Source organism: Novosphingobium oxfordense (assembly GCF_044029435.1).
Classification (GTDB): domain Bacteria; phylum Pseudomonadota; class Alphaproteobacteria; order Sphingomonadales; family Sphingomonadaceae; genus Novosphingobium.
Window position 1 is genome coordinate 552,672 of sequence record NZ_CP147008.1, and the last position, 115,343, is coordinate 668,014.

Annotated in this window: 84 protein-coding genes and 1 pseudogene (1 of these 85 only partly in view); 43 read left to right on the forward strand and 42 right to left on the reverse strand. The window is 63.5% G+C overall.

The features are described 5' to 3' along the window. Nucleotides 1–253 precede the first annotated feature (253 nt). The 8 genes from WBP07_RS25440 to WBP07_RS25475 all read right to left on the reverse strand — a co-directional run bounded on the left by WBP07_RS25440 (nt 254) and on the right by WBP07_RS25475 (nt 12,956). The gene (locus WBP07_RS25440; RefSeq protein WP_395397867.1) at nt 254–1,252 is read right to left on the reverse strand and encodes a 4-hydroxyproline epimerase; all 999 of its coding nucleotides are present in this window, start codon (nt 1,250–1,252) and stop codon (nt 254–256) included. Nucleotides 1,253–1,262: 10 nt separating this feature from the next. Continuing rightward, a complete protein-coding gene (locus WBP07_RS25445; RefSeq protein ID WP_395397868.1) occupies nt 1,263–2,177 on the reverse strand; it encodes a dihydrodipicolinate synthase family protein in 915 nt (304 codons plus the stop codon). Nucleotides 2,178–2,412: 235 nt separating this feature from the next. Continuing rightward, nucleotides 2,413–5,070: a TonB-dependent receptor gene (locus tag WBP07_RS25450; RefSeq protein ID WP_395397869.1), complete on the reverse strand. Its 2,658-nt coding sequence runs from the start codon at nt 5,068–5,070 to the stop codon at nt 2,413–2,415. 251 nt (nt 5,071–5,321) lie between these two features. Continuing rightward, nucleotides 5,322–6,905: a family 43 glycosylhydrolase gene (locus WBP07_RS25455; protein WP_395397870.1), complete on the reverse strand. Its 1,584-nt coding sequence runs from the start codon at nt 6,903–6,905 to the stop codon at nt 5,322–5,324. Further along, nucleotides 6,895–8,700 carry a DUF885 domain-containing protein gene (locus WBP07_RS25460; RefSeq protein WP_395398245.1) on the reverse strand — a complete coding sequence of 602 codons (1,806 nt, stop codon included), beginning with the start codon at nt 8,698–8,700 and terminating at the stop codon, nt 6,895–6,897. Before WBP07_RS25460 ends, WBP07_RS25455 begins: the two co-directional genes overlap by 11 nt. Then, entirely contained in the window at nt 8,696–9,724 is a 1,029-nt protein-coding gene (locus WBP07_RS25465) for an Ldh family oxidoreductase (protein ID WP_395398246.1), read from the reverse strand. The genes WBP07_RS25460 and WBP07_RS25465 overlap by 5 nt, the downstream gene beginning before the upstream one ends. Nucleotides 9,725–9,735: 11 nt before the next feature. Next, on the reverse strand, nt 9,736–12,108 hold the full coding sequence (locus WBP07_RS25470) for a beta-L-arabinofuranosidase domain-containing protein (protein WP_395398247.1): 2,373 nt from the start codon (nt 12,106–12,108) through the stop codon (nt 9,736–9,738). Between the two features lie 107 nt (nt 12,109–12,215). Continuing rightward, nucleotides 12,216–12,956 (reverse strand): FadR/GntR family transcriptional regulator, encoded by a 741-nt coding sequence (locus tag WBP07_RS25475; RefSeq protein ID WP_395397871.1) that lies wholly within the window; start codon nt 12,954–12,956, stop codon nt 12,216–12,218. A 167-nt stretch (nt 12,957–13,123) separates the two neighbouring features. On the opposite strand from WBP07_RS25475, the gene WBP07_RS25480 reads away from it, so the two are divergent. Then, the gene (locus tag WBP07_RS25480; RefSeq protein ID WP_395397872.1) at nt 13,124–15,493 is read left to right on the forward strand and encodes a DPP IV N-terminal domain-containing protein; all 2,370 of its coding nucleotides are present in this window, start codon (nt 13,124–13,126) and stop codon (nt 15,491–15,493) included. A gap of 22 nt (nt 15,494–15,515) precedes the next feature. Continuing rightward, on the forward strand, nt 15,516–18,299 hold the full coding sequence (locus WBP07_RS25485) for a DUF5695 domain-containing protein (RefSeq protein ID WP_395397873.1): 2,784 nt from the start codon (nt 15,516–15,518) through the stop codon (nt 18,297–18,299). Between the two features lie 86 nt (nt 18,300–18,385). Here WBP07_RS25485 and WBP07_RS25490 read toward each other — a convergent pair whose 3' ends face one another. The 3 genes from WBP07_RS25490 to WBP07_RS25500 form a co-directional block, all read right to left on the reverse strand. Beyond that, nucleotides 18,386–19,273: a LysR substrate-binding domain-containing protein gene (locus WBP07_RS25490; protein WP_395397874.1), complete on the reverse strand. Its 888-nt coding sequence runs from the start codon at nt 19,271–19,273 to the stop codon at nt 18,386–18,388. Nucleotides 19,274–19,368: 95 nt separating this feature from the next. Continuing rightward, nucleotides 19,369–20,313, reverse strand: coding sequence for an alpha/beta hydrolase (locus tag WBP07_RS25495; RefSeq protein ID WP_395397875.1), 945 nt, complete (start codon nt 20,311–20,313; stop codon nt 19,369–19,371). A gap of 70 nt (nt 20,314–20,383) precedes the next feature. After that, the gene (locus WBP07_RS25500) at nt 20,384–21,157 is read right to left on the reverse strand and encodes an alpha/beta fold hydrolase (RefSeq protein ID WP_395397876.1); all 774 of its coding nucleotides are present in this window, start codon (nt 21,155–21,157) and stop codon (nt 20,384–20,386) included. A gap of 118 nt (nt 21,158–21,275) precedes the next feature. On the opposite strand from WBP07_RS25500, the gene WBP07_RS25505 reads away from it, so the two are divergent. After that, entirely contained in the window at nt 21,276–22,172 is an 897-nt protein-coding gene (locus tag WBP07_RS25505) for a LysR family transcriptional regulator (RefSeq protein WP_395397877.1), read from the forward strand. 3 nt (nt 22,173–22,175) lie between these two features. Here WBP07_RS25505 and WBP07_RS25510 read toward each other — a convergent pair whose 3' ends face one another. Continuing rightward, nucleotides 22,176–22,649 (reverse strand): GbsR/MarR family transcriptional regulator, encoded by a 474-nt coding sequence (locus WBP07_RS25510; RefSeq protein WP_395397878.1) that lies wholly within the window; start codon nt 22,647–22,649, stop codon nt 22,176–22,178. 67 nt (nt 22,650–22,716) lie between these two features. On the opposite strand from WBP07_RS25510, the gene WBP07_RS25515 reads away from it, so the two are divergent. After that, entirely contained in the window at nt 22,717–23,895 is a 1,179-nt protein-coding gene (locus tag WBP07_RS25515; protein WP_395397879.1) for a sulfotransferase family protein, read from the forward strand. 98 nt (nt 23,896–23,993) lie between these two features. On the opposite strand, the gene WBP07_RS25520 is transcribed toward WBP07_RS25515, so the two are convergent. Further along, nucleotides 23,994–25,277, reverse strand: a complete 1,284-nt coding sequence (locus tag WBP07_RS25520; protein WP_395397880.1) for a cystathionine gamma-synthase family protein — start codon at nt 25,275–25,277, stop codon at nt 23,994–23,996. A 491-nt stretch (nt 25,278–25,768) separates the two neighbouring features. On the opposite strand from WBP07_RS25520, the gene WBP07_RS25525 reads away from it, so the two are divergent. The 7 genes from WBP07_RS25525 (at nt 25,769) to WBP07_RS25555 (ending at nt 36,543) form a co-directional block, all read left to right on the forward strand. Next, on the forward strand, nt 25,769–26,404 hold the full coding sequence (locus WBP07_RS25525; protein ID WP_395397881.1) for a hypothetical protein: 636 nt from the start codon (nt 25,769–25,771) through the stop codon (nt 26,402–26,404). A 77-nt stretch (nt 26,405–26,481) separates the two neighbouring features. Continuing rightward, entirely contained in the window at nt 26,482–27,912 is a 1,431-nt protein-coding gene (locus WBP07_RS25530) for a basic amino acid/polyamine antiporter (RefSeq protein ID WP_395397882.1), read from the forward strand. Nucleotides 27,913–27,943: 31 nt separating this feature from the next. Continuing rightward, entirely contained in the window at nt 27,944–29,185 is a 1,242-nt protein-coding gene (locus WBP07_RS25535) for an arginine deiminase (RefSeq protein ID WP_395397883.1), read from the forward strand. A gap of 114 nt (nt 29,186–29,299) precedes the next feature. Next, nucleotides 29,300–30,508: an efflux RND transporter periplasmic adaptor subunit gene (locus WBP07_RS25540; RefSeq protein ID WP_395397884.1), complete on the forward strand. Its 1,209-nt coding sequence runs from the start codon at nt 29,300–29,302 to the stop codon at nt 30,506–30,508. After that, on the forward strand, nt 30,505–33,696 hold the full coding sequence (locus WBP07_RS25545; RefSeq protein ID WP_395397885.1) for a multidrug efflux RND transporter permease subunit: 3,192 nt from the start codon (nt 30,505–30,507) through the stop codon (nt 33,694–33,696). Before WBP07_RS25540 ends, WBP07_RS25545 begins: the two co-directional genes overlap by 4 nt. A 2-nt stretch (nt 33,697–33,698) precedes the next feature. Then, nucleotides 33,699–35,084, forward strand: coding sequence for an efflux transporter outer membrane subunit (locus tag WBP07_RS25550; RefSeq protein ID WP_395397886.1), 1,386 nt, complete (start codon nt 33,699–33,701; stop codon nt 35,082–35,084). 1 nt (nt 35,085) lies between these two features. Then, nucleotides 35,086–36,543 (forward strand): basic amino acid/polyamine antiporter, encoded by a 1,458-nt coding sequence (locus WBP07_RS25555; RefSeq protein ID WP_395397887.1) that lies wholly within the window; start codon nt 35,086–35,088, stop codon nt 36,541–36,543. Between the two features lie 15 nt (nt 36,544–36,558). On the opposite strand, the gene nhaC is transcribed toward WBP07_RS25555, so the two are convergent. The 12 genes and pseudogenes from nhaC to WBP07_RS25615 all read right to left on the reverse strand — a co-directional run bounded on the left by nhaC (nt 36,559) and on the right by WBP07_RS25615 (nt 52,863). Then, nucleotides 36,559–38,037, reverse strand: a complete 1,479-nt coding sequence (gene nhaC / locus WBP07_RS25560; RefSeq protein WP_395397888.1) for a Na+/H+ antiporter NhaC — start codon at nt 38,035–38,037, stop codon at nt 36,559–36,561. A gap of 433 nt (nt 38,038–38,470) precedes the next feature. Beyond that, nucleotides 38,471–39,361: an energy transducer TonB gene (locus tag WBP07_RS25565; RefSeq protein ID WP_395397889.1), complete on the reverse strand. Its 891-nt coding sequence runs from the start codon at nt 39,359–39,361 to the stop codon at nt 38,471–38,473. A gap of 270 nt (nt 39,362–39,631) precedes the next feature. Continuing rightward, entirely contained in the window at nt 39,632–40,960 is a 1,329-nt protein-coding gene (locus WBP07_RS25570) for a hypothetical protein (protein WP_395397890.1), read from the reverse strand. Nucleotides 40,961–40,998: 38 nt separating this feature from the next. Next, the gene (locus WBP07_RS25575; protein ID WP_395397891.1) at nt 40,999–41,349 is read right to left on the reverse strand and encodes a nuclear transport factor 2 family protein; all 351 of its coding nucleotides are present in this window, start codon (nt 41,347–41,349) and stop codon (nt 40,999–41,001) included. A gap of 187 nt (nt 41,350–41,536) precedes the next feature. Further along, nucleotides 41,537–42,868, reverse strand: coding sequence for a hypothetical protein (locus WBP07_RS25580; protein WP_395397892.1), 1,332 nt, complete (start codon nt 42,866–42,868; stop codon nt 41,537–41,539). Next, a pseudogene (locus tag WBP07_RS25585) lies at nt 42,868–43,845 on the reverse strand (TonB-dependent receptor domain-containing protein); the annotation flags it as partial. The pseudogene WBP07_RS25585 and the gene WBP07_RS25580, both read right to left, overlap by 1 nt. A gap of 12 nt (nt 43,846–43,857) precedes the next feature. Next, nucleotides 43,858–46,008 carry a TonB-dependent receptor plug domain-containing protein gene (locus WBP07_RS25590; protein WP_395397893.1) on the reverse strand — a complete coding sequence of 717 codons (2,151 nt, stop codon included), beginning with the start codon at nt 46,006–46,008 and terminating at the stop codon, nt 43,858–43,860. Between the two features lie 139 nt (nt 46,009–46,147). Further along, the gene (locus tag WBP07_RS25595; protein ID WP_395397894.1) at nt 46,148–47,149 is read right to left on the reverse strand and encodes a FecR family protein; all 1,002 of its coding nucleotides are present in this window, start codon (nt 47,147–47,149) and stop codon (nt 46,148–46,150) included. Then, on the reverse strand, nt 47,127–47,705 hold the full coding sequence (locus tag WBP07_RS25600; RefSeq protein WP_395397895.1) for an RNA polymerase sigma factor: 579 nt from the start codon (nt 47,703–47,705) through the stop codon (nt 47,127–47,129). Before WBP07_RS25600 ends, WBP07_RS25595 begins: the two co-directional genes overlap by 23 nt. 211 nt (nt 47,706–47,916) lie before the next feature. Further along, entirely contained in the window at nt 47,917–50,154 is a 2,238-nt protein-coding gene (locus WBP07_RS25605) for a TonB-dependent receptor (RefSeq protein WP_395397896.1), read from the reverse strand. An 88-nt stretch (nt 50,155–50,242) separates the two neighbouring features. Further along, nucleotides 50,243–51,595, reverse strand: coding sequence for a spinster family MFS transporter (locus tag WBP07_RS25610; RefSeq protein ID WP_395397897.1), 1,353 nt, complete (start codon nt 51,593–51,595; stop codon nt 50,243–50,245). A gap of 2 nt (nt 51,596–51,597) precedes the next feature. Next, entirely contained in the window at nt 51,598–52,863 is a 1,266-nt protein-coding gene (locus tag WBP07_RS25615; protein WP_395397898.1) for a serine/threonine protein phosphatase, read from the reverse strand. A gap of 377 nt (nt 52,864–53,240) precedes the next feature. Between WBP07_RS25615 and WBP07_RS25620 the strand changes: the two genes are divergently transcribed. Next, nucleotides 53,241–54,458: a TetR family transcriptional regulator gene (locus WBP07_RS25620; RefSeq protein ID WP_395397899.1), complete on the forward strand. Its 1,218-nt coding sequence runs from the start codon at nt 53,241–53,243 to the stop codon at nt 54,456–54,458. Nucleotides 54,459–54,573: 115 nt separating this feature from the next. Here WBP07_RS25620 and WBP07_RS25625 read toward each other — a convergent pair whose 3' ends face one another. Next, entirely contained in the window at nt 54,574–55,254 is a 681-nt protein-coding gene (locus WBP07_RS25625; protein WP_395397900.1) for a GntR family transcriptional regulator, read from the reverse strand. Nucleotides 55,255–55,400: 146 nt separating this feature from the next. On the opposite strand from WBP07_RS25625, the gene WBP07_RS25630 reads away from it, so the two are divergent. From WBP07_RS25630 to WBP07_RS25670, 9 genes are all read left to right on the forward strand, one after another. Next, nucleotides 55,401–56,357, forward strand: coding sequence for a DMT family transporter (locus WBP07_RS25630; protein ID WP_395397901.1), 957 nt, complete (start codon nt 55,401–55,403; stop codon nt 56,355–56,357). Beyond that, on the forward strand, nt 56,357–57,280 hold the full coding sequence (locus WBP07_RS25635) for an EamA family transporter (protein ID WP_395397902.1): 924 nt from the start codon (nt 56,357–56,359) through the stop codon (nt 57,278–57,280). Before WBP07_RS25630 ends, WBP07_RS25635 begins: the two co-directional genes overlap by 1 nt. A gap of 258 nt (nt 57,281–57,538) precedes the next feature. Then, nucleotides 57,539–59,077 carry an NAD(P)/FAD-dependent oxidoreductase gene (locus WBP07_RS25640; protein WP_395397903.1) on the forward strand — a complete coding sequence of 513 codons (1,539 nt, stop codon included), beginning with the start codon at nt 57,539–57,541 and terminating at the stop codon, nt 59,075–59,077. 72 nt (nt 59,078–59,149) lie between these two features. Next, on the forward strand, nt 59,150–60,490 hold the full coding sequence (locus WBP07_RS25645; protein WP_395397904.1) for an MFS transporter: 1,341 nt from the start codon (nt 59,150–59,152) through the stop codon (nt 60,488–60,490). Between the two features lie 49 nt (nt 60,491–60,539). Then, nucleotides 60,540–61,451, forward strand: coding sequence for a dihydrodipicolinate synthase family protein (locus WBP07_RS25650; RefSeq protein WP_395397905.1), 912 nt, complete (start codon nt 60,540–60,542; stop codon nt 61,449–61,451). After that, nucleotides 61,444–62,937, forward strand: coding sequence for an aldehyde dehydrogenase (locus WBP07_RS25655; RefSeq protein WP_395397906.1), 1,494 nt, complete (start codon nt 61,444–61,446; stop codon nt 62,935–62,937). The genes WBP07_RS25650 and WBP07_RS25655 overlap by 8 nt, the downstream gene beginning before the upstream one ends. 129 nt (nt 62,938–63,066) lie before the next feature. After that, complete coding sequence (locus WBP07_RS25660) at nt 63,067–64,476, forward strand: hypothetical protein (RefSeq protein ID WP_395397907.1); 1,410 nt, start codon at nt 63,067–63,069, stop codon at nt 64,474–64,476. An 18-nt stretch (nt 64,477–64,494) separates the two neighbouring features. After that, on the forward strand, nt 64,495–64,977 hold the full coding sequence (locus WBP07_RS25665) for a prolyl-tRNA synthetase associated domain-containing protein (protein ID WP_395397908.1): 483 nt from the start codon (nt 64,495–64,497) through the stop codon (nt 64,975–64,977). 65 nt (nt 64,978–65,042) lie between these two features. Beyond that, a complete protein-coding gene (locus tag WBP07_RS25670) occupies nt 65,043–66,380 on the forward strand; it encodes an MFS transporter (protein ID WP_395397909.1) in 1,338 nt (445 codons plus the stop codon). A 119-nt stretch (nt 66,381–66,499) separates the two neighbouring features. On the opposite strand, the gene WBP07_RS25675 is transcribed toward WBP07_RS25670, so the two are convergent. The 3 genes from WBP07_RS25675 to WBP07_RS25685 all read right to left on the reverse strand — a co-directional run bounded on the left by WBP07_RS25675 (nt 66,500) and on the right by WBP07_RS25685 (nt 71,819). Further along, entirely contained in the window at nt 66,500–67,933 is a 1,434-nt protein-coding gene (locus WBP07_RS25675) for an aldehyde dehydrogenase family protein (RefSeq protein WP_395398248.1), read from the reverse strand. Between the two features lie 152 nt (nt 67,934–68,085). Then, nucleotides 68,086–70,434: a TonB-dependent receptor gene (locus WBP07_RS25680; RefSeq protein WP_395397910.1), complete on the reverse strand. Its 2,349-nt coding sequence runs from the start codon at nt 70,432–70,434 to the stop codon at nt 68,086–68,088. A gap of 83 nt (nt 70,435–70,517) precedes the next feature. Then, on the reverse strand, nt 70,518–71,819 hold the full coding sequence (locus tag WBP07_RS25685; protein ID WP_395397911.1) for a cytochrome P450: 1,302 nt from the start codon (nt 71,817–71,819) through the stop codon (nt 70,518–70,520). A gap of 216 nt (nt 71,820–72,035) precedes the next feature. On the opposite strand from WBP07_RS25685, the gene WBP07_RS25690 reads away from it, so the two are divergent. Next, nucleotides 72,036–73,136 carry an NAD(P)-dependent alcohol dehydrogenase gene (locus WBP07_RS25690; protein WP_395397912.1) on the forward strand — a complete coding sequence of 367 codons (1,101 nt, stop codon included), beginning with the start codon at nt 72,036–72,038 and terminating at the stop codon, nt 73,134–73,136. 35 nt (nt 73,137–73,171) lie between these two features. On the opposite strand, the gene WBP07_RS25695 is transcribed toward WBP07_RS25690, so the two are convergent. The 5 genes from WBP07_RS25695 to WBP07_RS25715 all read right to left on the reverse strand — a co-directional run bounded on the left by WBP07_RS25695 (nt 73,172) and on the right by WBP07_RS25715 (nt 79,448). Continuing rightward, complete coding sequence (locus tag WBP07_RS25695; protein ID WP_395397913.1) at nt 73,172–73,873, reverse strand: MerR family transcriptional regulator; 702 nt, start codon at nt 73,871–73,873, stop codon at nt 73,172–73,174. Then, on the reverse strand, nt 73,860–75,098 hold the full coding sequence (locus WBP07_RS25700) for a Bcr/CflA family efflux MFS transporter (protein WP_395397914.1): 1,239 nt from the start codon (nt 75,096–75,098) through the stop codon (nt 73,860–73,862). The genes WBP07_RS25695 and WBP07_RS25700 overlap by 14 nt, the downstream gene beginning before the upstream one ends. Further along, nucleotides 75,098–76,144 carry a Rieske 2Fe-2S domain-containing protein gene (locus WBP07_RS25705; RefSeq protein ID WP_395397915.1) on the reverse strand — a complete coding sequence of 349 codons (1,047 nt, stop codon included), beginning with the start codon at nt 76,142–76,144 and terminating at the stop codon, nt 75,098–75,100. The genes WBP07_RS25700 and WBP07_RS25705 overlap by 1 nt, the downstream gene beginning before the upstream one ends. Nucleotides 76,145–76,282: 138 nt before the next feature. Beyond that, a complete protein-coding gene (locus tag WBP07_RS25710; RefSeq protein ID WP_395397916.1) occupies nt 76,283–77,062 on the reverse strand; it encodes an SDR family NAD(P)-dependent oxidoreductase in 780 nt (259 codons plus the stop codon). Nucleotides 77,063–77,132: 70 nt separating this feature from the next. Beyond that, nucleotides 77,133–79,448 carry a TonB-dependent receptor gene (locus WBP07_RS25715; RefSeq protein ID WP_395397917.1) on the reverse strand — a complete coding sequence of 772 codons (2,316 nt, stop codon included), beginning with the start codon at nt 79,446–79,448 and terminating at the stop codon, nt 77,133–77,135. A gap of 249 nt (nt 79,449–79,697) precedes the next feature. On the opposite strand from WBP07_RS25715, the gene WBP07_RS25720 reads away from it, so the two are divergent. From WBP07_RS25720 to WBP07_RS25740, 5 genes are all read left to right on the forward strand, one after another. Next, nucleotides 79,698–81,011 (forward strand): Rieske 2Fe-2S domain-containing protein, encoded by a 1,314-nt coding sequence (locus WBP07_RS25720; RefSeq protein ID WP_395397918.1) that lies wholly within the window; start codon nt 79,698–79,700, stop codon nt 81,009–81,011. A gap of 149 nt (nt 81,012–81,160) precedes the next feature. Further along, nucleotides 81,161–82,093: a PDR/VanB family oxidoreductase gene (locus WBP07_RS25725; protein ID WP_395397919.1), complete on the forward strand. Its 933-nt coding sequence runs from the start codon at nt 81,161–81,163 to the stop codon at nt 82,091–82,093. 94 nt (nt 82,094–82,187) lie between these two features. Next, nucleotides 82,188–83,543: an MFS transporter gene (locus WBP07_RS25730; RefSeq protein WP_395397920.1), complete on the forward strand. Its 1,356-nt coding sequence runs from the start codon at nt 82,188–82,190 to the stop codon at nt 83,541–83,543. Beyond that, on the forward strand, nt 83,540–85,168 hold the full coding sequence (locus WBP07_RS25735) for a GMC family oxidoreductase (RefSeq protein WP_395397921.1): 1,629 nt from the start codon (nt 83,540–83,542) through the stop codon (nt 85,166–85,168). The genes WBP07_RS25730 and WBP07_RS25735 overlap by 4 nt, the downstream gene beginning before the upstream one ends. 33 nt (nt 85,169–85,201) lie before the next feature. Then, the gene (locus tag WBP07_RS25740) at nt 85,202–86,680 is read left to right on the forward strand and encodes an aldehyde dehydrogenase family protein (RefSeq protein ID WP_395398249.1); all 1,479 of its coding nucleotides are present in this window, start codon (nt 85,202–85,204) and stop codon (nt 86,678–86,680) included. 6 nt (nt 86,681–86,686) lie between these two features. On the opposite strand, the gene WBP07_RS25745 is transcribed toward WBP07_RS25740, so the two are convergent. Beyond that, entirely contained in the window at nt 86,687–87,919 is a 1,233-nt protein-coding gene (locus tag WBP07_RS25745; RefSeq protein ID WP_395397922.1) for a LysR family transcriptional regulator, read from the reverse strand. Nucleotides 87,920–88,062: 143 nt separating this feature from the next. Between WBP07_RS25745 and WBP07_RS25750 the strand changes: the two genes are divergently transcribed. Continuing rightward, nucleotides 88,063–89,202 carry an acyl-CoA dehydrogenase family protein gene (locus WBP07_RS25750; protein WP_395397923.1) on the forward strand — a complete coding sequence of 380 codons (1,140 nt, stop codon included), beginning with the start codon at nt 88,063–88,065 and terminating at the stop codon, nt 89,200–89,202. Nucleotides 89,203–89,353: 151 nt separating this feature from the next. Here WBP07_RS25750 and WBP07_RS25755 read toward each other — a convergent pair whose 3' ends face one another. Then, on the reverse strand, nt 89,354–90,544 hold the full coding sequence (locus tag WBP07_RS25755) for a CaiB/BaiF CoA transferase family protein (protein ID WP_395397924.1): 1,191 nt from the start codon (nt 90,542–90,544) through the stop codon (nt 89,354–89,356). 69 nt (nt 90,545–90,613) lie between these two features. Further along, on the reverse strand, nt 90,614–91,384 hold the full coding sequence (locus WBP07_RS25760; protein WP_395397925.1) for a FadR/GntR family transcriptional regulator: 771 nt from the start codon (nt 91,382–91,384) through the stop codon (nt 90,614–90,616). A 127-nt stretch (nt 91,385–91,511) separates the two neighbouring features. Here WBP07_RS25760 and WBP07_RS25765 point away from each other — a divergent pair, with 127 nt between their 5' ends. Genes WBP07_RS25765 through WBP07_RS25775 form a run of 3 tightly spaced genes read left to right on the forward strand, consistent with a single transcriptional unit; the run spans nt 91,512 to nt 94,902 of the window. Then, on the forward strand, nt 91,512–92,258 hold the full coding sequence (locus WBP07_RS25765) for an electron transfer flavoprotein subunit beta/FixA family protein (RefSeq protein ID WP_395392597.1): 747 nt from the start codon (nt 91,512–91,514) through the stop codon (nt 92,256–92,258). Nucleotides 92,259–92,285: 27 nt separating this feature from the next. Beyond that, on the forward strand, nt 92,286–93,215 hold the full coding sequence (locus tag WBP07_RS25770) for an electron transfer flavoprotein subunit alpha/FixB family protein (RefSeq protein ID WP_395397926.1): 930 nt from the start codon (nt 92,286–92,288) through the stop codon (nt 93,213–93,215). 37 nt (nt 93,216–93,252) lie between these two features. After that, nucleotides 93,253–94,902, forward strand: coding sequence for an electron transfer flavoprotein-ubiquinone oxidoreductase (locus WBP07_RS25775; protein WP_395397927.1), 1,650 nt, complete (start codon nt 93,253–93,255; stop codon nt 94,900–94,902). Nucleotides 94,903–94,983: 81 nt separating this feature from the next. On the opposite strand, the gene WBP07_RS25780 is transcribed toward WBP07_RS25775, so the two are convergent. The 3 genes from WBP07_RS25780 to WBP07_RS25790 are packed head-to-tail and all read right to left on the reverse strand — an operon-like array spanning nt 94,984 to nt 99,163. Then, nucleotides 94,984–96,456 (reverse strand): efflux transporter outer membrane subunit, encoded by a 1,473-nt coding sequence (locus tag WBP07_RS25780; RefSeq protein WP_395397928.1) that lies wholly within the window; start codon nt 96,454–96,456, stop codon nt 94,984–94,986. An 11-nt stretch (nt 96,457–96,467) separates the two neighbouring features. After that, nucleotides 96,468–98,009: a DHA2 family efflux MFS transporter permease subunit gene (locus WBP07_RS25785; protein WP_395397929.1), complete on the reverse strand. Its 1,542-nt coding sequence runs from the start codon at nt 98,007–98,009 to the stop codon at nt 96,468–96,470. Further along, on the reverse strand, nt 98,006–99,163 hold the full coding sequence (locus WBP07_RS25790; RefSeq protein WP_395397930.1) for an HlyD family secretion protein: 1,158 nt from the start codon (nt 99,161–99,163) through the stop codon (nt 98,006–98,008). Before WBP07_RS25790 ends, WBP07_RS25785 begins: the two co-directional genes overlap by 4 nt. Nucleotides 99,164–99,267: 104 nt before the next feature. On the opposite strand from WBP07_RS25790, the gene WBP07_RS25795 reads away from it, so the two are divergent. The 9 genes from WBP07_RS25795 to WBP07_RS25835 all read left to right on the forward strand — a co-directional run bounded on the left by WBP07_RS25795 (nt 99,268) and on the right by WBP07_RS25835 (nt 109,652). Next, a complete protein-coding gene (locus WBP07_RS25795; protein WP_395397931.1) occupies nt 99,268–100,209 on the forward strand; it encodes a LysR family transcriptional regulator in 942 nt (313 codons plus the stop codon). A gap of 177 nt (nt 100,210–100,386) precedes the next feature. Further along, nucleotides 100,387–100,935 (forward strand): sigma-70 family RNA polymerase sigma factor, encoded by a 549-nt coding sequence (locus tag WBP07_RS25800; protein ID WP_395397932.1) that lies wholly within the window; start codon nt 100,387–100,389, stop codon nt 100,933–100,935. Nucleotides 100,936–101,047: 112 nt separating this feature from the next. After that, entirely contained in the window at nt 101,048–102,031 is a 984-nt protein-coding gene (locus WBP07_RS25805; RefSeq protein WP_395397933.1) for a FecR family protein, read from the forward strand. Nucleotides 102,032–102,272: 241 nt separating this feature from the next. After that, complete coding sequence (locus WBP07_RS25810; RefSeq protein WP_395397934.1) at nt 102,273–105,326, forward strand: TonB-dependent receptor domain-containing protein; 3,054 nt, start codon at nt 102,273–102,275, stop codon at nt 105,324–105,326. 114 nt (nt 105,327–105,440) lie between these two features. Then, nucleotides 105,441–106,214, forward strand: a complete 774-nt coding sequence (locus WBP07_RS25815) for a Slam-dependent surface lipoprotein (RefSeq protein WP_395397935.1) — start codon at nt 105,441–105,443, stop codon at nt 106,212–106,214. Between the two features lie 88 nt (nt 106,215–106,302). Then, nucleotides 106,303–107,802: a surface lipoprotein assembly modifier gene (locus tag WBP07_RS25820; RefSeq protein WP_395397936.1), complete on the forward strand. Its 1,500-nt coding sequence runs from the start codon at nt 106,303–106,305 to the stop codon at nt 107,800–107,802. Between the two features lie 26 nt (nt 107,803–107,828). Beyond that, entirely contained in the window at nt 107,829–108,437 is a 609-nt protein-coding gene (locus WBP07_RS25825; protein ID WP_395397937.1) for a biliverdin-producing heme oxygenase, read from the forward strand. Beyond that, on the forward strand, nt 108,421–108,891 hold the full coding sequence (locus WBP07_RS25830) for a YbaN family protein (protein ID WP_395397938.1): 471 nt from the start codon (nt 108,421–108,423) through the stop codon (nt 108,889–108,891). Before WBP07_RS25825 ends, WBP07_RS25830 begins: the two co-directional genes overlap by 17 nt. Continuing rightward, nucleotides 108,888–109,652, forward strand: coding sequence for a TonB family protein (locus WBP07_RS25835; protein WP_395397939.1), 765 nt, complete (start codon nt 108,888–108,890; stop codon nt 109,650–109,652). Before WBP07_RS25830 ends, WBP07_RS25835 begins: the two co-directional genes overlap by 4 nt. Before the next feature lie 70 nt (nt 109,653–109,722). Here WBP07_RS25835 and WBP07_RS25840 read toward each other — a convergent pair whose 3' ends face one another. Next, nucleotides 109,723–110,403, reverse strand: a complete 681-nt coding sequence (locus tag WBP07_RS25840; RefSeq protein ID WP_395397940.1) for a Fe2+-dependent dioxygenase — start codon at nt 110,401–110,403, stop codon at nt 109,723–109,725. Nucleotides 110,404–110,429: 26 nt separating this feature from the next. Further along, on the reverse strand, nt 110,430–112,790 hold the full coding sequence (locus WBP07_RS25845; RefSeq protein WP_395397941.1) for a TonB-dependent receptor: 2,361 nt from the start codon (nt 112,788–112,790) through the stop codon (nt 110,430–110,432). Between the two features lie 233 nt (nt 112,791–113,023). Between WBP07_RS25845 and WBP07_RS25850 the strand changes: the two genes are divergently transcribed. The 3 genes from WBP07_RS25850 to WBP07_RS25860 all read left to right on the forward strand — a co-directional run. Continuing rightward, on the forward strand, nt 113,024–113,740 hold the full coding sequence (locus tag WBP07_RS25850; protein WP_395397942.1) for a response regulator: 717 nt from the start codon (nt 113,024–113,026) through the stop codon (nt 113,738–113,740). Further along, nucleotides 113,740–115,170, forward strand: coding sequence for an ATP-binding protein (locus WBP07_RS25855; protein ID WP_395397943.1), 1,431 nt, complete (start codon nt 113,740–113,742; stop codon nt 115,168–115,170). The genes WBP07_RS25850 and WBP07_RS25855 overlap by 1 nt, the downstream gene beginning before the upstream one ends. A gap of 168 nt (nt 115,171–115,338) precedes the next feature. Then, a protein-coding gene (locus tag WBP07_RS25860) for a TonB-dependent receptor (protein ID WP_395397944.1) crosses the window boundary here: on the forward strand, nt 115,339–115,343 show its beginning. It continues 2,272 nt past the right edge of the window; only the first 5 of its 2,277 coding nucleotides appear in the window; its start codon is at nt 115,339–115,341; its stop codon lies off the right edge, out of view.

The following is a 115,343-nucleotide window of genomic DNA, read 5'->3' on the forward strand; positions in this document are numbered from 1 at the left end:
AGTTCGACACGAAAAAAGCCCCCGCCGACGATGCGGCGGGGGCTAAAGAGGGATCGGCGGAGAGGGAATGCAGACCCGCCGATCGGGTGGGTACGTAATCAGAACTTGTTGGAAAACGCCTTAGGAGGCGTTTTCGTTCGGCACCGGCCCTCTTCCCCACCCGACCACCCACGAGTGTACCCTGATGGGTGGTCGGGTGGGGGAGAGGGCCGGTGCCGCAAAATTCGCCTTCAGCGAATTTTCAAACAAACCATCAGGTTACCTGGAAACCGGCCCAGAACGGGTCTTCGCGGTCGATCCAGATGGTGTTGAAGCCGGTGGCAATCGCCGAACCCTCGATCGAGGGGATGATCGCCGGCTGGTCGCCCAGCATGACTTCCTGCTCCACGCGGCCGATGAAGCGGCTGCAGATGTAGCTTTCGTGCACGAAGCGGTCGCCCACCTTCAAGCGGCCGGTGGCGTGCAGATGCGCCAGGCGGGCCGAAGTGCCGGTGCCGCAAGGGCTGCGGTCGATCGCCTTGTCGCCATAGAACACGGCGTTGCGGCCATCGGCCCCCTCGTGCTTGGGCTTGTCGGCCCAAAGAATGTGGCTGACGCCGCGGATCGTGGAATCGACCGGGTGGACCGGCTCGTACTTCGCGCGCACGGCCTCACGGATCCTGCCCGAAAGCTCGATGATGCGCGACGCGCCCAGATCGTCGAGCCCGGTGTAGTTCCCCTGCGGCTCGACGATGGCGTAGTAGTTGCCGCCGTAGGACACGTCGATCGAGAGCGGACCGATGCCTTCCACGTCCACCTCGATGCCGCGCGCGGCGACATAGGCGGGGACGTTGGTGATGCGAACCGAAGTGACCTTGGGGCCATTCGTCTCGTAGGCGATCTCGATCACGCCCGCCGGAACCTCGACGCGCAGCTTGCCCGGCGTCGCCGGCTGGATCAGCCCGTGCTCCAGCCCGAAGGTCACCATGCCGATGGTGCCGTGGCCGCACATGGGCAGGCAGCCCGAAGTCTCGATGAACAGGATGCCGATGTCGTTGGCCGGATCGCAAGGCGGATAGAGGAACCCGCCCGACATCATGTCATGCCCGCGCGGCTCGAAGCAGAGCCCCGTGCGGATCCAGTCGAAGCGCGACAGGAAATCCTGCCGACGTTCGGACATCGAGGCGCCCTTCAACAGCGGAGCCCCGCCCGCCACAAGGCGAACGGGGTTACCGGCTGTGTGGCCGTCGATGCAGAAGAAAGTGTGCCGCATCGACGCTCCCTTAGGCTGCTGCCGCGACCGTCAGGTCGGGACGGGTGGCGGCGGCGCGCTCGACCATCGCGATCACTTCCGCGCGGCGCTCGCCTTCGAGGACGTAGCGCGGAGGCAGAACGCGCTCCGAACCGCGACCCATGACCTGCTCGGCCAGCTTGATCGACTGCACCAGGTCATGCTCGGCATCGAGGTGAAGCAGCGGCATGAACCAGCGATAGATTTCCATGGCCTTGGCATGGTCGCCGCGCTCGAACGCCTTGACCAGCTCGACCGATTCCTTCGGGAAAGCGTTGGTGAGGCCCGAAACCCAGCCCTGCGCGCCAAGGTAGAGACCTTCGAGAGCCACGTCGTCGAGGCCGGCGAACAGCGTGTAGCGATCGCCGAAGGTGTTGCGGAAATCGGTGAAGCGGCGGGTGTCCGGCGCCGATTCCTTGACCGCGACGATGTTCTTCACGTCGATCAGGGCGGTCAGCACGTCCTTGTCGATCACCGTGCGGTAGGCCGGCGGGTTGTTGTAGAGCATGATCGGCAGACCGGTCTGGTCGGCAACGCCCTTGAAGTGGGCGACCAGCTCATGCGCCTTGGGCACATAGACCATCGGCGGCAGCAGCATCAGGCCATTGGCACCGATCTTCTCAGCAGCCTGCGCGTAACGAACGGCGCGGCGGGTGTCGAATTCCGAAACGCCGGTGACGACGGGAACGCGGCCATTCACGGCTTCGACGATCGCGGTGAGAACCTGGACCTTCTCGTCGAATTCGAGCGAGTTGTTCTCGCCCACGGTGCCGAGCGCGATGACGCCGGTGACACCGTCGTTGATGAGATCGTCGACCACGCGCTGCGTGTCGGCGAGATCAAGCGAGAGGTCTTCGCGCACCTGGGTCGTGACCGCGGGGAACACACCCTTCCAACCAATAGCCATAATGAGAATCGTCCTGCGTGTTTCTGGTTAATCTAGATATCGTATACGATATTACAAATTAACCTGCAATTGCATTCTTCGCACCACCAGGTGCGTGCGGAGTCAAACGAAATTCGAAGCTTGGCACTAGCCGGGGGAAACCCGCACTGCCGAAGCGAAAGCGCCCGAAACGAAAAGGGGGCGCCGAGCCAGATGCCCGCCGCCCCCTTCTCCGGTCACGCCGAAACGTGTGAGATCAGAAGCGGAAGCGAACGCCCGTCTGGATGGTGCGCGCCTGAAGGCGCACGCCGTAAGGCAGCAGGCGATCCTTGCCCCACCACATCTGCGCATTGTTCTTCAGCAGGTTCGTCGCCTCGACACTGAACGTCACGAATTTCCACGGCGTGAAGTTGAGCGCGGCGTCCAGACGCGAGGTGGAGTCCATGTACGGCGAGTAGTCGGGGAAGTCCGACATCACTGCCGTGCGGTAGCGAGAACGATAGTTCCACGCCACGCGCGCGCTGAACTCAGGCGTGTCGTAGTAGAGCGCCGCGTTGTAGGTCAGCTTCGACATGCCGATGGCATTGTTGTCCGAGCCATCGGGGTAGTTGATGTTGCCCTTGCGCAGCCAGGTCACGTTCCCCTGGACGCCGAAATTGCGCCAGAAGCCCGGCAGGAAGTCGAAGAACGTCTGGCCGGCGATCTCGAAGCCCTGGAACGTGCCGCCGCCCGCGTTGCGGTTCGTCCAGACCTGACCGATCCCACCGAATTCGGGAACGTATTCAGCCTCGACCGAGTAGTAGATGTAGCCCTTCGGCTTCTTGAGGTAGGAGGCGACGGAAACAGATCCGGCGCGGCCGAAATTGTATTCGAGCGATGCGTCGAAGCTGTTTTCGGTATAGGCCTTCAGGTCCGGATTGCCCGCGTAAACCGTATTGCTCGCAAGATTGACGTTGCGATACGGCGTCAGCGCATCGAAACCGACGCGCTGGACGTTCTTCGTCCAGGACAGACGCAGTTGCAGGTCCGACGTGAAGTGGGCAATCGCGTTGAAGCTGGGCAGGACGTCGATGAAATTGCCCTTGCCGGTGGCGTCGGTGATGACCTCGTGGCCCTGCTTGTCGTAGTTGTAGGCAGCGCTGTCCGACGTGCCCCAGGTGTTGATCACGCGGGCGCCGAACACGCCATCGATCGGCACCCCGATGTCGAAGGCATAGTTGAACTGGCCGTACACTGCGAAAGTCTTCTCACGCGATGCATAGCCGGCGCCGAGATTGAGGCTGGGGTACTTGGTGGACCAGTCCTGGGTGGTCGTGCCGCTGCTCTGCAGCCACTCGCGGACGCTGTCCATGTTGTTCATGAGGTACTTGCCGTCGAGGTGATACCAGCTCGGCGCGTCGAACCCGGAGACGTCGGTGGTCGAAGTCTCGTAGGGATAGCCGACATCGTCGAGCGCGATCGTCGACCCGTTGTCGCGCGGGAAGCTGTCGCGATAGCCGTAACGGTAGCTGATCTTCCGGTCGGAGAAGCGTGCGCCCATCTGGAACGAGCGCAGCAGCCCGTTATCCGTAAGATCCTGTGTCAGGTCCACTTGCGAGGCAAAGCTGCGGCTGCGGTACACGCCGCGTTCGTCATGAAGGTTCTCGAGGTAATATTCGCTGGGATTGGACAAATCGACGCCGTTAAACGCGATGTAGGGGCCCTGTCCCGCACCGACATCCTCGTTGAAGTTTACGGTGGCGCTGTCGATCGTCGAGAAACGATAGGTGCTCAAAACGCCGTAATAGACACGCTTCGACTGGTTGTACTGAGTGCTAAAATTGATCTTTGTGTGATCGTTATGCCAGTGCGTCTCGAAATTGCCGCCATAATTGTTCGACGTCACGCGCTCGTAATAGGATTCCGGGCCGCCGGCAATAACGCCCGTGGCCGGTGTAACGGTCATGCCATCGATCGTCTGGTAATCGGTATTGCCGTTGTCCGCATAGGAAATGCCCGACAAGTTGTAGTTGCCGTTGCGCAGGACAAGGTGCAGGCGATCGCGCGAGCGCAGTTCGCGGCTGCCGAAGTAGTTGCCCTCCAGCACGAAATCGAGCTGGTCGCTGGCGCGCCATTGCCACACTGCGTTGATCGCGGGACGCGTGATCCGCCCGTTTTCGGTGCCATAGTTCACCGCGTAGGGCGTGATCGTCGTCAGCGCCTGATCGGCGGGGAGGGAATCGAGGTCGGTTCCGAAGAACGTGCCCGGCGTCTCGCTCTCAAGGAACGTCTCGTTGTAGTTGTTCCGCGTGTAGGAGGCGTTGATCAGGAAGCCCATCTCGCCGATGCCGGTATCGAAACGGTCGCCCACCAGAACACTGCCGTAAGGGCTCTTGGTATTGCCGATGTTCGAAAACACCTCGCGGAAGCTGCCCGCGACGGTCAGCCCCTTGTTGAGATCGAGCGGGCGGCGCAGTTCGACGTTCACGGTGCCGGCAATGCCGCCTTCCACCTGATCGGGGGTGCGCGTCTTGTAGACGTCCACCGCCTTGATCAGTTCCGCCGGAACATCGGCCAGGTTCATCGAACGGTCTGCGCCGCTGGTGGCTTCGAAGCCGTTCACGGTGGTCGAAATGTCGGTCATGCCGCGGATCGAGATCGACGAGCCCTCGCCATGGACGCGGTCGATCTGGACGCCGGTGACGCGGGCAAGCGCTTCGGGAACGTTATTGTCCGGCAATTTGCCGACGTCCTCGGCCACGATGGAGTCGACGATCTGCTTCGCCTTGCGCTTCTTCTCGGCCGCTTTCTCGACCGAGCCGCGCACGCCGGTGACGACGATCGCACTGCCGGACTTGTCGTCGGCACCGCCGCTTTCCTGCGCTAATGCTGTGCCCGGCAGAGCGTTGAATGCCAGGACGGTGACGACCGCCATGGCTGACGAAAGCTTCAGAACCCCACGTGACCTCATGCGACTTCCCCTTGTTTATTCAGGATCGCACCCGAACATATATCGTATACCTCCTACTTTATTTGTCGGAGTCAATAGGATTGTCACCAAGCGGCAACAAACCGTGCGCTGTGTGCCAAAACCGCACCAATTCATCGCGATAAAACGAAAAAGGGAGCGCGGATGGACCGCACCCCCTAGGTATTTAGTCGGATAATTGGACAGCTACGTCGTAATCAGCTGCAAGGCGCCGCCGGCCCCTTCCCCGAATCGCGGATCATTGGCACGGCTGCCTTTGGCGCCAGCACTTCCCATTCCTGCACGGCCAGCGCGCCGTAAGTCTTACCGTCGGTGGAGGCGTCCATCACCGCGCGGAGGCAGCGGGTGGTGATGGGGCGGAAGGACACACTTTGGAAGGCCTCGGTCGCAGTCCCGTAGGCGCTGGCGCCGGGGACCGGTTTCCAGCCCTTCTGCCAGTATTCCAGGCGCCATTTCGCCGGCGGGGCGACGCCCACGCCCGAACCGGCCGGCTGGTCGTTCCAGAAGCGGATGCGCGATCCGTTTACTGTCACAGGCTGATCCCAGCGGTATTCGATCCACTGGCTGGGCGGGTTGTTGGGTGACCAGCTGCCCCACATGTCGGGCGGCAACGGCGCTTCCTTTACCACGCCGTCGTTCAGCGACCTGATCCAGAACTGCACCGGCACCGGCTCATTCGAGGCCGTCGCCCAGGCCGAGCGCGCGATATTGCGTGTGGCAACCAGCGGTGGCCGCGGGCGCAGGGTCGGCACCACCGGCAGGATGCGGGCGGGTGAAACGCTGTCGTCCCACTCCATCTTGTCCAGCGCGACGCTGCGGCGGAAATGGCCGCCGCCCTTCGCGTCCGCCGTGTGATAGGCGAGATACCACTGCCCCTCGAACTCCACCGCGCCGGGGTGCGAAGTGGTGGAAGACACCGGCTTCAGCGCAACGCCGCGATAGGTCCACGGGCCCATCGGTGAAGGCGCAGTGCCATAAGCGATGCAGGCGTAGTAGACGGCGGGCGTGCAATCCGAAGTCGGGCCGGCCTTGTTGCCGGCATAGAGCATGTAGTAGCTGCCCTTGCGCTTCATGATCCACGGCGCTTCGAAGAAGCCGGTCAGCCCCTTCATCGCCAGCTCCGGCCCCTTGGGGGTGATCATGTCGCGCTCCAGCTCCATACCGCGAAGCTGGCCGAACGTGCCCCAGTAGATGTAGACCCGGCCATCATCGTCCAACATCACCGTGGGATCGATGTTCTGGATGTCGTTGGCGACGGGCACCTTCTGCGAGATGATCGGCCCGGACGGATGCGCATCGCGCCAGGGGCCGAGCGGGCTGTCCGCTACCGCCACGCCGATCGCGAAGCGGTCCTTGGCGTCGCTGTTCTTCTCCAGCACCGGGGCGTAGAGGTAGTAGCGCTTATCGGGCCCTTGGATGATCTGGCCGGCATAGGCGCGGGCCTCCTCGGCCCAGGCGAAGACGTTCTCCGGCTTGATGATCGCCGGATAGTGCGTCCACTTGTGCGACGCCGGATCGGCTGTCTTCAGCAATTGCCATTCGGGCATGATGAAGTCGTTGACGTCGCTTGCCGCCTCATCACGTCCGGTGAGGATCCAGAGCTGACCGTCCGCCACGAACGGCGCGGGGTCGGTGGAGTAGTAATCCCCGTCCGCCAGGATCGGGTTGCCGGGAATGGTCAGCTCGCGCGCAACAGGCGCCTGCTGCGCGGAGGCGGGTACGTGGGCGGCGACCGAGGCAAATGCCCCGGCCGCCAGAACCACTGCTAGACTATTCCTCATCGGGGTAAGGCCCCTTGCCGCCGTCCTTGATCAGCTGGTCGACGCGCTGGTCGATCACCGGCAGCGGCACGCCGCCCAGTTCGAGCACGGCATCGTGGAACGCGCGAATGTTGAACTTCGGCCCCAGTGCGGCCTCCGCCTTCTTGCGCGCATCCACGAAGGCCAGCTGGCCCATGTAGTAGGACAGCGCCTGGCCCGGCCAGGAGATGTAGCGATCCACCTCGGTCTCGATCTCGTGATCGGAAAGCGCGGTGTTGTCGCGCAAGTATTGCTGCGCCTGTTCGCGGGTCCAACCCTTGGCGTGGATGCCGGTATCTACGACGAGACGCGAGGCGCGCCAGGCCTGATAGCTGAGCATGCCGAAGCGGTCATAGGGCGTTTCGTACATGCCCATGTCCTCGCCCAGCGCCTCGCAATAAAGCGCCCAGCCTTCGCCATAGGCGGAAAGGTAGGTGTCGCGGCGGAACGCCGGCAGGTCCTTGTTCTCCATCGCCAGCGGCATCTGCATGGCATGGCCCGGCGCGGACTCGTGAAGGGTCAGCGCGATCTGCGAGTAGAACGGGCGGCTCGGCAGGTCGTACGTGTTGACGAGGTAGATGCCCGGGCCGCCACGGCCACCGGTGTAGAACGGCGCGATGTCGTCCGGCACCGGCTTGATCGCGAAGCGGCTGCGCGGCAGGTGGCCGAAGTATTGCGATGCCTTGCCGTCGAACGTCTTGGCGATCCACGCGGCGCGGTAAAGCAGCTCGTTCGGGGTCTTGGGATAGAACTGCGGATCGGTGCGCAGGAAGTGCAGGAACGCCTTGAGGTCGCCCTTGAACTTAACTTCCTGCATCACCTCGTTCATTTGCGAGCGGATGCGCGCCATTTCGCTGAGGCCGATCTGGTGGATCTCCTCCGGCGACTTGTCGAGCGTGACGAATTCGGAAATCTTCGACTGGTAGTAGGCCTTGCCGTCCGGCAGCGCATAGGCTGCCAGCGTCTTGCGCGCCTGCTTCTCGTACTCGCTGCGCATGAACGTCAGCAGCTTGGCGTGCGCGGGCACGACGCTGCCGGTGATCGCCTCACGCGCGGCGGCGCGCAGCTTTTCCTGCTCGGCAGCCGGGATCGTCGAGGGCAGCTTCTTGAACGGCTCGTAGAACGGCGAATCTTCGGGCGTCTTGGCATCGACGACCAGTTCAATGCCCTTGTCGCGGCCCGTCAGCGTGACCTGCGGGGCGGAGAAACCGCGCTTCAGGCCTGCGCGCATGTTGTCGATCTGCTGGTCGTAATAACGCGGCACTTCGCGCAGCATCTCGATAAAGTCTTCGGCGCCCTGCTGGTCGCGCAGCGGGGTGCGGGCCCAGTCCGCCAGTTCGCCCCAGAAGCTGGTATCGGCGTTGAAGGGCTTTTCGTAGTCGCGATAGCGCTGGGCAGCGACGAAGGCGTCGATCTGGCCCTTGTAGACCGCGAAGTTCACACGATTGGCCGGCGAAAGCTTGGCCGGGTCGATCGCGGCAAGCTGCTTTTCAACCTTCTCCCAAGCGGCGAGGCGATTGGCCTGCGCCTTGGCGCCCACGTCGGGGAGCGCGAGGCGCTGGGCCTTGGGGCCATCCTCGCTGGGGCCGCTCTGCTGAAGGCGCCAGGCGTATTCGGCGGTGTAGATCGCTTCGAAAGCCTCGTCGGGGGTTTGGGCTCCAGAGGTCTTTGACGCAGTCTGCGCAGCGGGAGCGGCGACGGCAGCGTGAGCGATGCCCACGGCAAGCGCCGCGCCTGCCAGTAGCAGCGCGCGGCCAAGCGTATTCTTCACGTCAATTTCCCCTTTCGAGAATTTCGAGAATGTCCTGATGCAGCTGCGCCGGGATCCGCACGCCTTCGACTTGCGAACGGGCGCGGGCCAGCAGGCGGCGCGAACCCGGCAGGCGGGCGCCCTGACCTTCGATCGTCTCGAACATCGTTTCGGCGCGCTGAAGATATTCGCCCACGCTGTCGCCCAGGAAGCCGACCGGATCGATAACGACGATCAGTTCGCCGCCGATCGGCGAGCCACCGCGGCCTTCGTCAGCCGCCAGCGATTCCGCGCTGGTCATGTCGCCGATCAGCGGGCCCGCCAGAAGCTCGACCATGGCGGCGAGCGCCGATCCCTTGTGCGCGCCGAACGTGCGCATGGCGCCGTCGAGAACCGCCTTGGCATCGGTGGAGGGACGGCCATCGGCATCATAGCCCCAATCGGGCGGGATCGCCTTGCCCGCGCGGCGGTGCAGTTCGATCTCGCCACGCGCAACCGCGCTGGTCGCGAAGTCGAACACGAACGGCGCGCGGTTTGGGCGCGGCCAGCCGAAGGCGATGGGGTTGGTGCCGAAGACCGGCTTGGTGCCGCCTTCCGGCGCGACCCATGCATGGCTGGGCGTGAAGGCCAGCGCGACGAGGCCCTGCTCCGCCAGCGCTTCCACTTCGGGCCAGAGCGCCGCGAAGTGGACCACGTTGTTCAGCGCCATGGCGGCAATGCCGAACGCCTTCGCCTTTTCAACGAGCAGCGGCATGCCAAGCTCGAACGGAAGCTGGGCAAAGCCGCCCTTGCCGTCCACCTTGACCAGCGCCTTGGCGGGCTCGCTCACTTCCGGCACCGCATCCGGCACCACCACGCCGCGCGCCACCGAATTGGCGGCGACCAGCAGGCGGTAAAGCCCGTGCGACGTGCAGCCGTCCCGCTCGCCCGAGACCATCGTCTGGGCGACCGCGGCGGCGTGATCGGGCGCAAGGCCGCAGGCCACCAGGACCTTGCGCGCCAGTGCATCGGCTTCGTCGAGCGTGAACGCGACTTCGTTAAGACCAGTCATTCCGATTATACTCACTTCGCTCCGGCGGGCTTGGCCGTGAACAGGCGCATGCCGAAGATCGGGCCGGCGGAGCTGCGGTCATGCGGCACCACGCGCACCTTGACCTGGCTCTTGCCCTTGGTCAGCGCCTCGGGCAGCGGATAGTCCACGTCCATGAACTTGCCCGGCGTATCGTTGTCCAGCTTCTGGGTGACGACCTTCGTACCGTCGACGAAGATGTCGAACACGCGCGAACGCTCGCTGCCCCAGTACGTGGCTTGAAGCAGCAATGGACCGGGCTTCACCTTCATCGTGAACTCGAAGTAGCCGCCCGAGCGGGCATCGCGTCCGTTGCGGCCGCGATAGGAGACCGGGTACGAAATTTCCGAGGTCAGGTTGTGGTCGCGCTCGGGCTGCATTTCGCCCAAGTGCATGACGTCGATCGAGCGGGCGGCGATGTCCTTCTGACGCACCTGTTCGGCCAGGAACGAGGCCTCCTCGGTCTTCCAGCCGGCTTCGGTGAAGCGCTTGAAGTAGACGGCGCTGCGGCGGTCGTACTGGCTGTAGAACGGCACGAAGGTCAAATCCGCCGGGCGCATCACGCCGGTGGTCTGGAAGCGCGGACGATCGGAAACGATCGGCGCGAAGGCGGAAAGCGGATTGTCGCCCACCATCGCCGGTTCCACGCCGGTGAATTCCATCTCGGCCGGGCCAAGATCCGCCGCCATGACCAACGGGCCGCGCAGCACGGCCACCACGTCCTGCGAACCGGCTGCCGCTTCGAACCGCAGGTCCAGCGGCAGGGTGAGCGTGATCGTGTCGCCCTTCTTCCAGCGGCGGTCGAGGACGGCATAGCCGTTCACCGCATTGGCCGGAACCGGCGCGCCGTTGACGGCCACCAGCGCACGGCCATTGGCCCATGCCGGAATGCGCAGCGCGATGGTGAACTTGGCGTTCTTCACCGCGTCCAGCGTCACGCCCACTTCGGACTTGAACGGATATTCGGTGGCCAGCGTCAGCGCCACGCCCTTGGCCTTCCACTCCGCCTTCGACGGGATGAAGAGGTTGACGAACAGCGTGTCGTCACCCTGCCAATAGATGGAATCGCCGTGCTTCGAATGGCTTTCCATGCCCGAACCGACGCAGCACCAGAACGCTTCCTCACCCGGCTGCGAATAGCCGCGCGGGGCGCCGCTCATCATCGGCGTCATGTAGGTGAAGCCGCCGGTGTGCGGGTTGTGCGCCGACATCACGTGGTTCAGGTGCGCGCGCTCGTAATAGTCGAACAGCGCGCCGTCCGGCTGCCACGAGTAGAGCTGACGCGTCAGCTTCAGCATGTTGTAGGTGTTGCAGTGCTCACAGGTCGATTCCGTGAGGTGCAGCGCGATATTGTCGGGCTCGAAGAAGTATTCGCGGTCCGCATTGCCGCCGATCACGTAGCTGTGGTGCTGCGTCACGCGTTCCCAGAAGAAGCGGGCGGCGCGGCCCGGCTCGTCCTTGCCGGTCAGCTCGTGGATGCGCGCCAGGCCGATCAGCTTGGGCACCTGCGTATTGGCGTGGAAGTTGGAGAGCTTGTCCTCCTGCGCCACCAGCGGATCGAGCACCTTCTTGTCATAGATGCGTTCCGCCACCTTCAGCCAGCGCAGATCGCCGGTCTGCGCGTAGAGTTCGGCATAGCTCTCGTTCAGGCCGCCATATTCGCAGCCGAGAAGTTCCTGCATCTGCTTGTCGTCGAGCGCGGCGAAGACCTTCTCAAAGTAGCCGCCCAGTCCGGTAACGACTTCCAGCGCCTTGGCATTGCCCCAGGCCGAATGGATATCGAGCAGGCCCGCGAAGTACTTGTGCACGGTGTAGAGCGGCGACCACGAGCCGTTGAGGTCGAACCCGCCCGACTTGATCTCGCCCCGCATCACTTCGGGGAAGATTTCCTGACCGTCTACGACCTTGCCGTCCTTGGTCTTGCGGCCAAGCGCGCCGATGTAGCCATCGCTGCGCTGCGCCTGGCAAAGCGCCAGTTCATCGACGATGTAGTCCGCGCGGCGGCGGCATTCGGGATTGCCGGTCTGCTGCCAGGCCAGGACCAGCGCGGTCATGTAGTGGCCCAGCGTGTGGCCGGCGATGGTGTCCGATTCCCAGCCGCCGTAGATCGGCGCCTTGGGCTCAAGCCCGGCATACTTGCGGAAGTTGTGCAGGAAGCGATCGGGGCTGAGCGACATCAGATAGTCGACATTGACGTCCACCGCCGTCGCATAATCAGACGGCGCAAGGCGCACGTCGGTCAGCGGCAGCGGCTTTGCCTTGATCGGCAGCTTGGGTGCGATGACGGCCGCGAAGCCCTTGAGAGGGACAGAGCTGATGGCCAGCGCCGCCACGCCTGCCATCCATTCGCGCCGATTGGCCTTCATCACCAGAAACTCCTATCGAATATCGTATACTGTTATTGATAAGGTTCAGGGGCTTCGAGTCAACCCCATGCATTGGCCCGTTGAACCGTGTATGGGTAGCGACCAATTCAGCGCCGCAGCGCCACCCGCGTATCCGCGTGGGCCAGATCGATCAGCGCGATCATCGCCTTGCGCGCCTGCTTGGCATTGCCCTCGGCAATGCAGCGGTAGAGCGCGTGATGCTCCGGCATCGGGTCGCGGGGCGAATCCTGCACTTTCTGTTTGATCGCGGTGGTGGAGGCGATCGCGGTGGAGATCGAGGTCGAAAGCGCCTGCATCAGTTCGTTGCGCGTCGCTTCCAGCACCAGTTCGTGGAACCGGATATCCGCCGCGCGCCCCTTGTCGGTGGTGAGCGTGCAGCGCTCCATCGTTTCCAGCGCATTGGCCATGTCGGTCAACTGCCGTTCGTCCCGGCGCTGCGCGGCCATTTCGGCGGCCTGCGGCTCCACCACCATGCGCAATTCGAACAAGTCGCGCAGGAATTCGTCGCTGGCGCCGCACTGGATCTGCCAGGCCAGCACATCGGGATCGAGCAGGTTCCAGTTCTTGCGCGCGTTCACGCGGGTACCGGCCTTGGGGCGGCTGCTGACCATGCCCTTGGCGGTCAGAATACGGAACGCCTCGCGCAGGACCGAGCGGGAAACGCCCAGCCGCTCCGCATGTTCGACTTCGGCCGGAAATACATGCCCCGACGGCAGTTCTCCGCTGACGATCGCTGTCGCCAATTGGCGCGCAACCGCGTGATGAAGGCGGCCGCTGGCAAGTGGAAGCGCGGTTTCGGCCGGCAGTGGTGCGGTCATCTTGGTCATCCCCAACCAATCAGATCGAAGCACGTTTGAAATGCTCAGATCATATATCGTATATTTTTCTTGACCCTTTCCGGGATGGGCGTCAAGAACCCATACATCTTTCCGAAGCCAAGCGATGGGTACATGGCATGAGCACCCCCTTGATTTCTCTTCCTTTCGTTCGTGTCTTGAAAAAACCTGCCGCAGTCAGCCTGCTGGCGCTTGCCGTGGCCATGCAGCCCGGCTTCGCGCTGGCGCGCCCTGCGCAAACACCAGCGATGCAGACGGCAGCTGCCCATACGCCGCCGCCGAGCATAGCGGAGCGCTATGCCGCCGCCGACACGTTTCTGGGCAGCGGTATCGCCGATCTGATCGACAATGCCAATGTCGCGCCCAGCTTCGTGGGCAGCGACAAGAACGCGGGCCTGTTCTACCGCACCGGCAATCGCAGCAGTCAGCGCTTCCTGTTCCTGGACCTTGGCACGCAGCAATTGCGCGAAGTGGCGACCACCGCCAGCCTGCTCGCCGCGTTGTCGCAGGCGAGCGGCAAGGCAGTGACGCTGGATGACGCGCATCTTGCCGATGTCGACTACGATCCGGACAAGGCCACGCTGGGCTTCGCGGCGCTGGACGCGCACTGGCGGATCGGCGCCGATGGCAAGGCCGAGAAAGTCGCGCCGGAGGCACCGCAGCTCGACCTGCCCTCGCCCGACGGCAAGACGAAGATCGTCGCGCGCGGATACAACCTCTATGCCGTCGACGTGGCATCGGGCCGCGAAGTCGCGCTGACCACCGATGGCACGCGTGAGCAGCCCTATGGCCGCTCTATCCCCGAACTCTCGCAGATCCTGCGCGAAGGGACCGAGGAACCGGCCATGCCCGTTTCCGGCGCCTGGTCGCCCGATGGCCGCTATCTGTTGAGCTGGCGGCTCGACACGCGTGAGGTGAAGAAGCTTTCGATCACCCAGCAGAACCCGCCGGGCAGCTTCTATCCGCGCAGCTTCAATTACGTCTATCCGCTCGCCGGCGCCGAAAAGCTGCCGCAAGCGACGCGTTTCGTCGTCGACGTGCAGTCCGCACTGAAGACGGGCAAGGCGAAGGTCGTGCCGGTGCAGATGCCGGCCGAGTCCATCCTCTATCCCTCCCCGCCGGACATGAACTGGGTGAACGGCAAGCCGCGCATGCAGTGGACCGAGCGCGGCTATCGCCAGCAGGCGGTCTACGTGGCCGATCCGGCCACCGGCGCGACAAAGATCGTGGCGCACGAGGCGGTGAAGCCGGTCATCACCGTCACCTCCTCGATGATCTTCCCGTCTCCCGAACTGGGCGGCGAACTCTCGATCTCCGAGCGCAGCGGCTGGGCCCAACTCTACCTCGTCACTCCCGACAATCCGGACGGCGGCAAGGCGCTGACCACCGGAAACTGGGAAGTGCTCTCGGTCGACAACGTGGCGGAGGACAAGTCCTCACTGATCGTCACCGGCGTCGGGCGCGAGGAAGTCCGCAATCCCTACTGGCGCGCGCTCTACCGTGTGTCGCTCAAGGGAGGCGCCCTCACCGAACTGACGCCCGAGCCGCTCGACCATGACGCGCAAGTCTCGCCCGACGGCAAGTGGATCGTCGACCAGATGTCGAGCCCGACCACGCCGACCCGCGCCGTGCTGCGCGACGGCGCGACCGGCAAGATCGTGATGGAACTGGCCAAGGCCGACGACAGCCGCCTTCTGGCCGCCGGCTACACCCCGCCCGAACCGTTCAAGGGCGTGGCGGCGGACGGCAAGACGCCGATCTACGGCATGATCTTCCGCCCCGCGCACTTCGACCCGAAGCGCAGCTATCCGGTGATCGACAACGTCTACACCGGCCCCACCACCACCGACGTTCCCTCCACCTGGGGCATGGCACTGCGGGTGCCCGGCAACAGCGTCGCGCAGATCGGCGCCGTGGTCGTGATGATAGACGGCACCGGCACCTCGCGCCGTGGGCAGGAGTTCCGCCTCCCGGCATTCCAGAACCTGGGCGAAGTGGGGCTGGACGATCACATCACGCTGATCCGCCAAATGGCCGCCAAGTATCCCTACATGGACGTGAACCGCGTCGGCGTGTTCGGCGGTTCTGCCGGTGGCTACGACACCGCCCGCTTCGTGCTGCGCCGGCCGGACTTCTTCAAGGTGGGCGTGTCGGCTTCCGGCAACCATGACCTTAGGCTCGACAAGACCTGGTGGCCCGAAGTCTCCATGGGCGAGGCCGACGCGGCGACTTGGGAGCGCAATTCGAACATGGCGGTGGCGAACCAGCTCAAGGGCCACCTGCTGCTGGTCCACGGCGACATCGACGACAACGTACCGGTCACCGAAAGCTTCCGCCTGGCCAAGGCGCTGATCGATGCCGGCCGCGATGTGGACATGGTGGTGGTGCCCAATGCCACGCACAACGTCTACCAGCCCTTCTTCTGGAAGAAGCTGCGCGACTATTTCACCCTCTATCTGCTCGGCGAGACACCGCCGCCGCTCGGCCCCGTGAAGCCTGCCGCTCCGGCAGTCGCGCTGGCCCACTGAAATCCCCTGTCGAGGTTTTGACATGAAGCGTCTTCTGAAGCCCCTCCCCCTGATCGCGCTGGTGCTGGCGCCGGTGCCGGCCCTGCTGCCGATGGCGGCGGCGCAGGCAGAGGAAGCGGAAAAACCGAAGCCGGTCTATCCGCCGATCCAGAAGACCGAGATGCAGACCCCGGCCTTCGATCTGGCGCTGCGGGCCGATACCCAGACGCTCGCCCACCTTTCGCCCAAGGGCAACGCCGTGTTCGACTTCGTGCCTGCGGGGCGCGAGGCGGAGCGCGCCGCCGACGGCTACGTCCATATCGGCGACATCCATATCCGCCTGAAGACGGCAGGCCAAAATGGCGAGAAATCCGACTGGCAGGACTTCTCCTCCGCCCACGCGCGCAAGCAGATTGCCGCGCTGACGGGTGGCAAGGGCGTACTCGCTGCGGCCGACATCACCGCATCGATGGGATCCGGCATCCCGCTGCGCGTCGAGCGGCGCTGGGTGAACGAGGACGGCGTGCTGGTCCTGCGCTTCACGCTGGTCAACACCGGCGACGCCGCCGTGGAGATCGGCGGCCTGGGCATGCCGATGGTGTTCGACAACATCATCCTCGACCGCGATCTCGATTCCGCGCATGCGCAGGCTAGCTTCGTCGATCCCTATATCGGCCGCGATGCCGGCTACCTTCAGGTCACGCGCCTGAACGGCGAAGGCCCGGCGCTGCTGGTCCTGCCCGAGAAGGGCACGCCGCTGGAAGCCTATCGCCCGATCCTTCAGCAAGGTTGGGCGCCCAAGAGCGACATCTTCACCGACAAGAGCCCGCGCAGCCAGGTTTCCGAAGGCTTTTACGACTGGACGGTCGCCAGCAAGGGCTTTGCCGAAAAGGAATGGGCAAAGGCCGGCCAGCAGTGGAACGAGCCGACCAGCTTCACGCTTGCCCCGGGCGAGAGCCGCACGATCGGCCTGCGCTTCGTGACCGCGCCCAACATCCGCGCCATCGAGGATACCCTCGTCGCGCAAAAGCGCCCGGTCGCCGTCGGCATTCCCGGCTATGTCGTGCCCACCGACCAGACCGCCAGCCTGTTCCTGAAGACGCCGAGCAAGGTGGCCAAGATCGAATCCTTCCCCGAAGGTTCGCTCACCGCCACGCCGGAGAAAAGCGGCGCCTATAAAAGTGGGGGGGGCTGGGCCCGCTACCAGATCAAGGCCAGCGGCTGGGGCCAGGCGCGCCTGACGGTTACTTATGCGGACGGGCAGAAGCAGACCGTCAGTTACTACATCACCAAGCCGCTTGAGCAGGTGATGGCGGACCTTGGCCACTTCACCACCACCGACCAGTGGTTCGAAGGCAAGGGGGACCCCTTCCACCGCAGCCCCGCGATCCTCTCCTATGACCGGGAGGACAACAAGATCCTCACGCAGGATGGCCGCGTCTGGGTTTCGGGCATGAGCGACGAAGGCGGCGCCGGTTCGTGGGTCGCCGCCGCGATCAAGCAGCTCGACAATCCTAACCCGGAAGAAGTCGCCAAGCTGGAGCGCCTCGTCAACGAGACCGTGCTCGGCACGCTTCAGGTCAAGGACGGCCCGCAGGCCGGTGCCGTCAAGAAGAGCATCTTCTACTACGACCCGGTCGCGTTCCCGAACTACTACGATCCCAAGATCAACTGGAAGAACTGGACCGCATGGTCGAAAAAGGATTCGGACGATCTCGGCCGGTCCTACAACTATCCCCACGTCGCCATCGGGCACTGGGTGCTCTACCGCCTGGCGCGCGACAATGCCGGGCTGGTCAAGCAGCACGACTGGAAATTCTACCTTGAGTGGGCCTACCACACGACCGTCGCGATGATGCGCGATGCGCCGTACTATGCCGAATTCGGCCAGATGGAAGGCGATATCTTCGTCGATATCCTGAAGGACCTGAAGCGCGAGGGCATGACGGCCGAGGCCACCGAGATGGAAGGGCTGATGAAGCAGCGCGCCGATCACTGGCGTTCGATGAAGTATCCGTTCGGCAGCGAGATGGCGTGGGATTCCACCGGCCAGCCCGAAGTCTACGCCTGGATGCGCTACTTCGGATTCCAGCCGCAGGCCGACGAGACGCGCGAAGTGATCCTGGGTTACGACCCCACGATCCCCAGCTGGGGTTATAACGGCAATGCGCGCCGTTATTGGGACTTCCTCTACGGCGGCAAGGTTTCGCGTATCGAGCGGCAGATCCACCACTATGGATCGGCGCTCAATGCGGTTCCGCTGTTCGACGCCTATCGCCAGAACCCCGCCGACCTGCACCTGCTGCGCGTCGCTTACGGCGGCATGATGGGCGGCATCACCAACATCGACCAGAAGGGCTTCGGCTCGGCCGCGTTCCATTCCTGGCCGGACATGATGAAGTGGGATGCGATCACCGGCGACTATGGCATGGGCTTCTACGGCCATGCCATCACGGCGGCGAGCTACATGGTCAACGATCCGCAGTTCGGCTGGCTGGGCTTCGGCGGCGACCTGACCACTAAGGGCAAGCAAGTCAATTTGACGCCGAAGGACGGCGCCCGCCGCCGCCTGTTCATCGCGCCCGCCGGCCTGTGGGTCACGCTGGAAGCGGGCCGCATCCAGAGCGCCAGCTATGACGCTGCCACCGGCAAGGTCGCGTTGACGCTCGATCCGGCGACCGCCACCGATCCAGCCGCGCGCCTGCTGTTCCAGACCACCACTGCCGGCGGCCGCACTTATGCGACCGATACCGGCACGGCGGATCGTGACGGCTACGCCATCCCGCTTGGTGGCAATCCGACGGTGGTAACGCTGACGCCGCGCTGATCGGCGGCAACTACCTATCCCACAAAAACCACGTCGTCCCCGCGCAGGCGGGGGCGACGTGGTTTAAGGCTGCAAGATTCTGGGCATCACGAAAACTCGGCCCGCAACCGCGCCGCCAGCCACGCTCCGAACGCGGCGATGGCATCCAGCCGGGGCTTGGGCGTGTTGGCATCCCAGACGAAGTGATAAGCCCCCTCGAACGGGATCTCCACGTCCGATAACCGCACCAGACGCCCGGCCTGAAGCGCATCCTGCGCGATAACCCGGCGCACCAGCGCAATACCGTGCCCCGCGATCGTGGCCTCCAACATCAGCGCGGCATCGTCGTAAGGCAGGCTGTCGGCAGGCTCCGGCAAACTGATCCCGGCGCGCTGGAACCACGGCGTCCAGGTCTGCCAACTGTTGCGCAGGAACCGGCAGCGCGCGAAGTCCTCCAGCCCCGCTATCTCCATCCGCGCGCGGTATTCGGGCGAGCAGGCGGGAAACAGCATGTCGGTCATCAGCCGCTCGCTGGCGAGGCCCGGCCAATTGCCGCCGCCATAGCGGATCCCCGCGTCCAGCCCGTCCGCGCCGATCCGGCTGACGTCGATCCGCGCATCCAGCGCGATGGAAATGCCGGGGTGCGCATCGTGGAAATCCGCCAGCCGCGCCACCAGCCATTGTGCCGCAAACGAAGGCAGCACTGCGATCTTCAGCACTTGCCGCTCGCCCTGCGGCGGTGCGGGGAAGACACTGGCAATCAGTTCCAGCGACTGGCGCACCGTCGGCAGAATCTGCCGGGCGGCCTGCGTGGGCTCCATCAGGTTGCCGCGCCGCTCGAACATCGCCGCGCCCAAGCGCTGCTCCACTTCGCGCACACGGTGGCTGATCGCGCCGTGGGTAACGCCCAGTTCCTCCGCCGCGCGGGTGAAGCTGCGATGGCGCGCGGCCGCTTCCAGCGCGCGCAAGGTATTGAGGGAAGGCGGGCGATACATGGCGGGCGGTTAGGCGATCCAGAGCGGCAATGCACATCGAGTAAGATGCCAGCCCATCGCACTCAAGGCCGAAGACATCGAGTGTAAGCCAGCGCCTAGTTCAGCCGGCTTTCCGACTGGCGCAGAAACGTGCCCACCTCCTCGCTCAGTTCAGCCCAGGCCTCCGGCTCGGACGGCATGTGCGATCCGCCGCTCAGCACGCGCAGGCGCTTCGGCCCGGGAATGGCGTCGAAAGTCGGTTCGCTCATCGCCAGCGGCGTCCACTCGTCCGCGCCCGGATGCGCGAGCAGGAGCGGGCAGGGCAAGGCGAGGTCCGCCTGATTGGGACGGTATTCGTGCAGGCTGCGGAAAAAGCGGCCGCGCACCGTGCGGCGGCCGATCAGGCTGTCATGCCGGAACCATTCGCGCATGGCCGGGTCGGTCGACATCGCCGCCAGCGGCGTCACCCAGTCCAGCCGGAACGGCAATCCGTCGATCGCCCAGGGCATATGCCGCATCAGCGTGAGTGAAAACCGCGTCAGCCAGCGATGGCGCGCCGCCCCCACGAAATGGCCGGCGTTGCACAAGTCCACCAGCGTCGTGGCGATCACGCCCACGGCATTTCCCGCCAGTTGCGAGGCGCGCAGCGCCGTCATTCCGCCGACCGAAAGGCCCATGATCACCACTGGCCCGGCCTGTTCGCGAACGATCCCGGCAATGCATTCGGGCCAATCGCGATAGTCCGCCTGAACGCCCGGCGCGCAGCGGGTGACGCCGTAGCCCGGCAAGTCCGGCGCAATCGCGCGCCAGCCCAGGCTTGTCGCCAGCATGCCCAGCGGCGCAAGCAGACGGCCATGCCCGCCGGCGCCATGCACCAGCACCAGCGTGCCGCGCGCAGGGCCTTCCGGTTCGTGCAGGTCGATGTGCAAGGCATGGCCGCGCCATGCGTACCAGCGCTCCAGCGGTTCGTTGGGCGACACGAAGCCAAAGCGCTGCGTCAGCAGCTGGCGATATTCACGCCATCCAGGATATTCGGCAGGACATTCTGGAGTTGCTTGCACTTAACAGAAGCTACGCGCTTTCGGAGCGGGGTCAACCTTTGCAGCCGGCCGCCGAAATCCGCCGCACGGCTCAGTCGCGGGCGAGCCAGTTGCGTAGCAGGAAATTGGTCTGTTCGGGATGCTCCAGCGCGGCCATGTGCCCGCACGAACCGATCTCGTAGAAGCTGGAGCCTGCCACCCGCTCGTGGATCTCGCGCGCGTGATCCGGCGGGGTGATGCGATCGCCATCACCCACCACCACCATCGTCGGCACCGCGATATCGCTGAGGCCATCGAGCGAGTCCGGGCGCGTCATGATCGCATGCTGCTGGCGAATGAACGCCTCCCCACCCACGCGGGATGCCATGGCGCGCATCTCGTCCGCCACCGGGCCGCTGGTGTGATCGGGATGGACCAACTGGCCCAGCAGCTTGTGCGTGATGCCCAGGAACTTGCCCCGGCGCAGCGATTCGATGCCGGCCATGCGCTGCTGGGTGCGTTCGGGCGTATCGCCACGGGCGCTGGAATTGATCAGCGCCAACCGCGTGATCCGCTCCGGCGCGCGGCGCATGATTTCCAGCGCGACATAGCCGCCCATCGACAAGCCCACGAGCGAGAAGCGCGAAGGCGCCGCCGCCAGCGTCCGTTCCGCCATGGCGCCGATGGTATCGTCCAGCGTGAGATCGGCCACCATGGGCGCCGCCACGTCCGCCAGCGCGTGGATCTGCCGGCGCCACAGCGCCTGGTCGCACAGCAGCCCCGGCAGGAACACCACCGGCTCAAGCGCGGCAGCGCGCTGCGGACTTTCCCAATTCCACCCGGCCCGCATCCGCGTTGCACCGGTATCGATCGCCAGACTCGCCATATCAAATCTCCTGCCGGCGAGATGCTCTTGCACACTCCATCTGTCCAATTCATGATGAAGGCGATCTTGATATATTCTATGTATGATGTTCGGCACGGCATCTGGGAGCACGCTCGAAGTGGAACTGCGACACATCCGCTATTTTCTCGCCGTTGCGGAAGAACGCCACTTCACCCGCGCCGCGCATCGGCTGGGGATCGGCCAGCCGCCGCTGAGCCATCAGATCAAGAGCCTGGAGACGGAAGTGGGCACACCGCTGTTCCACCGCATTCCGCAAGGCGCCGAACTGACCGAGGCCGGCCGTGCGTTTGAGGAACGCGTCCGCCAGATACCGCAGATCGTGGCCGACGCGGTCGACGCGGCGCAACGCGCGGCGGCAGGAGAAACCGGCCGGATCCGCGTGGGCTTCACCGGATCGGCCGCATTCAATCCCCGCGTTCCGCAGGCCATTCGCATCTATCGCCGGCGCTTTCCCGATGTCGAGCTGAGCCTGGCCGAACACAATTCCAACGGGCTGGTAGAGGGGTTGCGCAACGGCAGTCTGGACGTGGCCTTCCTGCGCCCGGACGCGATCGACAAGCAGGACCTGCGGCTGTTCCATCTGGCCGACGAACCGCTGATCGCCGCGCTCGCTTCGGCCCGCATGCCGCATGGCGAACCGATCCGGCTGGAGCAGCTGGCGAACGACCCGTTCATCCTCACCCCGCGCGCGCTCGGGCCGACGCTGTTCGATACGACGCTGGACGGGTGCCGCAGCGCTGGTTTCGAACCGATTCTGGGTCAGTCGGCCCCGCAGGTCGCCTCGGTTCTCGCGCTGGTGGCGGCAGAGCTGGGCGTGGCGCTGGTGCCGGAATCGATGCGAGACGCCTCATTCAAGGGCGTGACCTATCACGACCTTACGGGTGTATCCCCAAAAGTCTCGCTGGCGCTTGCCACCCGTGCGGACGAGCGCGCCGCGACCGTTGCCGCCTTCGTGGCGGAGGCGCGGTTTCCCACGGAAGCCGACGCGCCTTGAGGTTCAACGCAATTCATCGTCCGGGCCATCGCGCAGGAATTCGTCCGCAAGTTCGGCGATCCGTCCCGTGATCGTCGCTGCCATTTTCCGATGGAAGGCCGCCAGATAGCGAAGGCGGCGCAAGGTATCGCCCTCCGCCACGCCGCGCGCGCGGGTTTCGGCCAGACGGCCCAGATCGTCCAGCAGGCGCGCCTGGTTGGCCAGGAAGCCCGAATAGGATTCCGAGGCGCTATACCGCACGCGCTTGGTCCCCGCTTCGGCATGACGGCGCGCAAGGCCGAACTGTTCCAGCGCGCGGGCGGCAACACTGGAGCTGCTCTTGGCCATGCCAAGCGCGCCGGCGATCTCGTCCAGCGTTACCGGTGCATCGCAGAGCAATAGATAGGCGTAGAGATTGGCCGCACCCGGCTGCATCCCCCACGGCAGCAGCAATGCAGCCATATCGTCGACGAAGCGGCGCTGATCGCTGGTCATCATGTTTGACATATTCGGAATTTACCGAATATTCTTGCCGACAACAAGAATCAAGATGGGGAGACAGGCGATGCTCGATGCCGCATCGATCATGGCGCAGGCAGAGGAGCGCGCGGGGATTGCCGACGGCGATGCGGGCGTCGCCGACAATCTTGTCCGGCTGATCGCGGACATAGGCGCCAACTTTCCGGTCTCGGCGGCGGGGGAACGACGGATCGCCGCCACTCTGCTGATGGACGCGACCAACCGGCTGGAATGCCTGAAATGGCTGCGCGACTATCCCGAGATCGCGGCGGAGCCGATCGAAGCGCCAGTTTTCCTGATGGGCCTGCCGCGATCGGGTACGACCTATTTCCAGTACCTGTTCGACCGCGACCCCCGGTTTCGCCTGGTCCGCACCTGGGAATCCAGCATGCCTTCCCCTCCGCCGGGTTTCGCCCCCGCCTCGATCGAAAACCGGCGCGCTGCCTGGCGCGCAATGCAGAAGGCCCGCCCGCATTTCGACGGTTTCGAGGCGCTACATCTCTATGACGAGGATGGATCGGACGAATGCCACGCCTTCCTCCAGCAGAGCTGGGGCGCGGCGGGATTGCACAACCTCTACCGCGTGCCGGGGTACTTCGACTGGCTGCTGGACGGGCTGGACCTGACGCAGACCTACCGCATCCACAAGCGCCAGCTGCAGTGCCTGCAATGGCGCGGCGCACGCAAGCCATGGGCGCTGAAGTATCCGAACCACGTTCTGGCCATGAACGAGATACTGGAGGTCTACCCCGACGCCCGCTTCGTGATGACTCACCGCGATCCGGCGCAAGTCGTCGCCTCGATTGCGAAGATGACCTGGAACTTGCGCGGCCTATGCTCCGCCGCGCCGGTGGACCGGCATGAGGTGGGCCGCGACATGCTGCACTTCATCGATCGGCATGTGGACCGGATCATGGCCTTCGATGCCGGCCCGCATGGCAGCCGCGTCATCCATGTCGACTACTATGCGCTGGCGGCCGATCCGGTGGCGGAGATGCGCGGCATCCATGCCGGCCTTGGCATCGACACGCCAGATGCCGTGGCCAATGCAGTGGCGCACTGGCATGCGTCCAACCCGAAAAACGCGCGCGGCCGGAACGACTACGCGCTGGAACAATATGGCCTCGATGCCGACACGGTGCGGGCAAGGTTTGCCGACTACGCCGGCCGCTTCTCCATCCCTACAGAGCACGATGGTCTGGCGCGCGCGCAGGCATCAGCTTGAACGGGCATCGGCTTGAACAGGCATCGGCCTTAACAGGCATCGACGTGAGCAGGCGATGATGGCGCGGATTCACCACGCCATCACCGCCCGGAAGCGCGTCAGACCGCGTCCAGCGCCTGCGTCAAATCGGCGACGATATCGTCGGGATGCTCCACGCCGATCGACAGGCGGATGGTCGATTCCAGCACGCCGATGCGGTCCCGCACTTCGATCGGGACGCCGGAATGCGTGGTCGTCGCCGGGTGACTGGCCAGCGATTCCGTTCCGCCCAGGCTGACGGCCAGCTTGAAGATCTGCAATGCGTTCAGGAAACGGAACGCCGCCGGCTGACCGCCGACGATATCGAAGGCGAAGGTCGATCCCGCCGCGCTGCTCTGCGCGGCAAAGATGTTCGCCTCCCGCGATCCGGCGGGATAGAACGCCGGATAGGCCACCTTCTGCACTTTGGCATGGTCCTTCAGGAACGTTGCCGCCGCCGCCGCATTGGAGTTGGCGCGCTCCATCCGCATGCCCAGCGTTTCCAGCGAGCGGCTGAGCATCCAACAACTGTGCGGATCGAGCTGCGTGCCGATCGCGCTGCGCAGCAGGCGCACCTCGCGCATCAGCTTGGCCGAGCCGAGCGCCGCCCCGGCGACAAGGTCCGAATGCCCGCCGACATACTTGGTCAGCGAATAGAGCGAGATATCCGCGCCATGCTGCAAGGGGTGCTGGAAAACCGGGCCCAGCAGCGTGTTGTCGCAAACCAGCAGCGGGCGATGGCCCTGCTCTTCTCCAATCGCGTCGCACACCCGCTTCAACAGCGCGATATCGACCAGGCTGTTGGTGGGATTGGCAGGCGTCTCGACCAGGACGATAGACACGCGGCCGGCCGCGCTCGCCTGCTTGGCCGCGGCGGTCACCGCCGCCTCATCCAATCCGTCCGCGAAACCGACCGCCTTGATGCCGAAGTTGGCGAAAGTGCGCGCCAGCAGCGTTTCCGTGCCGCCATAGAGCGGCTGCGAATGCAGGATCACGTCGCCCGGCCGCGCGAAGGCCAGGATCGTCGTCGTGATCGCGGCCATGCCGGACGAGAAGACCACGCCCGCCTCCGCACCTTCGAATACCGAAAGCCGATCCTCCACGATCTCGCTGTTCGGATGGTTGAACCGCGAATAGACAAGCCCGCGCCCCTGCCCCGGGGGCGGCTCCTTGCGCCCCGCGACATAGTCGAAGAAGTCGCGCCCCTCCTCCGCCGTGGGGAAAACGAACGTCGATGTCAGGAAGACCGGCGGCTTGACGGCACCTTCGGAAAGAAACGGATCGTAGCCGTAATTGAGCATGAGCGTATCGGGGTGCAGCTTGTGGTTGCCGATGCTGGTCTTGCTTTCACGCGGAGCAGTCATCTCGTCTCTCCTTCAATGCCGGAACGAACGCGATCTGGGCGACGCAGGTATGGGGGTTTTCCCCGATAGCCTAATTCAGAAATCTCAAGCACCATTTCCCGGGAGCACCGAGGGCTGCAAAATATGAAGCTTCTCACGGGCAGAAAAATTCTTCACGCTGCATTACCACAGTATTGCATGGAGCTTCAAAGCTTTGCGTGGAACGCGACATGAAAGGCGCCGCAGCGCGCACTTTCGGTCTGCTTTTGGCATGTACTCCTCTCCCGGCGCTCGCGGCACCTCCGGAAACAGCGGATAGCGAAGCAGAGGCTGCAAGCTCCGACGCAAGCGGTTCCCACGAAGAAGTCGATCGGCTCCACATTCCCGGGTATGACGGAACGCGTGTCGGCGAAACGGCGATCGAACTCGAATTTGCGCCTGAGATCGCCTCCCACAATCCGTTGGGGTCGAATTCGCGGACAAGCACATCCACAACCACCGCGCTTACGTTCATGACGACCCAGCCCTTGTCGGACCGGCTGGAAATCGAATTCGACGCCGGCCCATCCATGCTGCTGGAACATGGGGACATCACGGAATCGACCGTTGCCGCATCGCTTGAGCTGCGCACGCATCAAAGCCCGTCGGGCTTCGCTGGTTTCGCACGCTATGAAGTGGCGCACATCATGGACGATTTCTTCAGCAGCGGCCTTGCCACGGACCAGACCTTGACGGCCGGCGTGCGGTACGGCGCGGATGTCGGCGCCGGGGCAATCGGCGTGGAACTCGCTCCGCGATGGCTGAATTCCAGCAACAGCACGGACGACTACCTCGCCGTAGAGCTTTTCATCGATGCTTACTATCCGGTGCTGGACGATGGAGTGGGGCTGATTGGCGAAGTCTCGATCGATCGTCGTTGGTACCTGAATAACGACCTTGCCGTGCCGGGGAAGCGAAGGGATTGGCGGTTCGAGGGGTTCGCGGGAATTGATATCGCGAACTTGCTGGCTCCTCCGCCCGGCCGCCCGAACCCGCTGCATGCACTCGGCGTCGGGGTGCTTTGGCTGGAGGTCGACTCGAACCTGGACAGTGCGGACCGCTCCGCATTCAAATTCCTGCCTGCCATCACCTTGCGGGCCAATTTGTAACGGTAAGGCCGAAAGAATTCAGAGCGCTGAATGAACAAACTGCGCCGACCATCGAAATTCCACGCCGGGAGACGTAGATGACGAGCAAAGACAATACGATCTCGCTGTTTTCGCTGACGTCAATGGTCGTCGGATCGATGATCGGTGCGGGCATCTTCAATCTGCCGGCGCGGTTAGGAACGGCCACGGGGCCGTTCGGGGCGATCATCGCATGGCTCATCGCCGGCACCGGCATGTACGCGTTGGCGCGGGTCTTCCAGGCATTGGCGGAACGCAAACCCGATATCGACGCCGGCGTCTTCGCTTACGCCAAGGCGGGTTTCGGCGACTACATGGGATTCCTCTCCGCCTTTGGATACTGGCTGGGCTCGATCCTGGGCAACGTGTTCTACTGGGTCTTGATCGGCGCGACCTTGGGTAAATTTTTCCCGATCTTCGGGGACGGCAGCTCCGCAGTTGCAATTGGCGTTTCGCTGGTCGGCATCTGGGCCTTCCATTTCATGATCCTTAGGGGGATTGAGCAGGCAACCTACATCAACTTCGTCGTCACCATCGCCAAGATCGTGCCCATTCTGGCGGCGCTGCTGCTGATGCTGCTGGCGTTTCACTGGGACACCTTCGCGGCCAACTTCTGGGGCGGCGAAGGCATGCCGGAGAAGACATTGGTGGCCCAGGTCCGCGACACCATGCTGATCACCGTCTTCGTCTTCCTGGGTATCGAGGGCGCCAGCGTCTATTCACGCTTCGCTCGAACCCGTGCCGATGTCGGCACCGCGACGATCCTGGGGTTCGTCGGAGTGACGGGCCTGATGGTCGCAGTGACGCTGCTACCCTATGCGGTAATGCCGCAGGCAGAGGTCGCCGGACTGCGCCAGCCTTCGCTCGCCAGCGCGCTGGCTGCGGTCGTCGGGCCATGGGGCAGTGTGTTCATTTCAGTGGGCGTGCTGGTTTCGGTGCTCGGCGCCTATCTCGCATGGTCGCTGATCTGTGCCGAGGTGCTTTTCGCGGCAGCCAAGTCGCGCGACATGCCTCGGCTCTTTTCGGAAGAGAACCGCAATCGGGTACCGGCCAACGCGCTATGGCTGTCCAACATCGTCGTCTCGCTCTTCGTGGTTTCGACATACTGGTCGCAGGACGCCTTCAACCTCATGCTGGACCTGACCAGTGTCAGTGCCCTGCTGCCCTATTTGCTGGTCGCGGGGTACGGCGTGCTGATCGCTCGCCGCCGTGAGGGCTACGGCGCAGAAGTCGGCTCTGCCCCGCGCGACCAGTTCATCGCCTGGGTGGCGGTGTTCTATTCGATCGTGATGTTCGTGGCGGCAGGGCTGGAGCACGTCATGCTGGTGGCCATCCTGCTGATCCCCGGCACGGCGGTCCTCTACGTCTGGGCCAGGCGCGAACAGGGAGTGCGATTGTTCAAGCCGATCGAACTGGTGATTTTCCTGGTCGTCCTGGCCGCAGGTCTGATCGGCCTGGCCGGGCTGCTGACCGGCCGCATCGTTCCGTGAACTGAAATATCTGTTTTTGAAGGAGTGCCTCATGTCCTCAGACATCCCTTATGGCGTTCATTCTGAAGTCGGCAAACTGCACAAGGTCATGGTCTGCGCGCCGGGTCGAGCGCACCAGCGGCTGACACCGTCCAACTGCGACGACTTGTTGTTCGATGACGTGCTCTGGGTGGATGCCGCCAAACGCGACCATCTCGATTTCCAGCAGAAAATGCGGGACCGCGGCGTCGACGTCGTCGAGATGCATGATCTGCTGACCACGACCGTCAGCATGCCCGAGGCGCGCAAGTGGATACTGGATCACCGCGTGACCGAAAACGAAGTGGGCCTGGGCCTTCTGACCGACGTGCGAAGCTACCTGGAAGGCCTGCCAGACCGGGAATTGGCTGAAATTCTGATCGGCGGCCTGTCGGTGGACGAATTCCCCGAAAGCCACTCCGGTGCGCTGATGTCGCTCATTCGCGGCACGCCGGGGATCGGGCGATACCTGATCACCCCGCTTCCCAACACACTCTACACGCGCGACACCACCTGCTGGATTTACGGCGGCTGCACGGTCAATCCGCTCTATTGGCCCGCGCGCAAGGACGAGACGCTGCTGACGACGGCGATCTACAAGTTCCATCCCGACTTCGCGGGCAAGACCAAGATCTGGCACGGCAACCCGGAAGAGGATCACGGCCTTGCCACCATCGAGGGCGGCGATGTCATGCCGGCGGGCAATCGCACGTTGCTGATCGGCATGTCCGAACGCACCTCGCGCCAGGGCATTGCCTTGCTGGCGCGCTCGCTGTTCCAGCAGGGCGTGGTGGACCAGATCCTGGTGGCAGGCATGCCCCGGCTGCGCGCGGCGATGCACCTCGACACGATCTTCACCTTTGCGGACCGGGACTGCGTGCTGATCTATCCCGACATCGTCAACACCATCACGCCCTACATGATCAGGCCCGGCGCGAACGGCGGCTTCGACGTGCGGATGGAGGAAGGCGGCTGGGTGGCGGCCGTCGCCCGCGCGCTCAAGGTAGACAACATGCGCGTGGTGGAAACCGGCGGCAGCCACTACATGCGCGAGCGCACACAGTGGGATTCCGGCGCGAACCTCGTCTGCATCTCACCCGGCGTGGTGATCGCCTATGACCGCAACGTCTATACCAACACCCTGCTGCGCAAGGCCGGGATAGAGGTCATCACCATCTCCGGCGCCGAACTCGGCAGGGGTCGGGGGGGCGGTCACTGCATGACCTGCCCGATCATTCGCGATGCCGCCGATTAGGCCAATTCGAACAGCTCCCGGCAGGCGCAGAGTGGCAAGAGCAACACCTGCCGAGGAGAAGACTAGCAGGAAACATGGCCGCGAATTTTTGAGGATTTGCAGAGGAACTTCCTCATGATCCCAAAGAAGAAGGCGATTTACGAACTGATCTATCGCGGCCGCCGCGCGGCTTTGACCTGTGCCCTTTTGCTTCAGGCCTGTTCGGAAAGCACCGCTCCCAGTCCGCCACCGACTCCGGTAAAAGTCTTGACGGTGGGCCGTTCGTCGGCGGCAAATGCCATCGAATTGCCGGGGCGGGTGGAAGCCGTCCGCTCCGCCCAGGTGCGCGCCCGCGTCGATGGCATCGTCCTGCGGCGGCTCTATCAGGAAGGGTCCGATGTCGCTGCCGGCACCCCCCTGTTCCAGATCGATCCCGGCGATGTGCAGGCGCAGTTGAGACAGGCCAACGCGGGATTGAGCCGCGCGCTCGCCGCCCGATCGGACGCGGCACAGGTCGTGAAGCGCTTCTCCACCTTGATCGGCCGCCAGGCGATCAGCGAACTGGAATATGAAAGCGCGCGGAACAACTTGCGTCAGGCCGAGGCGGGTGTGCAAGACGCCCGCGCGGCTCTCGATCGTTCGAAGCTCGCGGCGGGATATGCGACGGTGCGTGCCCCCATTGCCGGCCGCGTGGGGCGCGCGGAAGTGAGCGAAGGCGCTCTCGTGAGTGCCGGAGCGGGCACGCTGATGACGCAGGTCGATCAACTGTCCCAAGTCTATGTCGTGTTCACCAAGTCCAGCTCAGACCTGCTCGATCTGGCACGCATGACGCGGTCCGGAGAAGTGCGCCTACCGGACTTGCGGAATATCGAAGTCCGCCTGACCACCGAGAATGGTCAGGATTACGGCGTGGTCGGTCACCTCGATTACGCAGGTCTGGTTGTGCAACCCGGCACGGGAAGCCAGGCGTTGCGCGCGGTATTTCCCAATCCGCGACGTGACCTTCTACCCGGTCAGTTCGTGCGCGGCGTCTTGCAAGCCGGGACATTCGTCAATGTGCTCTCGGTGCCCGAACGCGCGGTCATGATCGGCGCCGGCGATACCAGCGTGATCGTCGTCGGCGCGGACAATGTGGCGGAACGCAGGCTCGTCACGCTCGGCGAAGCGCACGATGGAATGTGGATCGTCCGGTCGGGACTGAAGGCGGGCGAGCGGATCGTGGTGGAAGGTTGGCAGACCGTTGTCCCCGGGCAGAAGGTTGCACCTCAGCCATTCAAGCCGGCCCCCCAGTCGCCGCAAGAGTCCGCGCAAGAGTCCGCGCAACAGGCGAGCAGCGAGGGATGAACCGCTTCTTCGTCTATCACCCGGTCTTCGCCTGGGTGATAGCCATTTTCGCGCTGCTGTTCGGTGGGATCGCCATTTCCAACCTGCCGGTCGAGATGTTTCCGAATATCGCGCCCCCTTCCGTCAGTATCTCCACCGCCCTGCCCGGCGCCGATGCGGTCACCCTCGACCGGACAGTGACATCGGTTATCGAGCGGGAGATGAACGCAGTCGACAATTTCCTCTACATGTCCTCCACCAGCCGCTCCAACGGTACCGCCCAGGTCACCGTGACTTTCCAGCCCGGCACCTCGCTCGACGTGGCGGTTTCGCAAGTTCAGGACCGCCTGGCACGCGTGGACTCGCGCCTGCCCGAAGACGTCCGCCGCGCGGGTGTCCGAGTCACTTCATCCTCATCCGGATTTCTGATGATGATCGCACTGCGATCGAAATCGGGGGCGATGTCCAGGGCCCAATTGGGAAACTATGCCAGTAACAACATCGTCGAGGAACTGCGGCGCGTGCCCGGCGTGGGCGATGTGCAGCTGTTCGGCTCCGCCTACGCCATGCGGATCTGGCTCGACCGCGATAAGCTTGCCGGTTACGGCCTGACACCGGCCGAAGTCCTGCAGGCCGTGCGCGAACAGAACAGCCAGACTGCGGCGGGTACGCTGGGCGCGCGGCCCACGGCGTCGGCGGCGGATCTCAACGTCCAGATCGTCACCCAGAGCCGCTTTTCCACGCCGCAGCAGTTCCGGGAAATCATCGTCGCTTCCAATCCCGACGGCTCAACGGTCCGACTTGGCGACGTCGCCCGGGTGGAACTCGGCGAGGACAGCTATGCCATGCATGCCACGCTGAATGGGCAGGAAATGGTCGGCATTGGCGTGCAGCTCGCTTCCGGCGCCAGCGCGCTATCGACGGCATCCGGCGTACGCGCGCGCCTGCACGAGCTTGAACGCAGTTTCCCCCCGGACATTGCATGGCAGACGCCGTTCGATTCCACGCCGTTCATCGTTCGCTCCGTGAACAACGTGATGCGCACGATGATCGAGACGCTGTTGCTGGTCTCGGCCTTCGTCTATTTGTTTCTCCAGCGCTGGCGCGCGATCGTGGTTCCCACACTGATCGTGCCGATCGCTCTGGTCGGCACCTGCCTCGGCCTGCTGCTGTTCGGCATGTCGCTCAACTTGCTCTCGCTATTCGCGATGGTGGTGGCGATCGGCATCCTGAATGACGACGCCATCGTCATCGTCGAGAATGTCGAGCGCATCATGGGCGAGGAGGGGCTGGACCCGCGCGAGGCGACGGCCAAGGCCATGGGGCAGATTACCGGCGCCATCATCGCCACGACCCTGGTGCTGGTCGCCGTGTTCATTCCGATGGCGTTTTTCCCGGGCGCGAGCGGCGGCGTCTATCGCCAGTTCTCCGTCACCCTGACCATCTCGATGATCGTTTCGACAGTGCTGTCGCTTACGCTCGCCCCCGCGCTATGCGGCAGCATTCTTCGTCCGCCAGCCGCAAAGGAGGGGGCAGACGATCGGCCGCGAAGCCTGCCGGCGAAGTTCTTCGATCGCTTCAACCGCGGTCTGGAAAATACCACCCGGCGCTATGTCGGCGCGGTGGAGACGATGCTCCGATCGCCGGTCCGCTGGTTCGTCGTGTTCCTCGCGATCTGCCTTGCGACCTGGCTGCTGTTCGCACGATTGCCGGGCGGCTTCCTGCCGACCGAGGATCAGGGCTCGATCTTGATCGGCTACAACGCCGCCCCCGGCGCCACCATGGCGCGCACCGAGGGCGCGGTGACGCAGGCCGAAGCGTTTCTGCTCAAGCAGCCGCAGGTGCGCAACGTCGTCTCGATCTATGGCTTCAGCCTGTTCGGGCAGGGAGAGGGCGCGGCGATGTCCTTCGTGGACCTGAAGCCTTGGGAAGAGCGGCCCGGGGCCGACAACTCCGCCGGCGCATTGGCGGCGCGGGCGAACCGGGCATTCTTCACCATTCCGGAGGCGACGATGTTCGCCTTCGAGCCGCCCCCCATCCAGGCGCTGGGCAATGCCACCGGCTTTACGATGCGGGTTCAGGATCGCACCGGCACCGGCGATAACCTTGCGGCACGTGCGCATGCGATCATTGCCGAAGCGGCCAAGAGTCCGATACTGGCAGGCGTCAGGTTCGAAACCCAGCCTTCTCGCCCGCAGCTCTATCTGGAGCTGGACCGGGTCAAGGCGCGGGCGCTGGGCCTGCAAATCGGCCAGATCAACCAGGCCCTGAGCGTCACCTTCGGCTCCGCATATGCGAACGACTTCATGCATGACGGTACCGTTCTGCGCGTGATCGTGCAGGGCGAGGCTTCGCAGCGGATGGAGCCGGGTGACATCTCCGCCCTCCGCGTGCGTAACGACCGGGGCGAGATGGTGCCGTTCAGCGCATTCAGCACCACGCATTGGACCGCGGGCCCGGCCCAGCTTGAACGCTACAACGGTTTCCCCGCAGTGGCCATTTCCGGCCAGCCCGCCCCCGGCAAATCGAGTGGGGCCGCGCTGGACGAAATGGAGCGGATAGCGCGAGAGGTCTTGCCCCCCGGTTATGGCTACGAGTGGACCGGCACCGCCTTCGAGGAACGCCAGGCAAGCGGCCAGATCGGGGCCTTGCTTGGCCTCTCGCTGATCGTCGTGTTCCTGCTGCTTTCGGCGCTGTACGAAAGCTGGTCCATCCCGCTGGCCGTGCTCATGATTGTCCCGCTGGGTGTGCTGGGGGCAGTCCTCTTCACCCTGGCACGCGGCATGATGGCGGATGTCTATTTCAACGTCGGCCTTGTCGCGATTATTGGGCTGGCGGCGAAGAACGCGATCCTGATCGTGCAGTTCGCCCTCGACGAAGAGGCACGCGGGAAGACGGCGACCGAGGCGGTGAGCCTTGCCGCGCGGCAGCGCTTACGGCCAATCCTGATGACCAGCCTGACTTTCGTGATCGGCATGCTGCCGCTGGCCATCGCCGTGGGTGCCGGCGCGGCCAGCCGCCGTGCCGTCGGGACCGGCGTCATGGGAAGCATGCTCACGGCGACCGTGCTTGGCATCTTCTTCACCCCGCTGTTCTTCGTATCGGCGCGCAGATGGCTCGGTACCCGCCCTGAGAACCACAGACCTGAGGACCGCAAACCTGAGGACGGCAGGCCCGGGATCAAGCCAGATCAGGCAGGGGAAAGCTAGACGTGCGCCTGCTCGCCCCTACTCTGCGGCCACTTTGCCTGCTTGCCCTGCTGGCGGGATGCAATATGGCGCCTGCCTATGTGCAGCCGGTGCCCCCGGTTCCGGCCGCCTATCCGGAAACCACGCCTGTCACAGGCGAGCAGGCCAGCGCGATCTCATGGCACAGCTTCTTCGGCGATCCGCAGCTTCAGGCCTATATCGGTTCGGCGCTGGAAAGAAACCGCGACCTTGCGGCCGCCGCCGCGCGCATCGCGCAGGCAGAAGCGCAGTATAGGGCTCAGGCATCGGCCCGGCTTCCCAACGTCGATGCCGGTGCAAGTGCCGGGCGCTCGCGAACGCCGACGGCCTTCGGCCCGCAGACCATCAGCGCTTTCCAGGTGCAGTTCGTCGTCTCCAGCTTCGAACTCGACCTGTGGGGAAGAGTGGCCAATCTCACGGAGGCGGCGCGGCGGAACTATCTGGCGACGGTCGATGTGCAGAGGGCCTTGCGCCTCACGCTCATCCGCGATGTGGCTACGGTATATTACGCCATTCGCGCGGGCGAGGCGGGTATCGACGTTGCCCAGCGCACGCTGGCCAGCCGCCAGAAATCGGGGGAGATCGCCAAGCTTCGTCTGGATGCAGGGGTCACCTCGAAGGTCGACTATCAGCAGGCGATGATCCTGATCACGCAGGCGCAGACGCAACTGGCGGATTTGCAGCGCACGACGGATCAGCAGCGGAACCTGCTCTTGCTGCTGGTCGGCGGGCCCATGGCGCAACCGCTTCCGGATGGATATGGCATAAACGATGCTCACCAGCTGACATTGCTGGACGCGGGATTGCCCTCTTCGCTGCTGACGCTGCGTCCGGATATCCTGGCAGCGGAAGAACAGCTTCGCGGCGCCAATGCCAATATCGGCGCGGCCCGCGCGGCGTTTTTCCCGACCATATCGCTTACCGGCATGGCGGGGTTCTTCTCTCCGCAGCTAGGCAACCTGTTCAATGGCGACAGCGGAACCTGGGCCTTCGGTGGCGGGGCGGCCCTTCCGCTGTTCGACTTCGGGCGCCGGCGCGCCCAGCTTGAGCAGAGCAAGGCGCGCCGGGACGAACTCGTCGCGACGTATCAACGCACCGTGCAGCAAGCCTTCCGCGAGGTGGCCGACGGACTGGTGGGGCGCCAGCGCCTGCAAGAACAGATCGCCGCCCAGCAGCGCGCGGTTCAGGAGCAGCGCGTTTTGGCGGAAACGGCCGAGCTTCGCTACAGCAGCGGCGTCTCGGTCTACCTCGAAGTGCTCGATGCGGAGCGCAATCTCTTCACGGCGGAGCAGCAGCTCATCCTGCTTCGCGCGGCGGCGCTGCAAAACGACGTTGCGCTCTATGCAGCGCTAGGCGGCGGGAGCATCTGACGTGGTCGCGCAGCTGCCGGTGTCGCGCGGCAAATTTGCGCTCCCCGTCCTTACCGCCATCGTCGTGGGCTCCATGGTGGGCGGCGGCATATTCACCCTGCCGGGATCGCTGGGGCGGGTGGCCGGGCCGCAAGGCGCCATTCTGGCGTGGGTTATCGCCGGAGCCGGGATGTTCGCATTCGCCCGCGTCCTGCAATTGCTGGCATTGCGATTGCCGGAGCTTCACGGCGGCATCTACATCTATGCGAGAGAGGGTTTCGGAAACTACGTGGGCTTCCTCTCTGTATTCGGCTACTGGCTGGCCGGTTGCATGGGAAACTGCACGTACTGGGTTGTGATAAAGGCGACGCTTGGCGCCTATCTTCCGGTTTTCGCCGGAGGCCACAACGTCTCCTCCATTGCCCTTGCCTCAGCGGGCATCTGGACGGCTCATTTCATCATGTTGCGGGGGCCTCCGCAAAGCGCGATGGTCAATCTGATTTCCACAATCGCCAAGCTCGTCCCGCTTATCGTTTTCATGCTCGTCCTGGCTGCTGCATGGAACTTGCAGGTCTTTCAGGCCAATCTGAAAGACACTGTCGGCGGCACCAGCCTTGGGCAGCAGATCAAGGCGACGATGCTCGTCACCCTTTACACCTTGCTCGGCGTGGAAGGGGCAAGCGTCTATTCGGCCTTCGCCAGACGCCGCGCCGATGTTGGGCGCGCCACGTTGCTCGGCCTGCTGGTGGTTACGATCATTCTCGTCCTGGTGACCGTGATGCCTTACGGCGTGCTCGCACGCTCCGAACTGGCGGGTATCCGCCAACCATCGATGGCAGGGATATTGAGCGCCGTGATGGGACCCGCCGGAGGTGTGCTGGTCGGTGCCGGATTGATCATTTCGGTATCGGGCGCTTATTTCGCCTGGACCATGATCTGCGCGGAAGTGCTGTTCGTTGCCGCCCATCGCGGAGACATGCCCAGAATCTTCGGGCAGGCCAACGACAACCACGCACCCGTCGCAGCTCTTTTTGCCAGCAACCTGGTGGTTCAGGTCATGATGATCGCGACGTACTGGTCATCAGCGCCCTATTACATGATGCTGCAATTGACGAGCGAGATGTCGCTGATCCCCTTTCTGCTCACCGCGCTGTTCGGCACCGGCGTGCTGTGCCGCGAAAGAATGCGGGGCCTTCGCCGGGCCAGACGTCCTGCAAATCTCATCATAGCGATCTGCGCCGTGATCTACACGTTACTGCTGGTTTTCGCAGGTGGATCACGCGCGATCGCAAACACCGCGATCTTCTATTCTATCGGATCCTGCCTCTATATCATCGCTCGCAAGGAGCAGCACCAACGCCTGTTCAACGTTTGGGAAAAAGCGATCTTCGTGGGTACACTCATCATCGGCGCGTGGGCATCCAGCGATCTGATACAAAACGGACTGCCCACACCGGGCCTTGCCGAATTCAGATCGTGAGGCAGGCACGGAAGCTCAGTTCTCCCGGATGCGGGCGATTTTGATGCCCAGTCCGCCGTAAAGAATGTCGAGCAGCGGACTGGCATAGTTGAAGATCGCGAAGGGCGCATAGGCAAGGGTGGGCACACCCAGCACCGCCGCCATATAGGCGCCACAGGAATTCCACGGCACCAGCGGCGCGGTGACAATCCCGCCATCCGAAACCACGCGTGAAAGGTTCTTGCTTGCCAGGTTACGCTTCTCGAACTCTACCCGGAACAGGCGCACCGGCAGGACCACTGCAACGTATTGGTCTGCGGTTATGACGTTCAGACCGATCGCGGTGAAGATCGATGTCGCGATCAGGCTGCCGGTATGCTTGGCGCGGGTGAGCAGCGGCGTCACGAGCTTGGACAACAGGCCGAACTCATCGAGCAGCGAACCGAAGGCCAGCGCCACGATGATGAGCCAGACGGTGAGCAGCATGCTCGCCATGCCGCCGCGCGAAAGCAGGCTGTCCACCGCTTCGATGCCGGTATCGGTATGATAGCCACTGGCGATCACCTGCCAGACCGCCTTGATATAGTCCTCCAGCCCCGCGCCGCCGTCGGGCATCATTGCAAGGACGGCCTTGGGCTGCGTGAAACAGCCTAGCAGCCCCGCAAAAAGCGCCGAAGTCATGATCGCCAGCGATGCCGGTGTCCGACGGAACGACAGGCCTACAAGGAGCAGGAGCGGAAGCAGATTGATCACCGAGATATTGAAAATCTGGTCCAACGCCATCAATTCGGAATAGATCACTTCTGAACCGGCCATGGCCGAATGCCCAATGAACCCCAGAGAGATCAATCCGATGGCCGCGATAATGAACGCAGGCCCGCTGACCCACGCCTGATGACGAAGGTGTTCGTAAATATCGTTGCCGGTCAATTGCGCGGCCAGGATCGTCGTTTCGGACAAGGGAGAAAGTTTGTCTCCGGTATAGGCCCCGGAGACGACGGCACCCGCCGTAATGGCGGGAGAAAGGTCGGCCAGAGAGGCCAGGCCGATCAGTCCGACCCCGATCGTTCCGGCCGTCGTCCAAGAACTGCCGATACAGATCGACGTGACTGCACAGACTATCAGCGCCGTAACGTAGAACCAGTTGGGATTTATTATCCCCAGCCCATAGTATACCAGCGTCGGAATAGTTCCGGACATGTTCCATGTACCGATCAGCGCCCCCACTGTAAGCAGGATGAAAATCGCGCTGACCACCGAAGAAACACCGCGGCGACCTGCCTCGGCAACGCTTTCCCAAGAGTGCCCGTTCTTCAGGATGATCAAGGATGCCACCATGCCGGCCAGCATCATAGCGACCTGCAATGGCCCCGCCATCGCGTCCACCCCGAACAACACAACCGCGCTGCTGACAAGCACCGCCAAAATCACGAGCGGCAACAGCGCGTCCACATAAGAGGGCTCCCGGGGCTGTCCCGGAGTGGATTGAGGATCCGTTTCGCGCATGCGGTCCATCTTTCGAAACGTTCCGCAGTAAAATCAATTACCGACTCGGATAGGCGATAGGCAGATATTGCCGCGCAAAGAAAAAATTATCACGCTCAAAATTCAAAAATTCGTAGCAGATTTCTCCGTCGAGGTTCTTTTGACAGCGCAGAGAGATCGTTTGGAAACTCGGCGAAGGCAAATTCCGTCGGTTCAGCGCGCCACCCCACTCGATCACTATGGACGTTAGCCGGAAGCCGGCTCTTTATTCGCTCTCATCGGCAGCTTCTCGCCCGCTTGCTATAACCTATTGGCGTGAGCCCGCCGGCCGAACCGCTGAGGGCGGGATGGCACTCCGCCATCCTAGAGCGGTTGATCCGATTGCATCGGATCAACCGCTCTAAATTTTTGGTTTGCCGCGTTTTCCGAGTCATCAGGTGATTCCACCTGATTAGAAAACGCTCTAGCGCGAGCGAAAGAATTCAGGAGTGGCAAAAACGATAGACGTCATGAAATACGATGCGACGGGCTGTACATGCTCATCGAGAGCAGGGGAATAGCGTGCGTTCTTCATCACGATGTCACATGAATTGACTTCGAACTCGGGAACGCCATCAGTCGGTAACATCTTGCATCCCGTAGGCGTCCCGGTCGCGTCAACCATTATACGTAGCCGTAAGCGGGCAATGCCGCCCAAGCGCCGAACTGCCTCCGGCGGGTCACCGGCCATGATCAACGCATTGACCGCTTCGGCGTTCAGCGGCTTTACCGGATTGGATAACTTGGCCTGCACCGTCGAGTTCAGGCCCCAGCTTTCGAGCAATTCGTCCGTACAATGACGCAATGCATTCATGACGGGAGCGATCGGCCCTGTGGCCAGCACCAGATGCCGCTTGGCAGCGCTGATCGTGAACTGGGTGATGCTGGCTTCCAACATTGCGTCTGGATAGGCATGATCCGTCGTCAAAAGCGCAGGCTGATCTACCGAGATATCCTTATTGAAAATGATGGCCGGGCCGTGCTCCCCCAACGAGCCAGAAGCCAGCGGCACGAATGGCAAAGGAGCGCCTGCTCCATATGAAATGTATATGTCCCGCGCCGATCGGATTGTCGAAACCGGTGGCCCGGCGACGGTGAAGTCGAAATCATATCCTGGTGCGAATGAACGCATCCGCAGAAACAGATTTTCCTTTCCCTCGCCGAACTGCCGCGAGAGAACGCAACTGTCCGGTGCCGGGGACAAGGCCCAAGGAGATATCGGCTTCAATACATCTTCCGCCTTCTGCGCCGAAGCCGCGCCGGAGGGCAATGCCATGGCGGCAATCAATGCGGCTGCAACATACCCTGCCTTCAAGTCGCCCCCCTGGCGGAAAAAGCCCGCTTCTGTCGTTGCATGACCCCAGTCACGCGACGAACATCATGCAATGCGAGAAACCATCGGATGACGGTCAAGGGGGGTGTTAGCCGCTCTATATACTTGATCGCAATGGATGAATTTAGAGCAAGCTTCGCAAGTTTGAACGCTAGCGTCACGGCTAGTCCGCCCAGATCGACGCAGGCCGCCGACATGGCTGACATTATCGGCCCTCCACGCGCACTCCAAAGCCAGCCTTTCGCCCTTCCATCATTGAATCGAAGCGGCCATCGATGCGTTGGCCTGCAGGAAGCCTTGCTCGGCGCAGCCCTTTTTGGCCGTTGTCGCAGTGGCTTCGTAGGTGTTCTGCGCGTAGGCGGCATCGTCCATCACATAGCGCATGGGGCCGTATGTCAGGGCAACGATCCAGCTATTGGAGAGAGGCATCTGGCGCGCGAATTTTTGGCCAAGCGCGGGCGTGACATTGGCGTCGGCTTGCGTCAGCACAAGGTCGCCTATGCGGATCATACCAAGGTTCAGCGCTACCGGATCCGCATCGCGATCCTTGAATTCACAGGGCGGTAACGTCGATCCGGGCGTATAGGCGCAGCGGTTGGGCAAGTTGTAAGGCGTCGTCGCCTTGCCTGGGCAGATGAGCTGTTTTGCCGCGGCCGCGATGCGGATGGCGTTTGCCGACATCGACAGATCGTTGCCGACCGCGAGCGCCTCTTCGGCAAGAATCGTGCCCATGGCAGTCATCAGTGACAGCGCCCGAGTGCGTTTGTCCGCCCCGGCGTCCTCAGCCCGATAGAGCGGTGTGCCCGCGGCGCCAACGGTGAACAGCGCAACTGCGTCGGTCCCCAGCCTTTCCTCGATCATGCGGGAGGCCATGCCGGGCACGTCGCCACTGATCTCGGCCGGGATGGCCATGGCGATGACGGGCTCGATGGCGTAGTTCAGCATCATGGCGATCGGTTTGCCATCCAGCGTTTCGAACTTCATCACACCCAGCGCCTCGTTGATAGGCTCGGTGCCGGTGCGATCGACGCCGGTGATATAGCGGCCCTGCGCGGCCGACCACTGATTGCGATTGCCGACCAGATGGACTTTTCCGCGCCCCAGGCCGGCGCGGGCTGGTTGTAAACGGGCCTGCGCCTGCCGCACCGCTTCCAGCGTTGCGGCCGTCACGCGCTCCACGAATTTGGGAGAGCCGGGAAGGATGATGCCGGTGGTCGCGGGATCGACGCGGATTGCGTTGTGAGTATGGCTGGTGCCCAACAGGATCGCCGCGCGCGGCACATGCGATTGCGCAGCCACTTTGTCGACCATCTCGGTCAAGGTTCGATCGCCAATGGTCGGAACGTCGGCGATGATGACTATGGCCGTCTTGCCGCCGCTTTCTATGGCGACGGCACGGACGAAAATCCGGTCGGCAACGGACTTGAACGGTTCCACCAGTTCTTCGGCCGGCGGCGTGATATCGATCTTTGCCGCGCCGACGCGCAGCCCGGCGACAGCAGCCGAAGGGGCCGCCTCCACCGGTGGCGCCAGCAGGCCGAGCATGACCAGCAGCGTGGTCACCATGCGGGTCGGTTTCATACGTGTGATCTCTCGTTTCCCGTTGGCGGATCGAACGGTCATTGGCGTGGCATGATCGGGGTTGACTGCCAGGACAGCACCAGCCAGCGGCCTGCCCGCTTCACGTAGATGCCCGTGAAGCGCACCTCGATGCGGCGATCGACACCAACATTCAGCACCATCTGGCCACGCGTGACCGCGATATTGCCGTAGAAGGTCGCGCTGCGATCGGAAGCCTCGATGCTGCGATAGCGGGAGGTTCCGGCTTGCACATCCTTCAGGTATTCGGCCTTGGTCTGCTTGGCACCGTTGGCGTGAACGTAAATGGCATCGTCAGCAATGGCAGCCGCCAGCGCGGGGACATCTTGCTTCACTTGCGCATCAAAGCGCTTCGTTTCCAGATCGAGCAAGGCTTGCTCCCCGCTGGCTGCGGTTGGCCCAGCGTGGAGGGCGGCTGGCGCCATCAGACAAAGCGCAAGGACAGGTGCAAACGTAAAGTTTCGGCCCAAGGCCAGGCCGGCCTGGAATCGCAATAGTTTCATAATTGAATCCTTTCCTTGCATGGGTGTCGTGGGCCGCCGGCTGTCCCCAAGCGCATCAGCCAGGCCCGGAAGACAGTTCGGCAAACAGCCCTGTCACCGCATCGGCGAAACCTTGCGCCGCACAGCCCTGTTTGGCTGTGGAGGCAGTTACCTGGTAGGTGTTCGCGGGGTAGTCGGAATCCTGCACCACGTAGTGCATTGGACCGAACATCAAGTTCACCAGAATGGTCCCCTGCGGTGTCCCGCCTTTGACGCGCTGCCATACCGGCTGGGTAATGTTGGCGTCGGCCTGAACCAGCGTGGTGTCACCAATCCGCAGAACGCCCACCTGGAGCGCCACCGGATCGATGTCCCGATCCCTGAAATCGCAGCGCGGTAGTGCAGCATCGGGGGCATCCGAACATCGGTCGGGCAGGTTATAGGGCGTGGTTTCCTTGCCCGGACAACGGATCGTGCGCATGGCCCCGGCCACGCGGATGGCAGCGCTTGTCCTGGTTTTCGCTGCTAGCGCCAGCACGTCTTCGCCCAGAATGGTGCCCACCGCCTCCGTCAGCGGGCCCGGATCGCCCGCCGGAACCCCTTGGCGGGCGCGCGCGCTGTAAGCGCCGCTACTTTGGGAACCCACAGTGTAAAGCACGACTGCTCGGTCGCCGTAGCGCTGCTCGACATAGCGCTGGGTCGCTCCGGCGAGATCGGCGCTGACCTCCGTTTTGGCCGGCATTTGCATGATCGGTTCTAGCGCACTGTTGACCAGAAGCGCGATCGGTTCGCCATCCGTGGTTTCGATGCGCAACACGCCAAGGGTCTTGTCCGGAGTGACGGATGCGATCGGCACCGGACTGGGACGCCCCGCCGGGGCACGATCGCCGCCCCCGATCATGTTGGTCGTGCCTTCAGCATAGCCGGCGCGGGCGGGCTCCAGATGTCCGGCAGCCTGCCTTACTGCATCGATGATGATCCGGGAGGTGTCGTCGGTGATCTTCGCCGAACCGGGAATGATGATCCCGATCGGATTGCGGTCCAGACGCACCGCATTGTGAGTATGGGTGACGGCAAGCAGAACGTTGGAAAGGGGAACGCGGGCCTCGGCCGCGATGCGGCGGCGCAGGTCCTCGAACACATCCGGTGCGATCGTAGGGAGGTCGGCTACGACGATCGCCGCCCGGCTGGCACCGTCATCCAGCACCACGGCCCGAACGAAGAGGTGATCGTGGATCGTGGTGAAGGGCTTGGGCAGGTCTGCCTTGCTTGGAGTGATGTCTACTCGTGCCGCGCCGGCCATGAGGCCAGGCGCGGCGGCAGTTGGCTTCGCGGCGACGCCTGCCGCGCTGGCGGCAACGGCGTGCGCCAGTGCGGCGACAAGCAAAACGGACTTGCCGGCCGCCATCAGAACTTCACCTTGATCCCGGCGGTGAAGTAGCGACCGACATAGTCGTCCGTTGCAATGTAAGCGCCGAAAACACCGGGATTGGCCGTCGAATTGGTGGCAATCGGCGGCTTGGCGTTGAACAGATTCTGGACGTTGAAGTAGAATTCGGACTCGACCGATCCTGTGTCCGGCTTGAAGCTGAGATTCAGATTGGTCCATGCGAAGGAACGAATGCGCGGGATGTCGTAGATGATGCTGGGGTCCGCATTCCACCGCAGCGAACTGCGCCAGCGCTCCATCACCGTGAAGCTGAACCGGTCGGTGGGCGCATAGTTCAGGAACGCGGTCACGCGCCATTCCGGCGTGGTGCCGACGCCCGAAACCGGTGAATAGGCTGCGCCCGATACATCGATATCGGTCAGGCCCGGCGTGACCTGGCTCAGCTCAGGTTGCCATGTCACCAAGGCGCGTAGCGACAGCGGACGGCTTGCCAGTTCAGTATTGTAGTTAGCCTCGAAATCCGCACCCCACGAATGGATGGAGGACGCATTGATCGGCAACTGATAGAAATAGGTCGCATTGTTCGCGGTAGAGGTATCGGTGTAGGGCAGCGGGCGAACGATAAGGCTGCACAGCGCGGAAGTGCCACCGCTTGCATTGCAGGCACGTTGCACGGACGAAGTGACGCCGTTGATGGACGTGATCGCATCAGTGATCTTGATGTCGTAGGCATCGACGGAAAGGCTGAACCCACCCAGCCAATGCGGCTTGTAGACGAAGCCGGCCGTCAGTGTGTTGGCCACTTCGGGCTTGAGATCCGGGTTCCCGCTGGACGAGAACGGTTGGTTGAGCAGCGTCGCGCCGGTAAGCTCGTCGACAATGTTCTGACGGGCGATCGTCTGCGGCGCGTAAAGGTCGTAGAGGTTCGGCGCACGGAAGTCTCGCGAGCGGGTCGCGCGGATGCGCAGTTCGCTGGAGACGTGCCAGTCTACCCCGACCTTCCACGTTCAGGCGCTACCGGTGCGGTTGTAATGCGCATAGCGGCCTGCAAGGTTCAGGTTGAGTTCCTGCACCAGCGGCACATCTTCCAGCAGCGGAACGTCCGCTTCCAGCGCCGCCTCGGCCACGGTCTGGTGTACATGCGGCATGATGCCGAAAGTCACCTGATGGTTCGCGGTCGGCGAATTGCCTGTGGTGGTGCAGTTGTAGCGCAGGCCGATGCAGTCCGAAACCGGTCCTGGCGGCACGTCCGACGTAGTGTAGGCCGTTGCCCGGCGCCATTCACCCGACAATGCCACGTTCACGGGGCCCGCCCAGGTTGAGAAGGGAGAGCCGGAAATCGCGGCCTGAAGCTCGGTCAGCGTATTGTAGGCACGCGACTGCGTGCGATCGGTCACATAATCCAGCGCCTCTGCCGAGGCTGCGGTGGGCCCGAAGAGATTGAGCGGCGCGCAGCCAGGATAGCTGCCCGGATTGGTCAGCGTCACACTGCACACGATCTGGCCGGTCGCTGGATCCTGCACCGCGTCCAGAGCGGCTGACAGCTTCTGGTAATTGATATTGTTCACGACCGTCCAGGTCTGCCGAGAACTGCCATAGGACCCGCCGACGTTCCACTTGAAGCCGCCCGGCAGCTTGCCTTCCAGACCGCCATTCACATAGGCGCTGCTGGTATCGAAATAGCTGCGGTGCGGACCGATGTTGAGCGGGATCTGGCTCATGGTGAAGGTCGTGGTATCGGTGCCGTACCGGTACTCTTCGGGCAGGAACGGGTTCTGCGCGCGTACCGTGACATTATTGAAGCCGAGGCTTTGGTTCTGGAACGTATTGCGGTTCCACGCGCCGAAGCCCTCCACATAAGCGTGGATGTCATCGGTCAGGTCGTAGTCGAACCGGCCGAATGCCCGCTTCGATTCCAGCGCGCCCTTGAGCGAGGAATTGAAGTAATAGCCGCCATCCGATGCCTGATCGAACGGCGTGAGCACACCGTTAGAAGCGAAATCCATGCCGGCAAGCGGACCGCTGCGGATGAGGCCGCCGAAGCTGGTAGTGCCAAGGCGCACGTTCGAGGCGAGGTGATAGGGGCTGGCGGCAGTCCCCGCCCCCGTCAGGGCCCAATTCTGGCCCAGCTGGCGGCTCGACATATCGAAAATGCCGGGGTCCTTGAAGTATTCGAAGCTGGCTTCGAAGTGGCCGCGGCCGCCGAACAGCTTGGTGCCGAATGCTGCGCCCAAATCGACGATGTGATCGTCGCCAAGCTGCGAGATGCCGTTTTGGGCCTTTAGCGACACGCCGTTGAAATCGCGGTCGGTCACGAAGTTGACGACGCCGCTGACCGCGTCCGAACCATAGACTGCGGAAACACCGCCGGTCACCACGTCCACCCGCTTCAGCAGCATCTGCGGAAGCATGTCGATCGTGACGAGACCTGTGTTGGAGGTAGGCTGGACACGCTGCCCGTCGAACAGAACCAGCGTCCGATAGAGGCCAAGGTTGCGCAGGTTCACCGCGTTGGCCGTACCGTTCGGACCGCCGACGCTGCCGCCCGTGCCCGTCCCCTGCCCCAGCGAGCCCTGGAACACCGGCAGGTTCTGCAAAGCCTGCGCGATCGTGCCTGGCTGAGCCTGCAACAGGGTGTCGGCGGTGACGACGGTTACAGGCGTGGGGCTGTTGTTACCGTTGGAGATGACGCGAGATCCGGTGACCACGATCGGCTCCCCCGCCGCCTCCGCTGCCGGAGGCGGAGCTGGTTCGGGAGCCGATTGCAGCGCCGCGACGGGGGCCGCAACCGAAGCCGAGGCGGACGCCTGTGACAGTCTGGCAGGCGCGTTCGCCTGTCCCGAAACCATGCGAAGAATGACGACGGAACCCTGATGGGATGCGACCCGAAGCGGCGTCTTCGCGAGGAGTTGGTCAAGGCCGGTGCGGACTTCGAAACGGCCGATCAGCGGTGGAGTCTTGATCTGGTGCAGGCTGCCGGTAGGCGCTACAACTTGCAGGCCGGATTGACTGGCAAAGTCGATGATGGCCTTGCTGACGGTCTCTGCCGGAATGTTGAAGTTGACGACCTTCTGCGCCTGGGCGGCGGCGGGCATCGCCGTCATCGCAACTGTAAGTGCCGTGCAGCCAAGCAGGGCTGCTATCGATCCGCTCTTCATCCGTCCCCTCCGAAATCTTTCGCGCTTTCGCGCTGTTCGAAGATGAGACGCAGGCCGATTGATCGATCCGCTATGCTGCTGAAAATTTTTCTTGAAAACTACCGCATGGTACCGAACGCAGAAGCGGTGCGGGAGCGGATCAACGGGACAGGTGTACCGCGCCTTCTTCCACATGCACTTTTGCGTCGAAGATCTGGGCAACCACACGGCAGAAACCGACCGGGTCGTTGGCCAGATAAGCACCGCTGATTTGCTGGGTACGCAGCGCTGGATCCTCGATCTCGATCGCAATGTCGGAATACCGGGAAAATTGCAGCGCGGCTTCCTGTAAGGTGGCATTCTCGAACTGAATTCGGCCTTCTCGCCAAAGCAGTTCGCGCTCGATTTCGGTACTGGGAACTTCCGTCGCGATCATCTGCATGCGTCTGGATGCAGTGGCAGCCATGTTGGCCTCAAGGCGTAAGGCTTGAGGCTCTTTGACAAGCAGGCTTCGGGCCTCGACAATCCCTTCTGCAACCACCACGCGGGCTGCGGCCTCTCCAACACGGCTGACGGTGAAGCTGGTGCCGACCGCAGTCACATCCATCGCCGCGGTTCGCACTACGAACGGGCGCAGCGCATCCTTGGCAACGTCGAACAGGGCCTCTCCGCTTTCCAGCTTTATGCTCCGGTTGTGTGCGCCATACTCGACGAGCACCGACGAGTTGGTGTTCAGCGTAATCGTCGATCCATCGGCAAGCGCCACTACGCGCACCTCCCCCCTGCGAGTAACGAAGCGTTCGGCACCCGCGCCGCGGTAAAACAGGGTCCCCGCCCCGATCACGCCCGCCGCCGACGCGGCGATGGCCATGCCGACGAAACGACGACGGGAGGGATTTGCGAGCTCTTCACCGATCTGTTTGGCAGTCTGTTTCGGGGCGGAAGATTGGGAAGGCAGGAAGTCTTCCGGGCGGTAGCTTTCGCCCAGCGCGGCGGCGCGCTCCGTGCGCAGAAAGAAGCCTCGGGCCCGGACATAGGCGCCAAGGTGCCGGTCGTCCTCGGCAAGCCAGGCTTCGAAGGCAAGCTCTTCCTGGGCATCCAGTCCACTGTCTTCGCGGATCGCCCAAGCGATGGCAGTATCATCGACCTGAGCGGCGCTCATTCGCGTCATCGTGGGATTCCGTCCTTCCTTCATACTGCATAGACGCATCGCAGGACATGTTTCCACCACGTGCGAAGCGATCCAGCAACAAAGTCAGTGCCTTCTTCAGATGCTTTTCGACCGTACTTTCCGCAAGGCCCAGTGTTTTGGCCACTTCACGCTGGGGCAAGCCGCTCACGCGGCGTAGGCGGAACACATCCCCGATCTTGCCGGGCAGCGCCGCGATCGCCTCGCCCAAATGCAAGAGTTCTTCCCGATCAACTGCCTGTTGCTCCGGCCCAGGTTCGTCTGCGGCCAGTCCAAGATCGTTCAGGTCCGCCATCATCTGGAGTGGAACCACCCGTTCACTGCGGATATGGCTGACGATCACGGAATAGGCGGCGCGACGCAGATAGGAGCGCGGATCACGAATTGTGCCGACGTCTTCGACACGGATCAGGCGGACGTATGTTTCCTGGACGATGTCGTCGATCTCAATTCCGGGCAGGCGGCGTGACACCAGCCATCTGCGCAGGCCAGCTTCGTGCGGTATCACATGCGCGGCAATCCAGCGCATGCGCTCGTCAGGTGGGCGCCCCCCCATCGTCTCTCCCCATGTTACCATATGTTTGGATCACGGGTACGACGAAAGCTCGAGGTGAAGAGATTTGAACCGCAACCTGTCCGATTGGAATTACGCCCGGCTCCACTCTATCGTAGCCATCCAGGAAATAGGGCTTGATCAAGGGGAGCCGGGCGAAAAACGCTATCCGGCCTGGAACGCAATTTTAAATGCTGAAGCCGATCGATAAACCATAGGTACGGGGCGCCCCGCTCATCATCGAATACGTACCGGGCGCGACGTAAAGCGTGGTGGCATAGCGCTTGTCGGTGAAATTGCGCACCCAGCCGGCCAGGCTCAAGCCATTGGCCATTTCGAGTTCAAGCTGGGCATTACCTAGGAAGTAGCCCTTGATCGCCTGATAGTTGTCCAGTTCGGTGTAATAGTCGTCGATGAAGCGGCCGTTGATCGACGGCACCAGTTTCATGCTCTCGGTCAACGGGATTTCGTAGCGGATCGAGCCGGTCAGCGTCATCTTGGGAGCGAACGGCAGGTCGTTGCCGATCCGGCGTTCGCGCTCAGCTTCGCTGTCCGACCACATCTCGAGGATCTTGCTGTCGAGCAGCGAGACACCGGCCTGGATGTCGAGGCCGGAGATCGGCCGAACCGTCACGTTGGCCTCCGCACCGTAGGTGCGTGCGCTGCCCACATTGGTACGGATATTGCTGTTCAGGCCGTTTATCACCTTGTTGAGGCTGGCCTGAAGGTTGTTGAAGTCGTTGTAGTAGATGGCAGCATCGATCTGCACCGGACCACCGCGCGGAAGGAACTTGATGCCAGCCTCATATGTCCACACCCGTTCCGACTTGAAGGGATCGGTCTCGGGCAAAGTGAACGAGGTCGATCCGTCGAAACCGCCGGACTTGAAGCCGCGGCTCACCGAGACATAGGCGCTTGCCGCGCTTGAGAACTCGTAGCTGACATTCAGTCGACCGGAGAGGCTGTTGTCCGAAAAAGTGCGATCGAAGGTGAAGGGCATGGCACCGAACACCGCCTGGGCAATGCTGACGCCATAAGGATCGAGATCGACTGTCGAACCGTCGTAAGTGCTATGGTCATGGCTGTAGCGCAGACCGGCACCGATCTTCCAATGGTCACCGAGCTTGACGCTGCCGTCTGCAAAGGTGCCATAGCTGCGGCGGCGCTGGGTATAATCGGCCTGCAGCACGCTCAGGACCGCATCCGTCAGATCGAGATTGCTGCGCAAGCGCACCTTGTCGCGATAGGCCGTCGCGCCCACGACCCAGTCGACCTGACCGGGATTTGCATTCTGCAGGCGGACCTCGGCAGTGCCCTGCTCCACATTGTCGCGATAAATGCTGTCGCCGATCCGCAGCGGCACCGCATCGCCGTTGGCCGCATAGTGCTGCTTCAGCTTCTCGTACCCAAGGATCGCGACCAGCAGCATATCGTCACCGATCTTCTGGTTCAGCGTGCCCGATGCTCCGTAGCTGGTCTTGCCGAGTGACGGGGCAATGGCAGCATCGGTGGTGTACGGCTTGTTCGGGGCAAAGCCCTTCATCGTCGCCGTCCGCTCGAACAGCTGGACCGCGCCGCTTTCATGGAAACCGTGCGCATTCAGCGTGATTGAGGTGCCAGCGGCAGGCTCGAGCAGCAGGATCGCCCTGCCGCCGTAGTATTGAGAGCGGTTCGCCTTATGATCAACGCCCGGATCGGAGAGGGCCGGAACGGCGGGGTTGGTCGATCCCGTGGCGCCTTGCGTGCCCAGATTGGTCATGAAGCCGTCAGTACTGTCGAAAACGCCCGCAATCCGCAGCTTGACGCCTTCGGCAAGCGGTCCACCAACGGCGGCTTCCGCGCGCCAGGAATTGAACCGGCCATATTCAGCTCTGGCCTTGCCGGACCATTGGTCGCCCGGCTGATTGGATATGATGTTCACCGCGCCGGCCGTCGTGTTCTGGCCGTAGAGGGTGCCCTGCGGCCCCTTTAGAATCTCGACCCGCGAAACGTCGAACATCTGCCCGCCCACCAGCGCGCCCGATCCTTGGTACACGCCGTCGATGCTGACCGCGGCAGAAGGATTGCCGTTGGGGCGGAAGTCGTCGTAGCCGATGCCGCGGATGGTGAAGGTCTGGATGGTCCTGCCGCCCGAAATCTGCGGCGACACGACGACGCCCGGCGTCAGGCGCGAGACATCGACGAGGTCCTTCGCGCCCGATTCCTCAAGCATTCTGGGGCTGACGACGCTTACCGAGGAAGGCACGTCGACCAAGCGCTGCTCGCGCTTCTGGGCAGTGACGACGATGTCGCCTTGGCCGTCCGAGGGCAGGCTGGCGGGCGCTTCCTCGGCGCGAACGGCAGGGGCGATCAATGCAAGGGCGGCTGAGCCGGCCATCAGGGCGGTCAGGCGGCGCGAAAGCGGAAAGTTTCTTGGCGATGTCATGGGGGGAGATCCTGGGAGAGTTTTGGACATGCGCTCCCGGCCGCCGATCTTGCGATCGGCGTCTTGGAGCATGAAGTTCAAGGCGAAATCAGTTCCGGTTCGCGGCGACCTCGTCACGCGCGACGGTGCCGGCAGCGCACGCAATCAGAAGGCCACCGAGCAGATAGGCAAAGCTGACGCAGGCAAGCGCATATTGGAGCGCCTGCGTGCCGAAGCCGGCGGTGAGGCGATCACTGAGCCAGCCTGCAATGGCGGGGCCTGAGCCCATGCCGAACAGGTTGACGATGAGAAGATAGAGCGCCGTTGCCATGGCGCGATTGCCGCTCCCGGCGAGGCGCTGCACCAGAGCGTAGGCAGGCGTGGTGGCAAGCGAGGCAAACAGCGTCATCGGCGCTGCCAGCCAGAGCGCGGCGTGAAGATTGGGGGCGAAGAGGAACATCAGGGTGAGCGGCGTCGCCAACACGAACGATGCGGCTGGAAGCCGGATCGCCCAGCGCGGGTCGATCCGTGCAAGCAGGTCGCCCAGCATGCCGCCAACGAGCAGGGCTGCAATGGTCGCAAGACCCATGATCAGGCCATAGCTCGAGCCGACCTCACTAGCCTTGAGGCCGTATTCACGCATCAGGAATGCCGGGATCCAGTTGAGCGTCGCAGCCGAGCCCACGGTGGCAAGGGCCATTCCGGCACAAAGCAAAGCATAGCTTCGCCGCGAGAGGAGAAGCGAAACGGCTCCGCGGATGGTCATCGGCTGATCAGCGGGCGAACTATTGGTGTGCGACGTCTCAGATATTGGCGCTTTCGAAGGTTCGCGAACCGTCGTGAAAAGCAGGAAAGCGAGGAAAGGCGCCGGCACCGCGCCGACCAGGAAGGCTGCACGCCAGCCACAGTGATCGGCCACCCAGCCGCCGGCGGCATTGGCGATCATGAAGCCAAGGCCGCCGATCACCACCGTCGCCGACAGCGCAGTTGCGCGCCACCGCGCCGGGAAGGTGTCCGAGACCAATGCGTGTGTGGAGGGAATGCCGCCCGCCTCGCCCATGCCCACGCCCAGTCTCGCCACAAGCAGGACAAGAAAACCGGGCGCCAGACCGCACAAGGCCGTCATCGCGGACCAGACGAGAAGCGAGCAACCGAGAACCATTACCCGGCGTCCGCCATCGGAATAGCGCGCAACCGGCACCGCCATCAGCGAATAGACGAGCGCGAAGGCAAAGCCGGTCAAAAGGCCGATCTGGGCATCGCTTACACCCAGATCGTGCTTGATGCTCTCAACCAGGATCGCGACAAGATAGCGATCATAGTAGCCGAGCAGAGAGATGAGGCACAGCAGCGCGAGGACGTAATAAGCCATCGCGCGCGGCCGGGCTGTAACTCCCGGCATCGACGTTACTGTCGATGCCGGGATACCGCCGTCTGTCAGGGAGTCGGCGAACGAAGCCATGATTATTCGCCAGCCAGCGCGGGCTCGCGCGCTTCGGTTTGCTGCTGGGAAGGCATGCCGAAGCGCGCCCGGAAATCGTCAAGGTCGAAGGTGCATTCGTCGAGAGCGACCAGTTCTTCCGCGCTCATTTCCGGGTGCTCGTTGCCATACCATTCCTTGTAGAGCGGCAGATCGGAGGCGAAAGCCTTGTAGTGGGTCGAATAGGCCCGCAGGCGAAGCTGCGGCTGCTCGCCGGCGAGATCGAAGGTCATCAGGCGCAACCAGCCATCGCCGATACCGTCAAGGATCGGCGCATCCGAACCCGTCGCCTTGAAGCTTTGCTTGCGGCACTGATAGTTCACCAGGAACTGGTACACCTTGTGGCCGAAGGCATTTTCATCGACGCGGTTCATTACGCCGTGGAAGTGGCCGTTAAGCGTGCAAAGGATCTGGTCGTTGGGGGCAACCAGCTTTTCCCACAGCATCTGCGGGCTGTTGCGATCGGGATCGATGCGGGTCAGGTCGAAACAGTCGATCGACTGACGTTCGCCCTTCTCGTTGATGAATTCGTGGATCGAGATGATCGTGGGCAGCCCCGGATAGGCGTCGATCACCGACTGTGCCCATTCGACGATGTCGTCCTGCGGGCACATCTCGATGCCGATATGCAGGAAGCGATAGCCGCCACCTTCGAAGATCTGCGCCGCGTTGCAACCGTCTTTGTGCGAGGCGACGTACCAGGGCTTGTCCTTGAACAAATCGGACTCGCTACCGAAATGCGCGGTCCAGTTGTCCAGCGAGCCTACGTGGAGAGATCCCAGCCCGAACGACATGCCGTCGCGAATCCAGCCATCGGGCGCCGGCGGGTTCGCAGGATCGCTCCAGATGTTGTCGTGGTCATGGTTGCCGGGCACGAGGAAGAACGGCAGGTCGTCCGCGATGATCTCCCAGGCGGCGCGAACGGCTGGGATTTCCACTTCGAGAACTTCCTTGGGCGATGCCGGGATCAACGCTTCGATCGCCGGGTTGTCGATCGAGACGACGCCGCGCTCCACGTGGGGGGCATCGGGTGCCCAGGCGCTGGGATGCTGCCAGCTGTCGCCAAGGCCCGATACGAAGGCAATGTCGCCGCCATTCTTGCGCGCATTGCGCGAGATGTAGTGCATGACGTCCCACAGCATTTCGCGGGCGTTGAAGGGAAAGCCCGCCTCGCGCTGGTTGCGGTAGCTGGAGTAGTTCTGCGTATCGCAGATGACAGCCACGGTGAACGGATCGGTTGGTGTGGTCATGGTGAACTCCTGAACATGTTTACAGCTCGCCGGGGATGCCGGCGCAGCGGTTCCTCCCTGAAGCAACTTGTGAAACGGGCGCCGTCCATCGCCTCCGGACGGCAGACCGTCCGGCGTTCAGCAACGCGTCATTGACACAAATCGTTCACGAATCGAAACAGTTGTACAGTTAGGATTCGTGTCTTTCGGTTCTGTGACAGCCTAGAAAATTTTCTCCACCCCATCACTGCACGGAACCGTCAGGAGGCGTACTTGGCCGAACATTTCTGACCATTTAGCCATTTACCCTTGCCCACTTAACGCCGCACACCTAAGAATGACCCAACCACCTAGACCAAGCGGTCTTTTCCGAAGTCGAACAATTGTACAGGACCTTGATGACGACGAGCGAATCCGATGCGCCCGAGGCCGGCAACGATATGCCGCAGGCGCTTCGCCTCAAGGAAACGGCTTATTCGCTGGCGCGTGATGCCGGCCTCGCCGCCCTCAGCGCACGCAGCCTGGCCCGGGAAACCGGGATGAGCCCGTCTGCGATCAATTACTATTTCGGCAATCGCGAACTGCTGATCTCGGAGATTTGCGATCGCGCCATCGCCACCTCCCGAACATGGCGCGAAGGCAGGGCCGCGGCGCAGGAAAACCGGGTTCCGGCGTGGGCGGATCTCGACGACGTCTTCACGAGCCTGCTGCAGGATCGATTGAGCCAAGGCACCGGCGTGCTGGCACTGCTGCAGGAACTCGAACACGAAGCGGCCGGCTGCGATCAGGATGGTGTGCTTGCAACGCTCAAGGCGGAGACGGCTGCAGAAGCCGCATTCTGGCGCGAACTGGCGACAAGCTTCGGCGAGACCTCACAGGCGTCGGAAGCCTGGGCCAGCCTCGCCCTCGGGTTGACCAGCCTGCTGCTGTCGGAACCCGAGGCGCCGGTGCGATCGGCCTGGATTTCCGCGCCGGCAACGCGCTTGCGCCAACGCCTGTCCGGCCAGCCGGTTACGCTTGTGCGGCTTGGCGGGCCTGACGCAGCGCGACTTGCATCCGAAGCGCCGGCCAACGAGACGGCGGAGAACATCCTGCGCTGCGCTCTGGAGGTCATCGCGGAGAAAGGGCCCGAGCGACTGGTTCAGCGCGAGGTTGCCTCACGCGCAGGCGTGTCGCTCGCCTCGATCACCTATTTCTTCCGCACGAAAACCGATCTCATAAGCGCCGCTTTTTCCGAACTGTGCCGGATGCATTGCGCAACCTTGACCGACGAGGCCTTGCTCGACGACCGCCCAATCGAGGAATCTCTGGCGTTTCACGACAGGGCCAGCTTGTCAGGCATGGCAGCGATGGACGCTCTCCTGAGGGCCTCTGTTCGAATGCCTGAGCTTGCCGCAACTGCCGATCTCATCCGCCAGACGCGCGGTGTCGCCTCGCTAGTGCTGCTCCGAAAGGGCGGATTAATGGTCGATCATCTGGATGCCTATCTCTGGGCCTGCCTGCATTCCGGCAGGTATCGGATGATCCGTTTGGAAGCGCCCGACCAGCATGCCTTGCTGATGGACAAGGCCGCAGTTGCCAACCTCTGTACGGTATTTCCGCGGGCGACGGCCTGAGCAAACGTGGAGCCGGCGCGCGCAACCTTCTTCTTCCAGTATGCCCAACCCTTGTCAGGGCAACATTGGAATTGCGTTCGCTCAGAGAATGCCGGTCGATAGCCGCAACGTCGGATTAGACGGTTACCTCTAGCCCTTCAGGCGCCGCAAAATCCGCCATGCGCCGCCGCGATATCTCCCAATGCGCACGAATGAGTTCCCCCGCCCGTGTGGGATCGCGGCGTTCGATGGCATCGATGATCTCGTCGTGCTGCTCCACCGCTTCGGAGAGGTTTTCCTGATCTTCCGCCGATGTCGGGTGATAGAACGTCATGCCCAGGCGGGCATGATCGATAAGCAGGCGGCGAAGGCTCGGCATGAGATAGGGGTTGTGCGCCATCCTGCCGATTTCGAGATGGAACTGATCGTTGTGGTAGACGCGTGCCGCCACATCGTTCGCCGCAATCGCCGCACGAAAGTCCAGTTGGACTTGCTTGAGCCTGGCGATTTCAGCCGGAGTCGCGTTCGTCGCTGCAAGCTGCGTCGTCGCGACGTAGATCAGCGGCGCGGCGAGGAAAAAAGTCCGCAGCGATTGGAGGTCCATGGAGGTTACACGCGCGGGCCGGTTCGGCTCGAGCTCCAGATAGCCTTCGGCCGCCAGCTGTCGCATCAATTCGCGCACGGGAGGACGCGACAGGCCAAATTCCTCGGCGATCTGCTGTTCGTCGACCACGGCCCCGGGGGCCAGTTCCATGCTCACAATCCTGCGGCGCAGCGTTTCGCCGAGGGTGACTTTGCGATCTACAGTTCCACTCACAACTGAATCCTACCGAGTTTTCGCGCCCAGTTCAACGCGGTTGCGTCAATTCATAGATTTGTTAAATTCTATTTGTAGACATATGATAGACATTTCTGCGTTTCGAAGCTAGGCGGCGGCCGTCAGTCAAAGCGTGGGATTCGCAGATGTCCGGTAGGAACACAGCAACGGGCGTACTTTGCGGCGTGATTGCCGGTGCCTTGTGGGGTCTGGTCTTCGTGACCCCGAGGATCGCTTCCGCCTTCGGACCGATGCAACTCGCTGCCGGCCGTTACGTGGCTTACGGGCTGTTCGCGCTCCCGATGGTCTGGCCGCACTGGAAGCGGTATCTTCAGGTATTGGGCAAGCGCGAGTGGATCGCGCTGGGCTACCTCAGCGTGCTGGGCAACATTCTCTATTACGTGCTGTTGGCGGCCGCAGTGCAGCTTGGCGGCGTCGCGATGACCTCGCTGGTAATCGGCTTCCTTCCGGTGGCGGTGACGATCATTGGCAGCCGCGACAAGAATGCGGTGCCGCTTGCGTGGCTGACCCCCTCCCTGCTCCTCAGCGCCGCCGGCATTCTGTGCATCGGCTGGGAATCGCTCGGCAAGGCGAGCGAAGGCGCATTCGAATCGCAGGCCCTCGGCCTTCTATGCGCTTTCGGTGCGTTGGCGTCATGGACGACCTTTGCCGTCTCCAACAGCCGTTGGCTCGGGCGTCTCGAACACGTCTCCGCCCATGACTGGAGCCTGCTCATCGGCATCGTCACAGGCGCTCAGGCGCTTGTGCTGATCCCTCCTGCACTCATTTTCGAGACGACCGCCCAGAGCACGTCGCAATGGCTGCTGTTCGGCAGCGTTTCGGCGGCCGTGGCGCTGCTGTCCTCCATCATCGGCAATGGATTGTGGAACCGGATGTCGCGGCTTCTGCCACTGACAATGGTTGGACAGATGATCCTTTTCGAAACGCTGTTCGCGCTCCTCTACGGTTTTCTTTGGGATCGGCGCCTGCCCTCGGTTCTTGAAGGCGCGGCGATCCTGTTCGTGCTCGCTTCGGTGCTGACCTGCCTTGCGGCGCATCGCCCAAGGCAAGCCGATCGCGCACTTGCGGCCGCGCACGACTGATGACCGCGGCCTTCGCGAGAATATCTGCAATGACTCTGTTGACCCAGTCTTCTGCCCACTCCCCTTCCCAGTCCTGGCGGGAGCCGCTGATCGGCCCGGGCATGGTTTTGGCATCCATGGTCGCGCAGAATCTTGGGGCGACCCTAGCCAAGCAGATGTTCGCAGCCGTGGGAGCCTTCGGAGTGACAGGCCTGCGCGTCTCCCTTGCGGCGACGATCCTTCTGATCATGAGAATGCCATGGCGCAGGTCCCTCTCGCGGACAATCCTGCCGGACGTGTTGCTGTACGGCTTCATGCTTGGCCTCATGAACCTGCTGATCTACCAAGCCTTCGCCCGCCTGCCGATCGGGATCGCCATCGGAATCGAGGTATTGGGACCGCTATCGATCGTCCTTGCGGGCTCACGTCGTGCGCTCGATCTCGTATGGTTTGCGGCAGCAGCAGCGGGGTTGCTACTCCTGCTGCCGCTCCGGGTCGGCAACGGTCTCGATCCCGTCGGGCTGGCATTCGCCGCCGGAGCGGCGACCTGCTGGGCGCTTTACATCGTCTTCGGCAAGCGCGTGGCCACAACGCTGGGCGCAGACGCCGTCGCATGGGGCATGCTGGTCGCCGCATGCATCAACCTGCCACTTGGCATTACGTTCGCCGGCGGAGCGCTGCTGCATCCCTGGGTCCTGCTGTCGGGTCTCGGCATAGCACTTTTGACCAGCGTGATGCCCTGCATGCTGGAGATGGAAGCGATGCGTCGTCTGCCCTCGAACGTCTTCGGCATTCTGCTGAGCGCCGCACCGGCGGTTGCCGCGCTGGCGGGCTTTATCGTCCTTGGAGAGACCCTGACCGCCATCCAATGGCTGGCGATCGTTGCGATCGTCTCCGCATCTTGCGGCAGCGCCATTTGCGCAGGGCGACCGCACCGCTCCTGACAGGGGCTATCTGCGACGAATTTTCAAGGCGGGTTCGACGAATCGACCGGTGATATCCGGCGGTCGGACACGGCCGCATGGAGTGCGTGCCAGCACGTGATTCATGCGGCCAACCGCGGACTTTCCCAGCAAAACCACAAAAAAACAATGACAAGCGAACGCAATCATCGTGCCCCACTTTTCCTGTAGACGATCGCAATATGATCAGCCTATGTTTTGTAGACAGAGAATATACATTGACCGAGTCGGAGAGGACACGTGGTCGTTCAAGCTCTTGATGCCTTCGCTGATACTGGCGCTGAAACTGGCACCGCCGAACGGGCGCACATGCCGGATGGCCACTGTGGTGAACTCGATGGGGAACCGTTCGAGCCTTCGGGTCGCACCCAGGCACCTTCACCCATCGCGCCTTTCGACCAGCGCCAGGTCAGAACGCTGGAGGTTCCGCATTCCCGCTTGCTGAACGGCGGAAATCCGACGACCAAAGTCACCTCACTACCGGCCGACGACCAAACCTGCGGCTGGTATCATCTCAGCCGTCGGCGCACGCCGCGCCCCGTCGCTTTCGGGGAAGTGCGCGCACCGTGGGTTGTGGTCGGCGCTGGCTACGTAGGTCTCGCTGCCGCCCGGCAACTGGCAATGAACTTCCCGGGCGACGAGATCGTTCTCGTCGAAGCGCAGGAAGTGGGCTTCGGCACTGCCGGTCGCAACGCAGGTTTCGCCATCGATCTTCCGCACGACATCGGCGCGGCGGACTACATCGGCGACCTCGGCACGGCCAATCTGGTGCTCAAGCTCAACAAGCTGGGTCAGACCTATCTCAAGGACATCGTCGACCTCTACGGCATCGACTGCCAGATGCGCGCTTCGGGCAAGTATCAGGCGGCGGTCGAAAATCGCGGTATCGCTGTGCTCGACGCCTATCGCGGCGGCCTCGATCGCCTTGGCCAGCCCTATGAAGTGATCGAGGGCAAGGACCTGCCGGACCACATCGGCACCAGCTTCTACAAGAAAGCCCTGTTCACGCCCGGCACGATGCTGGTCCAGCCCTCGGCCCTGGTGAAGGGGCTGGCCGACACGCTGCCTGAGAACGTAACGCTCTACGAGAATACGCCGATCACCGCCGTCAGCTACGGCCCGCAGACCGTACTCACCCATGCCACCGGGCGGATCGTGGCCGACAAGCTGATCCTTGCGAACAACGGGTTCGGCATGGCGTTCGGGTTCCTGAAGAACCGCATGCTGCCAGTGTTCACCTACGGCAGCCTGACCCGCCCGCTGACCGCGGATGAACAGGCACGGCTTGGTGGCCAGGACTTCTGGGGCCTGATCCCCGCCGATCCGGCCGGAACGACGCTGCGCCGCACGCACGACAACCGCATTCTGGTGCGCAACAGCTTCAGCTATCATCCCGGCGGCGTCAGCAACCAGCGCGAACGCAACATTGCCGGCAAGCGCCATCGCCTTTCGTTCGAGCGGCGCTTCCCGATGCTGTCCGGCGTACCCTTCGAATATACCTGGGGCGGCGCGATCGTGATGTCGCGCAATCATGAATCCCAGTTCGGCGAACTGGCCCCCAATGTCTACGGCGCGCTGTGCTGCAACGGCCTTGGCATAACCCGCGGCACTGCGACCGGCGTGCTGCTGGCCGATTGGCTGGCCGGTCGGCGCGGCGAAATCATCGATTTTCTGCTGGCCTCGCCCGGCCCCAATCGCAATCCGCCGCATCCCTTCCTGGACATCGGCGTGAACGCGAACCTGGCCTGGGCCCAACACAAGGCCGGCATGGAAAGCTGAACTACCTGCTCAAACCGATCCACCCGCTCATCGAACGAAGTGGGGGAGACAAGAAAGATCCGGAGAAGATGCATGAAACAGATCACGCAGACACTTGAGGATGTCCCTCTGAACAGGTTCCATCAGATACTGACGGTTCGCGCGAGCGGCGGTTCCTTCGTGGACGGCTATGTGCTCAGCATCGTCGGCGTCGCGATGGTCCAGGCCTCGGCAGCGCTCGGCATGACCACCTTCTGGGAAGGAATGGTCGCAGCATCGGCGCTGATCGGCATCTTCGCCGGCGGCATGATCGGCGGTTGGCTGACCGACCTGTTCGGCCGCAAGCGTATCTTCTTCGTTGGCCCCTGCCTGTTCGTGCTGTTCTCGCTCGCCCAGCTCTGGGTCGCCAGCCCACTGGCCCTGTTCGCCTGTCGCTTCTTCCTCGGCGTCGCCGTCGGCATCGAATATCCCGTGGCGACGGCGCTCCTCGTCGAATTTCTACCCAAGGCCAATCGTGGTCCTCGGCTGGCGACCCTCACGATCATGTGGTTTGCCGGCGCGGCGGTTGCCTACATCCTTGGCAATGCGATCCTGACTTTGGCCGGTGCGGAAGGGTGGCGCCTGGCGTTCGCCAGCACCGCGATGTTTGGCGGTGCGCTGTTCCTCGTGCGCCTGGGTACCCCGGAATCGCCGCGCTGGCTGCTGGGCAAGAACCGCCGCGCGGAAGCTGACCGGGTTATCCGCCAAGTCTATGGCAGCCGCTATTCCACCGCCAACCTGACCGAGGATCCTGCACGCGAGAACGTCTTGCTCTGGGGCCTGCTCAAGGCCGGCTATGGCAAGCGGCTGGCGTTCGTCAGCCTTTTCTGGACCTGCTCGGTCATCCCGGTCTTCGCAGTCTACGCCTTTGCTCCCAAGGTGCTGATGGCGCTCAACCTCCATGACAAGTGGGCCGCCTTCGGCTCGATCGCGATCACGCTGCTGTTCGTCGTCGGTTGCATCGGCGCCACCATGCTCATCAACGCGATCGGCCGACGCCCGATGGTGGTCCACAGCTTCCTGTGGTCTGGCCTCGCGCTCCTGCTCCTGGGTGTGTTCGCCAACGGCGCGCCAGCGCTGATCCTGATCCTCTTCGGCGGCTACGCCCTGCTGATCGGCGGAGCGCAAGTACTGCAGCTGGTCTACCCCAATGAGCTGTTCCCGACCGAAATCCGCGCCAAGGCGGTGGGCTTCGGCACCTCGTTCTCCCGAATCGGCGCGGCCATCGGCACCTATCTCGTGCCCGTTTCGCTCGACCGTCTGGGCATTGCCGACACCATGTACATCGCCGCTGCCGTCACTTTCGTCGGCCTTGCGGTCTCATGGTTGCTCGCGCCGGAAACCCGGTCGCTGAACCTTGCAGACGCCTCCGCGCTGCGCCCCCGATACGCCTGATCCCTCGATACTCCCCCATCACGAAAGGACCCTTGCCATGAACTTCGCCATGAACTTTGACGGTATCTTCACCCCGGCCATCACCCCGCTCGCCGCCGATGGCTCGATCGACTTCGCCGCGTTCGACGCCGTGCTTGAACATCTGGTCGCCAGCGGCGTCCATGGCATCATCATCGGCGGCTCGACCGGCGAATATTACGCGCATACCGCCGAGGAACGCCGCGCCCTGGCCGAGCGCGCCCACGCCGTGATCGGCGGCCGGCTGCCGCTCGTGATCGGCACCGGTGCCACCCGCACCGAGGATGCTGTGGCCTATGCCGTTCATGCCAAGTCGATCGGCGCCGATGCCATCCTCGTCACCACGCCGCCTTACGCCCTGCCGACCGAGCAGGAGATCGCGCACCATGTCATGACGATCGACAAGGCGGCCGACCTGCCGATCATGCTTTACAACTACCCGGCGCGCATGGGCGTGAGCATGGGCGATGAATTCTTCGCGGCGATCAAGGGCACGAAGAACATCGTCGCGATCAAGGAGAGTTCGGGCGATACGCTGCGCCTGCACGCTCTCGCCTCGCAGTACCCCGAGATCCAGCTGTCGTGCGGCTGGGACGATCAGGCGCTGGAATTCTTTGCCTGGGGCGCTCGCAGCTGGGTCTGCGCGGGATCGAACTTCGTGCCCGGCGAACACGTTGCTCTCTACGAAGCCTGCGTGCTGGAAAAGGACTTTGCCAAGGGCCGCGCGATCATGTCCGCCATGCTGCCGCTGATGGACTTCCTTGAAAACGGCAAGTTCGTCCAGTCGATCAAGGCCGGTAGCGAGATCATCGGCCTGAAGACCGGCGGCGTGCGCGCCCCGCTGCTGCCGCTTGACGAGAATGAGAAGGACGCGCTCACGGCCGTAATCGCCGAACTGAAGAGCAAGGTCGCCGCCGTTGCCGGAAGCACGGTCGATGCCTGATCTTCTCTCCAAGGCCGAATATGTCGCACTGGCAGCAGGCATCACCCTGCCGACACAGGCTTTCATCGACGGCGAATTCCGTCCGGCTCTGGCCGGACGGACGTTCGAGACGACCAACCCGGCTACCGGCGCTTCCCTGACGCATATCGCGGCGTGCGACGATAGCGACGTGGACGTGGCGGTCGCCGCCGCCCGCACCGCTTTCGAAGACGGACGCTGGCACCAGCTCCCGCCCGCCGAGCGCAAGCACACGCTGCTGCGCTTTGCCGACCTGCTTGAGCAGAACACCCGCGAACTGGCGGTGATGGAAAGCATCGACAGCGGCAAGCCGATCCGCGAATGCGAAACGGTCGACGTGCCGGAAAGCATCCACACCATCCGCTGGCATGCCGAACTGATCGACAAGATCTACGACAGCACTGCACCGGTCGGATCAGATGCACTCACCCTGGTGGTGCGTGAGCCGATCGGCGTCGTCGGACTGGTCTTGCCGTGGAATTTCCCGCTGCTGATGCTGGCGTGGAAGATCGGGCCTTCGCTGGCGGCAGGCTGCTCGATCGTGGTCAAGCCTGCGGCGGAAACCACCCTGACGGCGCTGCGCGTGGCCGAACTCGCCCACGAAGCCGGCATTCCGGCGGGCGTGTTCAACGTCGTTCCCGGCAGTGGCCGCGAAGTGGGCGAGCCGATCGGACGCCACATGGACGTCGATATGGTTAGCTTCACCGGCTCCACCGCCACCGGTCGCCGCTTCCTGGCCTATGCGGGCGAGTCCAATCTCAAGCGCATCGTGCTGGAATGCGGCGGCAAGAACCCCGCCGTGGTCATGCCGGATGTCGAGGATCTCGACGCGGTGGCGCAGCATGTGCTCAACGGCGCCTTCTGGAACATGGGCGAGAACTGTTCGGCCTCCTCGCGCCTGATCGTGCATGCCGATGTGAAGTACGCCCTGCTGGAGCGCATCGCACACCACTTGCGCGACTGGAAGCTGGGCGATCCGCTCGACCCCGAAAATCGTCTGGGCTCGATGGTCAGCCGCGCGCATTTCGACAAGGTCCGTTCCTATCTGGAGCATGCCGCATCGGAGCAGATGAACGTTATCGTCGGCGGCGGCACGAAGGATGACATTTTCGTCGAAGCCACGATCGTCGACGATGTGGCGCCAGACAACCTGCTGTTCCGGGAGGAAATCTTCGGCCCGGTTCTGGCGGTCACGACCTTTAGGTCGATCGATGAGGCTATCGCCCTTGCCAACGACTCGATCTACGGGCTTGCCGCCTCCGCCTACACCGGCAGCCTGAAGAACGCCGTGCGCCTGGCTCGTGAGATCCGCGCCGGTGTCGTGACGGTGAACTGCTTCGGAGAGGGCGACGCCACGACGCCGTTCGGCGGCTTCAAGCAATCCGGCTTCGGCGGACGCGACAAATCGCAATGGGCGCACGACCAGTACACGGAGATCAAGACCATCTGGATCGACGTGTCGAACTGACGACGCTCACCTCACCGCCCGCCTGAAAGCCACTCTTCGGCCAGAGTGGCGGGCGGTGAGGATCAACCACCGCAACAGCGGCAAAACGGCCCAAAGCCCGATCGAACGGGCGCGGCTCCGGAGGATGTCATGAACCCAGTTGCCCCCGCGCAGCGGGGATCGGGAAAGTATTGCCCGGCGAACGCCACCGATCCTCGTCGATTTAGGCTCGCACCGATCGCTACGAGTGCGTGCGCGGCTGTTGCTCTCACGCTTGCGGCCCCCGCGCGGGCGGCGGAAACGGCCCCCGATCCAGCCCTGTCCGATCCGGCGGCGGCCGATACCGCTGTGGGCGATACCGCAGCAGGCGATCCGGGCGGGGTCGGACAGCCTACGCCGCCGCCTTTCGAAACCTCGCCGCAAACCCCGCCGTCGGGTCTGAAACTCGGCGGCGCCATTCGCGGCCGCTACGATTTGCGCTTCAATGCCGCAGGCAGTGACGGGCAGCGCCGCACGTCCAGCAATCTTTCTTTCGATACATTGATTCTGAAGGCGGACTACGATTCCCCGACCTTCTTCGGCGCTGCGCAATATCGTTTCTACGGCGGCAGCTTTCTCTACGGGAAGGCTTCCGGCTATCACAACTACCCCGGCGAGATCAGCTTTCCCGTCTATGCCTATGCAGGTGTAAAGCTATCGAAACACGACAAAGTCGCAGTCGGCATCCAGCCCGTGCCTTTCGACGACCAGTTCTGGGGCTCAGCCTTCCTCAACTCGATGGGCTTCGTGATCGGCCTTGAGGAAGTCTACAACGCCGGCATCACCTACGCGCACGAGGAATCCTCCTTCAAGATCGAGGCCGGCTTCTTCCCGACAACGGCCCCGAACGCTTTCGGCATCAGCGAGGATGCCGCGCGCTATTCGGTCAACATCGTAAAGGGTGATCCGGCGAACCCGCTCGCGAGCCGTAATGCAGAGCGGAACATGATGGTCGGCCATGCCCAGTATCGCCTGGCTTCCTTCGATTCCGGCGAACTCTCGGTTTCCGGCTCGGCATGGCTGTCCACCGTCCACAATTTCGACACCGATCGGAACGGTTGGCGCCGCGCCTTTGCCTTGAGCCTCAAAGGGACCAAAGGTTCATGGCATGCCAAGCTGCTCGTCGCCCGGCAGGACATGTCGCTGCGCAATCCGGGAAGCGAGCAGACCGTCACCGTCGGCAACTTCGATGCGCCGTTCAACATCGCGGCCGACGGCACCCTGCTCTTCGGCGAACTGGGCCGAAAGGTAGAGACCGGATCGTTCCCGTTCTCCCTCCAACTCTTCGCCAACTATGCCTACTTCGCCAAGGCGCGCTCCGAATTCAAGGACAGCCAGCGCCTCAATCTGGGCGCTTACTGGGCGGACAAGGCGACGAACCGGATCCGCATCTGGTCGGAATTGCTGGTCGGCCGGAACGATCCCTTCGTTGGCGCAGGGCAATACGCGACCGGCGCGGCGCAAGGCGGCGACGATCACATCAAGGTCTCGTTTCTCGCCGTCTTCGGCTATTATTTCTAACGGATGAGGATATTCGCCATGAGCGAAGATGAAATCTACGCAGAGTTCGAACGCGCGGACGTTCCGCTCGAAAGGCTGGAACATCCGGCCGTACACACGGTCGAGGAAAGCGCCGCCATTCACGCCGCGCTGCCTGCGGCGCATACCAAGAACCTGTTTCTCAAGGACAAGCAGGGGAAATTCTGGCTGGTTACGCTGCCCAGCGACCGGCGAGCGGATCTCAAGGCCTTTGCTCAGCTGCTTGGCGCGGGGAAATTCTCGTTCGGCAAGCCCGAAGACATGGAGCGTCTGCTGCAAATCGCGCCCGGTTCCGTGACGCCCCTGGCTGCGGCGAACGCGGCGGGAGAGGTCACGGTCGTTCTCGACGCGGCGTTCCGCGAGGCGGAGCGAATTGCGGTTCATCCTTTGCGCAACACCGCAACGATTGCCCTGCCGTTCGATGCTCTGGAAACATGGCTTCGCGCGAAGGGTATCCCGACAAAAGTCACGGCCCTGCCATGAGCGGCGCCTCGATCCGATCCGCGAACGATGCCGTTCCTGGCGACACTCCTGGCCGAGGAGCTTCCATGCATGCCCCCCAAACTCCGATCCTGATCGACGATGTTGCGATCAATGGTTTCCACCAGAAGCTCACCCTCAGCGCGTGCATCGGATGGACCATGGTTGGCTACATCGTCAGCGTCATTGGCGTCGCGACGATCCCCATCGCCAACGCACTGAACCTTAGCGGAAATCAGCAGGGTATGATTGCGGCCATGGAACTGCTGGGCGTGTTCTTCGGAGGCTTCGTCGGCGGATGGCTGACGGGCCGCTTCGGACGCCGCAAGCCCTACTTCATAGGCCCCGCGATCATCCTGCTGGTCTCGCTCTCGATGTACTGGGTCGAAAACAGCCACGCCATGGCGATCCTGCGCGTGATGTCCGGGCTGGCTGTGGGCATCGAATACACCTCGGCCGGCTCGCTGCTCACCGAATTCCTTCCCCAGAGGAGCCGCGGCTCCCGCCTGTCGCTGCTGACGGTGCTGTGGTTCGCCGGCGCTGCGCTTGCCTACATCGCCGGCAATACCGTGCTCGAACTGTGGGGACCAGGTGCATGGCGCCATATCATGGCGAGCCCCGCAATCATTGCGACCAGCCTGCTGCTCCTGCGTATCGGTGCTCCTGAATCCCCGCGTTGGCTGCTCAGCAAGGGCCGCCGCCCGGAAGCTGAGCGTGTCATCAAGAAAGTCTATGGCCCGTCCTTCTCGTTGCGCAATATCGGAGAGGTCCCAACCACAACCAAGATGACCTTTGGCGCCGCAATCCGCGCCGGATACGGCAAACGCATCTTCTTCGTGATCGTATTCTGGGCCTGCGCAGTCGTGCCGATGTTCGCGCTATACGCATTCGTGCCCCGGCTGTTTTCCGCGCTGCACCTGACAGGCGCGATGGCGTCCTACGGCTCCATGGCGATCACCCTGTTACTCGCACTGGGCTGCCTGATCGCGACCTGGCTGATCAATTTCATCGGCCGCCGCACACTCATCATCAACAGCTTCCTGTGGGCCGGTCTTGGACTGCTGGGTCTTGGCCTGTTCCCGAATGCGCCGGGATGGATCGTGCTGATGCTGTTCGGTATCTACGCCCTATTCATCGGCGGCGCCCAGGTGCTGGAAATCGTCTACCCCAACGAACTGTTCCCAACCGAAATCCGCTCAATTGCGGTGGGCGTAGGCGCGTCGCTTGCAGCGCTCAGTTCATCGGCCGGAACGTGGCTGGTGCCGGTTTCCCTGGAACTGATCGGCATCGGCAACACGATGCTGGTTGCCGCCGGGATTACCTTCCTGGGACTGGTAGTCTCGCTGCTGCTGGCGCCCGAAACGGCATCGCTCACTCTGGAGGAGGCTGCATCGCTGGTCCGCTGATGCCAAGAGTGCCGGCGTCAAATCGCCGGCACCGCCTCCTTACCGCTCGCCGCATCGCCAGATGCAGCGCGCCTACGTCCTCCTCTCAACTTCGTACCGGCATTTCCAGCACGAAGCCGTCAGGATTCCAGCAGGACGGTCACCGTCTTGCTCTCCGTGTAGTGAAGCACGCCCTCTTCGCCCACCTCACGGCCCCACCCTGATTCCTTCACACCGCCGAACGGCGCCGATGGATCGTTCATGCCATGCGTGTTGACCCAGACGACGCCTGCCTGAAGGCGGCGCGCCGTCAGGTGGGCCCGGGAGATATCCCGCGTCCAGATATTGGCGGCAAGGCCGTAGCGCGTGTCGTTCGCGGCACGCACAACCTCGTCCACATCGTCGAAGGGGGTTGCGACAAGCACAGGTCCGAAGATTTCCTCGCGCACGATGCTGGCGTCCGGGTCAGGGTTGGCAAAGATCGTCGGCTCGACAAAGTAGCCGTCGCGATCGCCAGTACCGCCGCCACAGACCAATTCCGCGCCGGCCCGCTTGCCCTGCTCGATGTAGTCCAGCACGCGGCCCTGCTGGGCGCGAGACACGAGTGGCCCGAGCATGGCATCCGGATCACGGCCGTGGCCGAGCTTGAAGCCTGCAGCCGCCTTCGCCACGCCTTCCACCACCCGGTCAAACACCGACCGTTCGACATAGAGACGCGAGGCGGCAAGGCAGACCTGCCCGGAATTGAAGAAGATCGCCAGTGCAGCGCCCATTGCTGCCGCGTCGAGGTCTGCATCGGCAAAGACCAGCGACGGTGACTTCCCGCCCAGTTCGAGGGTGACGCGCTTCAGGTCCTGCGCGGCGGTCTGGACGATCTGCTTGCCAACCCGCGTCGATCCGGTGAAGGCGATCTTGTCGATACCGGGATGCTCGACCAAGGCCTGCCCCGCTTCGTGACCATAGCCGGTGACGACATTGAGCACGCCTTCCGGCAGGCCAGCTTCCAATGCCAGTTCTGCAAGCCGCAGCGCAGTGAGCGGCGTCACTTCGGACGGCTTCAGGACGATGGTGCAGCCTGCCGCCAAGGCCGGTGCGATCTTCCAGGCAGCCATCGCCAGCGGGTAGTTCCACGGCACGATCTGCCCGACGACGCCAATCGGCTCACGCACGGTATAGGAATGGTACTGCCGTCCGTCGCCCGAGAACGGATTGACCTGGCCACCAATCTTCGAGGCCCAGCCGGCCATGTACCGGAAGATGTCAACAGCCGAAGGCACGTCCACCGCCAGCGCATGGTGGTAAGTCTTGCCGTTGTCGTAACTCTCCAAAAGCGCCAGCTCGCGGGCGTTTTCCTCGATCTTGCGCGCGATCGCCTCGATGATGCGGCCCCGGTCGAGTGGGCGCATGCGGGACCATTCCGCACTCTCGAACGCCTTGCGCGCCCGCGTGACCGCGCGGTCGATATCCGCCGCGCTGCCGGCAGGCACGCTGGCGAAGACTTTGCCGGTGGCAGGGTCTTCCACATCGATCCGGGCGCCGCTTTCCGCTTCATAGCGCTCGCCACCGACAAGCATCCGCGTATTCGGCAGGTCAACCTCATGACCGGGCTCGCCATGGCGGGTCGAAGCGAAGGTCGAGGGTGCATTCATCTCAATTTCTCCAGTGAAAACGGGAAAAAGGAGCCGCACCGGGTTCGATGTCCCAGTGCGGCCCATGGGGAGGAGCTTCAGAAACTGGCAGACACAGTCAGGCCGTAGGTGCGAGGTCGTCCGGCAAACCGCACGGTCGTGTCGGTAATGCGGGTGGCATTTGACCAGTAATACTTGTTGGTCAGGTTACGGACGAACGCCGTCAACTTGTAGCGCTTGTCGTCAAAACTGAGTCCCGCGCGCAAATCGATCAGCGTGTAATCGGCGATCGTCAGGCCTCCCATCCGGGTCAGCTCTTCCGAAGGCGTATCGCGTGCATCGCCCAGCACTGCCTTGGTATCGCTCTGGAAGCTGAGATTGCCGCCGACGAAGGCGCCGATCGCCTCACTGAGCGACCAGTCATACTGCCCGTCCATCACGATCTGATACTTCGGAGTATAGGGGAATGACGATCCGCCGAAATCGACCTGATTGCCGTAGGAATCATAATTGACGAAGCTGCCCTTGATCTTCGTATCGAGGTAAGTCGCCCCGATCGAGATGCGCAGGCCATCGGTGGGCGCGAGGTCGAGCTGGATTTCCGCCCCCTGTACGCGGGACTTGGGCACGTTCACCAAAGCCTCCAGCGGCCCGAAGATATCGGGATCGGCGACGACCCGCCCCTTGAACTGCTTGTTGCTGTAATCGTAGTAGAACACCGCAGCGTTGACCTGCGCGGTTCTGTCCAGCAGCGTCAGCTTGGCGCCGATCTCGTAAGCGGTGACGGACTCCTGCTTGACCGGGGCGAACTGGTTGGCGTCGCTGGCCGAAAGCAGCGGAAAACTGCCCGATTTGTAGCCCTTGCTGACCGACGCATAGATCAGCGCGTCCTTCGATGGCTTGTAGTCCACGCCCGCACGCCAGGAGACGTTGTCCTCATCCAGATTATCCTGCACTTCGACCGCCGTCAGGGTCGAAGCGTCGATCGTCACGCAAGCATCGGGCGCGATGGAAATCGGATCGAGCCCTGCGCCGCTGCGGATCACGTTGAGCAGGTTCTGGATGCCCTGCCCCAGCGCAAAACCGCGATCGGCTGTGCAACCGGCAAAGTCGATCTTGGTATCGGTATAGCGAATGCCGCCGTGCAGCGTGATCTTATCGCCGATGTCGTAATCGAGATTGGCGAACACCGCCTTGTTGACGAACTTCTGCCGGGCATATTGGCTATATACGTAAAATGGGACACCTAATCCGGTATCAACGAAGTTGTAGGCCGAAGTCGACTGGTCGTAGGGTCCCGCATCATCCTGCTGGTAGGTCTTCTCCCGCGCATAATTGGCGCCGACGATCCAGGTCAGGCCGCCGGACTTGCCCTGAAGGCGCAGTTCCTCGGACAGCGCCGTGATCTTGCCCGTGGTGTTATAGAAATAATCCCTCAGCGCGACACCATCCGGATCGATATCGGCATCATTGTGGTACTTGGACCAAGCCGTGATCGAGGTCAGCGTGATATCGTCGGTAAGATCCACATCGCCGCGCAGCGAAGCCTGATAGAACCAGTCGTCGCGCTTGGGGGCCTGCTCCGGTGTCCAGTCGGCAGCGCGATTGTTGGCGGGCGCCACCGGATAATTGGCCAGATCGCCCAAACGCGCTGGATTGCCGAGTGGCACAACGCCGATCAGCTGCGCGGCCTGTCCATCGCTTTTATCGATGAAACCATTGAGATTGAGCTCCAAACGGATGGTGTCAGCAGGCCGAAAGTCGACCAGCAGGCGACCCGTCGTGAAATTGCGATCGCCCAGTTCGTCGTCGCGCGTATAGCTGCGCTGCCATGCGCCGCCCTGCTCGGTCCGCACCGCAACACGCGCCTTCAGCGTATCCGTAATCGGGCCGCTGACATATCCGCCGGCCGAGATTTCACCGAAATTCTGGATCCCCGCGTCAAGACCCGCCTGAAAGCTGGAAGTCGGCTTGGCGGCGATGTAGTTGATGGCGCCGCCCGTCGCGTTCGATCCGAACAGCGTGCCCTGCGGGCCTTTCAGCACCTCCACGCGTTCGAGGTCCAATGTCGCGCCGCGCGTCATGATCGAGAATGGCAGCGGCACCTGGTCCTGATAGACGCTGACCGTCGGCTTCGCGGCAAGGCTGGTGTCGTAGAACCCTACCCCACGCAGCGTATAGACGGGTGTGGCGTAAGCGCTTTCGGTATAGTTGAAGCCCGGCACGATCTTCACCAGATCGCCGACATCGGTAATCCCCTGATCGCGCAGCTTGTCTCCGGAGGCGGCAGTGATCGACAGCGGCACGTCGTTGATCGCCTCCGAACGCTTCTGCGCGGTGACGACGATCTCCTGAATGCCCCCGGTGGGCGCCGACTCCTGCGCTTGCGCTTGAGCCGAGATGGCGAGCGAAGACGCGCCTGCCATCAGCAAGACGTTGCGATTCATGGTATTTTCCTCTCCCTTAACGCCCGCGCTTTTGCGTCGGACTGTTCTTGGCTCGGCCCGGTCCCATGCCGGGCCGCTACTCCTCAATTCTTGGTGAAGCGGATCGGCAGCGACTTGTAGCCGCCGACGAAATTGGTCTCGACCATGCGCGGCTCGCCCGCGAGTTCGATCGATTTCAGATGCGGCAGCAGCTCCTGGAACAGCACACGCATCTCCAGCTTGGCGAGATGCTGGCCGAGGCACATGTGCGGTCCGAACCCAAAGGCGACGTGCTGGTTCGGCGAGCGAGTAATGTCGAACCGGTCGGGATCGACGAAGACATCGGTATCGCGATTGCCCGAGGGGTAGCACATCATCAGGCGATCCATCGCCTTGATCGACTGCCCGCGCAGCACGGTATCTTCCGCCGCATTGCGCATGAAGTGCTTGACCGGGCTGGTCCAGCGGATCGCCTCGTCCACCAGTCCGGGGATCAGACCGGGATCTTCCTTCACCTTGGCGAAGTTCTCCGGGTTCACGATCATGCCGTGCAGCCCTCCCGCCGTCGAGGACGAGGTGGTGTCATGACCGGCGGTCGCGATGGCGACGTAGTATCCATTGGCCTCCGCTCGCGGGATCGGCAGACCATTGATGCGGGAATTGGCGATCAGCGAGAGCAGATCGTCGGTCGGCTCGGCGCGGCGCTTGGCACTGAGATCGTCGAAGTATTCGTAGAAATCCTCCAGCGCGGCCGCCCACATTTTCGCCCCCGCCACGGGATCGGCGACCATTTCCGGACGCTGCTCCTCCGGATCATGGACGCCGAAGAACTCCTGCGTCAGCTTGAGCATGCGCGGCTCGTCCTCGGCCGGAACGCCGAACAGCGTCATGATGACCCGCAGCGGATAGTGCAGCGCGAAGTCGCGCACGAAATCGCATTCGCCGTCGAAACTGAGCAGGTTCTCGACCGACTGCCGCGCGAGGCGGCGCACCTGTTCTTCCAACTCGCTGACCCGGCCCGGGAGAAACCAGTTCGAGGTGAGGTTGCGGTAGGACGCGTGCTCCTTCCCGTCCATGTAGGTCAGCGACGAGATGATCTTGGTCGATCCGCCGTTGATCGAGCGGGTGAACTCGTCCGAAGCCTGGTCGTTCAGCACCGGGTTGAAATCGGCGTTGCGGAACAGCTTCGAATTGCGCTCCGCCTCGCGGATGTCGGCATGCTTGGTGACGATCCAAATCGGATCGAAGCCCGGCACGTGGGCCTTGGCCAGCGGCATGTTCTCGCGCAGCCAGCGGAAGGTGCCGTAGATCAGCTCATCGTCGGTATAGGATTTCGGCGAAATCACGATGCGCGCGATGTCATCCGGAATGACGGGGCAGCTCTCGGTATCGAGCGAAACGGTCATGGGCTCTCCCTCGGGCGGTTGGTTCCGCCGCAAATTGCGTGTTACAAACACGTAACTATGGACAGCCCGTGAGGTCAATCGTAGATATAGGTCTGACCATTCGGGTATATGGATTGAAGAAATGGCTGTTTTCCGGCTCTAAAGAGCCTGATCGGCCACCGCACCGTCCCGCAATTCGAATGGCGAGGCGAAGATCGAATAGGAGAGAGATGCGCCATGGAAATTCGTGCAGCAGTGGTTCGCCAGCCGGGCGAGGAATTCAGTGTCGAGACACTGACGCTTTCGGACCTGCGGCCTGACGAAGTGCTGGTTAAGATCGTCGCCACCGGACTTTGCCACACCGATCTCGTGGTCCGCGACCAGATCCTGCCCGTGCCGCTGCCGGCCGTTCTGGGTCATGAGGGAGCGGGTATCGTGGAAGCTGTCGGCCCGGAAGTGACGACGCTGCAAGTGGGAGACAGCGTCATCCTTGGCTTCGCGGCCTGCCGGGAATGTCCGCAGTGCCACGCCGGCGAACCCGCCTATTGCCGTGACTTCGCCGCGCTGAACTTCGGCGGCCATCGGATGGACGGCAGCACTTGCCTGCATGACGGCGAACACGACGTCAGCAGCCACTTCTTCGGGCAATCGTCCTTCGCAACGCATGCGATTACCGCCGCGCGCAATCTGGTGAAGGTGCCGAAGGAAGCGCCGCTCGCCCTACTCGGCCCGCTTGGCTGCGGGATCATGACCGGCGCCGGTGCCGTGCTCAACGCGCTGGAGGTCAAGGCCGGGGAAAGCCTGCTGGTAACGGGCGCGGGGCCGGTGGGCCTCAGCGGAGTGATGGCCGCCGCCTCTGCCGGGGCGCGCGTGATCATCGTCTCCGACCCGCTCGCCTCCCGCCGTGACATGGCGCTCGACCTCGGCGCGACCCATGCTCTCGATCCCGCCCATGGCCCACTGGCCGAACAAGTGCGTGCGATCGTTCCGGGCGGGGCCAATGCCATGCTCGATACATCGGGCGTACCGGCGGTGATCGAGGATGGATTGGGGGCCATGGCCGTGCTCGGGCGCCTCGCCATGGTCGGCGTGCCGCGCAGCGCCGATGCGGCGATCTCGCTCAACCTGCTGCACATGCTCTCGCTCGGCCTGAAGGTCTGCGGGGTGACCGAAGGCAATGCGGACCCGCAGGAATTCCTGCCCAGGCTGATCGGACTGCATGCCGCAGGGCGCTTCCCGTTCGACCGGATGATCCGCACGTACCCGCTCGACCAGATCAACGCAGCGGTCGCGGACCAGCACGCGGGCCGCTGCGTCAAGGCCGTGCTGACGATGTAACAATTCTGGCCGGGCAGCCTAACGACTGTCCGGCCTCACCCCTCGGATCGGCCCCTGATCGCGTCGAAGTGGCGAAAGAATGCACGCTGACGCAGGACGCCGAAGAAATCGAGCATAAGCGGCAAGGCTTGCTCGACGAGATCGGCCGCCTCGCCCACTTCCACACGCCCGGTCACGCGTTCGAGGAAAGTCGTCGCTTCCCATTTGCCAACGAAGTCCGCCGCCTCGACGTAGAAGCCCAGCACTTCGGGCGTATAGTCCAGATGCGCGTCGAAACCGGCCTTGCGCATATCCCCCCAGATGCGGACCATCTGCGCGTCCGAAATGGACAGCGCATCGCCGTCCGGCGTCTCGATAACCGTGAGAACGCCTATCCCGGCCAGGATCCGCGCGTCCTCTGCGGCGGAGGGATAGGTTTTGAGCAGCGAGGCGATCGTGACCGGCCCCTGATCCTGTCCGGACCGGTGCGCCACCAATTGCTCAAGCTGATCCAGGGCGCTGGTATCGACGCGTGGCTGCGCCCCGCCGCCCTCCATCAACGCCTTGATCTGCGGCAGGGTCAGGCGGCTTTCGTGCTGGAGCTTGCGAACCGTGGCGATCGCCTGAACGTGATCCTCACGGTAGATCGCAACCGTTCGCTTGGGCCGATCTGGCTCCGGAATGACGCCGCTGCGCAGATAGAGGCGGATAACCTCCCGGTGCACCCCGGTGCGCTGTTCAAGCTCACGCATCTTCATCGAGACGTCTAGAGCATGAGACGGGCCCCTTCGCAATCCGGCGCGCCCGGCTTCCGAACAGGCACAGCGCGGAGATCTGGCAGCCGATCAGGATCGCGATGGCCGTCATCGCTCCGTCGCGTCCGAAGCTGGCGCCTGCCGCCGCCAGCGCGCCGACGGCCATCTGGATCGCCCCATAGAGCCCCGAAGCCGACCCGAACGCTGCGGGATCGACGGAAGTCGCCAGCGCCAGTGCTGCCGGTCCCGCAAGGCCCACGCCGCATGTAAAAAGGAACATCAGGCCCGTCACCAGAACCGGACTGGCGAGGCCCGAAAGGAATGCTGCCAGCAGTCCGAAGGCCGCGCCCAGCGACAACCGGCATCCCAACGCCAACATCCGAGGCGCTGCCCAGCGGTGGCTTCGCTGCGAGGCGGTGAAGCTGCCGACCCACGCTCCTGCCACCACCACGCCCAGATGCACGCCGCTGGCGTCAGGGGGCAGCCCGAAGCGCTGCTGATAGATGAGCGGAGCGGCGCTGAGAAAGGCATACCAACCCGTGGTAACGCAGCCACCGCCGATCGCATAGGCCGCGAAGTGCCCTGATGTGACCAGCCGTGCATAATTGCCCAGCACCCCGCGCGTCGTGGAGGCGCGCGGGGTGCCGGTTTCCGGCAGGTACGAGACAATCGCGAAAGTGTTGAGCGCCCCCATCAGCCCGAGCAGGATCAGGATAGCCTGCCAACCGGCATGAGCCACGAGGAAGCCGCCGATCATCGGTCCCAGTCCGGGCCCGACCAGGATCATCAGGTTGAGCCTGGCCAGGCTGCCGGTCGATCCTTCCTCCGTGGTCACGTCGCGCACGATGGTCCGGGCGATCACCATGCCCGCGCTGCCGCCCAGTGCCTGGGCGAAACGGCACACGTTGAAGAAGCTCGCCGAAAAGGCCGTCGCCGCGACAAGACTCGCCAGCGTGAAGACGGCACTGCCGCCGATCAAGACCGGACGCCGCCCGAAGCGGTCCGCCAACGGTCCATGCACCAGTTGCCCGAAGGCAAGACCCCATATGTAGAGGCTGATCCCGATTTGCAGTTCGGCTGTGCCGGCACCGAAGGCGTGCGCCGCAACGACCAGCGCGGGCGCGAAAATGTGAATGCCGAGCGTCCCGCTCAGCGTCATCGATCCGAGAAGCCAGACCGGCACCCTTGCGCGGGTGCCGATCCGTGCCTCGCCAACGCTGGCCGACATTACTCGGCGGCGACGAGCTCGCCCTGCTCCGCCTCGAACATATTGCTGAGGACGCGCCGCGCCTGGTTGACCGCGCCATCGCTGGCAATGCCCACGAAGGGACGGCCGGGATTGTCATCGATGCGAAGCTGCTGGGCTTGCAGCGTTTCCTCGTCCTCGGTGATGGTGTCGAAGAACTGGTCGAACAGCACGTCCGGCACGCCGCTTTCCTTCGAAGCGGTGGTGCAGATCGTCCAGAGGTAGTGGCTGGTCTTGTCGGTTTCCGGCGTGATGAAGTGGTTGTTGGCCAGCATGAAACCGTTGTCTCGCTTGCCTTCGTAAGCGCCGGTTCCGGCATCGCAGCCGCCGGCGTTCACGCGGCAGGTCATGCCGAGGCGCGGTTCGAAACGCACCTCCTGCCAGCGATCGACCCGGCCCTTGAAGCCACCTGCATCGACGTAGGAGCGCGGCGGAACCGAGTTGGGCATCTTGCGCAGCAGGGTGACCTTGTTCCCGTCGAACTCCACCTTGGTGTCGGCGCCATAGTGCTGTTCCGGATTGCCGCCGATCGTGCGCGCATGGATGTACGGTACGTGCGTCAGGTCCATGATGTTGTCGATGATCAGCTGCCAGTCGGCCTTCACATGGAAGTTGTACGGGCGCCAGGTCCAGGCAGGATCGTTATGCTCGGGGCTGTCGATCACGGTCGACGGATCGGCCAGCGCCGCATCGCCCATCCAGATCCAGATCAGGTGATCCTTCTCGACCACCGGGTAGTGGCGCACATTTGCCGACGGTGGGATGCGGGTCTGGTTGGGAATGCGCGTGCAGGCGCCCAGCCGGTTGAACTCCACGCCGTGATAGCAGCAGCGGATGATGTCGCCTTCGACATGGCCCGCGCTGAGCGGCATGGCGCGGTGGCTGCAGCGATCCTCCAGCGCGGCGATCTGGCCGTCTGCGGTGCGGAACAACACAACCGCCTCATTCAGAAACCGCCGGGCCAGCGTCTTGCCGGACTCGACCTCGGCAGCGAAGGCCGCGACATACCAGGTGTTGTGGACGAACATGCAACTCTCCTTGTCCATTCCGGTCTTGTCGCCGGTCAGAATGCTTTGTGGGAATACGCTATCCGCGCGGAAATCCCGCCTCCAATCGCATTTGAATATAGCCATTGGAAAAGCGGGATGACCGCCGAGCCGCGCGTGTCAGCGCAAGTAGAGCCCGCCGTTCATATCAAGCGTGGCGCCCACGAAGAACCCGCCTCTATCCGACGCGACGAGCGCAACGGCGGCGGCGATCTCACCCACTTCCATGAACCGGCCGACCGGCACTTCCGCCTCCACGCGCGCGATCTGCTCTTCCGACAGGCGGCCCTTGGCGGTGTCGATCGGGCCGGGTGCGATGGCATTCACCGTCACACCGGTTCCAGCCAGATAGCGCGCGAAATACTTGGAAAGCATGATCGCCCCCGCTTTCGACGCCGCATAGTGCGGCGAAGCGACCGTGCCGCCGTTCTGACCCGCCAGCGAGGTGACGTTGACGATGCGGCCATAACCGTGCGCCTTCATATGCTCGGAGAATATCTGGCAGCTCAGGAATACGCTGCGCATGTTGATGGCGACGATCTCGTCGAATTCATCGGGGCTGATATCCTGGGTCGGCGTCCGCCGCGCCAGGCCCGCGTTGTTGACCACGATATCCACCCGCCCCCATTCGCCGGCGATCCGGTCGCGCGCGGCAAGGAAATCGTCCTTGCTGCGAACGTCGAGGGCGATGGCCATGGCAGTCGTGCCCGACGGGTCGAGCGAGCGCGCCACCGCTTCGGCGGCGGTGAGATCCAGATCGCTGACGGCTACTTTGCCCCCGCCCGCGTGAATCTCCCGCGCGACGGCCTCACCCACCCCGCGTCCACCGCCGGTAACGAGGGCCGTGCGCCCCGCGAAGGAAAAGCTGCCGTTCTGGGGAAGCTGGGTAGGCGTGGTCATCGCGAGTTCCTTGGTTCCTGAATTTCCGTCAAAAAGGCGGGGAACGGCACGTCCGATCCCCGCCAGGCCGTCAGCGGCGCAGGGAGATCGTCACGCCATAAGTGCGCGGCGTGTTGGTGAAGATCTTCCAATAGGTGGTGCCATTGCCGGGCACCGCAAGGAACGCGGTGATGTCGTCGGCATTGACGATCTGATAGTTGTTGGTGAGGTTCTTGCCCCAGATGCCGACCGTCCAGCGGCCGTCCGAGGATTCGTAGTTCAGGCGTGCGTTCAGCGTGCGGCCGCGCGTGTCGTTGTAGAGGTTCTCGTAAAGCCGCAGCGTATTGGCGTCGTCGGTCGAGATGCGGGACGAATAGCTGAAGTCCATCTGCGGCGTCAGCGTCGCACCGTTACCCAACTGCGCATCATAGCTGGCGCCAATGGTAAAGGCATCGCGCGGCGCGAACTTGGCGGGATTGCCCGAGTAGTCGAGGCCGACCAGCGGATCTTCCAGCGACGTGTACTTGCCGATCAGGTGCGTATAGTTGCCCGTCAGGCGCAGGCCGTCCATCGGACGCAGGACGGATTCGATTTCCCAGCCCTTCATCTTCAGCGTGCCGTTGTAGGTGTGGGCAATGCCGCCCGCGCCCGAGAAGTTCTGGAGATCCTTGGTCTTCTGGTGGAACAGGGCGACGTTGAAATCGAGCATGTTGTCGAACAACCGCGTCTTTGCGCCGACTTCGTAGTTTTCGGCATGTTCCGGCGCCAGCGGGATGGTGGGATCGCGGTAGGCGTTGTCTACGAAGCCGCCCGATTTGAAGCCCTTGGCGTATGTCGCATAGAGGTTGATCTTGTCGGTGGGCTGGTACTTCAGCGTGAAACGCGGCGTGAAGGCGCCCCAGGTCTTGCCGCCCGACGCGATCACTTCGCCGGGGAACCCGAAGCCCGGGATCGCGCCGGCATCGGTGGTCGAATAGGCGTGGTAATCGATCGTCTTGCGATCAGAGGTATAGCGACCACCGGCCACGACCGACAGCTGATCGGTCAGTTTCAACGTCGCTTCCCCGAATACCGCGATGCTGCGAACGTTGCCGTCCTGAACGCGCGTAATATTGGTGATATCCGGGTTGCGGCGGATGCTCGCGGGAACGGCAGAGCCCGGCAGCGGGCTGTAATTGAAGATGTTCTCCGTCGAAACGTCGGCCGAGAGGTAATAGGCGCCGACGACGTAGGAAAATACGCCCGGTGCCGAGGCGAAGCGCACTTCCTGCGTAAAGCTGCGATTGCGCACCACCTGGCGGCGGTCGAACACAGGAACCTCGGTTCCCACCGGCACGTCGTCATTGGTCGCGCGGCTGTCGTTCATGCGATAGCCGGTGATCGCGGTAAGCGTGCCGCCAAGGAGATCCAGGTCACCGCGCAGATAGCCACCACGCAGACGCTGACGATAGGGCGATGCGGCAAAGTCGTTGTTCACCCATTTGCCGTTGGTGAAGTCTCCGAACGTGTCCGGCACTACCTGATTGCCGCCGATCCCAAGGCCGATCGCGCCGCCATTGCCCTTGGTGTAGCTGTAGTCGCCCGAAAGCACGATCTTCAGCGTGTCGGTAGGCTGGAACAGCAGCTTGCCGCGTGCGGCGTAACCATCGGTCTTGCCGTAGCTGCCCGACTGGTTGGGCGTATCGATCTGGCCGTCCGACGTTTCGGTGCTGAAAGAGAAGCGCGCGGCAATCTTGTCCTCCACCAGCGAGGTGTTCAGCATGCCCTCGCTGCGGAAGTAGCCGGCGTTGCCGCCGGTCGCCTGGAAGAAGTAGTCGTCCTTGAATTCGGGGTTCTTGCTGATGACGGCGATGGCGCCGCCCACCACGTTGCGGCCGAACAGCGTGCCCTGCGGGCCGCGCAGCACTTCCACACGGTCGATATCGTAGAAGTTCGCGTTCAGGTCGTTGTTGAAGACGTAGTAGATGTCATCCATGAAATAGGCGACCGGCGTATCCAGCGTTGCCGTGCGGAACGTGGAAACGTTGCCGCGAATCGCCACGATCGACAGGGACTTGTCCGCCGTGTTGATCGTGATGCCCGGCATCTGCTGCGTCAGGGCCGTGGGGCTGAAGACCTGCTCCGTGCGCAGTGCTTCGCCGCCGAAGGCCGCAATCGAGAAAGGCACCTCGCGCACGGTGGAAGCGCGGCGCTGGGCGGTAACGATGATGTCCTGCACGCCGCTCGCGCCGCCCGAGCGCGCTTCCGACGGAGAATCGGTAGGCGCTGAAGCCTCGGCTACCCCGGCGGCATCCTGCCCGGCCGTTCCGGAGGGGGCCGCAGCCGCGGAAGTCTGCGCATGCGCGGGCATAAAGGCCACGACGGAAAGCGCGCAGGCGGCAGCGGAAGTCATATACTTGAATGTCATGGAAGGCTCTCCCCAAGGGTTTTGTCGCGGCTTAGCTGCCACCTTGAGACGAGGGAGAAGCCGCAAACGATATCGCTGGCAATAGTTTCATCCCGGTTTTCGAATGGTAAGACCATATTCCGATTGGGGTTGGCGGAAATCTGCGGGTAGCTCGAATGGGCAAACGAGAACCGCCACCCCCGCAGCTGAAGGACAGGCTTCAAGAGGAGGGTCGAGGCGATCGAAGACGACCAAGGAAGAGCCTGAACCATGCAGCTACAAGACAGCACCGACCTCACCCGCGTTGGCCCCGGAACGGTCATGGGATCGTTCATGCGCCAGTACTGGATGCCTGCCTGCCTCTCCTCCGAAGTGAAGGCAGATGGCGATCCGGTGCGCCTGATGATCCTGTGCGAAAAGCTGATCGCCTTCCGCGACAGCTCCGGCCGCGTCGGCATCATGGACCACCGCTGCCCACACCGCTGCGCCTCGCTGTTCGTGGGCCGCAACGAGCAGAACGGCATCCGCTGCGTCTATCATGGCTGGAAGTTCGACGTGGACGGCAAGTGCGTGGACATGCCCTCGGTGCCCGCCCGCATGGACTTCAAGGAAAAGGTCCACGCCAAGGCCTACAAGACCCACGAGGCCAATGGCCTGATCTGGGTCTACATGGGTGAGAACCAGGCCAGCCCGCCGCCGCTTCCCGAGATCGAGGCGACCATGCACCCCGATGCGGAAATCTGGTGCCTCCAGCGCGACTGCAACTGGCTTCAGGCGCTGGAAGGCGACATCGACACCAGCCACGTCGGATTCCTCCACGTCGGCTCGATCGAGGCGGACGACCTAGACGAAGATCACCCAATGCGCCCGACCGTGCTGAACCGTGCGCCGGAGTACGAAGTGCTCCAGTCGGACTGGGGCGTCATGTACGGCGGCTATCGCCCCAACGACGATGGCCAGATGTCATGGCGCGTGGCGCACTACATGTTCCCGTTCTGGACGCAGACGCCCAATAACCGCTTCACCACGCGCGCCATCGCCCGCGCCTGGGTGCCGATGGACGATGAGCATTCGATGCTGTTCGACATCACCTGCGGCGTCGACGCCGGCAACCCAGCCTATACCTCCACGCTCAAGGACGGCACCCCGCTGTTCGGCCCGCTGGAATATGCCCCCCAGACCACCGACTGGTTCGGCCGCTGGCGCTCGCCCGACAGCGAGGCCAACGACTGGGCGATCGACCGCGAATCCCAACGCAACGGCACCCAGTTCACCGGCATCGCCAATATCACGATGCAGGACCAAGCCGTGACCGAGAGCATGGGCCCGATCACCGATCACAGCTTCGAGAACCTGGCCCCGACCGACCAGATGATCGCCCGCGTCCGCCGGCGCGCCCTGATCGCCGCGCGCGCCTTTGCCAACAAGGGCGTGGTGCCGCCGGGTGTCGAAGATCCTTCGGTCTTCTATCGCGCCCGCGCCGGATCGTTCCTGCACGATCCGCAGGACAGCCTGCAGAACGCGTATGAGTCCGCGCTTGCAAGGGCCGTCCGCTGGCCCGAAACCGTTGAAGCGGCAGAGTAATGGAAACCGGCGGGATAGTGCGATCCATGCACCGTCCCGCCAGAAAGAAAAGGACAGAGGGTGACGAGACGCATGAGGGTCTCCCACGGGCGCCGATCCATCGCGCACCGGGGCGACCACCGGACGCATCGTGCCTCAAGGAGAGTGTGATGCAGGCATTCATTCGGACCATTCGCTGGGAAGCGGAAGGCATCAATTCCTACGTGCTTGAACCCGTCGGCGGCGGCCTGCTGCCCGCTTTCGAGCCGGGCGCGCATATCGACGTTCAGCTGAAGCCGGGCCTTGCCCGCAGCTACTCGTTGGTCAACGATCCCGCCATCCGCGGCTATTACGAGATCGCCGTCCATCACGCGATCGACAGCCGCGGCGGCTCGAAGCACATCCACCAGGAATGGCGCGTGGGCGACCGCGTGGAGATCTCGGAACCAAAGAACAATTTCCCGATGGTCGAGGATGCATCGCATACCGTGCTGATCGCCGGAGGCATCGGCATCACTCCGATGCTGCCGATGATCGCCCGCCTCGAAAAGCTGGGCCGGACCTGGGAACTGCACTACGTCGCCGCCACGCCCGAACGCGCTGCCTATGTCGACCGGATCGAGGACCATGACCGCGTCAACGTCGTCTATGACGGACTGCCCGGCGCGAAGCGGCTCGACCTTGCCGCGATCTGTGCCGCTGCCCCCGCCGATGCGCATCTCTACTGCTGCGGCCCGAACGGCATGCTCGACGCTTTTGTCGCCACCAATGCCGCGCGGCCCAAGGGCCATGCCCATATCGAATACTTCTCGGCCGAGACCGAACTGGCGACCGAGGGCGGCTATACCCTCGAACTCGCGCGCAGCGGCAAGACGCTGACGGTCAGCGAGGGCGAGACGATGCTGGACGCCCTGCTCGGCGCCGGGGTCGATGTTGGCTTCGCCTGCTCCGAGGGCGTCTGCGGCACTTGCGAGGTCAAGGTTCTGGGCGGCATTCCCGACCACCGCGACCACTTTCTGAGCGAAGACGAAAAGGCGGCCAATCGCTCCATCATGGTCTGCTGTTCGGGCGCGAAGACAGCCAGCCTCGTACTCGACATCTGACATGCTCGACATCTGATAGATCGGCCACCAACAGCGGGATTGGCCATCCCGGCGATAACAAAAAGGGGCAGAGACCCCATGAAGAGGAGAAGCTGTGGCGATCATCGCGACAGACCGGGACGCGAAGGGCTTGCTGGACGACGCACCGATGTCGTCCTTCCAGGTATGGACGGTTCTGATGATAGCGGCGACCGTCGTCCTTGACGGTCTCGACAACCAGATGCTGGGCCTCGCCGCGCCGTCGCTGCTGAAAGAGTGGGCGATCGGGCGCGAGGCGCTCGGCGGCGTCTTTGCGCTGGGCTTCGTGGGCATGGCGATAGGAACGCTGGCAGCGGGCTATATCGGCGACCATTTCGGACGGCGCGGCGCACTGCTGGCAGGGGTTGCCCTGTTCGGGCTGGCGACACTGCTGACCGGCGCGAGCACCAGCCTCTGGCACATTGCCGCGCTCAAGACCCTGGCCGGGGTCGGCCTCGGCGGCGTGCCGGGAACGGCCAGCGCCATGATCGCGGAATTCACGCCGACCCGCTGGCGCAGCGTGGCGGTGACGTTCGGGGTCGTCTGCGTCTCGATCGGCGGCATACTCGGCGGGATCGCGGCAGCGGCGGTGCTGCCGGTACTCGGCTGGCGCTGGCTGTTCTATCTGGCGGGCGCCGCGACTATCGCCTTCACCGTGCTGCTCCACTTCATACTGCCGGAATCCCCGCGCTTCCTCGAAAGCCGTCCCGAGCGCCGCGCGCAGTACGAACGGCTGATGCGCCGGATCGGCCATGCACCGCCGCGCAGCGGCCCCGGCACCGCGGAAGCGGGCGAAGCCGCGGGGTTCGGCGCGCTGCTGCAAGGAAAGCTGCTGCGGGACAGCCTCGCGCTTTCGCTGGCGATGTTCTCCGGCATGTTCATGATCTACCTCATGTTCAACTGGTCGCCGACGCTGCTGTTCTCCTCCGGCTTCAGCCTCGCCTCGGCGAGCCTCGGGCTTACCAGCTTCAACATCGGCGGCACGCTGGGCGCCATCGGCGCTTCGCTGTCGATCATGCGCTTCGGCTCGCGCCCGACGCTTATCCTGATGGCGCTGGTCGGCGCTGCGGCATGCCTGTTCCTCGCCTTCCTGAAGACGGGCGGAGGCAGCAACGAGATGGCCGTGCTGGCAGGCCTGGGCGCGCTGGGTCTCTTCGCCAGCGCCGCCCAGTCGGCGATGTTCGCCGTGGGCGCCCATGCGTTCCCGACAGCGGTGCGCGCACGCGGTCTGGGCCTGATGGGTGCCGCCGGACGCGCCGGGGCCATCGTCAGCTCGGTGGCGGGCGCAGGCCTTATCGGCGGCGGCAATTTCCTGTTCTTCGGGGTCCTGGCCGTGCTCATGCTCGTCAATGCCCTGGGTTTCATCGCCGTGCGCGGGCATGTACCGCCGCTCGGCCGCTCCTCATTCGCTCGCAAGGAAATGACCGCGTGAACGACAGCTTCGACTATATCGTGATCGGCTCCGGTTCGGCGGGCAGCCTGATGGCCAACCGCCTCTCCGCAGATCCCGCCAACCGCGTTGCGCTGATCGAAGCGGGACCGTCCGACCGGAAGTGGCCGGTAAATCTCAAGACCGTCATGCCGGTGGGCAACATCTTCCTGCTCCCGAGCGACCAAACTAACTGGAAGCAGGCGCTGAAAGGCAACGCCGCGGTCGGCAACCGTACGATCAACTTCCCGCGTGGCAAGCTGCTGGGCGGATGCAGCGCGATCAACGGCGGCGTCTACATTCGTGGCCAGAAGGAGGACTACGAGGCCTGGGAAGCCGCCGGCAACGCAGGCTGGTCCTACGATGACGTCCTTCCGGCATTCAAGGCGGTCGAAAACTATGCCGGCCCGGACAAGCCGTGGCACGGCAAGGGCGGTGAACTCGATGTGCAGAAGCCACGCTCCTTCAACCCGGTGACGGGCGCCATTCTCGATGCCGCCGAACAGGCCGGGCACTATCGCAACGACGATTTCGCCGGAGAGCGCAAGGACGGCTTCGGCCGCTACGACCTCAACCAGCGCAAGGGCACCCGCCTGTCGAGCGCCCGCGCGTTCCTGCATCCTGTGCTGAAGCGCCCCAACCTGACCGTGCTCGACGAGACTCTGGTGCGCAAGATCGTGTTCGATCGTGGCCGCGCGATCGGGATCGAGATCGAGCGTCAAGGCGCACGCAGCATAGTGGGAGCCCGGCGTGAAATCGTGCTTTGCGCGGGCGCAACCAACTCCCCGCAATTGCTGATGCTTTCCGGCATCGGCCCGGCAGACCATCTTCGGGACGTGGGCATCGAGACGCTCCATGATCTTCCCGGCGTCGGTGCGCATCTCCAGGACCACCCCACCGTCCATGTCGCGATGGAAAACCCGAGCGGGGAATCCTACGCCGTCTCGGCCAAGTCGCTGCCGCGCATTCTCGCCAGCCCGCTGCAATACCTTGTGAACCGCACCGGCATGCTCGCCTCGAACGTCGCGGAATGCGGGGGCTTCCTCTGCACCGACGGCAGCGGAAGGCCGGATATCCAGATCACCTTCCTCGTCGGCCTGAAGCTGGACGCGCGCGCCATTCCGCGCCGTCACGGCTACATGGGGCTGGTCCAGTTGCTGCGCCCGCGCAGCGCGGGATCGGTGCGCCTTGCCAGCAACCGGCCCGAGGACAAGCCGGTGATCGATCCCAACTTCTTCGCCGATCCCTACGACATGAAGACGCTGATCGCCGGCTTCCGCGAAGCGCGGCGCATCTTTGCCCAACCCGCACTCGCGCCCCTCACCGGCGCGGAGATAGAGCCCGGCGCGCATCTCCAGAGCGACGCCGAGATCGATGCCGCGCTCCGCAGGATCGTCAACACCGCCTACCATCCCACCGGCACCTGCAAGATGGGACCGGATTCCGATCCGATGGCCGTAGTCGACGGCCGCCTGCGGGTGCGCGGCGTCTCGGGCCTGCGTGTGGTCGATGCCTCGGTCATGCCCGAGATCATCAGCGGCAACACCAGCGCGCCCACCATGATGATCGCCGAACGCGCCGCGCGCTTCATTCTCGAAGACGCCGCCCGCTCCAACATCGCCGCCTGACCGGCGCTCCATTCCAAGGAAACCGACATGGAACTGACCTCTATCGCCCGCCCTGCCCTGCTCGAAACGATGGAGCAGGACATGCTGATCGGCGGCCGCCGCGTGGCCGCCGCCTCGGGCAAGCGGTTCGAGACCCGCAACCCGGCGACCGGCAAACTGCTCGCGATGGTCGCGCAGGGCGATGCCGAGGATGTCGACCGCGCGGTCAAAGCCGCGCGCGCGGCGCTGGAGGGGCCATGGCGCCGCATGAAGCCTGCCGAGCGCCAGCGGATCATGCTGCGCCTCGCCGATCTCGTCGAGGCGCATTACGACGAACTGGCGATGCTCGACACGCTCGACCTCGGCGCGCCGCTGTCCCGTACCGTGCTCGGCAAGACGCGAGCCGCCGCGCTGCTGCGCTACTATGCCGGGCAGGCGACGCTGATCGCAGGCGACACGCTGAACAATTCCGCGCCCGGCGACGTGCTGTCGCACACCCTGAAGGAGCCGGTCGGCGTTGTCGCCGCGATCAATCCGTGGAACGGCCCGGTCGGCATGGCCGTGTGGAAGACCGGCCCGGTGCTGGCGAGCGGCTGCACCTTGGTGATGAAGCCCGCCGAGCAGACCCCGCTTTCGGCGCTGCGCTTTGCCGAACTCTGCCTGGAAGCGGGCGTACCGGAAGGCGTCATCAATGTCGTCACCGGCCTCGGGGATACAGGCGCGGCGCTCTCGGCCCATCCCGGCGTCGACAAGATCGCCTTCACCGGATCGACCGGCGTGGGCGAGAAGATCATCAAGGCCGCCGCGCCAACGATGAAGCGCGTGACGGTCGAACTCGGCGGCAAGTCGCCCAACATCGTCTTCGCCGATGCCGATCTCGACAAGGCGGTACCGGCCGCCGCCATGGCCGTCTTTGCAAATTCCGGCCAGATCTGCAGCGCCGGTACGCGCCTTTTCGTCCAGTCCTCGATCCGCGAGGAATTCATGGAGCGCCTTGCCGCCTTCACCCGCACGATCCGGGTCGGCGATCCCCTCGATCCGCAGACGCAGATCGGCCCGGTCGTCTCGGCGCCGCAGATGGACAAGATCCTCGGCTACATCGACGGAGCACGCAGCGAGGGCGCGCAAGCGCTGGTCGGTGGTGCGCGCCTCGCCGGCCCCGGATATGACGATGGCTACTTCATCGCGCCCACCATCTTCACCGACGTTCAGGACAGCATGACCATCGCGCAGGAGGAGATCTTTGGCCCGGTGCTATCCGCCTTCAGCTTCGACACGGTCGACGAAGTGCTGGAACGTGCCAACGCCACGCCCTTCGGCCTCGGCAGCGGCGTCTGGACGCGTGATCTTTCGACGGCGCACCGTATGGCTCGCGGCATCCGCGCCGGTTCGGTATGGGTGAACTGTTATCAGATGCTCGATCCGGGCGTGCCCTTCGGCGGCTTCGGCGTCAGCGGCTTTGGCCGCGAGTCCGGCCCGCATCACATCGAGGAATATCTCGAAACCAAGGCGGTGTGGATCAACCTCGACTGATCCCGGTCAGACCCAGCCCGATGCGCGCAAGTCGGGCTGGGTAAAGTCGGATCGGATCTGTGCGGCGCTTTCCTTGAGCAATTCCAGGAAACGCCGCTGGATCGCGGTGGGCCGCCAACTGCGCCGGGTGGTAATGCCGACAACGCGGCGACTGTGTTCGAGCGGTGCGCCGATCTGCGTCAGAAGCCCGCTACGGATCTGCAGCGCAACCTGATCCGGAGAGAGCAGCGTCAGGAAATCGCCATCGGTCAGCAGGCGGCCGATGATCATCACCGAACCGCATTCGATGGGAGTGGGCGGCAGCGCCCTTCCCTCGAACAGTTCCTGCCACTGCTCACGCAGCGGAGAATTGGCCGGTGCCACGATCCACGGAAACGCCGAAAGCTGCTCCATCGTCGGTCGCTCCACGCCCGCGAGCGGGTGTTGGCTTCCGGCCGCAATCACCAGGCGATCTTCCACCAGCGGCATCTGGTAAAGGTCAGCAATCTCGTAAGGCCGCAGCGCCCCCACGACCATGTCGATCACACCGTCGCGCAGCGGCTCCACCAGTTCGCGCCAACTGCCTTCCAGCACCTTGAACGCCGCACGCGGCTCTTCGCGGGCGAGCCCGGCCATGGCGGCCGGGGCGAGATAAGGCCGCGCCAGCGGCAGCGCGCCGAATGCGATCAATTCGCTGCCACTGCGGCTGTCCAGCCCCAGGTCGGCAATGGCGGCGGCGATTTCGGCACTGGCAAGACGGGCTCCCCGCGCCAGCTTCTTTCCCGCCGGATTGAGCCAGACCACCCGCCCCCTGCGTTCAAGCAGCTTGCCGCCGATCATATGTTCCAGATCGCCGACCGCGCGATGCACGGCCGTCTGCGACAGGCCGGTGGTCTGTGCGGCCGCGGAAAAACTCCCCGCTTCGGCAAGGGCCATGAAAGCGCGCAACTGCGTCATCGTCATCAGCCGTTCGGGATGCGCGAAAACCGCAGAAAGCCCCTTGGCCGCCGTAGAAAGGTGATCGAGCGCCAAAGTAGCACGCTCGATAACGATCTCGCCCATCGGCGTGACGACCATGCCACCCGAGCGGCGCTCGAACAGCGTGTACCCGAACTGCTGCTCCAACTTGGCAAGGCCCTGAGTCAACGCCGGTTGCGAAAGGCTGACGACATCGGCCGCAGCGGTGATGCTGCCGTGTTCGCGGATCGCGAGAAGGGCTCGCAGATGCCGCAGGTTCAGGTCGAACGGATCGGTCGTCATGGACTTCCTTGCTCTACGCCATGGGGGCTTGCGCACCAAGCCCGGAAAAATCGCATGGACGGCCTATATATTGAATGGTACGACCATTAGGTCAATGACTCGTGACGGGTATTGCCCGTTCATGCCAAGAGGAGAGGCTTTCCGTGGATTTCGAACTTCCCGAAGACGTCCGGAACATCTGTGACGTTACCCGCGACATCGTTCGCGACCTGTTGCCGCTGGAACAGCAGTTCATGGAGACCGGCGAAGTTCCGCCGATCGTGCGCCAGACGCTGGTCGATAACGGCTACTTCGGCATGGCCCTGCCGGAAGAATACGGCGGTCTCGGCCTTGGCGCTCTGGCGCAGGCGGCAGTGCAGATCGAGTTGGCGCACCTGCCTCCCCAGTTCTGGACCGAACTGCGCCCGCTGATGGGCCCGGGCGCCAAGAACATCATCTATCACGCCAGTGAAGCCCAGCGCGAACACCTCCTGCCCGGCATGGCCACCGGCGAAATCGGCATCGCCTTTGCGCTGACCGAGCCGAACTCCGGCTCCGACCCGGGCTCCATGCGCACGACCGCCGTCCGCAATGCCGACGGTTGGGTGATCAACGGCAGCAAGACTTTCATCTCGAACGGAAAGAAGGCCAAGTACGTCATCGTCTATGCCTATACCGATAAGTCGGCAGGATCGCGCGGCGGTATCTCGGCCTTCCTCATGCCCGCCGATACCCCGGGCTTCTCGGTAACCGGCACGATCGAACTGATGGGCACGGCCACGCCCGGTGTGTTCGAACTGAGCTTCGACAATTGCCAGGTCCCCGCCGATGCCTTGCTCGGCGAAGAAGGCCAGGGCTTCCGCTATGCGCTGGAAGGTCTCAACGAAGGCCGCATGAACGTCGGCGCGACGGCGGTGGGCATGGGCGAATTCGCGCTCCAACTCGCCATCGAGGAATCGAAGCAGCGCCCTGCCTTCGGCGGCGTGATCTCGGACTTTCAGGCGATCCGCCACTACATCGCGACCATGGCGACCGACATGCGCGCCGCGCGGCTGATCCTGCTCGATGCAGCGTGGCGCTACGACCAGGGCGACAAGCGCCGTGAACTCGCCTCGATGGCCAAGCTGTTCGCGACCGAGGCGGGCAGCCGCACGGTCGATACGGCCGTCCAGATCTTCGGCGGCACCGGCTACTGCCGCGGCTTCGCGGTGGAGCGCCTCTACCGCGACATTCGCATCACCCGGATCTACGAAGGATCCTCGGAAATTCAGCGCAACACGATCGCGAAGGAACTGCTTCGCTGACAAGTCAAAGGGCAGGGAACCGCTCCCTGCCCTTTTCTCCATTTCGCTCTAGAGCAGTTTCCGATCCGATTGCATCGGATCAACTGCTCTAAGATTTTGGTTTGTCGCGTTTTCCGAGTCATCAGGTGATCCCACCTGATTAGAAAACGCTCTAGATGATCTGGCCCTTGGCGCGCAGAGCCGCGATCGCATCCGCGTCCAGCCCCAATTCCCCACTCAGCACCGCTTCGCCGTGCTCCCCCAGTTCGGATACCAGCGAGCGCGCCTGCGCCCGGCTTGCGCTCATGGTAAAGGGCGGATTGGGAACGAGATAGCTTCCGGCCGCATCTTCAACGCGTGACATGGCGCCGCGCGCAGCGAGTTGAGGATCGGCAAGAACTTCGTCCATCTCGCGATATCGCCCGCAAGGCACCCCGTGGCGCGAAAGAACTTCCTCCGCCTCTGCCGACGAGCGCCCGATGGTCCATTCTTCCACGAGCGAAAGCATAGTCGCCCAGTTCGCATTGCGATCGGCATTGGTCCGGAAGCGCGGATCGTCGCGCCATTCCGGATGGCCCACCGCCTCGGTCAGTTGCTCGAAGTTCTTGGGGCTGGTCGGCGCCACCATGACGAAGCCGTCTTGCGTTCTGAGCGGCGTGTAGAGCGGCCGTCGGGGGCCACCCGGAAACTGCGCTTCCTGCGTCTCGAACACGAGCATGCCCACCATCGCCTCCAGCATGGAGAGGTCGATGTACTGGCCCGCTCCCGTCCGTTCGCGCTGGTAGAGCGCGGTCTGGATCGCGCCGAACGCATGTGTTCCCCCCAAGACGTCGGCCACGAAAATGCCCGATGTTGCGGGCCGGTTGGCGTCGTCCTGATAGTGCAGATTGACCATGTCGAAGCCGCTGGCGGCATGGATCACCGGCGCATAGGCGGGAAAGTGCGCCTTGGGGCCCTGCTGACCATACCCGGAGATCGAGCAATAGATCAGGCGCGGATTGATCTGCGCAAGCGTCTCGTAATCGAGCCCGAACCGCTTCATCACGCCGGGACGAAAATTCTCGACCACCACGTCGTAGCTTGCCGCCAATCGGTGGATAAGATCGCGGATTTCCGGCGATTTCAGATTGCACGCCAGACTGCGCTTGCCGGCATTGAGGTGCCCGAAATAGGCGGAGCGACCGTCGCGCAGCGGTGGGCGGGCGCGGACCTGATCCCCTTCCAGCGACTCGATCTTGAGCACCTCCGCCCCCAGATCGGCCAGCATCCGCGTGGCGAACGGCCCCGCCATCACCGATGTGAAATCCAGCACCCGCACGCCCGCAAGCGCATCGCCGTCCCTCTGGTTCGGGTTCTCGTCCATCCTCGCCTCTCCGATAGGATCAAGTATTTAATGGTCCTACCTATTGCATCGGAGAGAGGGCAGGGTCAATCACTCGCTGGATGGCGCCGATTTCGTCCGCTTTCGTGGAGCAGCGCCCTGCGCCTTGATGTTCTTGCGAACGTGGCGATAAACGCGCTCCAGATGCTTGCGCATTTCCTCCGCCGCAGCTTCGGCATCGCGGGCACGCAGGAAGCGGATCAGCTTGAAGCGGGATTCGATCAGGGTTTCCTGCAAGGTCTCGTAACCCGGCCCGCGCACGAATTCGTGAAGGATCCCGGAAAGGGAATCGACGAAGATCCCGAACATGCGATTGCCGGTCGCGCGGGCAAGCACGTCGTAATAGGCGGCCGCGCATTCGTAGCGCGCCTCTACCGAGGTTTCCTCGCGCGTGCGCTCCGCGATCTTTTCCAATTCGGCGAAATGCTCCTCGGTTCCGCGTTCGCACGCGAGACGCACGACTATGTCCTGAATGGCGATGCGCGCTTCGGTCAGTTCATCGAGCGAGATGTCCCCCAGATGCACGTAGTCCTGCATGGCCTGGACGATCCGGTCCGGCTCGGCCGACTGGATCACCGCCCCGCCCTTCACGCCCTTCAGGTTGCGGATGATCCCGGCGACTTCCAGGCTGCGCAGGGCCTCGCGCAAGGCGCTGCGGCTGACCTGGAACTGCGCCGCCAGTTCGCGCTCGGCAGGAAGCTTGTCGCCCGCCTTCAGCGTCCCGGCGGCAAGCTGGGCACGGATCTGCTCGCAGATGACTTCGAACGCACGCTGCGTCTTGATCGGCGCGAACGCGGGCTTTTCGGTACTTGCTGTGGCCACTGCTCTTCTCTCTTCGACGATGGCCAAGGGTACTCCGATCACCGCCTATTGAGCAATGCCCAGACCACTGAGTTGACAGACAGATACAAAACTATAATGGTCGGACCATTCAAAGAGGAGTGGAGAGATGAAAATCCTCGTGCCCGTAAAGCGGGTGATCGACTACAACGTAAAGCCGCGCGTGAAGGCGGATGGCACGGGTGTTGACCTTGCCAACGTGAAGATGAGCATGAACCCGTTCGACGAGATTGCGGTGGAAGAAGCCATCCGCATCAAGGAAGCGGGCAAGGCGGAAGAGATCGTCGCCGTCTCGGTCGGCCCGGCCAAGGCGCAGGATACGCTGCGCACCGCGCTCGCGATGGGCGCCGACCGCGCGATCCTGATCGAAACCGATGCCGAGGTTGAGCCGCTGGCCGTCGCCAAGATCCTCAAGGCGATCGTCGCCGAAGAGAATCCGGGCCTCGTGATCCTGGGCAAGCAGGCGATCGACGACGATTCGAACCAGACCGGCCAGATGCTCGCTGCCCTCACCGGCCGCCCGCAGGGCACCTTTGCCAGCAAGGTCGAGATTGACGGCGATCACGTTGCCGTGACCCGCGAAGTCGATGGCGGTCTGGAGACCGTGAAGCTGTCGCTGCCCGCGATCGTCACCACCGACCTGCGCCTCAACGAGCCGCGCTACGCTTCGCTGCCCAACATCATGAAGGCAAAGAAGAAGCAGCTCGATGTGAAGACCGCCGCCGACTACGGCGTCGACATCGCCCCGCGCCTCAAGACCCTGAAGGTCTCGGAGCCGCCCGTTCGCGTCGCAGGCGTCAAGGTTGCCGACGTCGATGCGCTTGTCGCCAAGCTCAAGGAACTGGGAGTTGCCTGAGGGCACAGCCCGGAAAGGACTATGACTATGAAGACGCTCGTTTGGGTCGAACACGACAACGCGTCGGTCAAGGACGCAACGCTCCACACCGTCACTGCCGCTGCCAAGCTGGGTGAAGTTCACCTGCTAGTCGCCGGCTCGGGCTGCCGTGCCGCCGCCGAAGCCGCCGCCAAGATCGCCGGTGTCGCCAAGGTGCACGTGGCCGACAACGCCGCCTACGAACACGCGCTGGCCGAGAACGTCGCCCCGCTGATCGTGGAACTGATGGGCCACCATGACGCGTTCCTGGCGCCCGCCACCACCACCGGCAAGAACGTCGCCCCGCGCGTCGCCGCGCTGCTCGACGTGATGCAGTTGTCGGACATCCTCTCGGTCGAGGGTGAGAAGACCTTCACGCGTCCGATCTACGCCGGCAACGCCATCGCCACCGTGGAATCGAGCGATGCCAAGCTGGTAATCACCGTGCGCGGCACCGCCTTCGAGAAGGCCGCTGCCGAGGGCGGTTCGGCTGCGATCGAAGACGTCGCCGGCGCCGGTGACGCAGGCCTCTCCAGCTTCGTGGGTGCCGAACTCGCCAAGTCCGAGCGTCCGGAACTGACCAGCGCCAAGGTGATCGTCTCGGGCGGCCGCGCGCTGAAGGATTCGGAAACCTTCGAGCAGGTGATCATGCCGCTGGCCGACAAGCTCGGCGCTGCCGTTGGCGCATCGCGCGCTGCGGTCGACGCGGGCTATGTGCCCAACGACTACCAGGTCGGCCAGACCGGCAAGATCGTGGCCCCCGAAGTCTACATCGCCGTCGGCATCTCGGGCGCAATCCAGCACCTTGCGGGCATGAAGGACTCCAAGACCATCATCGCCATCAACAAGGACGAGGACGCCCCGATCTTCCAGGTCGCCGATGTTGGCCTCGTGGCGGATCTGTTCACTGCCGTGCCGGAACTCACCGGCACGCTCTGAGCCTTCCTTTCCGACCCTTCTTCGAGACGCAAAGACCATGATTGAACGTGAAGAGATGCCTTACGACGTCGTGATCGTCGGCGGTGGACCTGCGGGTCTGTCCACGGCGATCCGGCTCAAGCAGGTCGATCCCGAACTGTCGGTCTGCGTGCTGGAGAAGGGCTCGGAAGTGGGCGCGCACATCCTTTCGGGCGCGACGATCGATCCCAAGGCGCTCGACGAACTGCTGCCCACCTGGCGCGAGGACGGCTGCCCGCTGGCGGAAACCCCGGTGACGGACAACCTGCACTGGCACCTGACCAAGAAGAAGAAGTTCGCGCTGCCGCACTTCATCCAGCCGCCTTTCATGTCGAACGACGGCAACTACACCGGATCGCTCGGCAACCTCTGCCGCTGGCTGGCCGAACAGGCCGAGGCGCTGGAGATCGAGATCTTCCCTGGCTTTCCGGCGGCCGAGATCCTCTACGACGATACCGGTGCCGTGATCGGCGTGCAGACCGGCGACATGGGCGTCGACCGCGAAGGCAATCCCAAGGGCGATTTCCAGCCGGGCATGAACCTGCTCGGTAAGTACACTGTGTTCTGCGAAGGCGCGCGCGGTCATCTGACCAAGCGCCTGAAGGCCAAGTACGACCTTGAGGCGAATTGCCAGCCGCAGATCTACGGCCTGGGCATCAAGGAACTGTGGGACATCGATCCCGCCAAGCACGTTCCCGGCCGCGTGATCCACACGCAGGGCTGGCCGCTCAGCGAGAACAACGCCTGGGGTGGCGGCTTCCTGTATCATCAGGCGAACAACCAGGTCGCGCTCGGCTTCGTGACCGCGCTCGATTACCAGAATCCCTACGTCTATCCGTTTGAGGAATTCCAGCGCTGGAAGCAGCACCCGGAAATCCGCGCGATCCTGGAAGGCGGCAAGCGCGTCGCCTACGGTGCCCGCGCGATCAACGAGGGTGGCTGGCAATCGGTGCCGCAGCTGGCCTTCCCTGGCGGCGTGCTGGCGGGGTGCTCGGCCGGTTTCGTCAACGTGCCGCGCATCAAGGGCACGCATACCGCGATGAAGAGCGGTATGCTGGCGGCCGAGGCGATTGCCGCCGCGATCAAGGCCGGCCGCGAGCAGGATGCGCTGACCGAATACGACACGGCCGTGCGCGAAAGCTGGATCGCCAAGGAACTGAAGCTCGTCCAGAATGCCGAGCCGATGGTGGCGAAGTGGGGCGGCGAGCTGGGCACGATCCTGGCCGGCGCCGACATGTGGCTGCGTACCCTGTTCGGCTTCGGCCTGGCCAAGCCGATGAAGCATCACACCGATGCCTCGTGCACCCAGCGCGCCGATCTCTACCAGCCGATCGCCTATCCCAAGCCGGACGGCGTGATCAGCTTCGACCGCCTGACCAGCGTGTCCTACTCGTTCACCAACCACGAGGAAGACCAGCCGTGCCATCTGCGGCTGAAGGACCCCACGGTTCCCACCGCGATCAACCTGCCGGTCTATGCCGGGCCCGAGGCGCGGTACTGCCCGGCGGGCGTCTACGAATTCGTCGATCCGGATGGCGCGGGCATGCGCCTGCAGATCAACGCGCAGAACTGCGTCCACTGCAAGACCTGCGACATCAAGGATCCGACGCAGAATATCGAATGGGTCACCCCCGAAGGTGGCGGCGGGCCCAACTACCCGAATATGTGATGGCATCCGGGCGCGTGGGAATACGAAGCCGGCCATTGCCATTGCTCGGGTAACGCCCGAGCCTTCATCCCCAACTCTATCTCAAGGCAACGCCTGCACCGGATCGCCCGACCCACTATCCGACACCCACCCCCCGGCGGTGGCGACATAGAGCCGCGCTACATCGAGATACTGGGCAGAGCTCGCCAATACGAGATCCGCGCTTGCGCGCTGATAGAGCCGTTGAGAATCCAGCACTTGCAGAATGCCGCTGTTGCCCACCTCGAAGCTGCGGCGCGACAGGTCGAGCGAATGCCGGGCCACGGCCTGCGCTTCTTCCTGCATCGCCACAGTGCGTGCATCCGTCTGTAGCGCACTCAACAGGTCCGCCACTTGCGAGAAAGCTGCCAGAACCGTCTGCTGGTAAGTCGCGTCGGCGGCTTGGGCGCGATGGATCGCCGCCGCTCTTTGGGCCTTCAGCGTACCGCCGTGGAAGATCGGCGCGGTCAGGCCGCCGAAGATGTCGTAGCCTCTAAACGCATTCTTCAGGACATCGTCGAGCGACGGCGCGCCCTGGGTCAGCGTCGCGCCCAGCGTGATGTCCGGATAGAGCCGGGCCGTGGCGACGCCGACGGCGGCAGTGGCGGCGTGAAGATCGGCCTCCGACTGGAGGATATCCGGCCGTTTGTGAACCAGTTCCGAAGGCAGCGTCACCGGCAATGACGCAGGCAGGGTCAGCGCGGCCAGATCGAAATCGGTAGGACCGAGTTCGGCCGGACTGACGCCAACGAGCACGGCAAGGAGGTGCCGCGCTTCGGCCAATTGCTGATCGAGCGCGGGCACGGCACCGCGATCGGCAGTGTACTGGCTCTGGGCGTTCAGCACTTCGACCTGCGTGCCCTCTCCCGCCCTCTGCCGCTTGCGCGTCAGGTCCAGGTTCCGCTCATCGTCTTCCAGGATAGCCTGCTGGACGGCAATGCGCGCACGGATAGCTGCGATGCTCAGGACCTGGTTGACCACCTGCCCGGCAATCGTGAGGTGCGCCGCCTCGGTCTGGTGTTGTTGCGCCTCGGCCTGCGCGGCGGCCTGTTCGACCTGGCGGCGCAGTCCGCCGAACAGGTCGAGATCGTAGCTGATCCCGCCGCCGACGGAATAGAGACCGAACTCGGGATTGCCCGAGGCGCCAAGCGCCCCTCCGCTGAAACCGAACGAGGCGAGATTGACCTGCTGCTGGTCGATCCGGGCATTCGCGTCGATTTGCGGCAAGCGCTTTCCGGCGATTGCCCGGACCTGCTCGCGCGAGGCTGCGAGTGTCGCGTCGCTGGCGGCAAGTGTATGGTTGTGGGCCAGCGCGCGATCGACCAGAGCATCGAGGTCCGCCGATCCGAAAGCCCGCCACCAGCCGATCGAAGGCCCTTCGCCGGGAACCGGCACCGGCTGGCCGGTGATCGCCACCTCCTCCTCATTCGAAGGAAGATAGGCCTTGGCGGTCGGTGCCTGCGGCCGCGCGAAATCCGGGCCGACCGTGCAGCCGGCCAGTGTTGCCGAGAGGAGGAGAATGGAAAGCAGGCGCATGAGCGTGTGAATCAATCCAGATGCATGGGCGCGTCGCCGCCGTCTGCCGCCTGCGGTTTGCGCAGGAACACCAGCAGGGGAATCACGGCGAGCGTGACGAGGAAGAGGAACCAGAAGGCATCGACATAGGCGACCATCGAGGCCTGCCGCGTGATCTCCGCATTCATCCGCGCAACCAGCACGGGGGCGTTGAAATCGAAATTGGGCGATGCTGCCGCCAGCGCTGGATTGTCGGGCCGCACGGCCTCCACCAGCCGGGAATGGACGGTCGCGGCATTGCGAATGGTCATCGCCTGGAGCACGGAAATCCCGATTGCCGACCCGATATTGCGGATCAACGTAAACATCGCCGCGCCTTCGTTGCGATAGGCCGGTGGCAGGGTTGCAAAGGCGATCGTGGAAAGCGGGACGAAGATCATGCCCGTCCCCAGTCCCTGCACGAAGCCGGACATGATCATCAGGCGCTGATCCATGCCAAGCGAGAAGCCGGACATGGAGTACATCGAGATCCCCGCCAGGCTGAAGCCGAGCAGGATCAGCAGCCGTGCGTCGATACGCTTGATCAGCATGCCGGCCAGGATCATGGACACGAAGGATCCCACGCCGCGCGGCGCGGTGACGAGGCCGGTCACGACCACCGGATAGCCCATCAGGCCTTCCAGCATCGGCGGCAACAGCGCCAGCACCGAAAAGATCAGCACACCCAGCACGAAACCGAAGACGCAGCCCAGCGTGAAATTGATGTCGGCAAACAGGCTGAGGTCAATGAACGGACGCTTGGCGGTGAGCGTGTGCGCGACGAACAGGTAGCCGAACAGCAGCGTCGCCCCGCCCTCAAGACAGATTTCCACGGCACTGAACCAGTCCTTGGTCTGCCCGCGATCCAGCATCAACTGAAGCGAACCGATCGCCAGCGCCAGCATCGCAAAGCCGAACAGATCGAGCCGCGTGCGCGCGGCCTGTTTCGATTCGCTCAGGAACAGGGACAGGCCGACGAAAGCGAGCGCCCCGATCGGCAGGTTGATGAAGAATACCCAGCGCCAGGTCAGATTGTCGGTCAGCCATCCTCCCAATGCCGGCCCGATGATCGGCCCCAGCACCGCGCCCATTGCCCATACGGACATCGCAGGCCCATGCCGCTCGGGCGGATTGATATCGAGCAGAATCGCCTGGCTCATCGGCACCAGCGCCGCCCCGAATACCCCTTGAAGCAGCCGAAACCCGACAATCTCGCCAAGCGAGGTTGCTACCCCGCAAAGGCCGGAGGCGATAGTGAAGCCGACGATCGAACAGAGCATCAAACGCCGGCGGCCGAACTGCCCCGCCAGCCATCCGGTCAGCGGCGTGCAGATCGCGGCCGCGACGATATAGGACGTGAGCACCCAGCTGATCTCGTCCGCAGAGGCGGCCACGCTTCCCTGGATATGCGGCAAGGCCACATTGGCAATGGTACTGTCGAGCGAGTTCATCACCGTTGCCGCCATGACCGAAACGGTGACAAGGCGGCGGATGCCGGGCTCCGGATACAAGCTGGTGGCCGGATCGCCGCTCATCGCCCGGCCCCGGCCTCTCCTCCGCCAAGCAGGTGCCGGCGGAAGCCCGTGTCCACCGTGACGTCGACGCTGAGGCCGGCGTGGAGCGGCACGTTGGCCGGCGGATTGTCGATCTCGAACTCCACCGGCAGGCGCTGCACCACCTTCACCCAGTTGCCGGTGGCATTTTCGGGCGGAAGCAGCGCAAAGCTGTTTCCGGTGCCCGGACTGAAGCTGCGCAGCCGTCCCGTCAGGTGCAGGCTGGGGAAAGCATCTATTGCAAAGGTCGCCCGCTGACCCACGCGCAAGTGATCGAGCTGGTTCTCCTTGAAGTTGGCCTCTACCCAGATATGCGCCCCGGCCAATGAGAAGACCGGTCGCGCCGCGCTCACGAAATCGCCGAGCTGCAGCTGATCGACCTTGGTGACGATGCCGTCCTGCGAAGCGCGCACGACGGTGTAGCCCAGATTGAGCCTCGCCCGATCGAGCTGCGCCTTGGCTCGCTTGACCGCCGGCTGCTCGTCGGTGGGCACCGATGCCGCGCCGGCCAGGGTCGCGGCGATGCTGGCGTTCTTCTGCTGCTCGGTCTGGATGCCCTGGCGCGCGGTATTCTCGGCAAGGCGGGCCTGGTCATATTGTGCCTGCGACGAAATGCCTTCCGCCAGCAGTTCCTTCTGCCGGGCCGCCTCGCGCGTGGCGTAATCGAGTTGCGCCCGGGCGGCGTTCAGTTGGGCCTGGCCCTGACCGTAATTGGCGCGCAAGGCCTCAACATGCGTGCGCGCATCGGCCAGTGCCGCCTCGGCTTCGTCGACCGCTGTCTGGAAAGGCGCCGGATCGATCCGGAACAGCACCTGACCGGCACGTACGCGCTGGTTGTTGTGGACCTCGATCGCCACAACCGGCCCACTGATGTTGGCGGCAACCGAGACCATCCCGCTCTGGAAATAGGCGTTGTCCGTGGTCTCATACCGACCACCGTGCAGGTAGAACAGCAATGCCGCCGCAGCCGCCAAAACGACACCGCCAACCAGAAGCGGCATCCGCAAGCGCTGGCGGCGCGATTTGCCTTGCTCTGCCGGAGTGCTGCCACTGTCCGGCAGAGCAGCGCCGGTGACGAGATCCGGGTCAGCCACCACGGCATTCTCGAATTCTTCCAATCCGCGGTTCACTGTCATGGTTTTCCGTATTTTCACGCGCGTTTTCGAATTTCCGCTTCCCTCTAGAAGCGCCGCGCCATAAATCGAATGATTACTCGTCAGGCACCACATGAACAGAATTCATGGCTGAAATTGACCTTAATTTGCTCCGCGTGTTCGACGCGTTGATGGAGCTCAGATCCGTCACCCGGGTTGCCGACCGGCTGGGCCTCACCCAATCGGCGGTGAGCCACGCGCTTGGTCGGCTGCGCCGAATGCTCGACGATCCGCTGTTCGTCCGCAGCCCGCGGGGGCTTCAGCCATCCGCCCGCGCGGAACAGATTGCGCCGGGCATCACTGCGAGCTTGCAACAGCTACGCGACGCCCTGGCTCCGGCGCAGTTCACTCCGGCCTCCGCCACGCGAAACTTCACGATCGCGGCAGGCACCTATTTCTGCACGCTGATCATCCCGCCTCTGCTCGAACGGCTTCGCAGCGATGCACCGAACGTCAGCCTGCGGGTCGTACCTCTCATAGAGGACGGCACGACAATGCTCGATCGCGGCCTGATCGATCTCGCCCTCGGTGCGATGCAGGACTTGCCGTCCCGCTTCGTGGTCGAACCTCTATTTGAGGACGACATGGTCTGGATCGCAGCGCGTTCGAACCCGCTGGCGGACCAGGTCCCCGATCTTGGCCGGATAATGCGCCATCCCAGAGTAAGGATGGTTACACGGCGCCCATTCTCAACGCCTCGCACGCTCGACGACGATGCCGTGGTCGCCGATCATCAGTCGATAGGATGGGATCCTGAGCCGGCAGGAAATGCTCCGACTACCGTTTACGATTCGCAAACCGCCGCCGCCGTGGTCGCCCGCACAGACATGGTTGCCTGTATCCCACGGCGAATAGCGGAAGGCGAAAGGCAGCGGGACGATATCATCGTGCTTATGCCTGCAACGCGCGCCGAAACGATCAGCCTGGCAATGATTTGGCACAGCCGAAACCGTTCGGACTCGGCTATCACCTGGTTACGGGAACTTGTCTCCAACGCTGCACGCGGAGAACCGCCGTTATCAGCGTAGTGAAGTGCAGCAGCCTTTGACGCGTTTCAAGCAGGCCGATCTGGTTCGCTCTCCAGCGAGAGAGTTCCTTACACATGTCCGATGCAATCGCGGGCGGCCGGTTGAGATAGCATCGCCAGCAATCCGTCCCCGTTTTTGAGATTGGTTCGCAACAACCGATCTGCTAGTGCGCCCGATATGGATAACCCCTTCGGGAGCAACGCGGAATCGGAGAGGCCGGATCATCTTGGCGCTTTCACGAAGAACCGTTCCGCTCTCATCCGTTACGCATCGACCATCACCGGCGACATCGGATTGGCCGAAGACGTCGTGCAGGACGCCTGGGCGCGCTTCGTCGCCGCCGCCGCGATCCAGTCGATCCACGAACCCGACCGCCTGTTGTTCCGGATCGTACGTAATCTCGCCCTCGATGCCAGACGGCGGCGCGCTTTCGAAAGCCGCCTGTTCGCGCACGACGAGGCCGACGCGGCACAGCAGATCGCCAGCGACATGCCTTCCGCGCAGGCCAGCGCGGAAGCAACGGACGAACTGAACCATATCATGGACGCCGTCTCCCGCTTGCCGGAACGAACGCGCCAGGCCTTTCTTCTGCATCGGGTCGAAGGGTTGACGCTGGTCGAAGTCGGCACGCGGCTCGGGCTGTCGAAAAGCCTCGTGCATGAACTGGTCGTTTCCGCACTGGAACACTGCCGCAAGGCCCGCCGGCAAGGGGGGCCACGGCGGTGATCACATTTTTCCGGAAAAATTGCCGCATCATTCGTCGTCCAGATAACGAGAGAAAAAACTTCGGACATTCGACGGGAAAGACGCAAGTTCCATGATCAGCGAAGACGGGAACATGAGCGCTCTCGACCGGGAGGCGCTGGACTGGCTGATACGCCTGGACGATCAGCCGGGCGATGCGGCCGTGCACGCCGCGTTCGACGCATGGCTGGACAGTAGCCCCGCGCATCGGAGCAGTTGGGACGCGGCACTCGATCTGGCCTGTGCAGTCGAGACGGCATTCCCCTCGGTCATGGTTCAGGACAATGCGCCTGCCGGCGAGGCCTTCGCATCGAGCGATGTCGTTATCCTGCCGCTCCGAAAGGACCGACGCCGTTTGCGCGCCCGTCGGTGGGGATTGGTCGGCGGCCTTGGCCTGGCAGCCTGCCTGTGCCTTGCGCTTGCACCGAACATGGCACTGCGCCTTCGCGCGCAGGAAATGACCGGCGCCGGCGAAGTCAGATCGCTCGCGCTCGACGACGGCACCCGCGTGACGCTGGCGCCCGACAGCGCCCTTTCCTTCGATATCGGTGACAAAGCGAGATCCGCACACCTGCTGCGCGGCCGCGCCTACTTCGATGTCGCGCATGACGAAGCCAGGCCGTTCCGGGTCACGGCCGACGACACCGTAGTCACCGTGCTGGGCACCGCCTTCGAAGTGGATGGCCTTTCCGGCGATGCCTCCGTCGCCGTGCGCCGCGGCATCGTCGCGGTCGATTACGCCGGGCACGGCCCCCGCACCGTGCTGCAACGGGGCGAGACGGTTTCGCTTGCGGCGGATGGTCGGGCAGAGCGCGGCGCGATGCGCGCGGAGCGCGTTGCCGACTGGGTCGAAGGCCGGATGTTCGTGAAAGACCAGCCGGTCGGCAAAGTGCTCGATGCGCTTCGCCCCTGGTACGGTGGCTATATGGTCGTCCGGGGGCCGGGTCTAACTTCGCGTCGGGTAACCGGGATCTATGACCTTCGCGATCCGGACGCGGCCTTGTCCGCTCTCGGCAAGGCCCATCCCATCCACATCAGGCGCATCACGCCTTGGCTGAAAATCGTCACTGTGGAGTGATACCTGCCCACCCGATCTCGGATATAATCGTTTAAAATCCGCTTTTTATAAATTTCTGCATTTTCTTCCGGAAATGCCCCTCGCCCATCCGTCAATGACATATGCGAATGCTTATCAATAGCATTTAGCACATCGACATTCAGACGTAGGGAGTGACAGTGTGATCTCGGGGGGAAAGTACGGACGGTCAGGGCACGTCCGAACGATTGCAGGTCTTCTGCTGGCAACAACTTCGGCAGGGGTGCTGGCATGGCCAAGCATTGCTGCAGCGCAGACCGATGCAGCACGGGCAATCCGCAGCTTCGATATCCCGGCGCAGGCGCTCGACGAAGCGCTGATGGACTTCGGTAGCCAATCCGGCCTCCAGGTCAGCATCAACGCCTCCGCCCTGCAAGGCCAGCGCAGCGCGGGCCTTCGCGGCAGGATGTCCACGCAGGATGCGCTGGCCCGGCTACTGGCGGCGAGCGGTTTCACCTTCCGTATCGAAGGTAATGTCGTCACTCTGGCCCGCGCGCAGCAGACTGCCGCCGATGCGCCCCCGCAGGCAGGTCCCGAAACAGGTGTCGTGAACCTCGGCACATTGCGGGTCGAGGGCCAGAGCATCGATGCCACTTCCGAAACCGGCGCGCAGCGCGATGCGCGCCGCAAGGACGCCGTCTACGATCAGGACATGTCCTCGGTCTACGCCGGCAAGGACGAAGTGGAACGCTACAAGGGCGTCAACACCGCCGACGTGCTCAAAGGCATGGTCAATGTCTACAGCGGCGACGCCCGCAACGGCGGCGCCATCGATCCCAGCATTCGCGGCATTCAGGGGCCGGGCCGCGTGCCCGTCGTGATCGACGGCACCGAACAGGCGCTGACCGTCTGGCGCGGCTACAACGGCGCCAGCAACCGCAGCTATATCGACCCCAGCCTGATCTCCGGCGTGCAGGTGCTCAAGGGCCCCGTTTCCGCCCGCGGCGTGAATGGATCGACCGGCGGCGCGGTGGTGATCAACACCCTCGATGCTGACGATATCCTGCAGCCGGGCCAGAGCTTCGGTCTCGAACTGCGACTGGAAGGGGGCAACAACTCCACCAATCCCCGCCTGCCTACGTTGCTCACCGGGCAAAACTACAACAACGTGCCGGGCTTCCTGTGCTCGTCCGGCGGCTCGCCCACTTACCCCTATTGCGATTCCTCGCTGCGGGTGAACCTGCGCACCTCGGACGACAACGAGAGTTTCTCCTTCGGCGACCGCGCGATCCGGCTGGCGGTGGCGGGCCGGGTCGGCGATCTCGACCTGATGGGCGCCTATGCCTTCCGGGAGCGTGGCAATTACTTCTCGGGCAAGACCGGCGCTGGCTATTACCAGCAGGAGGGTCTGCCGCAGAACGCCGATACCTACGTGCGTATCCTCGGCCTCAATTATGAGCCCGGTAACGAGGTGCCCAATACTTCCAGCGAACTGGAATCGGTGCTGCTCAAGGCCACTTGGCACATCGCCGACGATCAGGCGCTGCAACTGGGCTTCCGCGACAGCCGTACCAAGTTCGGCGAAATCATGCCCTCCCGCATCATGACCACCGACGGCAACTATTTTGGCAACGTCCAGTGGCCGCTCAGCAAGGTCCATGCGCAGGCCTACAACGCCGAGTACAAGTGGCAGCCCGGCAGCCGCTGGCTGGATTTTCGCGCGACCGGCTGGCTGACCCACACCGTCAGCGATACCTACAGTTCCGGTGGCTTCCCGAACTCGGCATCGATCGCCGATCCGATCATCATCAACAGCGCGATCATGAACGCGCACAACAACCGCTTCGGTTTCACCGCCAGCAACCAGTTCGCGCTCTCCGACACGCTCAGCTTCCTGCTCGAAGGCAATTGGCAGCATGAGAAGCTGCGTTCCGACGACGAGTACTCGGATGCCGTCGCCAACGGGTGGCGCCAACTGCCCCGCGCCGGACGGCGCGAGGAATATCGCATCAGCTTCAGCGGCGAATGGAAACCCACTCGCTTCCTCAAGCTGAACGCCGGGCTGGCCTATTCGGGGTACTGGGCGAAGGACGACTTCCTGCCCAAGTACATCGAATTGCAAGGTGGGTCGGTGGATCGATACATGGCGCAGAGCTACACCACCTCTTACCAGACCAACGAATTCGGTGCCGCAGCTTATGAAGCCTCGCTACGCGAACGCTACGCCACCAGCACGGCCAATCCTGCCACCATCGAGCGGGTGATCACCCAGGCCGTCGCGCGTTATGCGCTCAATCCGACGGCATTCGTTTGGACCCATACCGGTCCAGTCTGGGAAGCAGGTGCGGACGGGCGCTACAGCCGAGCCGACAACATTTGCCTGAACGGTTCGCTGGACAGCATCACCAATTACGCAGCCGGCTCTTGCAGTGCCGCAGCCCAGATCGAAGCCGTTTCGATTTCCGACGTCGGGCGCCGATCCGGACATGGCTGGACACCAACGGTTTCGGCTACCGTTTACTTCAGCGACAGCAGCCGCGCCTATGTTCGCTATGCGCAGGCCCTGCGCTTCCCCAGCATGTTCGAAAGCACGATCGGCTTCGCCGCCTCGATCAATCCGCTGGCGAACCTCAAGCCCGAACGGATGCGCTCATGGGAAACCGCCTTCATCCAGGACCTGCGCCCACTGCTGGGCCTGGGCGGGGAGGACCAGCACGCCGACATCAAGCTGACCTGGTATCACAACACCACGCGCAACGTGATCGAGCGCGATACCAGCCTGATGTTCACCAACCTCGACAAGCAAGTGATCGCCGGGTTCGAACTGCAGGCCCGCTTCGACAACGGCCGCTTCTTCACCGACATCAGCGCCGGCCACATGACCACAAACAAGGCCTGCGACGAATCCATCGCCGCCCGGCTGGATCCCTCGCGCGGGCGCGTGCCGGACTGCGTGAAGTACGGCTTCCTCGCAGGCTTCCTGCTGACGCAGGCGACACCCGAGGACACAGTGAACTGGACCGTGGGCGGACGCTTCCTCGATCGCCGGCTGGAACTGGGCGGCCGCCTTACCTGGTACAGCGCCTACGACAATCCGCAGCTGGCCGAATTCACGCAGGAGAACGATTGCGTGGGCGGATGCGCGCTGAACATCCCCTATACCTGGGGTGAGATCATCACGTTCGACGCTTATGCCAAGTTCCGGATCAACGAGCGTTTCAGCGCTGAGTTGACCGGGCTCAACCTCAACAACCGCTATTATCTCGACCCCCTGTCGCGCTCCATGCTGCCCGCTCCGGGCAGGACGGTGCGGCTCAGCCTGACAGGGAAGTTCTGAGCAGAATTTCAGGGCCGCCACCGCGTCCAAAAATCCTGACAGACCCGGACAACGACAGCGACCCTGGATCAATGCGCCTGACGATCAGGCGCACCAACACGCAGGAGAAGTAGAATGAAATTCTCTCATCTCAAGGCTTTTGGCCTCTCCCTTGCAATTTCCACCGCGATGGTGGGCTCGGCCCATGCCCAGGTCGTCGGTGAATCGAGCGACAGCGCCAAGGTGAAGATCGCCGCCAGCACTGTCGTCGGCGGGCCTCACAGCGCGGGCAAGGTCGGCATCAACGTGCCCAGCATGCTGACGGATCAGTACATCGACTTCCAGGGCCTGCAGACCACGCTCGGCACCGATGCGAACGGTGTGACCAGCTTCGTCAACACGACGCAGGCCACCACGGACCACTCGAAGTATGGCCGCTTCGACTATGCCAAGGTCGGCTCCTATGACGTCTATTACGGCGAATGGTCGCAGACCGGCAGCGCCACAGCAGGCGATCACACCGTCTACTACGGCGGCACTGGCGCCACTGCGGACGCCAGCGTTCCCACCAGCGGCACCGCGACCTACGCCGTCAAGGGCATCAGCAACTACGCTACCAACGGCGCGCAGCTGACCGGCACCTTCACGGCGAACTTCGGTGCCGGCACCGTTACCGGCTCGATCCAGAACGCATCGCTGAAGGTGGACATCGGCACTGCCGATATCATCGGCTCGCAGATCGCGGGCTTCGGCACCGCAACGGCCTCGAACGCCTCGACCAACGCCACGCTGGCCTCCGGCGGCGATGTGAGCGGCCAGTTCTTCGGCTCGGCCGCGCAGGCACTGGCAGGCGTCGCGACTTTCGCGGGCAGCAACCAGTACAACACCGCTTTCGGCGGCACCCAGTAACCGCGGCTGGATGAACGGGAAGGCGGGGCCGGACCATCCGGCGCAAACGGGCCGGCCCCGCCTTTCTATAACGTCTTTCGGACGAGACATGACGATTCACCGCCCCTCCTTTCGGCTTCTCCTCTGTGCCAGCGCGGCGGCCATGCTGCTGCCGGTCCACGCGGCGGCGCAAAGTGCGAGCGATCAGGACACGCGTCTGCGCCTGGACCAGCAGGTCGACGCGCAGCAGCGCAAGGCCGAACGCGAGCGGCTGAAAGATGCCGAGGATTGGGACGCGCTGCCCACCTCGCTGGACGTGGACGGCACCACATACGCGGTCGGCGACAATGTCGACGACATGGGCCGCGCGCTCTACATCGCGATCGGGCGCAAGCAGTGGCGCGACGTGCGCCGGTTTCTCGCCGCCTATCGCCGCTATCCCGATCGCGACCCGATGCTGGTGCTCAGCGCCGAGGGTGCCCTTGCGCGACAAGGCGGCAAACTGGCCGAGGCCGAGCGCCGCTACCGCGCCCTGCTCACGCTGAGCCCGGACTTCATGCCCGCCCGGCTGGAACTGGCGCGCGTGCTGTTCGAGAACCGCAAGGACCGTGAAGCCCGCCGCGCATTCGAGGACATCCGCAGGCGGCTCGCATTGCAAGGCGAGCAGTCGCGCGGGATCCTCGCCACGGTCGACATATTCCTCGGCGCCCTGAAACAGCGGCGCGGCTGGCAAGGCAGCCTTGCGCTCGGCCCCGGTTACAGCAGCAATCTCAACCAGTCCTCCGCCAGCTATACCTGCCTGCTGGCTGCTGCCGACGGTTCCTGCCTGTTCGAGCGCAAGGTGCCCGATCCGATCCGGGCCACGGGCCTCAATTTCGAAGGAACGCTGGGCCGCACGCTGCCGCTTTCCGGCCACCACGCGCTTCGCGCCAACGCCCTGCTGTTCGGCGATATCTACCCCGAGCATCACGACTTCTCGCAGACCACGCTGATGCTGCGCGCCGGCTATCAGTACCAGTCCGCGCGCGACACGCTGACGCTTTCGCCTTCACTCGATCTGGGCACCTTCGGATCGGCCCTGCTTTACGAAGCGCCCGGCGGCAATGCCCTGTGGCAGCATGTTCTCTCGCCACGGACCCTGCTGCGGATCGAGGCCAATTACCGCGACTACCACTACCGCCAGCGCGTGTTCCGATCGCAGGATGGCGCGCTGACGGATCTCAGCCTGACTGGCTGGTATGCCCCCTCTCCCGGCTGGAGCCTGTTCGCCGGGCCGGACTTCGCCATCAAGGACGCCCCTGCCGCCGTCGATGCCTATCGTCAGTGGGGCGTACGGCTGGGCGTGAACAAGACTTTCGGCAAGGCGGCCAACCTGCTGCTGATCGGCTCCTGGCGCCACCGCGACACCCGCGCCTTCAATGAGGTTTTCGCCGCGCGCCGCCGCGACGACCAGTACAACGCCACTGCCATCGCCCGCTTCCCGGCGCTGCAATTCCTGGCGCTCGTCCCCGAACTCGTGCTCCAGCACACCCGCGTCGAGAGCAGCATCGACTGGCTCTATTCCTACCGCCGCACGGGCGCCAGCCTGCGGCTGAGCCGCACTTTCTGAAATCGAGACCCCAACAGGAGACCATGATGACCATGACCATCACCGATCCCGCCGACAGCAGCCTCCAGAGCCGGGCCAAACGCCTCAAGGCCGCCACGGCCCCCGTCCACGAAGGCGTGGACCGCTCGATCATGTCCGCCGCGTCGTTTGCCTCGCTGGACGGCTATCGGCAGTTCCTGCGCATCCAGTATCTGTTCCACCGCGATGTCGAGGCGCTCTACGCCGACGCCCGGCTGCGCGATGCCTTTCCCGATCTTGCAGGCCGCTGCCGTATGGCGCGGGTGATCGCCGACATGGACGACCTCGGCCTCGAAATCCGGGCCGCCGAAACGCCCGCATTCGCCCTCGATACGCCAGCCGACCTTGGCACTGCGCTCGGCTGGCTCTACGTGGCGGAAGGCTCCAACATGGGCGCGGCGCTGCTGCGCAAGGAAGCGCAGAAACTGGCGCTGTCCGACACTTTCGGCGCCCGCCATCTTGCCCCGACAGAGGCCGGCCCTGCCCCGCATTGGCGCGCTTTCACCGCCGCACTCGATGCCGTCGCGCTTTCAGAGGCCGAAGAAGCGAAGGCCGATGAAGGCGCCCTTGCCGCATTCGCGCGGGTTCAGGCGCATATCGATGCCCATATCATCTGAAGCAACGGAAGCGGAGCACGCGCCGGAAATCTCGGGAGACTGGCTGAAACACGGGCGCATGGCGCGCTGTGCGTGGCTCGTGCTGGGCCTCTCGCTGGTTGCGGTCGGATTCGTCGGCATTTTCGTGCCGCTGCTGCCGACCACGGATTTCATGCTGCTGGCACTGCCCTGCTTCGCGCGTTCGTCTCCCCGGCTGGAGGCTTGGCTGCTGAACCACCCGCGCTTCGGCCCCAGCCTGCGGGCATGGCGGCGGGAGCGCGCGGTGCCGCGCCATGCCAAGATCGCCGCCTGCGTCGGCATGGCGCTGGGCTTCGGTCTGTTCTGGCTCCACGTCCATCCCCGCCCTCCGGTCACAACCGCGATCGGCGCCTTCATGCTGTTCTGGGCGTTCTGGATCATAAGGCGGCCGGAGCCGAAAGGAGAACCCGAAACGGAACCGGAAGCAAGGCCATGAAACCGCACCTGCTCCTTGCACCTTCCTGCCCCGACACGCTTCCTGCCGTCATCGCGAGCGAGGCGAGGGCGCGCTATAGCGACAACCCCACTGCGTGGAGTTCCCGCATCGCCGGCCTTGCAGGAACCTCCTGCGTTGCCGGGCTGCTGGTCTTCGCCCTGCTGTTCACCTGGCACGTCGTGAGGCCGGCGATTTCTCCATCCTCTCACCCGCTCGTAGTTGCGTTCCACCCCCTCGCGGCCCCTCCCGATCCGGTGCGGGAACTGCCGCCAGGGCCGGTTCAGACGGAAAGGCAGGACAGCAAACCGCAGCCGGATCAGGACATACCGCCTCCGCCGATCGCGCTGAGCCAGACGTCCTTCGCGGCACCGGCCACCGCGCAACCGCTCGACATCGTCGATCCGGGACCACCTGTACCGCAAACGACCGCGCCCAAGAGCATCGTCGCACCGGCGGCCGAGCGTCTGTCCAACGAGACCCGGCCCGATTGGGAAGCGTCAGTACTTGCCCATCTCGAACGCTTTCGCCGTTACCCGCCGCGGGCCCGTGCGGCCCGCCAGCAGGGTGTAGCCTATGTCCGCTTCACGATGAACCGGAACGGGACTGTGCTTGCCAGCGCGCTGGTACGCAAATCCGGCTCCTTCTCGCTCGATCAGGCCGCGCTCGACACGCTCAGGCGCGCGCAGCCGCTGCCGGCGATCCCCGCCGACAGGCCCGACATCGTGGAACTCACGGTGCCCATCCAGTTCGATCTCGATTAGCGGCAAGAGAAACCGGAGTTATCACAATTGACGGATTATCCGTTTACTTGCCGTTTGTTGGGCACCGCCCTCACAATTCCGCCCAATGCCGCAACAGGTTGTGATAGACACCCGTCAATTGGATCAAGGCTTCGGCATCACCGCCCGTCTGCGTTAGGCGCTGGATCGACATATCCATGTCCAGAAGCATCTCCCGACGTCCATCGTCTCGAATGAGGCTTTGGACCCAGAAAAAGGAAGCCAGCCGCACGCCCTTCGTCACCGGTTCGACGCGATGGATGCTCGTGCCGGGATAGAGAAGCATGGAACCGGCCGGCAGCTTGACGGCATGGTTCCCGAACGCCCCGCGAACCACCAGTTCTCCGCCTTCGTAGCTGTCCGGATCCGCCAGGAACAGGGTTGCCGACAGGTCGGTACGAACCCTTTCGCGCGTGCCGCTGATCGGCCGAATGGCGTTGTCGACATGATAGCCGAAGTCGTGCCCTTCGGTATACCGATTGAAAAGCGGCGGATATATCCGCTGCGGCAATGCGGCCGACATGAAAACGGCATTGGCAGCCAGGGCCTGGAGTATCCGTTGGCCCAGCTTCTCGGCCAACGGATGCGTTTCGGCAAGCTGCTGGTTGCGCTTGGCCTTGGCCGACTGGGCACCGGCGGTAACCTTGCCGTCCAGCCAGTCGGCCGCATCCAGGGCATCGCGCATGCTGCGCACTTCGTCCGGTGTCAGGACATCGGGGATTTCAAGCAGCATGACGCGCTCCGGGAAAAGTCAGGGGATCAGAACGAGAAGTCCACGCTTCCCGTCACGGTACGACCGGCACCGGGAATGCCGTAAAGCTGGAAACCATCGAGCGAGGCGCCGATGCGCGACCAGTAGAAGCGGTTGGTCAGGTTGGCGACGTTGAGGTTGACCGTCGCATTGTCACTCACGCGCCACCGCGCGGCGGCGTTCTGGACGATGTAGGAGGGCGCCTTCTCCTCATCGAGCGTGTAGATCGCATAGACTCCGGAGGGGCCCATGGCGTAGCTCGCGTTGTTGTTGAGACCGCCTACATAAGTGTTGTTGCTGTAGCGACGGCGGCCGACATATTGTGCGCCGTAGCTCAGCTCAACGCGCGAGCCGACCTTGTACGAAGTCCAGAGGCTGCCGCTCCAGTCCGGCACATTGGCGGCTTCCGAACCCTTGTTCGCGCCCTTGGTGATCTTGCTCTTGAGGTGCGAGAAGCTGGCAATGACGGACCAGCGCGGGGTAATGTCACCATGCGCCTCCAGTTCGAACCCGTCGACGCGCTTGGAAGGCAATGCCCGCACCGGCGAGGTGTCGTCGGCATTGTATTCCCAGGAGTCCGACAGCTCGGTGCGGAATACGGCGCCGGTCAAGCCCAGCGCACCGTCCATCAAGTCCCACTTGCTACCAGCTTCCCACGTTCGCGACTTCGCAGGCTTGAGCGCAGACGTGGCCGCAGCACCGTAGATCGTATTGTTCGTGGTAAGCCCCACCGCCGATGGCTGGGCGGCCTGACTGAACGACACGTAGATCGCGCCCGCCTCCACCGGCTTGTAGACGAGGCCAAGGCGGCCGCCGATCGCGGTGTCGGTGCGGCTGGCCGGCACCGATTGCGCCTTGAAGCGATCGGCGCGCAGCGCGGCCTGGACTTCCCAGCGATCCGCCAGCGTGATGGTGTCGTTGAGGTAGATGCCAGCGCTTTCGACCTTTGCGCGCGCATTACCGGCGCCCTTCACCACCGTCGTCGATGCGAACCCGGTCGTTTTCGGATTGGCGAGGTCGAAGAACATGTCGCCCGACGGCGCCAGCATGGTCCTTTCGTGGTCGCCGTAATATTCCCGGAACAATTCGATCCCGGCGGTCAGATCATGCTTGATCCCGCCAGTATGGAAGCTGGTTCTGATGTCCGTCTGGCTGTCGTAGATCTCGTAGCGCTTCGACGTCCCGAAATCGTTGCCGCGCAAATAGCCGTAGGCACCGGAATCGACCGCCGCGTAGTCGGTGTAGACATTTACGCCCGAGATCGAACTGAGCGCGCCAAGGCCTTCGTAGCCGAGCGTCGCGCAGCGCGTGCCGGTGCAGATCTTGTTGCCATCCGCATCGGCGGCCGTGAAGCGGGCCGGCGAATAGACACCCCAGTTGTCCGATCGCTCGTAACGCATTTGGCTGCGCACCGTCGTCGTCGCCGAGAAATCGTGCTCGACACGCCCCGTAAGGCTATCCACCTGCGTATGCTGGGCATAGAGGCCCTTGGCGCCGTACCAGGCATCCTTCGGTACGTTCGGCATTCGCTTGCCGTCCGTGCCGCGCTGGATCGGCAGGCCGCCATCCGGCGTGTTGTCATCACGCTGATGGAAACCGTCGAGGTAGAAGCGGGTCGCGGTTCCAAGTCCCGTCGCCAGTGAAATGGCCGCGCCATACCGCTCGTAGTCGACCACGTTGCGACGCGCGACGCCGTTGTAGTGCGACATCAGGTTAACGCGAATGGCGGTCGTGTCGGTGAGAGCCTGATTGATATCGACCGTCGCCCGCCGGTAGTCCTGGCTGCCAAGGCCGAACGAACCGCGATAGAACGTATCCAGCCCGGCCTCCTTGCTGACCAGATTGACGCTGCCGCCGACAGCCGACACGCCGGACTCCACCGAACCGGTGCCCTTGAAGACTTCGGCCTGCTCCATGTTGAAGATGTCGGTGCGGCTGGACATGCCGCCATCGCGGACGCCGTCCACCGTCACGCTTTGCTCGGAGGAGAAGCCGCGGATGGTGAAGAAGTCACCCCACCCCAGATTGCCCTCGCCCGAAGTGAAAGTAATGCCGGCCACGTTCTTCAGAACATCCTGCAGGCTGAGCGCGTTCTGCTCCTTCATCGCCTTGGATGTCACGACACTGATGCTTTGCGGCGTATCGCGCAGGGGCTGCGTCAGCTTGGGCGACTGCACTTTGTCGGCCTTGTATCCATCCCGGATGGCCGTGCCTTCGACGGCCATCGAACCCAGTATCGGGCTTGCGGCGGCGGTTTGCGTGTCCACCGTCTGGGCTGCGGCGGGCACGCTGAGCGCGATCAGCATGCCGGCGGGGGCCAGACGTGTAGTCGAAACGCGGCGAACGACGCCAGCGGCTGCTTTATTCATTCTTCTTCCCTGTTATAATGCGATGCATTCGCAAATTACCGCGCGCCGTAGCAGCCGGGGCGCTCCGGTAAATCGGAAGAGAGACACATTTTTGTATTATATCAGTTGTTTATGTACGCCATTGTAACCCCGGACAGGATCGTAACATTCCGTTACATCAAGGCTGGGCGGGTTCTGCTCGCGGCTCTGGCACAAGCGCCCCTTTCTCTTTCAACGAAATGGGCGCGTGACCTGTGAGCGACAGAATCCTCGTGGTCGATGACGATGCCGGTATTCGCGACCTGCTCTGCGAATACCTCAATGCCGCTGGCATGGACGCACATGCCGCCGAGGATGGCGCTGCCATGTGGCGATGGCTGGAGCACAATCGGGCCGATCTCATCGTCCTGGACCTGATGCTGCCCGGTGTGGACGGGCTGTCCCTATGCCGAGCCATCGCCGATCGCATCGGTATTCCCGTGGTGATGCTGACCGCACGCGGCGCCCTGATCGATCGCATAATCGGACTGGAGATGGGGGCGGACGACTACATGCCAAAGCCGTTCGACCCGCGCGAACTGCTGGCCCGCATCAAGGTCGTCTTGCGCCGGACCCGGCAATTCCCGCCCGAGAATCAAGTCGATGACGTGGCATTGCTGCACTTCGGCGGATGGCGGCTTAACACGCGTCTGAACCGGCTGATATCGCCCGGAGGCGAGGACGTGCTGCTTGGCGGATCCGACTACCTCATGCTGCGCCTGCTCCTCAATCATCCGCACAGGACGCTCAGCCGCGACTATCTTGCTGCCCAGGTCTACGGCAAGGATCGTGGCCCGCTCGACCGATCGGTGGATGTCTGCATCAGTCGCTTGCGGCAAATGCTGGGTGAGGACGTTCGCAATCCGCGCATCATCCGCACGGTCAGAAACGGCGGCTATGCCCTCGCGGTCGACGTGATCGTGGAGGCCTGATGCGACGGATCGATTGGCGCTGGCCGCGCTCGCTTTCCGGGCGCATGGCCTGCATCCTCGTCGCCGGCCTGCTGGCCGCGCAGGCACTTACAAGCACGATCTGGTTCGACCGGCGCCACGGCGAGCTAATGGATGTCCCGCTGCGGATCATCGCCAGCCGCCTCGCCGGGGTGATGAAACTGTTGCAAGCCCAAAACCCCGAAGAGCGGGAAAAAATCATCGCGATACTGGGCGACACGCGCTTTCGCCCCACACTGCTTGACGCACCGCCGGCCGATTTGCCCGAACCGCACACCCCCTCGGAAACGGAGCGCCTGATCCGCGCGATCGCGATCGCCCGTTATGGGCGGCCCGCCTATGTCTGGGTAATCCGAACCGAATTGCTGGGCGATGACGGCAGGCGGGCAGGGACCTGGGCCATGCTGAACGCGCAATCCCCTTCCGTGCGCTACTCCGTCCTCATGCACGAGCCGGGCAAGCCGCTCTGGCTGCGCGTCGATGGGGTCGAAGGCACCAATGGAGCCGATACGCACCGCCTGGGCACGATTGCCGACTATTTCCTGCGCATCTACGTCGTCAGAATCCTGATCGTCGTGTTGATCGCCCTTCTCGCGGTTCGCCTGGCGATGAAGCCTCTCGCCCGCATGACGAAAGCGGCCGAAGCGCTGGGCGAAGACATCAACAGCCCGCCGCTCGATACTGCCGGCCCGGTAGAAGTGCGCCGTGCCGCAGAGGCCTTCAACCTCATGCAGGCGCGCCTGATTGACAGTCTTGCCGAACGCTCACGCTTCCTGGCCGCCGTTTCGCACGACTTGCGCAGCCCGATCACACGGCTCCGGCTGCGCACCGAGCTGCTTCCCGCCGAGGATCTGCGCGAAAAGTTCCGTGCCGAGTTGTCGGACATGGAAGCCATGATCGACGCGACATTGACCTTTGCACAAAGCGGCGAGGGCGAAACTTTCCTGTCGGAAGTCGATGTGGATGCCTTGCTTGCCGGGATCGCCGGGAATTTGCGCGAACTGGGGGCAGATGTGACCATCTCCGGAAGCACGATTGCCCCCCTCACCTGCTTCCGCCTGAGCTTTCAACGCTGCCTGCAAAACATCATCGAAAATGCCGTCCGCTATGGCGCGCGCGCGAATGTCGAGGTGCGGGACGGAGCAGATGAATTGGAAGTAGCCGTGACCGACATCGGGCCCGGCATCCCGGAAGCGGAACTGGAGCGGGTGCTGGAACCGTTCTATCGGCTGGAAGCGTCCCGCAGCAGCAGCACGGGCGGTTTCGGCCTGGGCCTCAGCATCGCCAATGCCATCGCACGCGTTCACGGCGGCTCGCTGCAGATTGCCAATGGCAAGGACCGCGGGCTGATCGTTCGAATTCGGATCCCACGCCAGCATCACCGAAAGACGCTTTCATTGGAGGGACAATAGGCGAGGAAGGCGCAACGCCTCCGACGGGGCACGCGGGCCGCAACGAACCCGCCCCCAATCCCAATGTACATTACAAAACCCCAACCAGACCGGGGCCGCAACGAAAGTGTCACAGCGGCCCCATAGCTGGCGACCGCACGCCATCGCGGCGTTGGGGAAACACAAAAGATGAC

Excerpts from the sequence above, each read along its gene's own strand:
- nhaC (WP_395397888.1), bottom strand. The coding sequence starts at position 38,037 with ATGGACCGCATGCGCGAAACGGATCCTCAATCCACTCCGGGACAGCCC.
- WBP07_RS25845 (WP_395397941.1), bottom strand. The coding sequence starts at position 112,790 with ATGAATAAAGCAGCCGCTGGCGTCGTTCGCCGCGTTTCGACTACACGT.
- WBP07_RS25595 (WP_395397894.1), bottom strand. The coding sequence starts at position 47,149 with ATGAGCGCCGCTCAGGTCGATGATACTGCCATCGCTTGGGCGATCCGC.
- WBP07_RS25600 (WP_395397895.1), bottom strand. The coding sequence starts at position 47,705 with ATGCGCTGGATTGCCGCGCATGTGATACCGCACGAAGCTGGCCTGCGC.
- WBP07_RS25800 (WP_395397932.1), top strand. The coding sequence starts at position 100,387 with ATGGATAACCCCTTCGGGAGCAACGCGGAATCGGAGAGGCCGGATCAT.
- WBP07_RS25685 (WP_395397911.1), bottom strand. The coding sequence starts at position 71,819 with ATGACCGTTTCGCTCGATACCGAGAGCTGCCCCGTCATTCCGGATGAC.
- WBP07_RS25590 (WP_395397893.1), bottom strand. The coding sequence starts at position 46,008 with ATGAAGAGCGGATCGATAGCAGCCCTGCTTGGCTGCACGGCACTTACA.
- WBP07_RS25450 (WP_395397869.1), bottom strand. The coding sequence starts at position 5,070 with ATGGCGGTCGTCACCGTCCTGGCATTCAACGCTCTGCCGGGCACAGCA.
- WBP07_RS25530 (WP_395397882.1), top strand. The coding sequence starts at position 26,482 with ATGACGAGCAAAGACAATACGATCTCGCTGTTTTCGCTGACGTCAATG.
- WBP07_RS25470 (WP_395398247.1), bottom strand. The coding sequence starts at position 12,108 with ATGAAGGCCAATCGGCGCGAATGGATGGCAGGCGTGGCGGCGCTGGCC.
- WBP07_RS25700 (WP_395397914.1), bottom strand. The coding sequence starts at position 75,098 with ATGTCGGCCAGCGTTGGCGAGGCACGGATCGGCACCCGCGCAAGGGTG.
- WBP07_RS25445 (WP_395397868.1), bottom strand. The coding sequence starts at position 2,177 with ATGGCTATTGGTTGGAAGGGTGTGTTCCCCGCGGTCACGACCCAGGTG.
- WBP07_RS25705 (WP_395397915.1), bottom strand. The coding sequence starts at position 76,144 with ATGTTCGTCCACAACACCTGGTATGTCGCGGCCTTCGCTGCCGAGGTC.
- WBP07_RS25715 (WP_395397917.1), bottom strand. The coding sequence starts at position 79,448 with ATGACATTCAAGTATATGACTTCCGCTGCCGCCTGCGCGCTTTCCGTC.
- WBP07_RS25675 (WP_395398248.1), bottom strand. The coding sequence starts at position 67,933 with ATGCTTGTCGGTGGCGAGCGCTATGAAGCGGAAAGCGGCGCCCGGATC.
- WBP07_RS25820 (WP_395397936.1), top strand. The coding sequence starts at position 106,303 with ATGACGATTCACCGCCCCTCCTTTCGGCTTCTCCTCTGTGCCAGCGCG.
- WBP07_RS25780 (WP_395397928.1), bottom strand. The coding sequence starts at position 96,456 with ATGCGCCTGCTTTCCATTCTCCTCCTCTCGGCAACACTGGCCGGCTGC.
- WBP07_RS25510 (WP_395397878.1), bottom strand. The coding sequence starts at position 22,649 with ATGATGACCAGCGATCAGCGCCGCTTCGTCGACGATATGGCTGCATTG.
- WBP07_RS25655 (WP_395397906.1), top strand. The coding sequence starts at position 61,444 with ATGCCTGATCTTCTCTCCAAGGCCGAATATGTCGCACTGGCAGCAGGC.
- WBP07_RS25515 (WP_395397879.1), top strand. The coding sequence starts at position 22,717 with ATGCTCGATGCCGCATCGATCATGGCGCAGGCAGAGGAGCGCGCGGGG.
- WBP07_RS25570 (WP_395397890.1), bottom strand. The coding sequence starts at position 40,960 with ATGAAACCGACCCGCATGGTGACCACGCTGCTGGTCATGCTCGGCCTG.
- WBP07_RS25720 (WP_395397918.1), top strand. The coding sequence starts at position 79,698 with ATGCAGCTACAAGACAGCACCGACCTCACCCGCGTTGGCCCCGGAACG.
- WBP07_RS25525 (WP_395397881.1), top strand. The coding sequence starts at position 25,769 with ATGACGACCCAGCCCTTGTCGGACCGGCTGGAAATCGAATTCGACGCC.
- WBP07_RS25725 (WP_395397919.1), top strand. The coding sequence starts at position 81,161 with ATGCAGGCATTCATTCGGACCATTCGCTGGGAAGCGGAAGGCATCAAT.
- WBP07_RS25465 (WP_395398246.1), bottom strand. The coding sequence starts at position 9,724 with ATGACTGGTCTTAACGAAGTCGCGTTCACGCTCGACGAAGCCGATGCA.
- WBP07_RS25755 (WP_395397924.1), bottom strand. The coding sequence starts at position 90,544 with ATGGACGAGAACCCGAACCAGAGGGACGGCGATGCGCTTGCGGGCGTG.
- WBP07_RS25615 (WP_395397898.1), bottom strand. The coding sequence starts at position 52,863 with ATGACCACACCAACCGATCCGTTCACCGTGGCTGTCATCTGCGATACG.
- WBP07_RS25475 (WP_395397871.1), bottom strand. The coding sequence starts at position 12,956 with ATGACCAAGATGACCGCACCACTGCCGGCCGAAACCGCGCTTCCACTT.
- WBP07_RS25630 (WP_395397901.1), top strand. The coding sequence starts at position 55,401 with ATGTCCGGTAGGAACACAGCAACGGGCGTACTTTGCGGCGTGATTGCC.
- WBP07_RS25620 (WP_395397899.1), top strand. The coding sequence starts at position 53,241 with ATGACGACGAGCGAATCCGATGCGCCCGAGGCCGGCAACGATATGCCG.
- WBP07_RS25490 (WP_395397874.1), bottom strand. The coding sequence starts at position 19,273 with ATGTATCGCCCGCCTTCCCTCAATACCTTGCGCGCGCTGGAAGCGGCC.
- WBP07_RS25545 (WP_395397885.1), top strand. The coding sequence starts at position 30,505 with ATGAACCGCTTCTTCGTCTATCACCCGGTCTTCGCCTGGGTGATAGCC.
- WBP07_RS25695 (WP_395397913.1), bottom strand. The coding sequence starts at position 73,873 with ATGAAGATGCGTGAGCTTGAACAGCGCACCGGGGTGCACCGGGAGGTT.
- WBP07_RS25535 (WP_395397883.1), top strand. The coding sequence starts at position 27,944 with ATGTCCTCAGACATCCCTTATGGCGTTCATTCTGAAGTCGGCAAACTG.
- WBP07_RS25830 (WP_395397938.1), top strand. The coding sequence starts at position 108,421 with ATGCCCATATCATCTGAAGCAACGGAAGCGGAGCACGCGCCGGAAATC.
- WBP07_RS25650 (WP_395397905.1), top strand. The coding sequence starts at position 60,540 with ATGAACTTTGACGGTATCTTCACCCCGGCCATCACCCCGCTCGCCGCC.
- WBP07_RS25540 (WP_395397884.1), top strand. The coding sequence starts at position 29,300 with ATGATCCCAAAGAAGAAGGCGATTTACGAACTGATCTATCGCGGCCGC.
- WBP07_RS25795 (WP_395397931.1), top strand. The coding sequence starts at position 99,268 with ATGGCTGAAATTGACCTTAATTTGCTCCGCGTGTTCGACGCGTTGATG.
- WBP07_RS25485 (WP_395397873.1), top strand. The coding sequence starts at position 15,516 with ATGAAGCGTCTTCTGAAGCCCCTCCCCCTGATCGCGCTGGTGCTGGCG.
- WBP07_RS25610 (WP_395397897.1), bottom strand. The coding sequence starts at position 51,595 with ATGGCTTCGTTCGCCGACTCCCTGACAGACGGCGGTATCCCGGCATCG.
- WBP07_RS25835 (WP_395397939.1), top strand. The coding sequence starts at position 108,888 with ATGAAACCGCACCTGCTCCTTGCACCTTCCTGCCCCGACACGCTTCCT.
- WBP07_RS25815 (WP_395397935.1), top strand. The coding sequence starts at position 105,441 with ATGAAATTCTCTCATCTCAAGGCTTTTGGCCTCTCCCTTGCAATTTCC.
- WBP07_RS25745 (WP_395397922.1), bottom strand. The coding sequence starts at position 87,919 with ATGACGACCGATCCGTTCGACCTGAACCTGCGGCATCTGCGAGCCCTT.
- WBP07_RS25690 (WP_395397912.1), top strand. The coding sequence starts at position 72,036 with ATGGAAATTCGTGCAGCAGTGGTTCGCCAGCCGGGCGAGGAATTCAGT.
- WBP07_RS25805 (WP_395397933.1), top strand. The coding sequence starts at position 101,048 with ATGAGCGCTCTCGACCGGGAGGCGCTGGACTGGCTGATACGCCTGGAC.
- WBP07_RS25580 (WP_395397892.1), bottom strand. The coding sequence starts at position 42,868 with ATGGCGGCCGGCAAGTCCGTTTTGCTTGTCGCCGCACTGGCGCACGCC.
- WBP07_RS25440 (WP_395397867.1), bottom strand. The coding sequence starts at position 1,252 with ATGCGGCACACTTTCTTCTGCATCGACGGCCACACAGCCGGTAACCCC.
- WBP07_RS25855 (WP_395397943.1), top strand. The coding sequence starts at position 113,740 with ATGCGACGGATCGATTGGCGCTGGCCGCGCTCGCTTTCCGGGCGCATG.
- WBP07_RS25520 (WP_395397880.1), bottom strand. The coding sequence starts at position 25,277 with ATGACTGCTCCGCGTGAAAGCAAGACCAGCATCGGCAACCACAAGCTG.
- WBP07_RS25785 (WP_395397929.1), bottom strand. The coding sequence starts at position 98,009 with ATGAGCGGCGATCCGGCCACCAGCTTGTATCCGGAGCCCGGCATCCGC.
- WBP07_RS25790 (WP_395397930.1), bottom strand. The coding sequence starts at position 99,163 with ATGACAGTGAACCGCGGATTGGAAGAATTCGAGAATGCCGTGGTGGCT.
- WBP07_RS25665 (WP_395397908.1), top strand. The coding sequence starts at position 64,495 with ATGAGCGAAGATGAAATCTACGCAGAGTTCGAACGCGCGGACGTTCCG.
- WBP07_RS25680 (WP_395397910.1), bottom strand. The coding sequence starts at position 70,434 with ATGAATCGCAACGTCTTGCTGATGGCAGGCGCGTCTTCGCTCGCCATC.
- WBP07_RS25775 (WP_395397927.1), top strand. The coding sequence starts at position 93,253 with ATGATTGAACGTGAAGAGATGCCTTACGACGTCGTGATCGTCGGCGGT.
- WBP07_RS25765 (WP_395392597.1), top strand. The coding sequence starts at position 91,512 with ATGAAAATCCTCGTGCCCGTAAAGCGGGTGATCGACTACAACGTAAAG.
- WBP07_RS25605 (WP_395397896.1), bottom strand. The coding sequence starts at position 50,154 with ATGACATCGCCAAGAAACTTTCCGCTTTCGCGCCGCCTGACCGCCCTG.
- WBP07_RS25455 (WP_395397870.1), bottom strand. The coding sequence starts at position 6,905 with ATGAGGAATAGTCTAGCAGTGGTTCTGGCGGCCGGGGCATTTGCCTCG.
- WBP07_RS25710 (WP_395397916.1), bottom strand. The coding sequence starts at position 77,062 with ATGACCACGCCTACCCAGCTTCCCCAGAACGGCAGCTTTTCCTTCGCG.
- WBP07_RS25635 (WP_395397902.1), top strand. The coding sequence starts at position 56,357 with ATGACCGCGGCCTTCGCGAGAATATCTGCAATGACTCTGTTGACCCAG.
- WBP07_RS25660 (WP_395397907.1), top strand. The coding sequence starts at position 63,067 with ATGAACCCAGTTGCCCCCGCGCAGCGGGGATCGGGAAAGTATTGCCCG.
- WBP07_RS25670 (WP_395397909.1), top strand. The coding sequence starts at position 65,043 with ATGCATGCCCCCCAAACTCCGATCCTGATCGACGATGTTGCGATCAAT.
- WBP07_RS25825 (WP_395397937.1), top strand. The coding sequence starts at position 107,829 with ATGACCATGACCATCACCGATCCCGCCGACAGCAGCCTCCAGAGCCGG.
- WBP07_RS25645 (WP_395397904.1), top strand. The coding sequence starts at position 59,150 with ATGAAACAGATCACGCAGACACTTGAGGATGTCCCTCTGAACAGGTTC.
- WBP07_RS25840 (WP_395397940.1), bottom strand. The coding sequence starts at position 110,403 with ATGCTGCTTGAAATCCCCGATGTCCTGACACCGGACGAAGTGCGCAGC.
- WBP07_RS25500 (WP_395397876.1), bottom strand. The coding sequence starts at position 21,157 with ATGGCGAGTCTGGCGATCGATACCGGTGCAACGCGGATGCGGGCCGGG.
- WBP07_RS25770 (WP_395397926.1), top strand. The coding sequence starts at position 92,286 with ATGAAGACGCTCGTTTGGGTCGAACACGACAACGCGTCGGTCAAGGAC.